The organism is Pseudodesulfovibrio tunisiensis, from assembly GCF_022809775.1.
Lineage (GTDB): Bacteria > Desulfobacterota > Desulfovibrionia > Desulfovibrionales > Desulfovibrionaceae > Pseudodesulfovibrio > Pseudodesulfovibrio tunisiensis.
The window spans coordinates 225,281-340,623 of record NZ_CP094380.1 but is presented as its reverse complement, the minus strand read 5'-3'; the positions used below and the strand labels follow the sequence as shown (position 1 = coordinate 340,623).

The 115,343-nt window shown below is 57.5% G+C and carries 100 protein-coding genes and 3 pseudogenes (1 of these 103 cut by a window edge); 50 read left to right on the top strand and 53 right to left on the bottom strand.

The genetic code is table 11. The annotated features are described in order from the left end of the window. From MPN23_RS01695 to MPN23_RS01680, 4 genes are all read left to right on the top strand, one after another. Positions 1-411 carry the 3' end of a 3-methyl-2-oxobutanoate dehydrogenase subunit beta gene (locus MPN23_RS01695; protein WP_243545741.1) on the top strand. Its footprint begins 651 nt before the window's first position, so the window shows 411 of its 1,062 coding nt (coding positions 652-1,062); its start codon lies off the left edge, out of view; its stop codon occupies positions 409-411. Beyond that, positions 411-1,151 carry a thiamine pyrophosphate-dependent enzyme gene (locus tag MPN23_RS01690; RefSeq protein WP_243545740.1) on the top strand — a complete coding sequence of 247 codons (741 nt, stop codon included), beginning with the start codon at positions 411-413 and terminating at the stop codon, positions 1,149-1,151. Before MPN23_RS01695 ends, MPN23_RS01690 begins: the two co-directional genes overlap by 1 nt. Position 1,152: 1 nt before the next feature. Then, positions 1,153-1,689 (top strand): 2-oxoacid:acceptor oxidoreductase family protein, encoded by a 537-nt coding sequence (locus MPN23_RS01685; RefSeq protein WP_243545739.1) that lies wholly within the window; start codon positions 1,153-1,155, stop codon positions 1,687-1,689. Between the two features lie 159 nt (positions 1,690-1,848). Further along, on the top strand, positions 1,849-4,665 hold the full coding sequence (locus MPN23_RS01680) for an FAD-binding and (Fe-S)-binding domain-containing protein (RefSeq protein WP_243545738.1): 2,817 nt from the start codon (positions 1,849-1,851) through the stop codon (positions 4,663-4,665). A gap of 163 nt (positions 4,666-4,828) precedes the next feature. On the opposite strand, the gene MPN23_RS01675 is transcribed toward MPN23_RS01680, so the two are convergent. From MPN23_RS01675 to MPN23_RS01605, 15 genes are all read right to left on the bottom strand, one after another. Continuing rightward, entirely contained in the window at positions 4,829-5,098 is a 270-nt protein-coding gene (locus MPN23_RS01675) for a hypothetical protein (RefSeq protein ID WP_243545737.1), read from the bottom strand. Continuing rightward, entirely contained in the window at positions 5,037-5,666 is a 630-nt protein-coding gene (locus MPN23_RS01670) for a GNAT family N-acetyltransferase (RefSeq protein WP_243545736.1), read from the bottom strand. The genes MPN23_RS01675 and MPN23_RS01670 overlap by 62 nt, the downstream gene beginning before the upstream one ends. Further along, a complete protein-coding gene (locus MPN23_RS01665; protein ID WP_243545735.1) occupies positions 5,641-6,657 on the bottom strand; it encodes a D-alanine--D-alanine ligase family protein in 1,017 nt (338 codons plus the stop codon). Before MPN23_RS01665 ends, MPN23_RS01670 begins: the two co-directional genes overlap by 26 nt. After that, a complete protein-coding gene (locus MPN23_RS01660; RefSeq protein ID WP_243545734.1) occupies positions 6,654-7,655 on the bottom strand; it encodes a D-alanine--D-alanine ligase family protein in 1,002 nt (333 codons plus the stop codon). The genes MPN23_RS01665 and MPN23_RS01660 overlap by 4 nt, the downstream gene beginning before the upstream one ends. Further along, the gene (locus tag MPN23_RS01655; protein WP_243545733.1) at positions 7,656-8,900 is read right to left on the bottom strand and encodes a KamA family radical SAM protein; all 1,245 of its coding nucleotides are present in this window, start codon (positions 8,898-8,900) and stop codon (positions 7,656-7,658) included. 69 nt (positions 8,901-8,969) lie between these two features. Continuing rightward, entirely contained in the window at positions 8,970-9,269 is a 300-nt protein-coding gene (locus MPN23_RS01650) for a hypothetical protein (protein ID WP_243545732.1), read from the bottom strand. Between the two features lie 249 nt (positions 9,270-9,518). Continuing rightward, positions 9,519-10,934, bottom strand: coding sequence for a sigma-54 dependent transcriptional regulator (locus MPN23_RS01645; protein ID WP_243545731.1), 1,416 nt, complete (start codon positions 10,932-10,934; stop codon positions 9,519-9,521). A 75-nt stretch (positions 10,935-11,009) separates the two neighbouring features. Further along, positions 11,010-11,216, bottom strand: coding sequence for a 2-hydroxymuconate tautomerase family protein (locus tag MPN23_RS01640; protein WP_243545730.1), 207 nt, complete (start codon positions 11,214-11,216; stop codon positions 11,010-11,012). 80 nt (positions 11,217-11,296) lie between these two features. Beyond that, entirely contained in the window at positions 11,297-12,736 is a 1,440-nt protein-coding gene (locus MPN23_RS01635) for a sigma-54-dependent transcriptional regulator (RefSeq protein ID WP_243545729.1), read from the bottom strand. 33 nt (positions 12,737-12,769) lie between these two features. Beyond that, positions 12,770-15,895: an ATP-binding protein gene (locus tag MPN23_RS01630; RefSeq protein WP_243545728.1), complete on the bottom strand. Its 3,126-nt coding sequence runs from the start codon at positions 15,893-15,895 to the stop codon at positions 12,770-12,772. A 237-nt stretch (positions 15,896-16,132) separates the two neighbouring features. Further along, positions 16,133-16,693, bottom strand: a complete 561-nt coding sequence (locus MPN23_RS01625; protein ID WP_243545727.1) for a hypothetical protein — start codon at positions 16,691-16,693, stop codon at positions 16,133-16,135. 126 nt (positions 16,694-16,819) lie between these two features. Further along, positions 16,820-17,833, bottom strand: a complete 1,014-nt coding sequence (gene yut / locus MPN23_RS01620; protein WP_243545726.1) for an urea transporter — start codon at positions 17,831-17,833, stop codon at positions 16,820-16,822. Positions 17,834-17,875: 42 nt separating this feature from the next. Beyond that, on the bottom strand, positions 17,876-18,109 hold the full coding sequence (locus tag MPN23_RS01615) for an FmdB family zinc ribbon protein (RefSeq protein ID WP_243545725.1): 234 nt from the start codon (positions 18,107-18,109) through the stop codon (positions 17,876-17,878). 300 nt (positions 18,110-18,409) lie between these two features. Next, the gene (locus MPN23_RS01610; RefSeq protein ID WP_424450060.1) at positions 18,410-19,687 is read right to left on the bottom strand and encodes an L-lactate MFS transporter; all 1,278 of its coding nucleotides are present in this window, start codon (positions 19,685-19,687) and stop codon (positions 18,410-18,412) included. 211 nt (positions 19,688-19,898) lie between these two features. Then, positions 19,899-20,903: a formamidase gene (locus tag MPN23_RS01605; protein ID WP_243545723.1), complete on the bottom strand. Its 1,005-nt coding sequence runs from the start codon at positions 20,901-20,903 to the stop codon at positions 19,899-19,901. 780 nt (positions 20,904-21,683) lie between these two features. Here MPN23_RS01605 and MPN23_RS01600 point away from each other — a divergent pair. From MPN23_RS01600 to glgP, 5 genes are all read left to right on the top strand, one after another. After that, a complete protein-coding gene (locus tag MPN23_RS01600) occupies positions 21,684-21,926 on the top strand; it encodes a hypothetical protein (protein WP_243545722.1) in 243 nt (80 codons plus the stop codon). Positions 21,927-22,227: 301 nt separating this feature from the next. Beyond that, positions 22,228-24,186: an amylo-alpha-1,6-glucosidase gene (locus MPN23_RS01595; RefSeq protein WP_243545721.1), complete on the top strand. Its 1,959-nt coding sequence runs from the start codon at positions 22,228-22,230 to the stop codon at positions 24,184-24,186. 2 nt (positions 24,187-24,188) lie between these two features. Then, the gene (locus MPN23_RS01590; protein ID WP_243547418.1) at positions 24,189-25,475 is read left to right on the top strand and encodes a glycosyltransferase family 4 protein; all 1,287 of its coding nucleotides are present in this window, start codon (positions 24,189-24,191) and stop codon (positions 25,473-25,475) included. After that, positions 25,472-26,671 carry a glycoside hydrolase family 57 protein gene (locus MPN23_RS01585; RefSeq protein WP_243545720.1) on the top strand — a complete coding sequence of 400 codons (1,200 nt, stop codon included), beginning with the start codon at positions 25,472-25,474 and terminating at the stop codon, positions 26,669-26,671. The genes MPN23_RS01590 and MPN23_RS01585 overlap by 4 nt, the downstream gene beginning before the upstream one ends. Before the next feature lie 42 nt (positions 26,672-26,713). Beyond that, complete coding sequence (gene glgP / locus MPN23_RS01580; RefSeq protein ID WP_243545719.1) at positions 26,714-30,931, top strand: alpha-glucan family phosphorylase; 4,218 nt, start codon at positions 26,714-26,716, stop codon at positions 30,929-30,931. An 80-nt stretch (positions 30,932-31,011) separates the two neighbouring features. Here the strand turns inward: glgP and MPN23_RS01575 are convergent, their stop codons facing one another. Genes MPN23_RS01575 through MPN23_RS01560 form a run of 4 tightly spaced genes read right to left on the bottom strand, consistent with a single transcriptional unit; the run spans position 31,012 to position 34,766 of the window. Beyond that, a complete protein-coding gene (locus MPN23_RS01575) occupies positions 31,012-31,800 on the bottom strand; it encodes a hypothetical protein (RefSeq protein WP_243545718.1) in 789 nt (262 codons plus the stop codon). Then, positions 31,775-32,716 (bottom strand): alpha-L-glutamate ligase-like protein, encoded by a 942-nt coding sequence (locus MPN23_RS01570; RefSeq protein ID WP_243545717.1) that lies wholly within the window; start codon positions 32,714-32,716, stop codon positions 31,775-31,777. Before MPN23_RS01570 ends, MPN23_RS01575 begins: the two co-directional genes overlap by 26 nt. Positions 32,717-32,720: 4 nt before the next feature. Further along, on the bottom strand, positions 32,721-34,241 hold the full coding sequence (locus MPN23_RS01565; RefSeq protein ID WP_243545716.1) for an inactive transglutaminase family protein: 1,521 nt from the start codon (positions 34,239-34,241) through the stop codon (positions 32,721-32,723). Positions 34,242-34,253: 12 nt separating this feature from the next. Further along, positions 34,254-34,766 carry an ATP-dependent zinc protease family protein gene (locus MPN23_RS01560; protein ID WP_243545715.1) on the bottom strand — a complete coding sequence of 171 codons (513 nt, stop codon included), beginning with the start codon at positions 34,764-34,766 and terminating at the stop codon, positions 34,254-34,256. 212 nt (positions 34,767-34,978) lie between these two features. Between MPN23_RS01560 and MPN23_RS01555 the strand changes: the two genes are divergently transcribed. From MPN23_RS01555 to MPN23_RS01495, 13 genes and pseudogenes are all read left to right on the top strand, one after another. Further along, positions 34,979-35,575, top strand: coding sequence for an NAD(P)H-dependent oxidoreductase (locus MPN23_RS01555; RefSeq protein ID WP_243545714.1), 597 nt, complete (start codon positions 34,979-34,981; stop codon positions 35,573-35,575). 292 nt (positions 35,576-35,867) lie between these two features. Further along, positions 35,868-38,768 (top strand): hypothetical protein, encoded by a 2,901-nt coding sequence (locus tag MPN23_RS01550; RefSeq protein WP_243545713.1) that lies wholly within the window; start codon positions 35,868-35,870, stop codon positions 38,766-38,768. Between the two features lie 34 nt (positions 38,769-38,802). Beyond that, entirely contained in the window at positions 38,803-39,960 is a 1,158-nt protein-coding gene (locus tag MPN23_RS01545) for a putative sulfate exporter family transporter (protein WP_243545712.1), read from the top strand. Between the two features lie 13 nt (positions 39,961-39,973). Further along, positions 39,974-40,126: a hypothetical protein gene (locus MPN23_RS01540; protein ID WP_243545711.1), complete on the top strand. Its 153-nt coding sequence runs from the start codon at positions 39,974-39,976 to the stop codon at positions 40,124-40,126. A gap of 10 nt (positions 40,127-40,136) precedes the next feature. After that, positions 40,137-40,340: a hypothetical protein gene (locus MPN23_RS01535; RefSeq protein WP_243545710.1), complete on the top strand. Its 204-nt coding sequence runs from the start codon at positions 40,137-40,139 to the stop codon at positions 40,338-40,340. A gap of 18 nt (positions 40,341-40,358) precedes the next feature. Then, entirely contained in the window at positions 40,359-40,655 is a 297-nt protein-coding gene (locus MPN23_RS01530; protein WP_243545709.1) for a ComEA family DNA-binding protein, read from the top strand. Positions 40,656-40,665: 10 nt separating this feature from the next. Further along, on the top strand, positions 40,666-41,136 hold the full coding sequence (locus tag MPN23_RS01525) for a cytochrome c family protein (RefSeq protein WP_243545708.1): 471 nt from the start codon (positions 40,666-40,668) through the stop codon (positions 41,134-41,136). A 4-nt stretch (positions 41,137-41,140) separates the two neighbouring features. Next, a complete protein-coding gene (locus MPN23_RS01520) occupies positions 41,141-41,341 on the top strand; it encodes a DUF1573 domain-containing protein (protein ID WP_243545707.1) in 201 nt (66 codons plus the stop codon). A 15-nt stretch (positions 41,342-41,356) separates the two neighbouring features. Then, a pseudogene (locus MPN23_RS01515) lies at positions 41,357-41,839 on the top strand (hypothetical protein); the annotation flags it as partial. Positions 41,840-41,854: 15 nt separating this feature from the next. Then, positions 41,855-43,924: an ATP-binding protein gene (locus MPN23_RS01510; RefSeq protein ID WP_341540090.1), complete on the top strand. Its 2,070-nt coding sequence runs from the start codon at positions 41,855-41,857 to the stop codon at positions 43,922-43,924. A 10-nt stretch (positions 43,925-43,934) separates the two neighbouring features. After that, positions 43,935-45,287, top strand: a complete 1,353-nt coding sequence (locus tag MPN23_RS01505) for a sigma-54-dependent transcriptional regulator (protein WP_243545704.1) — start codon at positions 43,935-43,937, stop codon at positions 45,285-45,287. Between the two features lie 278 nt (positions 45,288-45,565). After that, positions 45,566-47,005, top strand: coding sequence for an aryl-sulfate sulfotransferase (locus tag MPN23_RS01500; RefSeq protein ID WP_243545703.1), 1,440 nt, complete (start codon positions 45,566-45,568; stop codon positions 47,003-47,005). A gap of 72 nt (positions 47,006-47,077) precedes the next feature. Next, positions 47,078-47,404, top strand: coding sequence for a ComEA family DNA-binding protein (locus MPN23_RS01495; protein WP_243545702.1), 327 nt, complete (start codon positions 47,078-47,080; stop codon positions 47,402-47,404). 336 nt (positions 47,405-47,740) lie between these two features. On the opposite strand, the gene MPN23_RS01490 is transcribed toward MPN23_RS01495, so the two are convergent. After that, the gene (locus MPN23_RS01490) at positions 47,741-49,000 is read right to left on the bottom strand and encodes an OprD family outer membrane porin (protein WP_243545701.1); all 1,260 of its coding nucleotides are present in this window, start codon (positions 48,998-49,000) and stop codon (positions 47,741-47,743) included. A 387-nt stretch (positions 49,001-49,387) separates the two neighbouring features. On the opposite strand from MPN23_RS01490, the gene MPN23_RS01485 reads away from it, so the two are divergent. Then, positions 49,388-50,779 (top strand): aryl-sulfate sulfotransferase, encoded by a 1,392-nt coding sequence (locus MPN23_RS01485; protein ID WP_243545700.1) that lies wholly within the window; start codon positions 49,388-49,390, stop codon positions 50,777-50,779. 78 nt (positions 50,780-50,857) lie between these two features. On the opposite strand, the gene MPN23_RS01480 is transcribed toward MPN23_RS01485, so the two are convergent. From MPN23_RS01480 to MPN23_RS01455, 6 genes are all read right to left on the bottom strand, one after another. After that, entirely contained in the window at positions 50,858-51,427 is a 570-nt protein-coding gene (locus MPN23_RS01480) for a class I SAM-dependent methyltransferase (RefSeq protein ID WP_243545699.1), read from the bottom strand. 39 nt (positions 51,428-51,466) lie between these two features. Further along, complete coding sequence (locus tag MPN23_RS01475; RefSeq protein ID WP_243545698.1) at positions 51,467-52,060, bottom strand: NADPH-dependent FMN reductase family protein; 594 nt, start codon at positions 52,058-52,060, stop codon at positions 51,467-51,469. Positions 52,061-52,330: 270 nt separating this feature from the next. Continuing rightward, entirely contained in the window at positions 52,331-53,017 is a 687-nt protein-coding gene (locus MPN23_RS01470; RefSeq protein ID WP_243545697.1) for a methyltransferase family protein, read from the bottom strand. A 165-nt stretch (positions 53,018-53,182) separates the two neighbouring features. Next, positions 53,183-53,635 carry a MarR family winged helix-turn-helix transcriptional regulator gene (locus MPN23_RS01465; RefSeq protein WP_243545696.1) on the bottom strand — a complete coding sequence of 151 codons (453 nt, stop codon included), beginning with the start codon at positions 53,633-53,635 and terminating at the stop codon, positions 53,183-53,185. A gap of 1 nt (position 53,636) precedes the next feature. After that, entirely contained in the window at positions 53,637-54,131 is a 495-nt protein-coding gene (locus MPN23_RS01460) for a methyltransferase family protein (RefSeq protein WP_243545695.1), read from the bottom strand. Between the two features lie 100 nt (positions 54,132-54,231). After that, positions 54,232-55,041 (bottom strand): IclR family transcriptional regulator, encoded by an 810-nt coding sequence (locus MPN23_RS01455; RefSeq protein ID WP_243545694.1) that lies wholly within the window; start codon positions 55,039-55,041, stop codon positions 54,232-54,234. Positions 55,042-56,284: 1,243 nt separating this feature from the next. On the opposite strand from MPN23_RS01455, the pseudogene MPN23_RS01450 reads away from it, so the two are divergent. Both MPN23_RS01450 and MPN23_RS01445 read left to right on the top strand, forming a co-directional pair. Beyond that, positions 56,285-56,578: pseudogene (locus MPN23_RS01450) on the top strand (PAS domain S-box protein); the annotation flags it as partial. Positions 56,579-56,638: 60 nt separating this feature from the next. Next, positions 56,639-57,655, top strand: a complete 1,017-nt coding sequence (locus MPN23_RS01445; RefSeq protein WP_243547417.1) for a sigma-54 interaction domain-containing protein — start codon at positions 56,639-56,641, stop codon at positions 57,653-57,655. Between the two features lie 38 nt (positions 57,656-57,693). Here the strand turns inward: MPN23_RS01445 and MPN23_RS01440 are convergent, their stop codons facing one another. The 6 genes from MPN23_RS01440 to MPN23_RS01415 all read right to left on the bottom strand — a co-directional run bounded on the left by MPN23_RS01440 (position 57,694) and on the right by MPN23_RS01415 (position 63,996). Beyond that, entirely contained in the window at positions 57,694-58,638 is a 945-nt protein-coding gene (locus MPN23_RS01440; RefSeq protein WP_243545693.1) for an aldo/keto reductase, read from the bottom strand. Positions 58,639-58,716: 78 nt separating this feature from the next. Continuing rightward, on the bottom strand, positions 58,717-60,015 hold the full coding sequence (locus MPN23_RS01435; protein ID WP_243545692.1) for a TRAP transporter large permease: 1,299 nt from the start codon (positions 60,013-60,015) through the stop codon (positions 58,717-58,719). Continuing rightward, the gene (locus tag MPN23_RS01430) at positions 60,015-60,476 is read right to left on the bottom strand and encodes a TRAP transporter small permease (protein WP_243545691.1); all 462 of its coding nucleotides are present in this window, start codon (positions 60,474-60,476) and stop codon (positions 60,015-60,017) included. Before MPN23_RS01430 ends, MPN23_RS01435 begins: the two co-directional genes overlap by 1 nt. A gap of 107 nt (positions 60,477-60,583) precedes the next feature. Beyond that, complete coding sequence (locus MPN23_RS01425; RefSeq protein WP_243545690.1) at positions 60,584-61,585, bottom strand: TRAP transporter substrate-binding protein; 1,002 nt, start codon at positions 61,583-61,585, stop codon at positions 60,584-60,586. Positions 61,586-61,663: 78 nt separating this feature from the next. After that, the gene (locus MPN23_RS01420; protein ID WP_243545689.1) at positions 61,664-62,659 is read right to left on the bottom strand and encodes a TRAP transporter substrate-binding protein; all 996 of its coding nucleotides are present in this window, start codon (positions 62,657-62,659) and stop codon (positions 61,664-61,666) included. A gap of 506 nt (positions 62,660-63,165) precedes the next feature. Then, positions 63,166-63,996 carry an amidohydrolase family protein gene (locus MPN23_RS01415; RefSeq protein ID WP_243545688.1) on the bottom strand — a complete coding sequence of 277 codons (831 nt, stop codon included), beginning with the start codon at positions 63,994-63,996 and terminating at the stop codon, positions 63,166-63,168. Positions 63,997-64,535: 539 nt separating this feature from the next. On the opposite strand from MPN23_RS01415, the gene hpsG reads away from it, so the two are divergent. Together hpsG and hpsH are read left to right on the top strand one after the other, a co-directional pair. Then, positions 64,536-67,007 carry a (2S)-3-sulfopropanediol dehydratase gene (gene hpsG, locus MPN23_RS01410; protein ID WP_243545687.1) on the top strand — a complete coding sequence of 824 codons (2,472 nt, stop codon included), beginning with the start codon at positions 64,536-64,538 and terminating at the stop codon, positions 67,005-67,007. A gap of 114 nt (positions 67,008-67,121) precedes the next feature. After that, positions 67,122-68,045 carry a (2S)-3-sulfopropanediol dehydratase activating enzyme gene (gene hpsH, locus MPN23_RS01405; RefSeq protein ID WP_243545686.1) on the top strand — a complete coding sequence of 308 codons (924 nt, stop codon included), beginning with the start codon at positions 67,122-67,124 and terminating at the stop codon, positions 68,043-68,045. A gap of 166 nt (positions 68,046-68,211) precedes the next feature. Here hpsH and MPN23_RS01400 read toward each other — a convergent pair whose 3' ends face one another. From MPN23_RS01400 to MPN23_RS01345, 12 genes are all read right to left on the bottom strand, one after another. After that, the gene (locus MPN23_RS01400) at positions 68,212-68,640 is read right to left on the bottom strand and encodes a hypothetical protein (protein ID WP_243545685.1); all 429 of its coding nucleotides are present in this window, start codon (positions 68,638-68,640) and stop codon (positions 68,212-68,214) included. 498 nt (positions 68,641-69,138) lie between these two features. Then, positions 69,139-69,930, bottom strand: coding sequence for a pyrroline-5-carboxylate reductase (gene proC / locus MPN23_RS01395; protein WP_279388685.1), 792 nt, complete (start codon positions 69,928-69,930; stop codon positions 69,139-69,141). Between the two features lies 1 nt (position 69,931). Then, positions 69,932-71,056, bottom strand: coding sequence for a lipid-A-disaccharide synthase (gene lpxB / locus MPN23_RS01390; RefSeq protein ID WP_243545683.1), 1,125 nt, complete (start codon positions 71,054-71,056; stop codon positions 69,932-69,934). Further along, positions 71,013-71,921, bottom strand: coding sequence for a DMT family transporter (locus tag MPN23_RS01385; RefSeq protein WP_279388684.1), 909 nt, complete (start codon positions 71,919-71,921; stop codon positions 71,013-71,015). Before MPN23_RS01385 ends, lpxB begins: the two co-directional genes overlap by 44 nt. A 102-nt stretch (positions 71,922-72,023) precedes the next feature. Then, on the bottom strand, positions 72,024-73,286 hold the full coding sequence (locus MPN23_RS01380) for an MFS transporter (RefSeq protein ID WP_243545681.1): 1,263 nt from the start codon (positions 73,284-73,286) through the stop codon (positions 72,024-72,026). A gap of 149 nt (positions 73,287-73,435) precedes the next feature. After that, positions 73,436-73,813 (bottom strand): RidA family protein, encoded by a 378-nt coding sequence (locus MPN23_RS01375; RefSeq protein WP_243545680.1) that lies wholly within the window; start codon positions 73,811-73,813, stop codon positions 73,436-73,438. Between the two features lie 100 nt (positions 73,814-73,913). Then, positions 73,914-75,239, bottom strand: a complete 1,326-nt coding sequence (locus tag MPN23_RS01370; RefSeq protein ID WP_243545679.1) for an NAD(P)/FAD-dependent oxidoreductase — start codon at positions 75,237-75,239, stop codon at positions 73,914-73,916. 37 nt (positions 75,240-75,276) lie between these two features. Continuing rightward, entirely contained in the window at positions 75,277-77,424 is a 2,148-nt protein-coding gene (locus MPN23_RS01365) for an acetate--CoA ligase family protein (RefSeq protein ID WP_243545678.1), read from the bottom strand. Between the two features lie 52 nt (positions 77,425-77,476). Then, positions 77,477-77,692: a 4Fe-4S binding protein gene (locus MPN23_RS01360; protein ID WP_243545677.1), complete on the bottom strand. Its 216-nt coding sequence runs from the start codon at positions 77,690-77,692 to the stop codon at positions 77,477-77,479. Then, positions 77,685-78,242, bottom strand: a complete 558-nt coding sequence (locus MPN23_RS01355; RefSeq protein ID WP_243545676.1) for a 2-oxoacid:acceptor oxidoreductase family protein — start codon at positions 78,240-78,242, stop codon at positions 77,685-77,687. Before MPN23_RS01355 ends, MPN23_RS01360 begins: the two co-directional genes overlap by 8 nt. Further along, on the bottom strand, positions 78,232-78,993 hold the full coding sequence (locus MPN23_RS01350; protein ID WP_243545675.1) for a thiamine pyrophosphate-dependent enzyme: 762 nt from the start codon (positions 78,991-78,993) through the stop codon (positions 78,232-78,234). Before MPN23_RS01350 ends, MPN23_RS01355 begins: the two co-directional genes overlap by 11 nt. A 3-nt stretch (positions 78,994-78,996) precedes the next feature. Then, on the bottom strand, positions 78,997-80,046 hold the full coding sequence (locus MPN23_RS01345) for a pyruvate ferredoxin oxidoreductase (protein ID WP_243545674.1): 1,050 nt from the start codon (positions 80,044-80,046) through the stop codon (positions 78,997-78,999). A gap of 521 nt (positions 80,047-80,567) precedes the next feature. Here MPN23_RS01345 and MPN23_RS01340 point away from each other — a divergent pair. The 4 genes from MPN23_RS01340 to MPN23_RS01325 all read left to right on the top strand — a co-directional run bounded on the left by MPN23_RS01340 (position 80,568) and on the right by MPN23_RS01325 (position 85,987). Beyond that, positions 80,568-82,133 carry a BCCT family transporter gene (locus MPN23_RS01340; RefSeq protein ID WP_243545673.1) on the top strand — a complete coding sequence of 522 codons (1,566 nt, stop codon included), beginning with the start codon at positions 80,568-80,570 and terminating at the stop codon, positions 82,131-82,133. Positions 82,134-82,210: 77 nt separating this feature from the next. Beyond that, on the top strand, positions 82,211-83,032 hold the full coding sequence (locus tag MPN23_RS01335; protein WP_243545672.1) for an IclR family transcriptional regulator: 822 nt from the start codon (positions 82,211-82,213) through the stop codon (positions 83,030-83,032). Between the two features lie 235 nt (positions 83,033-83,267). Beyond that, the gene (locus MPN23_RS01330) at positions 83,268-83,744 is read left to right on the top strand and encodes a MarR family winged helix-turn-helix transcriptional regulator (RefSeq protein ID WP_243545671.1); all 477 of its coding nucleotides are present in this window, start codon (positions 83,268-83,270) and stop codon (positions 83,742-83,744) included. A 362-nt stretch (positions 83,745-84,106) separates the two neighbouring features. Next, the gene (locus MPN23_RS01325) at positions 84,107-85,987 is read left to right on the top strand and encodes an aldehyde ferredoxin oxidoreductase family protein (protein ID WP_243545670.1); all 1,881 of its coding nucleotides are present in this window, start codon (positions 84,107-84,109) and stop codon (positions 85,985-85,987) included. Between the two features lie 190 nt (positions 85,988-86,177). Here MPN23_RS01325 and MPN23_RS01320 read toward each other — a convergent pair whose 3' ends face one another. Beyond that, the gene (locus MPN23_RS01320; RefSeq protein ID WP_243545669.1) at positions 86,178-87,074 is read right to left on the bottom strand and encodes a LysR family transcriptional regulator; all 897 of its coding nucleotides are present in this window, start codon (positions 87,072-87,074) and stop codon (positions 86,178-86,180) included. 127 nt (positions 87,075-87,201) lie between these two features. Here MPN23_RS01320 and MPN23_RS01315 point away from each other — a divergent pair, with 127 nt between their 5' ends. Next, a complete protein-coding gene (locus MPN23_RS01315; protein ID WP_243545668.1) occupies positions 87,202-88,047 on the top strand; it encodes a DUF169 domain-containing protein in 846 nt (281 codons plus the stop codon). Between the two features lie 106 nt (positions 88,048-88,153). Here the strand turns inward: MPN23_RS01315 and MPN23_RS01310 are convergent, their stop codons facing one another. From MPN23_RS01310 to MPN23_RS01290, 5 genes are all read right to left on the bottom strand, one after another. Further along, a complete protein-coding gene (locus MPN23_RS01310) occupies positions 88,154-88,435 on the bottom strand; it encodes a carboxymuconolactone decarboxylase family protein (RefSeq protein WP_243545667.1) in 282 nt (93 codons plus the stop codon). A 32-nt stretch (positions 88,436-88,467) separates the two neighbouring features. Continuing rightward, a complete protein-coding gene (locus tag MPN23_RS17260) occupies positions 88,468-88,632 on the bottom strand; it encodes a cupin domain-containing protein (RefSeq protein WP_243545666.1) in 165 nt (54 codons plus the stop codon). Between the two features lie 30 nt (positions 88,633-88,662). Continuing rightward, entirely contained in the window at positions 88,663-88,875 is a 213-nt protein-coding gene (locus tag MPN23_RS17255) for a cupin domain-containing protein (RefSeq protein ID WP_243545665.1), read from the bottom strand. Positions 88,876-88,962: 87 nt separating this feature from the next. After that, complete coding sequence (locus MPN23_RS01295; protein ID WP_243545664.1) at positions 88,963-89,178, bottom strand: alpha/beta hydrolase family protein; 216 nt, start codon at positions 89,176-89,178, stop codon at positions 88,963-88,965. 12 nt (positions 89,179-89,190) lie between these two features. Next, a complete protein-coding gene (locus MPN23_RS01290; RefSeq protein WP_243545663.1) occupies positions 89,191-89,457 on the bottom strand; it encodes an alpha/beta hydrolase family protein in 267 nt (88 codons plus the stop codon). Between MPN23_RS01290 and MPN23_RS01285 the strand changes: the two genes are divergently transcribed. From MPN23_RS01285 to MPN23_RS01265, 5 genes are all read left to right on the top strand, one after another. Further along, a complete protein-coding gene (locus MPN23_RS01285; protein WP_243547427.1) occupies positions 89,351-89,683 on the top strand; it encodes a hypothetical protein in 333 nt (110 codons plus the stop codon). The two genes, MPN23_RS01290 and MPN23_RS01285, sit on opposite strands and share 107 nt — an antisense overlap. A 293-nt stretch (positions 89,684-89,976) precedes the next feature. Further along, positions 89,977-91,536, top strand: a complete 1,560-nt coding sequence (locus MPN23_RS01280; RefSeq protein WP_243545662.1) for a hypothetical protein — start codon at positions 89,977-89,979, stop codon at positions 91,534-91,536. Between the two features lie 87 nt (positions 91,537-91,623). After that, a complete protein-coding gene (locus MPN23_RS01275) occupies positions 91,624-92,010 on the top strand; it encodes an allophanate hydrolase-related protein (protein WP_243545661.1) in 387 nt (128 codons plus the stop codon). A gap of 20 nt (positions 92,011-92,030) precedes the next feature. Continuing rightward, the gene (locus MPN23_RS01270) at positions 92,031-92,696 is read left to right on the top strand and encodes a cysteine hydrolase family protein (RefSeq protein WP_243545660.1); all 666 of its coding nucleotides are present in this window, start codon (positions 92,031-92,033) and stop codon (positions 92,694-92,696) included. A gap of 72 nt (positions 92,697-92,768) precedes the next feature. Next, positions 92,769-93,668, top strand: coding sequence for an oxamate carbamoyltransferase subunit AllH family protein (locus MPN23_RS01265; RefSeq protein WP_243545659.1), 900 nt, complete (start codon positions 92,769-92,771; stop codon positions 93,666-93,668). A 33-nt stretch (positions 93,669-93,701) separates the two neighbouring features. Here the strand turns inward: MPN23_RS01265 and MPN23_RS01260 are convergent, their stop codons facing one another. Continuing rightward, complete coding sequence (locus MPN23_RS01260) at positions 93,702-94,205, bottom strand: hypothetical protein (protein WP_243545658.1); 504 nt, start codon at positions 94,203-94,205, stop codon at positions 93,702-93,704. Here MPN23_RS01260 and MPN23_RS17140 point away from each other — a divergent pair. The 13 genes and pseudogenes from MPN23_RS17140 to MPN23_RS01200 all read left to right on the top strand — a co-directional run. Then, positions 94,099-94,479, top strand: a pseudogene (locus tag MPN23_RS17140) (acyl-CoA synthetase FdrA); the annotation flags it as partial. The gene MPN23_RS01260 and the pseudogene MPN23_RS17140 overlap by 107 nt on opposite strands. A 31-nt stretch (positions 94,480-94,510) precedes the next feature. Next, positions 94,511-95,221, top strand: coding sequence for a hypothetical protein (locus MPN23_RS01255; protein ID WP_243545657.1), 711 nt, complete (start codon positions 94,511-94,513; stop codon positions 95,219-95,221). A 3-nt stretch (positions 95,222-95,224) separates the two neighbouring features. Then, entirely contained in the window at positions 95,225-96,631 is a 1,407-nt protein-coding gene (locus MPN23_RS01250) for a YlbE family protein (RefSeq protein WP_243545656.1), read from the top strand. A 16-nt stretch (positions 96,632-96,647) separates the two neighbouring features. Beyond that, positions 96,648-97,598, top strand: a complete 951-nt coding sequence (locus MPN23_RS01245) for a carbamate kinase (RefSeq protein WP_243545655.1) — start codon at positions 96,648-96,650, stop codon at positions 97,596-97,598. Between the two features lie 18 nt (positions 97,599-97,616). Next, positions 97,617-98,336 (top strand): GntR family transcriptional regulator, encoded by a 720-nt coding sequence (locus MPN23_RS01240; protein ID WP_243545654.1) that lies wholly within the window; start codon positions 97,617-97,619, stop codon positions 98,334-98,336. A 576-nt stretch (positions 98,337-98,912) separates the two neighbouring features. Then, positions 98,913-101,960, top strand: coding sequence for a formate dehydrogenase-N subunit alpha (gene fdnG, locus MPN23_RS01235; protein WP_243545653.1), 3,048 nt, complete (start codon positions 98,913-98,915; stop codon positions 101,958-101,960). Continuing rightward, the gene (locus tag MPN23_RS01230) at positions 101,960-102,712 is read left to right on the top strand and encodes a 4Fe-4S dicluster domain-containing protein (protein WP_243545652.1); all 753 of its coding nucleotides are present in this window, start codon (positions 101,960-101,962) and stop codon (positions 102,710-102,712) included. The genes fdnG and MPN23_RS01230 overlap by 1 nt, the downstream gene beginning before the upstream one ends. Before the next feature lie 21 nt (positions 102,713-102,733). Further along, a complete protein-coding gene (locus MPN23_RS01225) occupies positions 102,734-103,150 on the top strand; it encodes a cytochrome c3 family protein (RefSeq protein ID WP_243545651.1) in 417 nt (138 codons plus the stop codon). A gap of 509 nt (positions 103,151-103,659) precedes the next feature. Then, positions 103,660-105,024, top strand: a complete 1,365-nt coding sequence (locus MPN23_RS01220; protein ID WP_243545650.1) for a TolC family protein — start codon at positions 103,660-103,662, stop codon at positions 105,022-105,024. Beyond that, positions 105,017-106,606: an efflux RND transporter periplasmic adaptor subunit gene (locus MPN23_RS01215; RefSeq protein ID WP_243545649.1), complete on the top strand. Its 1,590-nt coding sequence runs from the start codon at positions 105,017-105,019 to the stop codon at positions 106,604-106,606. Before MPN23_RS01220 ends, MPN23_RS01215 begins: the two co-directional genes overlap by 8 nt. Before the next feature lie 17 nt (positions 106,607-106,623). Then, positions 106,624-107,145, top strand: a complete 522-nt coding sequence (locus MPN23_RS01210) for a DUF3347 domain-containing protein (protein WP_243545648.1) — start codon at positions 106,624-106,626, stop codon at positions 107,143-107,145. A 9-nt stretch (positions 107,146-107,154) separates the two neighbouring features. Continuing rightward, positions 107,155-111,075, top strand: a complete 3,921-nt coding sequence (locus tag MPN23_RS01205) for an efflux RND transporter permease subunit (RefSeq protein WP_243545647.1) — start codon at positions 107,155-107,157, stop codon at positions 111,073-111,075. A 36-nt stretch (positions 111,076-111,111) separates the two neighbouring features. Beyond that, positions 111,112-111,591, top strand: coding sequence for a hypothetical protein (locus tag MPN23_RS01200; RefSeq protein ID WP_243545646.1), 480 nt, complete (start codon positions 111,112-111,114; stop codon positions 111,589-111,591). A 227-nt stretch (positions 111,592-111,818) separates the two neighbouring features. Here the strand turns inward: MPN23_RS01200 and MPN23_RS01195 are convergent, their stop codons facing one another. Beyond that, positions 111,819-113,048 carry a DEAD/DEAH box helicase gene (locus MPN23_RS01195; protein ID WP_243545645.1) on the bottom strand — a complete coding sequence of 410 codons (1,230 nt, stop codon included), beginning with the start codon at positions 113,046-113,048 and terminating at the stop codon, positions 111,819-111,821. A gap of 387 nt (positions 113,049-113,435) precedes the next feature. Beyond that, the gene (locus MPN23_RS01190; protein ID WP_243545644.1) at positions 113,436-114,923 is read right to left on the bottom strand and encodes a B12-binding domain-containing radical SAM protein; all 1,488 of its coding nucleotides are present in this window, start codon (positions 114,921-114,923) and stop codon (positions 113,436-113,438) included. Positions 114,924-115,343 lie beyond the last annotated feature (420 nt).

The following is a 115,343-nucleotide window of genomic DNA, read 5'->3' as shown; positions in this document are numbered from 1 at the left end:
AAAAAACACGACACCATCAAGGCCAACGAGCAACGTTGGGAAGACGACGGACTCGAAGACGCGGACTATGTGTTCGTGGCCTACGGTCTGCCCGGCCGCTCGGTCAAGGGCGCGGTCAGGGAGCTTCGCGAGGAAGGCCACAAGGTCGGCTTCATCCGCCCCATCACCACATGGCCGTTCCCGATCAAGGCGTTCGAAAAGGTCAACAGAGACGTGAAGGGTTTCATCTCCGTGGAAGCCAACGCCACTGGCCAGCTCATCGACGATGTGGCTCTGGCCGCCAAGGAAACCGTCAAGGACCGCAACGTGCCCGCATACTGCCTGCCCTGCGTGTACGGAATCCCGTCCATCAGATTCACCAAGGAAGGGCTGGGCAAGATCATCAATGGCGAGATCAAGGAGAGGTACTAATGGCCAAAGCGAGAAAAGTGCCCGCCATCATCGACAACCCCATGTCGTTCTGCCCGGGCTGCGGACACGGCATCGTGATCCGACTCATTGCGGAATGCCTTGAGGAACTGGGGCAGGATCAGAACATCATCTTCGCCCTTGGCGTGGGCTGCTCCAGCCTGCTGGGCGGCGGTCTGGTCACGGACCGGCTGCATTGCCCCCACGGACGCGCTGGCGCAGTTGCCACGGGCATGAAGCGCGTGCAGCCCGAGAACACCATCGTGGCCTATCAGGGCGACGGCGACGCATACAGCATCGGCATCGCGGAGTCCATCAACGCGGCATACCGCAACGAGAACTTCACGGTCATTACCATAAACAACACCAACTACGGCATGACCGGCGGCCAGATGAGCTGGACCACCATGCCCGGTCAGGTGACCACGACCTCGCCTCTTGGTCGCGACTGCGAAACCACGGGCCTGCCCCTGCGTTTCCCGGAACTCGTTGCCAGCCAGTTCGACGTTGCCTATGCGGCGCGCGGAGCGGTCACCACGCCCAAGAATGTGAAGAAGCTCAAGAAATACATCTGGAACGGTCTGGATGCGCAGGTCAAGGGCGAAGGCTACTCCGTGATCGAGGTACTCTCCCCCTGCCCGACCAACTGGAAGATGACGCCCCTGAAGGCCATGGAAAGGATCGAGACCGAACTCATCCCCTACTACCCGCTGGGCGAATTCAAGGCGAGGAAGGAGAACTAGAATGCGCGAGATAGTATACGCGGGATTCGGCGGACAGGGCGTGCTCACCTCGGGTCTGGTCATGTCCCAGGTCGCGGTCTTCAAGGGCCAGAATGCCACTTGGGTTCCGTCCTACGGATCGGCCATGCGCGGCGGCACCGCCAACTGCACGGTCAAGTACGGCAAGGACACCATCTACAACCCGGCTCAGGAGGAACCCGACTTCCTGCTGGCCATGAACGGCCCCTCGTTCGATGCCTTCCACTCCATCGTCAAGCCGGGCGGAATCATTCTGGCCAACACCGACATGGTGACCGGCAACCTGAACGTGCGCGACGACGTGACCGTCTGCGGACTGGCCTGCAACACGCTGGCGCATGAAATCGGACAGCCCCGGGGCGCGAACATCATCGCGGCCGCGGCCATCATCAAGCTGGCTGGCGACTTCTCCATGGAAGACGGCATCCAGGGCATGAACGACATGTTCCGGAAAAAGGGAAAGCAGAAGTTCGAAGCCGCCAACATGAAGGCGTTCGAATGCGGCTATAACGCGGTATAGGCGCGATCGGGCCTCCAGACGGGTGCTGCAACATCCGTCTGGGGCCCGCAAGGCGGAAGACCGCCTCGCACGATACGATGAAAACCGGAAGAGCAACCTTGTTTCATGTACCGAAAAGTTTTGAAAGAACCCGAGCCTTGCGTTCTTTAAGGAGTTCGTATGTGTCCTATTGATACATTTGTCGAGGATGTCAAGAATACCATCCCGGAACAGCGGGTACACACGGAAGAGATGCTGGTCAAGGCATTCTCCGTGGACGGCAGCCCGTTCGAGCCCATTGCCAAGGCCGTTGTCGACGTGACCACGACCGATGAATTGCAGGCCCTGCTGCGGGCCGCACGCTCCCACAAGGTAAGCCTGACCTTCCGGGGTGCGGGCACCGGCGTGAGCGGCCAGACCATTGCCGAGGACGTCACGGTCCGGCTGATCGGCGACCAGTGGAAGCGCATCGAAATCCTTGACAACGGCGACCGCGTACGCGCGGGCTGCTGCGCCGTGGGCGGCGACATCAACGAAGCCTTGAAGCCCTATCGCAGGCTCCTGACCTCGGACCCCTCCTCGGTGAACAGCGCGTTCATCGGCGGCATGGCCTCCACCAATGCAGCAGGCCTGAGCTGCACCATCGACAAGAACATCTACCACATGATGACGGACCTGCATTTCACGCTGGCGGACGGCGCCACCGTGGATACAGCCGATCCGTCCAATGTTGCCGCATTCCGCAAGAGCCACGCCCACATGCTCGACGAGCTCGCGGCCCTGCGCCAGCGCATTCTGGACAGCGAGGAAATGGACGCCAAGGTCCGGCGCAAGTTCTCCATTCGCAATACGGCCGGATACAGCCTGAACGCGTTCACGGACTATGACGATCCTGTTGAAATACTCAAGCATCTGATCATCGGTTCCGAAGGCACGCTGGCTTTCATCCACGACATCACCCTGCGCACCGGCGTGCTCAAGCCCCTGCGCGCCACGGCTCTGGTGGGCTTCACCTCGCTGGAAAACGCGATTCAGGGTGTGCTGCGGCTTGAGGAAGGCTGCGACATGTATGCCGTGGAATTTCTGAACTGCGTGTCCCTCGGCGCATTGATGCAACTCCCGGAATTCCCGGATTCCCTTCAGGGACTGGGTGACACCGGCTGTGCCCTGCTTCTGGAAACGCGCGGAGAAGACGAAAAGAAACTTCAGGCGAACGTGGACAGCGTGCTGGAAGCCCTGTCCAAGGTGGACGTGGCCATCCCGCCCGAATTCGTGACCGACCACGACGTGTGCGAAAACCTGTGGAACATCCGCCGCGCCCTGTTCCCGATCCTCGCCGGCACCCGCAATCCAGACGAATTCGCCTATTCCGAAGACTATTGCGTACCCATCAAGAATCTGCCCGAAGCCTGCAACGCCTTCGTGGACATCACCACCAAGCACGGATTTCCGGGAACCGGGGTGCACGGCCATGCCCTGCACGGCAACATCCATTTCTCCATCCCGCTCAAGCTCAATGATCCCGAATCCCTGCGCCGCCTGAGCGACCTGCTCGACGAAGTGGGCGACAAGGTGCTGTCACTGGGCGGTGCGCTCAAGGCCGAACACGGCACGGGCCGGGCCGTGGCTCCGTTCGTGCGTCTGGAATGGGGCGACGATCTGTACAAGGTCATGCAGGACCTGAAAAAGACCATCGATCCTGAAGGCCTGCTCAACCCCAACGTGATCCTGAACGACGATCCGCGCTGCCACCTGACCAATCTCAAGTATGCCGGTCCCGTGGATCCGACCATCGACACCTGCGTGGATTGCGGATTCTGCGAATACGTCTGTCCGTCGCGGGAAGTGGGCCTTTCCTCGCGCCAGCGCATCTACGTGCTGCGTGCCATTGCAGGCCTACGCCGGTCCGGAGAGGATGAAAAGGCGGACAAGTGGCAGGCGCTGTTCGACGCAAAAGGCCGCGACCTGTGTGCCACGGACGGTCTGTGCTCCACGCGCTGCCCGCTCGCTCTGGACATCGCCGGATACATGCGCACCCTGCGCCACGAAGCAGCCAGTCCGTCGCACCACTCCATCGCCGACAAGATCGGCAAGCACTTCAAGCTGGTGCAGAACTCGGCCTCGACCATGCTGCATGTGGCCTCTGCCGCGCATCGGCTCATGGGCCACACCCTTGCCACCAAAACCGCACCTCTGGGCAGAAAGCTCTCGGGCATGACCCTGCCCGACCTGCGTGAAGTCCACCTCAAGGGCGGAGCCAAGTTGCCCGCACCCAATCCGGACAAACGCCCGAACACCGTGGTCTACTTCCCGTCCTGCGCCGTGCGCACCATGGGATATGCCGATGACGGGCAGCACAAGGACGAACCGCTTGTGGACGTAGCTCTGCGCCTGCTGGAACGCGCGGGCTTTCAGGTAATCATCCCGGACAAGACCAACGGTCTGTGCTGCGGCAAGGCGTTCGAGACCAAGGGACTGTTCGAGGAAGCCGACGCCAAGTCCGCGGAACTGAATGAAGTGCTGCTCCGCGAAACCGACAACGGCAGGATTCCGGTTCTCTGCGACACCAGCCCGTGCCTGTTGCGGATGCGCAAGACGCTGGACAAGCGACTGGAACTGCTGGAGCCCGTGGAATTCGTGCTCAAGCATCTCGCGGACAAGCTGCACTTCACGCGCAAAAACCGCGCCGTGGCCATCCATGCGACCTGTTCCATGCGTGAGATGGGTCTGGTGGAAAAATTCCGGGAAGTTGCGGAAAAATGCGTCACCAAGGTAGTGATTCCCGAAAAGATATTCTGCTGCGGATTTTCCGGGGACAAGGGGTTTACCCACCCGGAACTCAATGCTGCGGCCCTGCGCACCCTCGCCTCGCAAATCCGGGATTGCGCCGAGGGCTACAGCACCTCCAGGACCTGCGAAATCGGCCTGACCCTGCACGGCAGAAAGCCGTACAGAAACATTCTCTACCTCGTGGACGAATGTACTGAAGCCAAATGACGGGCCGGGGCCGAGGTCTGCCCCCCTCGGCCCTTGCAGGTCCATCTCCTCGCCCGTGCCGCAAGGCATGCAGCCCCCAAGGCCCGACAACGGGTCAAGACAAAAGACCGGCAGCACCTCCCTGCCGGTCTTTTTCAACATCACGAGTCAGTCCGACAACAGCCTACCAGTCGTCATCATCCCAGTCGTCATCATCCAGAGTATAGAAGGAACGCAAGGCAATATGCAGGTTGCCTTCCTCGCGGCGGACCACACCGACGGCCTCCACCCATTCGCCTTCGTATCCCTTGAGTTCCGAGGCGACCCTGCCCGGATCGACAAGGTAGCGTTCACGCCCGGACGCGGCGATCACGAGCACGTCCTGCTCGTCTTCACTGCCGAGCCAGGTCTGGACAAGGCCGCTGACCTTGGTCATTCCACTTGTCTTCTTCATAGCAAGCCTCCGGCTGCTCTTTGCTGGTTGCTTTCAAGGCCTTGGCAAACGCAAGGCAGTCCTCGCCCGGCGCATAGTAGTCCCGAAGTCGGGCCTCTTCCCGGTAGCCGTTCGACAAATAAAACCCTCTGGTCGGCGCATACTGTCCCCGGGAGGAGGTTTCCAGAAACAGCTTTCTGCCGCCCAGAATGCGAACGCGGCGCTCCACTTCGCCAAGCAGGGCATGTCCGAAACCCTTCCCCTGCACAACGGGGGACACGGCTATCCAGTACAGATCCCAGCTCCCCTCGGTGCACGGCACCGGGCCGAAGCACGCGAATCCGGCCGGTTCCTTGCCTTCCGCCCCGTCATGAACGACCAGAAAATGATATCCGCTGACATCGCCCTGCTCGAGCGCGGCCCGGACAAGTTCGTCCACGATGAGCACTTCGTCATCGGAAAAGAATCCGGTTTGCGCAGCCAGTGCGCACAATGCCGCAACATCCCTCTGCTCCAGCCCGTTCCTGAAAACGATATTCCCGTGTGTGGCGGGTTCGCCGGGTTCACTCGGCTTTGATTCCGCTTCCATCTCTTTCCATGGCTCCCTGCACTATCGCGTCCATAACGTCCCGATCCGACCATCCGGCCCGGCGGGCCGCGGCCATGAATCCGGCGTTTTCCGCGATGCACGGATTGGCATTGATATCGATCACATGGGCCCGTCCCTCCGCATCCACACGAAAATCAATCCGTGCGTACCCGGCAAGGCCCATTTCATCCCAACAGTCCAACGCGAGACGCTGCAACTCTTCCGCCAATTCCGGTTCGGTTTCACAAAAGGAAAAACTCCGTACCGTGGCCGCGTCCGCGTCCGATCCCTCGACCCATTTGGCGTCATAGCCCACGATCTTCACGGGCATGTCCGCACGAAACACGATTTCCGCAACACCGAACGCACGGCCGACGCCAGCCGGATGTTCCAGAATGGCCACGCTGAATTCCCGGCCATCCACGAATCTCTCGGCAAGACAGGAGCCGCCCATCCTCGCCCGAAAACCGTTCATGGCCTCCAGCAATTCCCCGGCCGTGGACACGTCCACCACTGCGGAGTCATCCAGCCCGAGAGAGGCATGTTCGGTCCGGCTCTTCACGATGTACCGGCCCGGACCGGGGAAACGCCCCCGCTTGACCCCACCCATGTCGATGCCCGGCGGAGTGGACAGCCCGGCAGCCTCGAGCCGATGCTTGGCCGCGAACTTGTCATTGGTCATGAGCAGAACCGGACCGTCCGAGCCGGTAAAAGGCAGTCCAAGTCGGCGATACACGGCCGGAGCCAGACACGCCAACTCCCCGACGTCCAGAATGTCCTCCACCAGATTGAAAACCACGTCCGGCCGGATGCCCTTGAGCGTGGCCGCAGCTTCATCCAGATCAGTGCCGAGTTCGATCTCCACCACACTCCACCCGGACTCGCGAAGCATGCGCCCCACGAACGCGGACTGGTCCAGCACGTCCCGGGCATCGGCCAAAGCCGAAGCGGACACATGATTGCGCACGATGGCAACGGTTCGACGATTCATGCCGCCCTCCTCCCTGCCCAGCCCCTGCGCGCTCGCAGCATGGCTGACCCGAAAATGGATCGGACAAGCTCGCTGTACTCATGGCCGCCAAGCCGCCAGAGAATGGGCAGGTCCGAGCTCTCGGGGTTCAGGCCGGGCAGCGGATTGACCTCGATGAAACGAGGATCGCCATGTTCGTCCAGGCGCACGTCCACACGGCCGCCATCCAGACAGCCGAGACCGCGCCACGCCTTCAGTGCCAGAGCCGCGGCATTCATGGCCGCTTCGTCATCCACGAGTTCATAGGCAACCCGGTCGCGCCACTCCTGCTTGTTTTCATAGGTATAGGCCGAAGCATCGCCACGCCCCACAGCTGCGACCTCGAGCACGCCAACGGCACGGGCCTCGGCTCCGCACCCAAGCAGGCCCACGGTGAATTCCCGGCCCGGAAGATACGTTTCCACCAGCACGGGCTGGCAAAAGGTTTCGAGCAGGTCGAGGCACACCTCGCGGAGGTCCTGCTTCGAGCGGATCAGGGACCGATCGGAAATGCCCTTGCTCGTGCCTTCGGCCACGGGCTTGGCAAACAGGGGAAACGGCAGGTTCACCCTGTCGATGTCTGCTGGTTCACGCACCAGACGAAAATCCGCGGTCGCCACGCCCGAGGTTCTGACCACGGCGTTGGTCATGGCCTTGTGCAGGGTCAGAGTCATGAGCTCCGGCCCGGAAAAGGTGTAGGGAATGCCCCACGCGTCGAGCAGGGCCGGGACCTGGGCCTCGCGGCCCAGTCCCCGGCATCCTTCGGCGATGTTGAACACCATGTCCCAGCTCTCTCCGGCTGCCAGCCGCTGAACCAGGTCGGTGACGCAACCGATCCGCACGATTTCCCGACCGGGTGCGGCAAGGGCGTCCGCGATGCCCGCAATGGTCACCTCGGAATCGAACTCAGCCGCCTCTTCCAGGGAAAATCCCCGTTTCAGGTAATCGTCCTTCAGATCGTAGGTAATGCCGATTCTCATCTACATGGCCCTCCGCCCACCGGGCGCGACCACAGGGGTCGCCACGGTGTCGGGATATTCGTAAATTTTGCCTTCGTAATTCCGCAGCACCACGGAATCCTGTTCCCGCCCCATCACGTATTCCGGCAGAAGGGGAATCTTGCCGCCACCGCCGGGCGCATCGATCACGTAGTACGGCACGGCATAGCCGGACGTATGTCCGCGCAGGCCACGCATGATCTCCAACCCCTTTTCCACCGGGGTACGAAAATGCGCGGACCCCGGAATCGGGTCGCACTGATACAGGTAGTAGGGTTTCACGCGCACCTTGAGCAGACCCTGCATGAGCTTCTTCATGGTGGTCAGATCATCGTTCACGCCACGCAGCAGCACGGTCTGGCTGCCAAGGGGAATGCCGGCGTCGGCCAGCATGGCGCAAGCTGCCGAGGTCTCCGAGGTCAGTTCGTCCGGATGCGCGAAGTGCAAACTCATGAACAGGGGATGATGCTTCCCGAGCATGGCCGTCAGCTTCGGAGTCACACGCTGGGGCAGAACCGCCGGGACCTTGGTGCCGATGCGCACGATCTCCACATGCGGAATGGAGCGCAGCTCCGTGAGCAGCCAGTCCAGCCTCTCGTCGGACAGGGTCAGAGGGTCGCCACCGGAAAGCAGGACGTCGCGTACGGCCGGGGTTTCCCGAATGTAGTCGATGGCACGCTTCCAGTCATTGATGCGCGGCGGACGGCTCTTGCGGCCCACGAGCCGCGAACGGGTGCAGTAGCGGCAATAGGTGGAGCAGAAATCCGTGACCAGAAAAAGCACCCTGTCCGGATACCGATGCACGATGCCCGGCACCGGGGAATGCCCGTCCTCGCCCAAGGGGTCGGCACACTCGCCCGGGCCTGTGGCGAACTCGCCCAGACTCGGTTCGATGCAGCGGCGCAGGCCCATGCTGCCGGACACGGCGGCGGTGCCGAGATAATACGGAGTCACGGCAACGGGCAGCCGCTTGCCAAGAGGCATGGCCTCAGCTCCGGTGGGGCCGAGCACGTCGGCCATGACGTCCGCATCCGTGATCCGATTGGCGAGCTGCCAATGCCAATCGTTCCACTGCTTGTCCGAAACATGCGGATACACATGCTCGCGAAACTCCCACATGGAAGGGAACACGCGCATGTCCGTCAAAAGGGAAAGCGAATCCTTTTCTGCGGCCACCCCGGCGCGGTCAGGAGGTTCCTGATCGGCATTCTCCACGATTTCAATCATTTCACTTGTTCCTTTCTGGAATATTTTTTTTCGCCGGAACAACCGCATGGCGATTCGTTCCGGCACGATTCACTCTTCCGACCGGACGGACGCATGCCCTTTCCGAGCTTCGGTCAGCAGCACCACCCGCTCCACATCCATGGCCTCGCGCCATCCGGTCCGGAACACCAGACCGGTCACGCGGACACGCCTGCGCAGCATGACGAGTACTTCCGGGCGCTCGGCCAGATTCCGGACAACGATCTCGCGTTCGCCATCGCAGGCGACAAACACGCTGGTCACCATGAAATCGCTGTTCCATCCGTCGGGGATGAACACTCCCTCGACGGTTTCCACGCAGCCAGATTGTTCCGTTACGGTCCGTTCCATACGCAACCTTCAGGGCTATTGGTTCGGCGCCACGGATTGCATGGATGAGACCAAATCATAATATACTGAATTAAAAGACTATTTTAAAAAGAGGAACAAGCAAAATGGGTACTGACGGTTCTCGTTTCGCACGCCCAGAAAAGAAAAAGGCGGCCGCAGCCGCCAATTTCAGAAATATTCATTGTATTTCGTATGGATAGGTCGACAGAAAAAAAGGAACCCGCAATTCCCATTTTTCCGGCATGGGAACTAGGAGTTCCGCTTTGCGACATCCCGGAAGGAACACCGCCGAAGGTTGTGTCTGGCCATCAGCTTGTGCAACTGACGGGGCGTGATGCCCGCCCATTGTGCGGCTTCCTTGATCCGCCCATGCGTGGCGGACAGGAGTTCACAAAGGTACTCGTGCTCGAAACGATCCACGACTTCCTGACGGGCACGCCCAAGAGGCAGGGAAATGTCCACATGCACGTCCGGTTCGCGAACGGTTTCCTCCCGAAGAAACTCGCGGGGAAAGCTGCCGGCCCCGAGTCGTTCCCCCTGCTCCAGAATGCAGGCGCGCTCCACCAGATTCTCCAGTTCGCGCACGTTGCCGGGCCAGTCGTATTCATGGAACGCCTCGAGCACGTCCGGTTCCACGCCCCGGATGTTCTTGCCGAGCTGGGCATTGAAATGGCTGATGAAGACATCGGCGAAGCGGAGGATGTCGCTTCTGCGCTCTCGCAGGGGCGGAATTTCGATGGGAAACACGTTGAGCCGATAGAAGAGGTCCTTGCGGAACAGGCCCTTTTCGCTCATGTCCCACAGATCGTCGTTGGTGGCCGCGATGATGCGCACGTCCACAGGCACATCCCTGTCCCCGCCCACGCTCTGGATGGTCCGTTCCTGAAGCACGTTGAGCAGCTTGATCTGCATGAGCGGCGAGATGGTGCCCACTTCGTCGAGAAACAGGGTGCCACCCTGAGCCTGCCGGAACTTGCCGGGCTTGCTGCGCACCGCCCCGGTGAACGCACCCTTTTCATGCCCGAACAGCTCGCTTTCGATCAGGGTGTCGGGCACGGCCCCGCAATGCACGCTCACGAAAGGCTCGTCACGCCGCGTGCTGTGGGCGTGAATCAGCCGGGCAACAAGGCTTTTTCCGGTCCCGGTTTCCCCGGTGAGCAGCACTGTGGTCCGGGTTCCGGCCATCTGGCGAACCTTGGCAAACACCTCGCGCATGACCGGACTGGAAGTCTGCACCACTTCAAGGGCATCCTCGTTCCAGAACTGTCCCTTGAGGTAATCCAGCTCGGTGCGAAGCATTCCGCGCTTTTCCAACTGCTCCAGCACATGCGCCACATCCCCGGAGGCAAGAGGATACGTCAGGAAATCCGCTGCACCGGCACGAACCGCGCCCATTGCGTCACGCACGTTCTCCGGCTCCACCATGACCACGACCTCGGCCCGGGACGGACCGTGCCAAAGTCGCCCTACCCCTTCCGGGTAGGATCGGCCTTCACCGAGCAGCGCGGCATGGTCCGCAAAGACCACATCCACGGGATGGGCAGCCAAAACCGCGCGACACTCGGAAACGAGCTTGCACGCAACCACGTCGCCACGCCCGGAAAGCGCGCGAATCAAGGCTTCAGCCTGTTCCTCGTCGGAAGTCAGGACCATGAATTCATGCATACGGTTCACCTTGGCAACGATCTACAGCCAACGGCCCCGATGCGCAACAGGGATGTGCGGTGCAACAGGGAAAAACTACCCGCTTTCACGGGCGCGCAATTCCGTGACGCACTCTCCGCCAATCCCCCAGTTGTCCGTGTCCACTTCGTCGATCACCACGACCGTGGTGGCCGGATTCTTGCCGAGCACGTCCACGAGCAGTTGTGTGGCTCCATGGATCAGACGTTCCTTCTGTTCTCTGGTTGCTCCTTCCCGAGTGATGCGAATGTTCACGTATGGCATGACGAATCTCCTTGCAGATGCATGAGGAAGAGGATTCTCCATACCTGCCAGCTTCGCGCCAAAACCGCAAACAGTCCGGATCAGGCCGCCTCGCGCATCTTTTTCAGCTTGAGGCTCAAGGCCTGCTGGGAAATGCCCAGAATGCGCGCCGCCGCGCTCTGATTGCCTCCGGACTTCTCCATGGCCTGTTCAATGAGCACGGAGGAGACATGGGATACGGCATCCTTGAGTCCGGGCAGATTCTCCGGGTCGAAGCGCAGGCATTCCAGCCCGGTTCCGACAAGAGTCTCCCCTTCCGGTTCGCACAGGCACTCCTCGGTGTTCATGTGTTCCCGAAACGAAGCCGAGGAAAGCATGCGCGAGGTGTGACGACTCAGGGCATCGCCGACCATGGCCTTGAATTCGCGGATGTTGCCGGGAAAACGATAGGTGCGCAGCAAATTAACGAGTTCGGGATGATACGTGGGCACGGCCTTGCCCAGTTCCTCGGCTTCCAATCTGAGGAAATGATCCAGCAAAGGCCGAACGTCCTCGGGACGCTCCCGCAGGGGGGGCAGGCTCACATGATGAGCAGTCAGACGATAATACAAGTCCTCGCGGAATTTGCCTTCGCGCTTGAGTGCCCCCACATCGCGAAGCGTGGACGTGACGATACGGACATTGGCCTTCTTGGGCACGTCCGAGCCAACCGGGAAATACTCCTGCTCCTGGAGCAGACGCAACAGCTTGACCTGCGATTGCAGGCTGAGGTCGCCGATCTCGTCCAGAAACAGGGTTCCGCCATTGGCCTTTTCCACAAGGCCCATGCGCGCCCGGTCCGCTCCGGTGAACGCACCGCGAACATGACCGAACAGGGAATCCGCCAGAATGGCGTCGTCGAATGCCGCAATGTTCACGGCCACGAACTCGCCCTTGCGCCCGCTGAGGCGGTGCACGGCCTGCGCGATCAGTTCCTTGCCCGTCCCGGTTTCCCCGGTGATGAGCACAGGCTTCAGGCTCCCGGCCACGGCCTCGCAATACTTGAAGATGGACATCATCTTCGAATTGCGCGTCACGATGTGGTCGAATTCCTCGGGATGGCACAGGGTGCCGTCCAGCAGTCCCTGCTGCAAACGGACGTTCTCCTGTTCCAGATCGCTGTACTCAAGGGCATTGCGAACCCGGTTGCTGATCTCTTCCTTGTCCACGGGCTTGAGAATGTAGTCCACGGCGCCGTTGCGAATGCACTGCACCACGGAGCTGATGTCGCTGACCGCAGTAATGATGATGACAGGAACATGGGGAAAACGTTCCTTGATGCGAACCAGCAGCTCCGAACCTGTCAGATGCGGCATGATCAGGTCGAGCAGGACAAGGCAGAATTCCTGCTCTTCCATGAGGTCCATGACCTTTCGGCTGTCATCGCAAACCACCACGTTGGAGTAGCCGGATGAATACAGCGCGATTTCAAAACTGTCCAAGGCCGCCCTTTCGTCGTCAACGATAAGGATCGGCAGCCCGGGATACGGGTGTCGTTGCATAGGTCCCTCCCTTTTCTACGAACGTGCGTCCGATCATTCGGAGACCGGAAACCGGAGCGTGACCGTGGTTCCCCGGCCCGGTACGGACTCGATGTCCATGGTGCCGAAGTGCTCCTCCACAATGCCAGCGGATACGGACAGACCGAGTCCCGTCCCGCCGCTGGCCCGCTTGGTCGTGAAAAACGGGTCGCGCACATGGCGCAGATTCTGCTCTGAAATGCCCACCCCATGGTCTTGTATCCAAAAACAGACTTTCCCGTTTTCCTCGTACGTCCGAATTGCTATTTTTCTCTCCCTGTCACCCAAGGCCTGACAGGAATTCTGAATGAGATTGATGAGTACCTGCTCCACTCTGCGCAGATCGCCCTTGAACGTGGGAACCGCCTCCGGCGTGTCCAGATCAAGTTCCACGGCTCCGTTGTTGAAGGATGGAGCCAACAGGGTAAGCGCGGCCTTGAGCGCCTCGTTCATGTCTACCCTGCCCCCCATGTTCACCGGAGACTGACGCGAATAATCCTTGAGATTGCTCACGATGCTGGAAACGCGGTCGCAGCCCTCGACAATGCCGTCGAGCATCCGGGGAATGCTTTTGGACGCATAATCAAGAGGCATGTTGCCGATCCAGATGGGTTCGTCCGTCTCCGCATACTGATCCAGCACATCCATGATGTTCACCCAGGCTTCGCGCATGGTCTGGGAATTGAGCCGGATGAAGTTCATGGGATTGTTGATCTCGTGCGCCATGCCCGAAATCAGGATGCCCAGCGACGCCATCTTGTCGGCCTGACGCAGGGAACGATAGCTCTGCTTGAGTTCCTCGGTCCGTTTCCGAACCTGTCCCTCCAGATTCTCGTTCAGTTCCCTGAGCCGTCTGCGGCTCTCCTTGAGCGCCTTTTCCGCCTGCTTCTGCTCACTCACGTCATTGACGAGCCAGATCATGCCCTGGGAGGAATCCCTGCGATCAATGGCATTGATGGACAATGTCAGCCAGCAGGGCTCTCCGTCCGAGCAATCCAGGGGAAATTCCGTGTAGTAGTTTCCGGACTTCCAAAGATTGATCCGCGCTTCCTTGCTCACGGTCTCGTACATGTCCTGATCCGGAAAGAATTCGAGCACGGACACGGGCTTGGGCGAATCCCCGGTCACACGGCACAACTTCAGAAAACGATTGTTGCACCAGATGAGCTGGGAATCGATCACATAAGCGATGCCGATGGTGGTGTTTTCCAGAATGAGCTGCTGCTGTTTGCTGGTCTTTTCCAGCACGGCGCTGACCTTGCGTCGAATGCTCGCCTCCTGCTGCAGCTCATGCACCTGCTTGTCCAGTTCATCCTCGACCACCAGCCTGCGTTCCTGAATCAGGGTGAACCACCAGCCCCATACGCCCACGACCAGAGCCGTGAAAATGAACGTGATGATCAGGATGTTGCGAAATTTCGGCCATTCCGGGGCGTTGCTGAACCCCGAGGTGGCAAAGGTGATGAAAAAGATGATCCCGATGATGGCCATGACTGCGGTATAGTGGTGCACGAACGGCTTGAACTTGCGAATCCCGCCGCTCTTGTCCAGAACATCTTCACTCTTTTCCGTGGAAAAATCCTTGCACCGCCCCTCGCACACACTGTCCAGCGTGCAGCACAACGAGCAGATGTACTCGTCGTAGATCGGGCAATAGATGATGTCCTGATGATCGTACTCCTTGTGGCAGGTGGCACAGGTGAACAGACTGTCCTGAAACGTGTCCGTGTTCTGGCGCTTGAGATAGAACCTACCCTTGGTCAGAAACGCGATGATCGGGGCCGTGGCATAGGAAACGAAGAACGCAATCAGGGCCGGAAAGAACTGGCCGTATTCGCCGAGCACACCGAAATGAGCCAGCAGAGCCACCAGCGCGGCCAAAAGCATGGCCCCGAATCCCACGGGATTGATGCTGTAGAGATAGGCGCGCTTGTACTCGATGTACGGCGGGCTGATCCCCAGCGGCTTGAGTATGGTCAGGTCCGAGGCAATGGCGCCGATCCAGGCCACGGCGAAAATGGCGTAGACCTGCAACATGGACTGGATGGTCTTGAATACGCCGAGCTGCATCAGCAGAATGGAAATGACCACGTTGAATACCAGCCACACTGCCCGGCCCGGATGGCTGCGGGTCACCCGCGAAAAGAAGTTGGACCAGGCCAGAGACCCGGCATAGGCGTTGGTCGCGTTGATCTTGATCTGACAGACAACCACATAGATCATGACCGCGACAATGGCGTATTCCTGATTCTCCAGAATGTAATCGAACGCATTCAGATACAGGTCCACCGGATCCATGACCATGCCGTCGATCAGGCCGCCCGTGCGCAGAAAGAGCACGGCCAGAAACGAACCGCACAGGATTTTCGCCGCGCCCACGACAATCCAGCCCGGTCCGGCAGCCAGCACCGCAGCCCACCAGCGAACCTTGTTGTCCGGCCCCTTGTCCGGAAGAAACCGCAGATAGTCCACCTGCTCCCCTATCTGGGGAATCAGGGAGAACAGGACCGACAGGGCCGAACCGAACAGGAACGGACTGAAATCCGGAGTTGCCTGCTCCGTGCCCATGAATGTCGTCCATTGCAGCAGTGATCCCGGGTCCTTCACCACTATGTAGACGATGGGAGCGATCCACAGGAACAGCCACAGGGCCTGGGTGTAGTTCTGCAACTTGGTGATGACCGTAACGCCGTAGAAGGAAAACGGAACAATGACCAGCGAGCAGAAAATGTACCCTATGGGCAAGGGCACGCTGAAGCAGAGATTGATGGCCTTGGCCATGATCGTCGCTTCAATGGCAAAGAAGATGATGGTGAAGCAGGCGTAGACCAGAGAGGTTATCGTCGACCCGATATACCCGAATCCGGCCCCGCGCGTCAGCAGGTCGATATCGATATTTTCCCGCGATGCATAATACGCGATGGGAATGCCGGTCAGAACGATGATCAGGCCCAGAACGGCCACGGCCAACGCCGAATTCACAAAGCCGTAATTGAGAATTATCAGCGCACCGATGGCTTCCAGGGCCAGAAAGGAGATGCCTCCCAAGGCGGTGTTGGCAAGCTCCCATTCCGACCAGCGGCGAAAGGATTTGCTGACATGCCTGAGCGAAAAATCCTCGATGGACTCGTTTGTTACCAACGAGTTATAGGTCCGCCTCCGCTTCAGGGCTTTCAAAAACAGCTTCATTACTTCACGTCTATAGTTTTATATCTACATTCAAACAAATTTCGCTATATCTACCAATACAGTTACTTATTTTTCGAATGCATGTACCCAAATGGAACAATCGCGTCAACCTGACAAACGAATTATGAGATCATTCACCTTGCTTTTAAAACTCAACCACCTATCGACTTTATCGCGACAACGAACAGACTAGAGACATGCAGCTATCGTTTCTGCTATTACATCATCCTCATTACATTTGTTCACTTTGGCATAGGTGTTCATGCATTCGACCGAACAGAAGTCCCTGGCAACGCCGTCTTCGCCATCGAATGCGATGTCGGCCATGCCCCCGGAGTGTTCATCGGCTGCGTTGAACCGCTTTCCGCACTGATCGCAAACCCGAACGTTTCGCGCGATGAACTCGCTGATGCACCGCTCCGAACACAAGGGAATATCCATGGGATTTTTTTCCGCCCCCATGATGGGCCGGCCGCAAACCCGACAATTCACAACCTCGGATCTGGCCTTGAGCAATTCCACGCCGCAAAACGGACAGAAGCGCATGGGCCGGGAGTCCAGCACATGCCCGCACCCGGGACAGGCGCTCTTCATGGGAACCCCACAATAGGGACAGTCGGACGGATGCCCGCCCTCTTCGATTTCACGAACGAACATGCCCCGGGCATCGTCCGGATACGTGTTCCCGGACATGAGATGCGGACAGGATTCATTGGCACAATAGGCATATCGCTTGTGGGAAACAGTCATGACTTCTCCTCTGTATCGGATGCGTTCTGACAGGACCGGGCCGCTGAAACCAGCGGCCCGGGTCCCCTTACCCAAGTGTATGGGCACATGCCGCGCTCCAGCAATCGCGCGGAAGGCCCACGACAACTATGCAGCCTGTTTCTTGAGTCGCAGGTTTTCCTCGGCAGTGCCGCCCTTGTCCGCGGGCACTTCCTCGATCCGGGAAAACATCCGGCTGGCAAACAGGAAAAACCAGGTCACGATGATGAACGGCCAGGTCAGGGCCGGCATGCCCACGGGCGCAAGCATGGCGCTGATGGAAGCCGTGGCAATGGCACCGATGATCATGCACCCCACGGCGTACAGAAAGGTCTTCCAGTTCAGGAAGTAGAACACGCCGCCCAGCGCAATGGCGCACAGCACGGAATTGTATCCGTACAGGCCGAGACGCACCGGAGCTTCAGGCGATTGCATGATCAGGGCCGTTACCAGTCCGACCAGGGAACCAATCACCGCAAAAAGCGCGGAAATGCGCGAATTGACCAGAATGGCGACCACGAAGATCAGGCCGGTAAGCACATTGTCCTGAAACATGACTTCGCCGACGCCCTTGGTCACGCCGTGCCAGAAGGTGGTAAGGCTCACGTTGCCGAGTTCAATCAGAGCCGAAGGATCAGGCACGGAAACCGCAAGCAGCGGTCCGGAGTGCAGAGCCCCGAACTTGGACGCGCAGAACATGAGCGTCCAGGTGGCCAGCACGAACGGCGCGGTCAGGGCCGGAATGCCCCAGCGACCAAGAAAGTTCATGAGCGCGGCCATGATCACCGTGGAAAAGGCCGCGTTCACGACCACGTACAACAGCAGTTCCGGGCTGAACACGAAATAGAACGGCAGAGCCACGCCTGCCAATGTGCCGTTGAACCCGAACAGTCCGGCCCTGATCGCGCCCTTGTCCGCACCAAGCATCCAGGCCACGGCCGTGGACACGATCGTGCCAAGCAGCGCGCATATGCCGAGTTGCCAGGAATTGACGAACATTCCCACGAAAAACAACAGCCCGGTAATCGGATTGTTCTGAAACATCACCTGCCCGCATCCGCGAAGCACGGCATCGCCGAATGCGAACAGCGGATTCTCCGCAAGCCCTTTCCCTTCAGACATAAAAGAACCTCTCTCGTGCGTTGTTGTTGAACGCCGGGTCCATCAGGACACGGCCTTTTCCATTTCCTTTTTCAACTGATCCCGCTCCTGCGACTTGTGCATGGCGCCCATCATGTTGCGCATCCAATGATCGGCATGCCTGAAGTGCGTGGACGATATGTGCTTGTAGGTGTCCGCGGACTGACAGTGAACGCAGGGGATGGTTTCCTCGGTGATCCGGGCCAGGGTTTCGAAATCCCTTCCGCACGCCCGGCAATGCATCTCGTAGATAGGCATATGTTCCTCCCTTTTTTCACAGACAAAGCGACAATCGTGCCAAGTATGACAATCTTAATAAACACTTGAAAACATTGTACTAAAAATCACAGACATCCAACAAAGCCCCACAACGTTTCTTGTGACATCCACACCGGGGAATCGGAAAAGCCGCGGACCGCCTGACTCTTGGGTGACAAGCAAAACTGTACCCACAACTTTGCTGGTGGGACTTGCGGCAAGGATAGACGGAGGCCCCGCCCGATGCTGCTCGGGCGGGGCCAAGGAGGACGTCTACGGCTGGATGGGAGAAGACGCGATCTAGCCGGGCATGGAAGTCGCAGCTTCCTGACTCATCTGGAGCTTGCGCTTCTGGCGAAGATCCAGAACCATGAGGCAGGACACTACAAGAGCCACAGCCAGGAATCCGGTGAAGATGTACAGGGTTCCGGAATAGCTGCCGGTCATCTCCAGCACCTCGGTCACGATGGTGGGGCCGACGATTCCGGCGCAACCCCAAGCGGTCAGGGTGTAGCCGTGAATGGAGCCGAGCTGCTTGGTTCCGAACATGTCGCCCAGGAACGCGGGCAGAGTCGAAAATCCACCGCCGTAGCAGGTCAGGATGAGGAAAAGCAGGGCCTGGAAAGCCACGGCATCCGTCACCTTGGTCAGAGCCAGGAAGGCGAAGATCTGAATGATGTAGAAGGCCATGAAGGTACGGGAACGGCCGAGATAATCGGACAGGGTGGCCCAACCGAGACGACCGCCGCCGTTGAAAAGACCCATGAGGCCGACCATCGTGGCCGCAGCCATGGCGGACATGCCGGTGACTTCCTGCGCCATGGGCGATGCCACGGAAATCAGGGCGATGCCGCAGGTGATGTTGATGAACAGCATGATCCACATGTAGTAGAAACGCCTGGTGCGAATGGCCTCGCGGACAGTCAGCTGGGCAAGGTCCTTCTTGATCACGCGCTTGCCCTCGGCAGCAGCCTTTTTCGGGTCATAGCCCTTGGGCAGCCAACCCTTCGGCGGCGCAGCAATGTACAGGGCGGAGCTGAAGATCAGGCAGAAATAGACCACGCCCAACACGAGGAAGGCCTTCCAGATCGCCATGATGGAAAACAGCTTGGCCATGACAGGGCCGAACACCAGAGCGCCGAAGCCGAAGCCCATGATGGCCATGCCTGTTGCCAGACCGCGGCGGTCCGGGAACCATTTGACCAAGGTGGAAACCGGCGTGATGTAGCCCGTGCCCAGACCAATGCCGCCGATCACGCCATAGGAGAGAATGAACAGCCACAGGGAGCCGGTCTTCACGGCCATGCTGGTGCCGAACATGCCCAATGCATAAAAGCAGGCGGAAAGGCGACCGGATTTTCTGGGGCCCATCTTTTCCACAGTGGGTCCGAGGAATGCTGCGGACAAACCGAGAAAGAAAATTGCAAGACTGAATGCGTGAGTGATGTCGCTTTTCAGCCAGCCGTGCAGGTTGTTAAGCGGAAGCGTCATCACGCTGTACGCGTAGACCGAACCGATGGAGAGATGCACTCCCACGGCGCAGGCTGCTATAAGCCAACGATTTTTAATTTTTTCCATGGTAATTGAACCTTTTTAGTTTCTACAATGTCGACAGTTCCGCACCGGAGCGGAAACAAGAGTCGGCTGAAAAGGCGCGTTGCGAAGAAGTTGCAGGTTGTTTTTCGAATGCAACACAAGATCCCCGGTTCGGAACATCCGGCCCGGGATGGCCCCGGAGACGAGAACGCCTCCGGGACCTTTGCGTCACTGTTTAGGGCTCAGTGGCGAACTACAGGCCGAAGCGACCGCCGGTGGTCGGGTAGCCGTAGATGGAGCCGTCCTTGATCTTGATCTCGTCTTCCCAAGGCAGGTGATACTCGCCCTTGGCGAAGTCCTTGACCCAGGTGTACGGACAATCCTTCACGCCGCCCGGAACAGCGACATAGCCGCGCGTGCCGACGTTGTAGATGTTGTTTTCCAGACCCCAGTCGGTGCGGGCCTGATCGGCCATCTTGGGGAACACTTCGGCGGTAACGATTTCCCAGGGATTACGATGACCCTGAACCAGAGTGGTACCGTCGAAGTTGCAGACCTGACCCTCGCCGAAGTAGTAGAACACGCCATCGTAACCAGCGAGGTTGACGGAAGCGGTGTACATCAGGTTCTGCCAGGCGTTGGAACGGTTGGTCAGAATCCACTGGTCATTGACCTGGGTGGAGTAGCCGGAAATGCGGATGTACACGTTGCAGCCCTTGTACGCGGCTTCGCGGGCCTGCTCCGGGAACATGCCATCGTGGCAGATGCAGACGGAAAGCTTGCTGCCGCCGGGGCCGTCGCACACGGGCTGGCCGAGGTCGCCGGGCATCCAGGGCTCGATGGGCACCCAGGGGTTCAGCTTGCGGTATTTGAGAGCGAGTTCGCCCTTGTTATTGAAGATGACCGCAGTGTTGTACGGCATCTGGTCCTTGTTGGGGTTGCGCTCCATGATGGAGAACAGGCCCCAAATGTCGTTTTCCTTACAAGTCTGGGCGTACTTCTGAAACAGGGGGCCTTCAACGTCCATCAGGAATTCGTCGGTAACCCACTTCTTGGTATTCAGGCCCTGGGAGCTGTACTCAGGCCAGACGATGAGGTCCATGCCCGGGTAACCGGCCTTGGTGTTGGCGGTGGCTTCGCAGATACGATCGACATTGGCTTCGATGTCACGGCGAGAGTTCACAACAGGCACGGGGTACTGAACCAGACCCATGAGCATACCTTCAGACGGACGGCTTATGCTACCGATGCTACCCATTTTTTCCTCCAAATCAGTTAGTACATTTTAATTGATTGCCACTACAGTAAAACCAGAGAATGTTTGCCAGCTCTTGCTGAACAGTTGCTTCCCTCTAAGCGACAACCGTGCCACTTTTGCACAGACTACTTAACACACTGATTTTATTAGAATAGCATCCAAGAAACGAAAATACGCCCCCCTGCCATGTGCCACAACAAACATGGTAGCCACTGAGCATTGCCTTGCGCTAACGCCCGTCAATGCCCGTTTTTCACGCCTACCACTCGAATTGTGCATCACGTTTTGCTTGTGGGAGTTTCTTCGGCCTCGAGAAATTTGGCACAAGGCCGAAATATTTTTTCCCGCCCCTTGCCAAAGACAAATCAACACCTATTAATAGAGGTTCGGTGTCTTGCCGACGCAGACTTCCGGCAAGTCCGACAAAGAAACAAAGGCTACAAGAATCCTGGTATTCACCGCGCATCCCCCCGCAATCCGGGGGCTCCCACTCAAGATCAGCCCGGCGCGCACAAGAAAACTTGTGGGGCAAGATAAAACCGCCTTACGCGAGATTTAGATATTCTGCCAATGAAACAAGACAGTTAGGAAAGACACACATCATGCTGGCACGCTTGCTGCTCAGGAGAGTGCCCAGCCCGACTCGGACTGAGCAAATTTTCACGCTCCGGCAAATCCCCGGAATCACGAAAATACGCCTCCCGGCCGGTTGCATGGCCGGAATATCCAGCCCGGCGAAAAACGGGCCGGTATCTGTTTTCTTCAGGAGAGAGAGTAGAAATGAAGATGGAAATGAAACTGACAGACGACTGTCGCAAACTCATATGCATTTGGGAAGAGCCGGTTTCCATGCTCTACAAGGGCAAGGAAATCACCATAAACAGAAAAATCAGGCGCCGTCTGCGCATTCGGGCCTCCGGGACCATCCACCCGGTCCAACTCGACAAGCTGGGCAGTCCGAAACGGGCAGCCCAGGCCCGCAACTGGCTCCTTAACAAGTTCAAGCCGGCCTTGGCCGGCTGACCATGAAAAAGGGGATGGCCGCTGTGAGAAAAGCCTGACACCCCAAGGCTTTTCGCATCTCCTCCGCCCATCCGGAACACACACGATACGTCACCTCCCTCACGACAAATCGGCCATCCCCCTTTTCTCCGGTCCCCCTTTTCCGATCCGCCCTGCTCGACATTTCCCCTCCGTTTTCAAAAAATAACATTCCGTCACCGCTTTTCGCTTGCCGAGACTTGCCTTTTTCTATCTAAGTCAAAGGTAGGAAACTGCCTTTTCCGGCTTGTTGCAAATTGTTTTTCCCCATCGGCGGTGAAGCATGAAACACATTCCCAGGGACGAGTGCGTCAACACGGAAACAGCCACCCGCAGGGAGTGGCTCGACACCAACGGCCTCGGCGGATACGCGTCGAGCACGATCATCAATTGTCATACGCGCAAATATCACGGTCTGCTTGTGGCATCTCTGAACAATCCCAAAGGCCGTTTTGTTCTGCTGTCCAAGGTCGAGACCTCGGTCATTGCCGATGAAAGGGAATTCCTTCTGTCCACCAACAAGTATCCCGGGGTGTACCATCCCACCGGACATCAGTTCGTGGAAGGCTTCGAACAGAATCTCTGCCCGTCCATCACCTACCGGATCGGCGACGCGGTCATTCGCAAGACCATGCTCATGGTGCATGGCAGCAACACGGTGCTGCTGCGCTACGAACTGCTCGAAGGCAAGGTCAGCCCGACCCTGCGCATCCGCCCTCTTCTGGCCTTCCGCAGCATCCACAAGCTGACCCGGGAAAACATGTTCCTGCGGCCGAAGACCTATCCGGAACGCAACGGGTGCAAGATCGAACCCTACGAAGGCATGCCCCCTCTCCACATGGGCACAAGCCGTTCCTCGGAATTCTTTCCCGGCCCCAAATGGACATACAATGTGGAATACCTGATGGAACGCGCCCGGGGCTTCGACTATCAGGAGGACCTGTTCTGCCCCGGCATGTTCGAGACCGCGCTGCAAAAGGGCAAACCCGTGATATTCGCGGCATCCACCGAACCGCTGGGCAATCCGGAACGCCTCCGCAAACGGGAAATGGAGCGCAGGGAAACCGCATTCGCATCCTGCCGGGACCGTTGCCGGGCCGTCCGGCAGCTGAAATACGCAGCCGACCAGTTCCTGATCCGCAACACGTCCGGATTCGCGTCCGTGATCGCGGGCTACCACTGGTTCGGGGAATGGGGTCGCGACACCATGATCGCCCTGCCCGGTCTGGCCTTTCACACCGGACGCCTCGACTTCGGCGAGGAGGTGCTTGCCGCCTACGCCGGGCTGGAACGGGACGGTCTGTTGCCCAACTATCTGGACCAGTCATCCGAACATCTGGCCTACAACTCGGTGGACGCCTCCCTCTGGTTCTTCTGGACCGTGCAGGAATACCTCAAGGCCGGAGGCAAGCGAAAATTCGTCATGGACCGGGTCTATCCCGCCCTGAAGAACATCGTGCGGGCCCATCTGGATGGCCGGGTGCCCCTGTGCTTTCTCGACGAGCACGGCCTGTTGCATGCAGGCAATGAAAACACCCAGCTCACCTGGATGGATGCCCAGGCCTACGGCGGCCCTGTGACTCCGCGCCATGGCGCGGCAGTGGAGATCAACGCTCTGTGGTACAACGGCCTGCGCTTTCTTCTGGAACTGATGCGCCACGAAGACGCGGAACTTGCAGCGCGTGCCGGACAGGCCGCAGACACGCTGGCGGAAAATTTCACATCCCGCTTCTGGAACACGCGCGACAACTGCCTGTGCGACGTGGTGAACAGCAACGGATGCGACGAATCCATCCGGCCCAATCAGGTCTTTGCAGCCTCCCTTCCCCACTCCATGCTGGACACGGACAGGATGCGCGCGGTCATCGGCACGGTGCAGGCACACCTGCTCACGCCCCATGGTCTGCGCACGCTTTCCCCACGCAATCCGCACTACTCCCCGTTCTACCGGGGCGACGCAAACGCGCGCGACTCGGCCTACCATCAGGGCATGGTCTGGCCCTGGCTGGCCGGACATTTCGGCGAAGCCCTGATCCGGCAGGCAGAGGACAAGGCCGGAGCCAAGGCGTTTCTCAGAAAATACTTCAAGCCCATACTCCGCTCCTTTCCGGATGATTTCGGCATCTTCTCCATCCCGGAAATCTACACCGGAAATCCGCCACACGAGCCCAAGGGCTGCATAGCCCAGGCGTGGAGCGTGGGAGAGGCTATCCGCCTCAACAAGCTGCTCGGGAGCAAATGATCATGCGGGTACTCATGTTCGGATGGGAGTTTCCTCCATACATTTCCGGAGGGCTGGGCACGGCCTGTCTCGGCCTGACCAAGGGACTTGCCGCGCACGGCACGGACATCCTCTTTGTCCTGCCCAGGCTGGATTCCGACGAGGAAGCCAGCCACCTGACCCTTGTGGGGGCAAACCGGATCAGATTCAGGATCGGCAAGGCCGCCATCAGGGAACTGCGCGAACGCGTCAACGTACTGGCCGTGCTCTCCCCGTTGCGGCCCTACATCACGGAAACGGAATACCGGGACATGCTGGAGCGGGACGAATTCGTCACCATCTCGGACGTACTCGGGCAGGCCAACGGCGATTTTCACGGCGGCTACGGCGACAGCCTGATGAGCGAAATCATCCGCTACAGCGTGGTTGCCGGGCAGGTCGCCGCATCCGAGGATTTCGACGTGATCCATTGCCACGACTGGATGACCGCCCCGGCCGGAGTGGAGGCAAAACGCATTTCCGGCAAACCTCTGGTGGTCCACGCCCATGCACTGGAATTCGATCGAAGCGGCGAACACATCAATCAGCGGGTCTACGACATCGAACGCGCCGGATTCGAAGCGGCCGATCGCATCATTGCGGTCAGCCACTTCACCAAGGAAACCATCGTGAAGCGGTATTCCATTGATCCGGCAAAAATATCGGTGGTGCACAACGCGGTATCCAAGGAACGTCGATTCGGCCAGATGAAGCTGGAAAAACCCTTCAAGGAGAAACTGGTCCTGTTTTTGGGACGCATCACCTTTCAGAAGGGCCCCGACTACTTTGTGGAGGCCGCGGCCAGGGTGCTCGAAAGGAATCCGCACGTCCGGTTCGCCATGGCCGGGTCGGGTGACATGTTTCCGCGCATGGTCGAACGCATGGCCGAACTGCGCATGGCCGACAAGTTCCATTTTCTGGGCTTCGTACGCGGCGCGGACGTGGAACGCATCTATGCCATGAGCGACCTGTACGTCATGCCCAGCGTGTCCGAACCATTCGGCATCACCCCGCTGGAGGCCATGGTCTACAATGTTCCGGCCATTGTCTCCAAGCAGTCGGGCGTGGCCGAAATTCTGGATGAGGCGGTCACGATCGACTTCTGGGACGTGGACAGGCTGGCCTTTGAAATTCTCGACATTCTGGAAAACGAGAAACGGGCCGCGACCCTTGTCAAACAAGGCATGGAAACGCTGAAAAAGGTAAAGTGGGAACGCGCTGCCGAACGCGTGCTCGCCGTCTACCGGGAACTGGCTGGAGGTGGGGCATGATCTCGATCTGCATGTACTTTCAGGTGCACCAGCCCATGCGTCTGGATCAGGGATACACGTTCTTCGACATCGGGCGCAGGCATCTGTACCGCGACGAGAACGCCAACCGGGAAATCCTGCTCAAGGTGGCGCACAAATGCTACCTGCCCGCCAACAGGCTGATGCTCGACCTGATCCGCGAATTCGACGGCAGGTTCCGCATCTCCTACGCCATCACGGGCGTGGCCATGGAACAGTTTCAGGAATTCTGCCCCGAGGTGCTGGAATCCTTCCGGGAACTCGCGGCCACGGGGTGCGTGGAATTCATCGGGGAGACCCACTATCATTCACTGGCCTTCCTGTTTTCGCGCGAGGAATTCCGGCGGCAGGTAATCATGCACGGTCGGGTGCTCGAGGATTTCTTCGGGTCCAGACCCGTGACCTTCCGAAACACGGAATTGATCTACAACAACGACCTTGCCCTGGAAGTGGAAAAAATGGGCTACAAGGTCATTCTGGCTGAAGGCGCGGACCAGAGTCTTGGCTGGAGATCACCCAACTTCATCTACCAGCCTTCCGGCTGCTGCAAGCTCAAGGCCCTGCTCAAGAACTATCGGCTGTCCGACGACGTGGCCTTCCGTTTCTCGGACCGCAACTGGAACGAATGGCCCATCACCACGGAAAAATACGCACGATGGGTCCACGCCGTGGCAGGCAGCGGTGAAACCGTGAATCTGTTCATGGATTACGAGACGCTGGGCGAACACCAGTGGGCCGACACCGGAATATTCCAATTTTTCCGCAATCTTCCCGGCAGCATCCTGACGCATCCCGACTTCTGTTTCCAGACCCCGGCAGAAGTCGCGGCCCGCCTTGATCCCGTGGCCCAACTCGACGTGCCCCATTTCACGTCATGGGCTGATCTGGAGCGTGATGTCACGGCTTGGCTCGGCAATCCCATGCAGGATCAGGCTGCGGAACTGGCCTACAGGTTGGAAAGGGACGTTCTGGCGACCGGAGACGACGACCTCATCGCCAACTGGCGCGAACTGCTCACCAGCGACCACTTCTACTACATGTGCACCAAATGGTTTTCCGACGGCGACGTGCACAAGTACTTCAATCCCTACGAGACCCCGCATCAGGCGTTCATCACTTACATGAACGCGCTCAACGATCTTGCGCTCAGGGTGACGGAATGCCCGGCAGGCGCCTGACCACAGGAGAAAAGGCATGGAAAACTGTTGGCTTTTTGAAGAGTGTCATGGGAAGTCTGCAACAAGGTGGGCGGCATCCACACCGTGATCAGCAGCAAGGCGGCCGAAGCCATGCTCGCATTCAAGGGCCGCTACGTGGCCGTCGGCCCCCTGCTCGACCGCAACCCGGGATTCGAACCATGCGATCCACCCGGGGAAATCGTGCCGACGCTGGAACGCTTGCGCGCCAAGGGCATTGAAACCCGAACCGGGAAATGGGAAATCCCCGGCAGACCGTGGGCCGTGCTCATCGGCTTCCAGAATGCGTTTCCCGCCTCGGACAAGCTGCTTTTCCAACTCTGGAACGATTTCGGCGTGGATTCCATGACCGGGGCATGGGATTACATCGAGCCGGTGCTCTTCAGCACGGCCGCGGCCATGGCCATCAAGGAAACCTATGACGACGTGGCCGAAGTGGCGGACGTGTTTGCCCATTTCCACGAATGGATGTCCGGTGCGGGCGTGCTCTACCTGAAAAAGCACGCGCCCGGTGTATCCACGGTCCTGACCACGCACGCCACCATGTTGGGGCGCGCCATGTCCGGTTCCGGCACGGACATCTACCAGAGACTGGAAGAAATCGAACCGACCCTCGAAGCCAAGGCCGTGGGCGTGTCCGCCAAGCACTCCATGGAATCGGTCTCCGCGCGCGAGGCAGACTGCTTCACCACGGTGTCCAACATCACGCGCAGGGAAGCCTGCCACCTGCTGGGCACCAACCCGGCCGTGGTTACGGTCAACGGCTTCAATCTGGAAGGATTCGCCGAACCGGCCACGGTGGCCCAGACTCGCCGGGAGGCGCGCAAGCAATTGCTGGAACTGGCCTCCCGCTTTCTGGAACGGGAACTGGATCCGAAAAGGACCCTGCTTGTCGCCACAAGCGGGAGATATGAATTTCACAACAAGGGCATCGACCTGCTTCTGGACAGTCTGGCCGAAGTCGACGCTCGCCTTGCCAAGACGGAAACCGACATCACCGTGGTCTCCTTCATGCTGGTGAGCTGCGGATATGCCGGATTCAGCGACGAAGCGCGCAGGCTGCTCAAGGAGGAGCGGTACGGCATCGAAAAATACGCGGGAATCGCCACGCATCATCTGGGGAATGCGGACCATGATCCCATCGTGGCCCGCTGCCGGGAAAAGCAGCTGAACAACACGCCCGAAAACCGCTGCTGCGTGATTTTCATTCCGGTGTATCTGGATGGCAACGATGGCGTGCTCAATCTGGAATACTACGAGGCCCTGTCCGGCATGGACCTGACGGTCTTCCCTTCGTTTTACGAACCGTGGGGCTATACGCCCATGGAGAGTGCGGCGTTTTCCGTACCCACGGTCACATCCGACCGCGCCGGATTCGGACAGTGGATCATGGAGGAATTCCCGGACGGCAACCCCGGAGTTCACGTGCTCAACCGGCTGAAAGACGACTACGCCACGGCAGCGGCCAAGCTCGCGGATCATCTCCACGACTTCACGAGCTGGTCCGAGGATGAACGAATCGACCGCAGTGCCCGGGCGCGGGACGCTGCCGAGAAAGCCACATGGGAACACTTCTATCCCCGCTATGTCGAGGCGTATGAGCTGGCTGCGGAAATCCGCAAGGAACGCATTGCCGGGGTGCAGCGCATGGCGGCGGCTCCGGGCAAGGCGGTCAGCTTCTCCGGGGTCAACACCACCCAGCCACGCCTTCGGTCCTTCAATGTGGTCACCGAACTTCCCCCGGCGCTGACCCGACTCCGGGAGCTGGCCAACAATCTCTGGTGGGTCTGGCATCGCGATTCCCAGGAGCTCTTCGAATGGATGGATGCGGACAAATGGCATGAATGCGAACACAGCCCGATCCGCTTTCTGGACACCATGGACCGCGACAGGCTCAACCAGCTTTCCGGGGACATGGAATTCATGGCGCGCTTCACCGGCGTCATGGAACGATTCGACGCATACATGGCCGAATCGGATAACGCCGAATACAAGGGCATTACATGGCAGAACCCGATTTCCTACTTTTCCATGGAGTTCGGGCTGCATGAGGCCATTCCCATCTATTCCGGCGGACTGGGCCTGCTCGCAGGCGACCACATCAAGTCGGCCAGCGACCTGAACCTGCCGTTCATCGGCATTTCCCTGCTCTACAAGAACGGCTACTTCCACCAGCGCATCAACGGCAACGGAGAACAGGTGGTGGAATACCGCGAAAACAATTTCGCGGCCATGCCCATCACCCAGCTCCAGAAGGACGACACGGAACGGATTCTCGTCACCGTGGATATGCCGGGCCGCACCGTGTACGCCCAGATATGGGAAGTACGCGTGGGGCGCGCCAAGCTCTATCTGCTGGATACGGATGTGGCCGAGAACTCCCGCACGGACCGGGACATCGCCGCCCGATTGTACGAGCCATCCTCCAAGGGACGCATCGAACAGGAAATCGTGCTCGGCGTGGGCGGGGTCAGGCTGCTGAAGGCCCTGAACATCGAACCGAGCATCCATCATCTCAATGAAGGTCACTCCGCGTTCCTGCTCTTCGAACGCATCCGGCAGCTCATGTTTCTCGATGGTCTGGACTTTGCCACGGCCAAGGAAGTGGTGCGCGGCTCCACGGTATTCACCATGCACACCCCGGTCCCGGCGGGCAACGAACGATTCGAAAAGTCGCTGGTGGAGAACTATTTCCGGGGCTATGCCGAGGAAATGGGCGTGCCGTGGGACGCACTGTGGAACCTCGGCCACATCTATGCCGAGGAAGCCGACCATCTGAACATGACCGTGCTCGCGCTCCAGCTCTCCTGTCTCCGCAACGGCGTCAGCCGGTTGCACGGCGACGTGTCCCGGCGCATGTGGATGGACCTGTGGCGCGGTTTCCTGCTCGGCGAGGTCCCGGTCGGCCACATCACCAACGGCGTGCACATCCCGTCGTGGCTCGACGAGGAGCATCGCCACGCCATCGAGGAAAGCTGCGGCCTGTCCGTGCATCAGGAGCTTCTGCACGGCAACGGCTGGGACTGCATCGACTCGATCGACGACCGCCGTCTGTGGGACACCCATGTCCGGCTGAAACATCGGCTCTACGAGGAAATCCACCGCTCCGTCTCGGAACAGTGGCAACGCGAGGGCGAACCGCCGAACCGTCTCCGCCAATTCCTGTCCGCCCTGAATCCGGACCATCTGACCCTGTGCTTTGCCCGGCGATGCACCGCATACAAACGACCGACCCTGCTCTTCCACAACCTGAACAAGGTCAAGGAGATATTCCTGAATCAGGACAGACCCGTGAACATCATCTTTGCGGGCAAGGCGCATCCGGCGGATACCATCGGAGCCGGATTCATCAGTCTGATCAGCCGATTGGCCAAACAGGATGACATTCTGGGCCACGTGGTCTTTCTGGAAGGCTACGACATCCGGCTGGCCCGCCTGCTCGTCTCGGGCGCGGACGTGTGGCTCAACACGCCCATCCGGCTGATGGAAGCCAGCGGCACCAGCGGCATGAAGGCTGCGGTCAACGGCGTTCCCAATTGCAGCATTCTGGACGGCTGGTGGGACGAGGCCTACGACGGTCACAACGGCTGGGCCATCGGTCAGGGGCTTGTCTATGAAACGCAGGTCAATCAGGACATCGTGGACGCGGACAACATGTACGCGGTGCTGGAGAGCGAAGTGGCCCCGGAATACTACGACCGGGGCGGCGATGGAGTGCCCCACGCCTGGGTGCGCCGCATGAAGGAGGCCATGAAAAACGCCTTCCACCAGTACGGAACGCATCGCATGGTCCGGGAATACATGGACACCATGTACATTCCGGCTCTTAAGCTGTCCGCACAGCGCAACAGGAACGATCATGAACTGGCCCGGGAAATCGGGGAATGGCGCAAACGCATTCCGGGACGATTTTCCACCGTGACCATCAGGGAAATAAACGTGAGCGGCATTCATGGCGACGTATTCCGACTGGGCAATGCCATGACAGTCACGGCCAGGGTGGACAAGGGACAGCTTCTAGACAACGAACTGCTCGTGGAAATGGTGGTAGCCACTCCCGACGAGCAGACGATCATCGAATGCGTGCCCATGAGCCTCAAGCACAGCGAAGCCAATACATTGGAATTCGTTGCCGAATACGCCCCTTCATTCCCCGGAGAAAGTCGTTACGGGGTCAGAGTCATTCCCGTGCATCCCGGGCTGGGGGCCAAACACGAAACCCGACTGATACGCTGGAGCTAGTCCCGGACGAAAATGAAAAGGAAAAAGGCGATCCCGAATCCGGGATCGCCTTTTCTCGTGCAACAATCCACTGACATCGATCAGCGTATCAGGGTCACGTCCAGAATTTCGGGCGTTGCCGTGTGAATGCGAAATTCATGTCCGGCCACTTCGGCCAGAGGCGCGCCCAACGGGACGAGAATCCGTTCGCGCTGCACCACCCGGGGACGGCTTCCGCCGCACAATCGGCGCAGTTCGAACTCAAGCTGCATGCCCTGCTTGCCCATGTACCGCAAGACATACTGATTCTCGGTCTCGGGTATGACATGCGTGCGCCGCACACGACGAAACGTCACGTTCGCAGGCTCCACCCGCCCCTGAACCGACCGATATTTGCCGTGCAGGCCCGAGGGAAGATAGAACGTGGAGGCCAGGGTATCGTCCATTTCCAGCATGCCGAACACCCCGCCGAAAAGCAGGGTCTTGAACCAGCGGTCCACGCGCAGGCATTCGTAGGTCACATTGGAATAGCCGTCGAACACGATGGGCGTGTCGTCATCCAGCACGATGCGGAAATCCCGGGATGCGCGCATCTTGGGCAGCAGCAGGACCTCCTCGTCATAACGGCCCACGCGAAGCAGGTCCTCGCCCTGCTGCACGGATCGCCGCTCCCCGGGATGCAGCGTGGCAAACCGGACACGGCGCACTTCCACGTCGCGCCCCACGCCCATGAGGTCAACCTTGATGGGCACCACGCCCGGTTCCTCGGGCATCGGGGACACGATTGATACGGACGGAGTCTGCGTCCTGCCCTTGAGGGCCACGCAGCCGCAGACAAGCAGCAGAGCGAGAATCGCGGCCAGACTACGAGCCAAACGCACGCATTGCATAGGCAACCCGTTCCTCCACGTCATGCAGGTTTTCGATTGCGGCATCCACACAGTCAAGACGCGGCCGCAGTCCGGAAAGATTCGCTATCTGAATGGCCAATCCGGGGCGGGCATTGAGTTCCAGCATGAGCGGCCCCCTGTCCCGGTCCAGCACGAAATCCACGCCAAGATATCCCAGCCCGGTGACATCGTAGCCAAGAGAGGCCTGCCGCAACAGTTCGGTCCAGCCCGGAATGGCGACCCCGGCCACGGGCTTGAGCGTATCCGGATGCTGCTCCACGGTCCGATTCTTCCAGACCGCGGTCGTGGTCACGCCAGAAACAATATCCACGCCACATCCCATTGCGCCCTGATGCAGGTTGGCCTTGCCATCGGATTCCCGGGTGGGCAGCCGCAGCATGGCCATGACCGGCACGCCCTTGTACACGATGATGCGAATGTCCGGCACTCCCTGATACGCGATCTCGTCGAACACGGGATCGAACCGGACGCAGTATTCGATGAGCGCCTTGTCCGGCATGCCGCCCAGACTGTACATGCCGCTCAGGATGTTGGAGACGTGAAAGAATATCTCGTCCATGGCGACAAGGGAGTCGTCGGGCTTGCGGAATCGCGTTCCGAGCCGATCCGACACCACGAGAATGCCGTTGCCGCCCGAACCTCGGGCCGGCTTGACCACGAACGCGTCATGGCCTTCCAGCATGTGCGGCACGTCGCGCACCTCATGGGGAGCGCGCACCACGCCATAGAGTTCCGGCACATTCAGCCCGGCAGCCACGGCAAGCTCCTTGGTAATGAACTTGTCGTCCACCAGAGGATACCGCTCACGCGGATTGTTGGGCAGGACATAGTCCGCATTGCGGAGATTCATGCCCACGACTCCGGCCCGGGTCAGCCTTGCAAAGGGATTGCGCATGCCCCTACCTGTCCAGAAACGCCCTGAACCTGACAAGGTCCATGAGACGGTAGCCCGTGTACCGGCCCAGCAGCAGGGTCAGGGCCAGCAGCACGAGAAAGAGTTCCGGGAACACGAAAACCAGATGACCGACCAGATCGTTGATCATGACCACATACGTAAGCACGGCCACGCCCATGGTGCCGAGCGCCTGCCGGATCGCGTTCCACGGCCCGAGTTCGTCCCAGATCACGGAAATGCGCTCGATCGTCATGCTCAGGATGACCATGGGGAACAGGGTCACGGAAATGCCGCGCGGCATGCCCAGCTTGTAGCTGACAATGCTGATGCCCGCCATGAGCAGCACCACCACGATGAGTACGCTGGCCAGCCGGGGAACCAGCAGCAGCTTGAGATGCTCCAGATACAGGCGCACGGCCAGCCCCAGAATGATGACCAGTGAGAACAGGGTCAATCCCCAGACCAGTTCGGTCTCGCGAAAGGACAGGGCAATGAGCACGGGCATGAACGTGCCAAAGGTGGAAAAGCCGACGACATTGCGCAGAAACACGAGCAGGAGCGCGCCCACGGGAATGAGCAGAAGCATGTGGTACATGGCCTGCGCCCTTACGGGCAGGCCGAGCAGGGAATATTCCAGAAGCGGACTGCCGGTCGCGGACAAACGCTCGCTCACGTCGCCCATGGCTGCCATGGTGTCCTTGACCACGGACAGCCTGACCTCGGGATTTTTCACGCCCGAAGCCGCGAGCAAAGGCGCGTCGCCCCGCCACCACGGCACGAAATCGCGCGGGGTGGCAAATCTGTCCCGGGCCACATCGAACATGCGCCACTGGGTTCCGTCATGAATTTCCAGCCAGTGCCGGACCTCGGCTGCGCTGGTGGTAACCAGATCGATGCCGTGGACCGACTGGGCCGGAATGCCCGCAAGGCTCAGGACACGGACGGCCATGTTCACCGCCTCGAGCCGACTGTGCGCATCGCGCAGCAGATAGGTTGCATTGGGATCGCTGCCCGGATGCAGCAGCGCCTTCATGAGAAGGGGCACAAAGGTTTCCAGATCGGCGGACTCCATGCCCGCCTTGCTCAGGAGTGCGTCCGCGGCAGTGAGTTCCGCCGGAGAAAAGCCCGGATCGAACAACCGGGGCGGCTCCGAAGACGGAGTCCACGACCAGTTTCTTTCCGGACGCAACGTGGCATAATAGAAGATATCCTGCTTGCCAGAGGCCTTGCGTCTGGACCAGACAGCCTCGGCATTGCCGCTTCTGGTCACGGTATGCAACCCGAAGCGGCCACCGATGTAATGCTCGTCCGTGACCACGAAACCGGGTACGCGGTCCAGGGTCTGCAACCGAATCTTTGCCGGGCCGGACTGCGCCTCGAAATCCACGTGGGCCTCGACCTTCCAGAAGGCGGATGTCTGCCCCGGCAGCAACGGGAAACCGAGAAACCATACCTTGTAGGCAAACACGGAGAGTCCCACGCATGCCAGAAGCAGCACGAGGAACCGATGCTGAAAATTGTTCACGTCGGGTAATTCCTAATCGCTCCCCCGGATCGTCCGGAGCACGTTTTTGCGGGAGGCGTCCACCAGAACGCCGTGTGCGAGGTCCCGGCGGCCGACAAGCAGCCGGTAGTTGAAGTTGGACCGATCCGTCAGATTCATTTCCGTATCCAGCACCTTGCCCCCGAGCCGGAGCCTGACTGCCACCACGGTCCGCCGCTGATAGCCGTCCGGACGGCGCTTGATGCGCACATGACGCACAAAGGGACAGGTCATGGGGACCCGACTCCCGTCATCCGTCACAAACAGGAAATGAACCAGGCCCTTCTGCTCGTCTTCGCGAACCTCCTCGGCATGCAGCGACGAGGTGAGGGCTCCGGTGTCCAGTTTGGCGGCAACGGCCACGGACGATTCTTCCAGCGGCGAGGAAACAAGCACCTGCTCCACCCATCCCGCAACAAGAACCGAATCCTCGGCCAATGCCGCGCCGGGCCGGACAAGCGCAACCAACAGGCAACAGGTCATGAAAACTATTCCGATTCGCTGCATAGAGTCCTCCAGGCCAGCCAGACCTTTCGCCCGAACCTGTAGCCGAGCTTCCCAATCGAAGCAAGTCCGGCCACAACGAGATATTGCGCCCAAAACTGGCGAAAAGCATTGAAACAGGGTATCCCAATGGCAAAATCCGGCAACAGGCCGATGTCGGGTCGGACCGAGAGCCGCAGCACTCCCCCTTTTTCTCCCAAACACAGGAGAGCACCGTGAAAAACGTCTTCATCCTCAACGGACACGAGCATTACCCGTTTTCTCCGGGACGGCTGAACCGCACGCTGACGGAAATGGCCGAAGCCAATCTGCGCGAAAAAGGCCATGCGGTCAAAACAACCACCATGCTGAACGACTACGATGTGGAAGAGGAAGTGGAAAAGCACGTCTGGGCCGATGTCGTGATCCTTCAGGCCCCGGTGAACTGGATGGGCGTCCCCTGGAGCTGCAAGAAATACATGGACCTCGTCTACACCGGGGGCATCGACGGACGCCTGAGCGACGGCGACGGCCGCACGCGGCAGGACGGAAACAGGCAATACGGAACCGGCGGTTCGCTCCATGACCGGAAATACATGCTCTCGCTGACGTTCAACGCCCCGGCCGAAGCCTTTGAAAATCCATCGCAGGTCTTTTTTGCGGGCAGCAGCGTGGACGACCTGTTCCTGCCCGTGCATCTCAACTTCAAGTTCTTCGGCATGACGCCGCTCCCCACCTTTGCCTGCTTTGACGTGAAGAAGGCCCCGCAAATCGAAGCGGACCTGCAACGATTCACCGAACATCTGGACAGATTCCTTCCACCGGCCTCCTGACCGGAAACCGAAGACAGGAAAAAGCCCTTCCGGAAAAATTCCGGAAGGGCTTTTCTTCGTACTGAAATCACCACGCCATCTCGTCCCCGCCCACTGTGCGGCAACTCCTCACCGCCCTGCGAACGGTGTGCGGGACGCCGCACATCATCAAAATCCTCACGAATCACAAAACTCACAACATATCGTTTTTAAACGAATATTTTTTTGGAATCTTTTTGGTACGCTTCTTGTTTACTGGAGGGCGACATATGTCCAAGGACTTTTGAACAACCGACTCTCTCAGGAACACGACATGAAGAACACTTTTCGATTTCTGGTCATCGCAATGGCGCTGCTCATTGCGCTTCCGCAATCGGGCATGGCCGCGACAGACCCGCACGGCCTGTCTCCCGCTGCCGACATGACCTTCCTGCCGCATCTCGCGGGCCTCAGGAACAAGGTTTTCAAAAACCGCCTCGGACAGAAAAAACACTTGTCCGAGGCCATTGTCCTGCGTGGCAGCTCCATCAAGGACGGCAAGGGCATGGTGCCGGCCGGAGGTCTTTTCTACGTTTCCGAGACCTCGCACGATGCCAGACCGTTTGCCCGCGATCCCTTTCTGATGCTCGGCGAGCATACCTATCTGGTGGATATGGATGTCACCACCCGCAAGTTCGAAAACATCGCGCTGAACAAGGGCGACCGCAAGCCACTGGGCGACACCGGCTACCGTCTCTGGTTCGACTACTCCACCGACCATTACGACAAACCCTACGCCGAGCTGGCCCTGATTTCGCCCTCCGGCGGCTGGCCTCTGGAATTTCCCATTGCCACGGTCTTTCCCGGCCGCGAGGAAGTGCGCAAGCTTTCCCTCAAGGAAGGACTCAATCCCCAGCTCGAAAAATTCTATCTGGACAACACCTACCACTTCGGCGCGAGCAAGTACGTGGCCGAAAGGATCGACTTCGACGACGCAGTGTTCAAGTCGATCGAATTTCCCGAAATCACGCGTGCCACGTTCTCCCTGCAACGCCCCATCATTCTGGAAGTCCGGCAGGAAGACTACCGCGTGTACATGAACAAACGCATCTACGCCTTCCGTCGTCCGGACGGATTTCTGGTCCGGGTCACCAACCTGACCGGCAGCGAAGTGCTGGCCGAAAAGCTGATCAAGCCGGTTTCCGCACAGGAATACAAGACCAGCCAGAAAGAGAAGGCCAACTACCACCTGACCGTCCCGGAACTGGACATGCGCGTGGAAATCCACATGGACCCGACCTTTCTCAAGGATTCGGACTTCGTGCCCTGGTCCACCAGCAAATCCCACGGTCACGGCAGCGGCTATTTCTCCTTTGTTGTCTACCGGGATCTGGTGACCGTGGAAAATCACCAGCCATGGCCTCTGGACAACCGCTACAACGTGGTGCTCGAGCCCAATCTCAAAACCGGCATGCTGCAACGCCTGCTCATCGAGAATGCCGATCCCGTGGCCTTCGACAACGAGCACGACAGCTACGACGGCCCGATCAAGTATTCGGAAATCTGGAACCGTCCGGCCTTCAAGGTCGTGGCCAACGGATTCGACAAGGACGTGATCCGCAACCTGTACGTGCGCGACTATTACATGATGCGTACGGACAACATGGTGATCTGGGAAAAGGAAGGCCGTCTGGACATGGACTTCTTTCTCGGCTCCTCGCCCGTGCTGGAACCCATGATCGAACGCAGCTTCCTGACGCGTCTGGCGGATTCCTCCTTTGATACCGTGGTCGAGGAATCCCGATTCACTTCCTATCCCAAGGTCATTTCCAACAGCTCCTTCTACGAGCCTGATCACACCGCGCCGTTCGTGCCCCGTCTCAAGGGACTCAAGCGCAAGATTTCGCGCAACCGCAGCCGCGAACGTCTGCTGTCCGCCGAAGCCGTGATGATCCGCGGCAGCTACGTGGACTACAGGAACAACCGCATCGTGATTCCGCCCGCAGGCCTGTGCTACACCTCGCGCAACGCGCGCAACATCCGCACTCTGGCTGGCGAATCCTTCTTCATGCTGGGCAAGCGCGCCTATCTGGCGACCTTCTCATCCGGTACCTTTGTCCGCAAGAACCTGAACCTCGACTTCTGGAAGAACCAGCCCATGGGCGACGGCAACCTCATGTACTGGCAGGACGAACTGCTGGGCGTGCGCAACAAGGCCCTCCGCTATACCGGACACACCTATCTGGACGATCGCCCGGTAGCCTCCCTCAGCCTGATGAAGTACTCGGGCAACCGCTGGGGCGCGCACTTCTACGTGGCGCAGGGCTTCGACAAGAACGGCAACAACCGCTACTACATGCCCGAAGTCTTCTCCGAAGGCGCGACCTACATCGTGCCGGAATACGTGGGTTCCAACTACGTGAAGATCAAGGAATTCGGAACCCCGTCCATTCAGGGCATCAGCTTCACCTACCAAAAGCCCAAGGGCGTTTCCCTTGCTCCGGGCGAAACCGCCAAGCTCGGCAAGTACGTGCTCACCTGCACGGACATGAATGCCGAGGCAGGCACCATCAGCCTGACCCTGTCCGACAGGAAGGGCAACGAGATCGCATCCAGAGTTCTGGGACCCCTCGACGACGCTGCCCGCGAACTCCTGCCCCAGCATCAGGACGTGGCGCGCGCCATGCAGTTCAAGGTGGGCGACGTCATGGCCGAACTGGACATCAGAAAGCCCTTCGGGAAGGGCAAGGTCAATCTGTACCTGTTCACCAGAATTCAGGAACTGGAACGCGACACGCCCTTCGAGCATGATCCGCGCTTCATGGTCCGCCCGGACGTGTGCGGCCACTGCTACCAGCTCAACGAAGTGCTGCTCGACAACCCGGAACCCATCATTCTGGACAGGGATCATCCGGTCTACGAGGGCCCGAAAAACGCCAAGGGCGAGCCGCTGTTCACCATCGTGATCGACGACTTCGACGGCGAGATGATCCACGCATGGCACATCGAGACCCGGTACAAGAAGAAGAGCTACACCACGGACAATCTGGCCTTCCGCCCCAGAAACAACGTGGACGTGCTCGTGGGCGTCAACGGCACCATCGAGGGCTTCCTGCGCCTGTCCATGCTGCCCAGACTCGCCTACATGGACTACTGGCGCACCGGGCATCACGCCCCGGCCGAAAAGCTGAGCGGCTCGGTGAACACCGGCGGTTCCGCCCATATCCGCCGTTAGCGTTGCACTTCGAAGACAAACAACGAGAAACGATATGACGACAAACGCTTCCATCGAATACGACAAGACCAGACGGTCGATCTTCAGCGCGCTCTACGAGTTCAAGGCCGTGCTGCCCGGACTGCTGGCCATGCTGTTCATTGCCATCTTCAGCAACAACCTTGCGGGCGTACCCAATCCGTTCACCCTGCAGAACCTGTTCGCATGGCTGGACGGCGTGATCGGCCCGGTCAATCACCAGTCCTTCTTTCAGGTCATGAATTCCAACTTCGTATGGAATCCCCTGCTCATGGGACTGATCATCGGCAACGTGTTCGGCGTGCCCGACTGCTGGAAACGCGGCCTGAGCTACATTCACATGCTCATGCCGCTGGGCATCATCATGCTGGCCCCGCATTTCATGCTCGGCCATGCAGCCAAGCTCGGCGCGGTGCCCATCCTGATCTGCACCGGCTCCCTGTTCCTGACCGCCACCGTGGTGCTCTACGTGTCCAGACTGCTCAAGCTGGACGACCGTCAGGGTTCCATCATCGCAGGCGGACTGGCAACGGGCGATCCGCATGCCTGCGCCATTCTCATGCCCCTGATCAAGGCCAAGGGCGGTCAGGTGGTCAACTCCGTGGCCTGCGTGATCGGCTTCGGACTCATTGCCATGAACATTCTGCCCTTTCTGGGCGAATGGATCGGCATCCCGGCCAAATACTTCGGACTGGCAACGGCAACGACCATCGGCAACGGTGCTCAGTCCCTGTATGCGGCCTTCGGCCACAGCTATGAGGCCGGACGCTACGCCACATGGTTCGATGTGGGCCGCCACGTGATCATGCCCGCAGGTTTTCTGTACGTATTCATCGTGATGTTCGTGCGCAAGCTGCGCAATCGCGACAACGAAAAAGTACTGGCAACCCGGGGCATCAAGTCCTTCCCGATCTGGCTCGGCGTGTTCGTGTTCATGTGGATTCTGACCTGTTTGCACGTGTTCAGGGAACCTGCGCATCATGCCATCTTCAACATGGTGCAATGGGACTTCTCCCTTGCCGCCGCGGCTCTGGGCCTGAGCATCCCCCTTCGCGAGATCACCCGGCACGGCTTCAAGGGATTCGCCGTGACCTGCATCGCGGGCACGGTCCGCATCGCGGTGCTGCTTGCCGTCATCCTGATCTGCGTCAAGACCGGCCTGCTGCCGGAATAAAGGAGCCTCAATCATGCAATGCAACACGCACAGCACCGACGAATCCGGTTTCGACTACATGGCCAATACCGGCCGGGAGGAACAGGACCGGGACACTCTGGGCATCGTCTTCGCCCTGGCCGTCATCGTGATCATCACCGCAAGCCAGTATCTGGGCATGCTCTAGGAGGAACATCATGCACGGCATATACTACATAACCGAACCGACCCTTGCCGCCTTTCTGGTTCTGGCCTCGACCGCAGCCCTGTACATGGGCGCATTCAAGGCGCACAAGTCGACCGCGTCCCTTGTGAAGAAGGCTTTTTCCGGCATTGCCAGCGGAACCGTTTCCGCTCTGGCCTGGTTTTTCATGTACAGCCACCAGCATCTCGGCTGGTAACCATACGGAGGTAAGACAATGAAACGATTCATCATGCTCCTGACTCTGGTCCTGACCCTGTCCCTTGCAGCCGCACCGGCCTTTGCCGGGGACAATTCCGGCAAACTCAACCTGAACAAGGCCACCGTGGAGCAGCTCGCGGAAATCCCCGGTCTGAATCAGGACATGGCGGAAAAGATCATAGAGCTGCGCGACGAAAACGAGGAATTCGTGGACATGGAAGAGCTTCTGGACGTCGACGGCATGGACAACACCCTGCTGCGCAAGCTGGACAAGCACCTGTTCATCGAACCCGCTTCGGACTGCAACTGCTAGGGGAACGCGCATGAACCGCCTGTGTATCGGAATAGCGGCAACCGCCCTGACCCTCTCCATGGCCGGAGCCGCCAACGCCGAACTGTTCGGCGACTACGTGGGCTACACTGCCTGCGTCCAATGCCACGCGGACAAGGTTGAGGGGTGGAAGACCACCCCTCACGCCAATGCTTTCGACGACCTCAGGAAGCAGGGAGAAGAAAAGCAGTCCGTGCCGGGATGCGTTCGCTGCCATGTCGTGGGCATGGATGGCGACGGTGGGTTCATGGACATGGACCTGACCCCGGAGCTCAAGGATGTCCAGTGCGAATCCTGTCACGGCCCGGGCCGAATGCACGTCGAGTCCGAAGACCCTGCCGACATCATTGGCAAGCCCGACGAAGCCAGTTGCCGCACCTGTCACACCGAAGGACAGGACAGGAACTTCGACTACACGGAAAAATCCCGGTTCGTGCACGGCGCATCCGGGCAAGGAGAATGAATCCATGCTGAAAAAGGCCACGATACTGGCGCTGGTTTTCCGCCTGCTCTTCGCTGCATCGGCAATGGCGGCCCCGAACCTGACCATCAGCGAAACAAGAGTTGATTTCGGTTCCATGACCGAAGGGCCGGTTGCCTCGAAGACCGTGACCCTGACCAACGTGAGCAGGGAGGTTGTCACGATCCAGAACGTGACCACATCCTGAAGCTGCACCACGACTGCTCTGGGACAGAGCAGCATCAATCCCGGTGAAAGCGCAAGAATGGTCATCAACTACAATACGTTCAAGTACCCCGGCAAATTCGACAAGACCGTCACGGTTGTCAGCGGGAAAGCCGAGGACCAGTCGCAGACCATTCACATCGTGGGCAACGTGAACCCGATCCCCATGGGCGAAATGGAAGTGACGCCCCGCAAGACCACGCTGAGCGGCCTGATTGCGGGCAGGGAATGCCCGGCCAAGGTGGTCCTGAAAAATGCAGGCAACGCGCTCATGACCGTGAGCAGGATCGAATCGCGGAAATTCAGGACCGTGTACTGGGAAGGCAGGCTGACCATCCCGGCCGGTGAATCCGCGCAGGTGGACTTCAAGGTCACGCCCAAAAAGCAGGGACGTTTCATGGACATCATCCTGGTCCACTCCGATGCCCGCAACGACATCGGCAAGGGCTACAAGGCCGTGCTCATTGGCAAGGCACAATAGCAACCCTATGAAACAATGACACTTTCCGTTTCACTTACTCCTACTCCTGTGCCCTTCCCCGGCGGCAATCCGCCGGGGAAGGGACTCCCGTTTTCAAGACATGGCCGAAACCCCCTTCTGGCCCTTCCCTGTTTTTTGCGTTACCTACCGCCCACCATGCGACGTACGATCATAATTACTGTTATCGCCTTTCTGTTTTTCGGATCATTTCCTGCTGGCAACGTCTTTGCCGAACCGGTTCTTCGCGTCGGTTTCGGCATCATCTCCCCGCCATTCGCCTTTCTCTCCGTAAAGGATGGTCGCAAGGTCATTCGAGGGTATGACGTGGACATATGCGTCATGCTCAGCAAGATCTCAGGCGTGAAAATGCGCTTTCTGCCCATCGGCAGCATTCGCGAAAGGGGCACGCTGCTTCGAAACGACGAGAACAGCGCCATCATAGGCTCCAAAGACAAGGCCAGGAAACTGGGGTTGGCGTTCATCCCGGCCGGAGTCAGCCTGCGCAACCATCTGTACGTTCACAAGGATTGCCATACGGTAACCTGCCTGCGCGACCTGAAGGGAAAACGCGTCGCACTGGTCAAGGATGCGCCCTATGACGAAGTCGAGGTGAAAGGGGAAATCATCGAGGTAAACTCCCCGCTGGAGGCGCTCACCCTGCTGCATGATGGCGCGGTGGACGTATTTCTTGCCCCGGCGGAACGCGTGGCCGACTATCTCATCGAAAATCACGAACTGACCGAAGTGCGCAAGGTCGGACTGACTCTTGCCCGCGTCCCTCTGGGCCTCATCATTTCCACCCGGGACTCCGATCTGGTCGCCCAATTCAGACAGGGGATGCAATACCTGAAGGATCACGGTCACATCCAGCGTCTGCGCGACAAATGGTTCGGCAAGGAGGTCGGCGGCCTGAACCTGAGCCGCTACTATCGCCACATCGCGGCCGGTTCCGCGACCATTCTCGCCATATTCGCGGGCATCATCCTCTGGAACGTGTCCCTGAAGCGCCGGGTGGCCCGGGTCGCGGACGATCTGCGCCGAACCGAGCAGCGCTACCGGGACCTGATTGAATCCTCGCCGGACATGATCTTTCTGGTCACCGAGGCCGGAGACATTCTGCATGCCAATGATCGGGCACTAAGCAATCTTTCCCTGACCTCCCCGGCTCCCGACCTGAATTTCGAGGATCTCGTGATTGCGGACGAAAAGGAAGACGTGGCCGCATTCCTGACCAAGGTGTTCAACGACGGTTGCGACAAGTACGAATTCGAAGTCGACATGCCGGACGGCTCGCTGCTGCAAGTCGAAGTGGCAGGCCGCATCATTCAGGGGTCCCTGCACACGGAGCTTCTGGCCTGTCTGTTCGCGCGCAATGTCACGGAACGCAACCGCATGGAAGAGGAACTGATCCAGTCCGAACGACTGGGCGTCATCGGCAAGATGGCGGCCAGCGTGGCGCATGAAATCAACAATCCTCTGGGCATCATTCAGGCCAACGCCGAAGACCTGCTCTTTGCCGGAGAAGTGGATGCGGATACCCGCGAAGGACTGGAGGCGATCCAGCGCAATGCCGTACGAGCCGGGGAGATCATCCGCGACCTGCTGGACCTCGCATCACCCAAGCCCTTTGCCGAGGAAACCCTCGACCTTGCGGACATGGTGCACGAAAGCATCACCCTGCTCGGACCCAAGCTGCGACAGGTCGAACTGACTCTTGACCTTCGCGGCCCGCTCATGGTTCGCGGCGATTCGCGCGCCCTGCAGCAGGTGGTGGTCAACCTGCTGCTCAACGCCCAGAACTATGTGCAGGAAGGCGGCGAGGTCGCCATTGCCGGATACGCGAGCGCCCATGGCGACGATCAGACCATCCGGCTGGAAATCCGCGATTCCGGCAAGGGCATTGCCCGGGAAAATCTGTTTCGCGTGTTCGAGCCATTCTTCACCTCGCGCAAAAGCGGATTCGGTCTGGGCCTGTTCATCACCCGGCGCATAGTCGAACGCCACAACGGTATCATCTTTGCGGAATCCGAACCTGGTCGGGGAACCAGAATAATCATAGAACTGCCTGCGTTTTCGCAGAATTGAGGATACGCCAATGCCGCAGAAAATACTTGTGGTGGACGACGAGCAGGACATGCTCGCCATCCTGAAACGCTCCCTGAGCCGACAAGGCCATACCGTGCATACCGCCTCTTCCGGCGACGAAGCATGGAAAGCCATTTCCGAGACCATGTACGATCTGGTCATCAGCGATCTGGCCATGCAGCCCATGGGCGGGCTGGAACTGCTCAAGCAGATCCGCACCATCGACAGCATCCTGCCCGTGATCATCATGACCGGCGTGGGGTCCATCCAGACCGCGGTGGAAGCCATCAAGCTCGGGGCGTATCACTACATAACCAAGCCGTTCAAGACGCAGGAACTCATCCTGCTGGCCAATCGGGCCATCGAGCACGGCCAGTTGCACCGAAAACTGGAGACCTTCAATTCCCTTGAGGAACGCAAGGACTCGGAATTCATGGTTGTCGGCCACAATTCCGTCATCCAGCAGATGATGAACACCATTGACAAGGTGTCCGCCTCGGATGCGCCCATCCTGATCCAGGGCGAAACCGGAACCGGAAAATCCCTGTTTGCCAAGGGCATCCACAAGGCGAGCGACCGCAAGGATCGCCCCTTCTACACCATCGATTGCGGCGCACTGGCCGAACATCTGCTGGAAAGCGAGCTCTTCGGCCACGTCAAGGGCGCGTTCACCGGAGCCATCTGCGCCAAGCGCGGACTGCTGGAAGAAGCTCAGGGCGGAACCATCTTTCTGGACGAAATCGGTGAACTCACCCCGTCCACGCAGGTCAAGCTGCTGCGCGCCATTCAGGAAAAGGAAATCAAGCCCGTCGGCGGCAACAAGCCCATTTCCATTGACGTGCGCTTCCTTTCCGCGACCAGCCGCAATCTGGATGAAGGCGTGGAATCCGGCGAATTCCGCAAGGACCTCTACTACCGTCTGGCAGTGATCCCCCTCCAGTTGCCCCCGCTGCGGGAACGGCAGGAGGACATCATGCTGTTCGTGGACCACTTCATTCGCAAGTTCAACACCCGGTACAACAAGAAGGTCACGGAAGTCTCCCCCGGAGCCGTGCAGATGCTCATGGACTCCCCATGGAAGGGCAACATCCGGGAACTGGAAAACGTGATCGAACGCGCCGTGCTGCTGACCGACGACCAGACCATCACACTCGACTCCCTGTGTTCTCACGCCCGCGCCTTTTCCGATCCGGACACCGCCGCGAATCAGACCATGCCCCTGAAAAAGGCCGTGGAACGCGCCGAAGCGCAGGCCATCCGCAGCGCTCTGGCCGCAGCAGACGGCAATCGCTCCAAGGCGGCACAGATACTGGGAATCGGCAGACGCACGCTCTACGACAAGATCGACGCATACAACATCTAGCTTGTGCCGAGTCACGACAAGCTTCCGCTGCTCCCACGGCAGACCGCACATCCCAAAGCCCCTTTGGCAACAGGGGCTTTTTTTTCAGCGAGAACCGTGCGGCACACCGCACACCACCACGAAGAACTGTACACAAATGCGCACGATTCCGTGTAAAAGGACACAGCAACACGTTGAAAACAGAGACTTTTATTTTGTGGCACACCCTATGCTTATGAAAAATATCACAAAGCAACACACAACGCGATTTGGTTGCCATAACTCTGCAAGGAGATGAAATGAACAGACGAGACTTTCTTGCCGGCGCAGCGGCTCTGACCGCCACCGCCCTGGTTTCCCCCATGGAAGCCATGTCCTTCCCCACGGTGTTCCCCCACGGCACCACCATCTACAAGCCGGGGAAATGCTGGAACGGCTACACCGTGTTCGGTACCGAGGTCGAGGCTGAAGGCACCGTGCTCATCGACATGAACGGCAACGTGGTCAAGCAGTGGACCGATATCTGTCAGGCAGAGCATCCGCCCAAGCTGCTCAAGGGCGGCTACCTTGCTGGCGCAAAGCGTCCCGCCCACGACAGAAAGGGCCGCGTGTGGGGCGACGAGCATTCCACGGATCTGGTGGTTGTGGACTGGAACGGCAAGGTCGTGCGCAAACTCCCCAGCGCGGGCATGCATCACGATTACCAGTTCGAAGGCAGCCCCACGGGCTATCACGCTCCGGGCATGCCCGTGGACAATTTCAAGGGCAAGATGCTCGTGCTGTCCCACAAATTCACGCACAATGCCAAGATCACCGACAAGCAGCTCTACGACGATTACATCGTGGAAGTGGACAAGAACGGCAAGGTGATCTGGGAATGGCTGGCCTCCGATCATTTCGACGAGATGCATTTTCCGCCGGAATTCAGGAAGACCATGCGCAAGTACCCCACCTACTCCATGACCCGCACCCCGGGCATGAAGGGCGGCGACTGGATTCACGTGAACGCGGCTTCCTATCTCGGCCCCAACAAGTGGTGGGACGAGGACCCGGCCAAGTACAAGGTCTTCAACCCCGAAAACATCATCATCTCCAACCGCCAGACCAACACGAGCTGCATCATCGACAAGAAGACCGGCAAGATCGTGTGGCAGATCGGCCCCTACTATTACAGGGACTCCATCTGGGAATTCAACGGCAAGCGCTACAAGAAGGCGTACCGCAAGCTGGGCCAGATCATCGGCCAGCACCATACCCACATGATCCCCAAGGGACTGCCCGGCGAAGGCAACATCATGGTGTACGACAACGGCGGCTACGCAGGCTACGGCCCGCGCAACCCCGGCGCGCCCTACGGCTGGTCCAACGCCCGCCGCGACTACTCCCGTGTCATCGAATTCGATCCGCGTACCCTCAAGGTGGTCTGGGAACACTCGGCCAAGCAGATGGGCATGCGCAACAAGTACGAATTCTACTCCGACTACGTGAGCTCGGCGCAGCGTCTGCCCAACGGCAATACCATGATCACCAACGGTGCCGTGGGTCAGTTTCAGGAAGTCACCCCGGAGCATGAAATCGTGTGGGAATACATCAGCCCCTATTACAACAAGAAGGGCAAGTACAATCTGGTGTACCGCGCCATGCGCGTTCCCTACGACTACGTGCCCCAACTCAAGCACCCCAGGGAAAAGGCGGTCACCCCTCCGGAAAACACCACGTTCCGGATCAAGGCCGACTAAGGGATACCTCCAGGGGCGGAACGACCATACGGGGTCGTTCCGCCCGCCTCTGCAACGCCAAAAGGAAACACAATGAAGAAAACCATCCTCTCCATCTGCCTGGCAGCCCTCTGCCTGCTGTTCGCCGCCACCGCATTCGCCGGGGAAGGCATTGTCAGCTTCAACACTGCGAACATTGAAGAGATCATGAGCATCGAGGACGTGGACATCCCCGAATCCCTGGCTCAGGCCATCGTGGACTATCGCACCGCCAACGGTCCTTTCAAAAAGGCCGAGGACATGATCAAGGTCCCCGGCATGACGCAGGATTTCATCGAGGAACTCAATCCTCAGGTCATTGACGGCGACGTGGTCTTCGACCCGGACGCGGAACCGGCTCTGGCCCCTTCCAAGTGCTAAACGGTCTGACTCATACAGTTCAAGCCTGACTACAAAAGATCTCCCTCTCATCGCCGAGATTCCAAAATCAAGGGCCGAAACCGCAACAGCGATTTCGGCCCTTTCCTATCCGCGCCGATCAAACAGCAACCCCAGGCATTGTTTCCTTGGGATGCCCTGTCTTTTGCAACGGGCCACGCTTCCCCCCCCCAAGAATAACTGAGCAGCAGGATTAGCGTCATGCCAGATCCAGCAGCCCAGCCCAATGCGCACGAAAAAAGGCCCGGGCAACGGGCCCGGGCCTTTCAAAAGCGTGCTTCGCTGAGTTCTGTCGTTTCAACAGGCAGAATGTTTGAATCAATCCTCGATCAACCCGTTGAAATCGAAGTCGAACTTGTAGTTCACGTAAATGCGGGTGTCCTGCGCGTCAGCCTTGGAGCCGCCGTGCTTGTTGTCGCCATTGATGAAGGCATGCGCGACTCTGACGTCCCAGCCTTCCAGCGCGCCGGAGAACGTGTACTTGACTTCGAAATCCAGTTCGTCGAGGTCGAAGGACGCATTCTTTCCGGTCTCCGGAGCATCATAGTAGGCGTAATAGGCAAGCGCGCTCAGGCCGTCCAGCCCCAGCTTGGAGAAATCGTAACCGAGCTGCACGCCGTAGCAGTCGTCCTCGGCGCGGAAGCTCTTGTAGACCTGCTGCAGGATGATGTACTCGGAACCCCAACGGGTCTTGATGGTATCGTCGCCGATCTTGGCGTACTGCAACTGGAGATCGAATCCGTACGCCTGCATGCCGAGAATGCCGCCAGCCATGTAGGAATCGCACTCGCCGACAAGCTCGTCGCCGATGGAGTTCTGATACAGGTAGCGGAGGTCGCCGTAGGCGGTGACGGTGTCGTTCAGGGGATGGCTGTACTTCACGCGGGCATAGGCATTGTTGAACATGTCCCAGAAGGCATATTCATAACCCTTGACCAGCAGACCCTCGACCGGAGTCCATTCCGCGCCCACAATGGACACGCCGCGATCGGCTTCCATGGGCCGATTCCCGTAGCTCTTGGAAACGGAATGGAAATGGCTGTCCGTCCAGCCCAGAACGTCGGTCAGATGCATGGCCTGAATGCGCAGATTGTCGAAGTAGCGGCTGTCCACGGTCACGCCCATGTAGGACTTGGGCAGCAAACGGATTTCATGGGTTTTCAGCCACGGGGTGGTAACGCCCTGAGCCCCCAGCTTGATGGCGGTCTTTGCCCATTCGCCCTTGACCCAGTATTCCTGCATGGCGGCGTAGCCCAGACGCATGTTCTCGCTGTTGACGGGCAGCATCTGGTAGGAGCGGTCGCTCTTGCTGTTGCCCATGTCCAGCGCGCCACGAACAGCCACGCCCGCGCTGATGTTGTGCAGCGGCGCGGTCTGATAATACAGAAGTCCGCCGATTGCCGAATCCTTGGCATTGCGTGCGGTATCTTCCTCGAAATTACTCTGGAAATCACGGAACCGTATTTCTCCGTGTCCCTGTCCCTGAACCAGTGCCTCGACCAGGGTGTCGGCAGCCTGAGCCGTCGCGCAAAATCCGAACACGAACAGCGCAGCCAAAACCAGTCTTCTCAAATTCATCATTTTTCCTTTGCTTTGTTCTCAACGAAATGCACAGCGCATCTGCGCATTGCAAAGCCAAGACCAAGCAGGAAATAAATGGATGACCAAACAAAACAAGGTCTTATAAATCATACGTTTCAATGGCAGCACAAAACAAGTGCGCTCCACGGCACACGTGTACCCCACGCCGCACAACAGGAATTTCCCTGTGCATCACAATGTGTGCGAAGTGAGGCACACTCCCCGCCCAAAGCTGTACGGCAAGTCGCACACATCCCCTGTCAGAGACATAATTCCACTCGTTTTTCAAGGTAGATACGCCAAACGCACCTCTGGCATGAATGCTGCTTCAATCAGGGAGTCTTTCTGTGCCTGGCACATAACCCTTTTACGGAGAATGCGATTATGAAATGCGTACTCAGGCTTGCAGCAACCGCGATGCTGCTTGCCGCCCTGGCCGTGAATGCCTGGGCCTGGCCCTCGGTGTATCCCACGGGAACCACCGTTTATGACCCGGAAAGTTCCTTCAACGGTTACACCCTGTACGCGCCCATGGACGGCGCCCGGGGAGCCACCGACTTCTACTCCAAACCCGGCAAGGCCAATCTTGTGGACATGAACGGCAACGTGGTCCACGAATGGAAGCTGCCCTTCCCTCCGGGCCTGCACGTCGAGCTGCTGCCCAACGGCCATCTGCTGGCCACTGGCCGCACCGATCGCATGGAGCCCAAGGATCGCTTTCCGGTCAAGTACGATCTGGACGGCATTGCCGGCTGGATCTACGAACTGGACTGGGACGGCAACATCGTCTTCAAGTACTATGATCAGGGCATGCATCACGACTTCGAAAAGCTGAAGAACGGCAACTACCTGTTCGTCTCCTTCGAGCTGCTGCCCAAGGACGTGGTCAAAAAGGTCCGCGGCGGCCTGAACGGCACGGAACTGCCCGGCGGCAACATGTCCTCTGACAAGCTCGTCGAGGTCACCCCCGAAGGCAAGGTTGTCTGGGAATGGCACGCCTACAAGCATCTGGACTTCGACATCGACATTCTCGGCCCGATCCATCCTCGCGTGGAATGGCAGCACATCAACGACATTGATGAACGCGCCAACGGCGATCTGGTCTTCTCGGCCCGGCATCTGGACTGCGTGTTCGTTCTCGATCGCAAGACCGGCAAGATCAAGTCCCGCTTCGGCAACGTGGCCTATCTGGACAAGAAGTCCGGCGACCTGAAGTTCCACAATGTGGGCGGCATGCTCGTGCACAGCAAGAACGCCACCATCGGCGGCCCGCACGACGCCCATGAAATCGCTCCGGGCCTGCCCGGCGCCGGCAACATCATGGTGTACGACAACGGCATGTACACCAACACTTCCCGCGCTCTGGAGTTCAACGCGGAAACCGGCAAGGTTGTCTGGGAGTCCACGGACTTCAAGATCGGCCGCCGCCACTTCTCCAGCTTCATCAGCGGAGCCCAGCGCCTGCCCAACGGCAACACCATGATCTGCTCCGGCGCCAACGGCAGGTTCTTCGAGACCACCCCGGACAACAAGATCGTGTGGGAATACGTGAATCCGCACAAGACCAACAACCTGTTCGCCTACACCGTGTTCCGCGCACACCGCTACGCTCCGGACTACTGCAAGCAGTTCAATGCCCTGAGCCCGGCCAGGGGCGAGGCTGTCGTGCCGCCCTCCGTGTCCTCCTACCGTGTCGACGGCATGACCGGCTTTGCCGACGAAAGCAGCGACATGGACGAGGAAGAGGAAGACGGCCCGACCATGCACGCCTACTAGGCCCGGATTCTTCCCCCATCACTAAAAAAAGCCCCTCGATTCCGAGGGGCTTTTCCTTTCTCCATTCTGCAACAGCAGCTATGCCGGAGCAAACAGGAGCAGATAGTTGACGCCGAGATCAACATGCCCGACACGCCGAAACCCGGCAGGCAGGACCGCAGTCTCGACCTCCTCGGGCGAAAGCCGGACATGCAGGGGCGGCCCCCATGGCTTGTCCTGCTTTTTGCATTCCAGTACGGCATACGTTCCCGAAGGACCCAGCACGCGACGAATTTCAGCAAACAGCGCCGGCCCATGGCGGCCCAAATTCACGGCGTGCAGCACCGTGGCCGTCAGGCAGACATCGCATGCATCGTCATCCAGAGGCAGCGACTCGCTCATGTCGTGGACCACGGGAACCATGTTGGTCAAATCCAGCGACTCGGCACGCTGAACCAGACGTTCGACAGCCGAGGCATCCCGGTCCATGAAGAGAACCCGTCCAGCAGGTCCCACCTCTTCCGCGGCGTGCACGGAATAGTCACCGGGGCCGCATCCAAGGTCCAGAAACGTATCTCCCGGTTTCAATCCGAGTTTCCCGAAGACCAGCATCGAATCCTGCATCCCGTAACTGGTCGGCCCTCGACTGCGACAATTCCCTGCCTTCATTGTCCATTCTCCAATGTTGAGACGTGAATTTCCGATGAATCAGGAAGCTGCGCTCGCATTGTCCGCTCCATGCGCCATGTTCACCACCGGGGCAAGCGACTGCACCAACGCGCAGACCTGCTCCCGAACCGCACGCAGGTCGTCGGCATTGGGACGGCCTTCAATATTCCCCAATCTGCCGCAGGTGTTCATGAAATGCATTTTTTCCGGAGAGAATTCCCCCACAACGCTCCACTCCGAGGCAATGGTGACCCCGATGTGATCGAAAAGCTGGCCCATGTACTTGATTGCAGGCACAGCCTCGGCCTCGCCCGTATGCGGACCGGCGTACGTGGCATACACGCTGACGAACTTGCCGGGCACACGCGGCGAGTTGGGCAGAATGAGTCCCTTCTTCTTTGCGGCTGCCATCTGTCTGTCGATCCAGCCGAGCATGGCCTTGCACGGCAGCCAGGAGTAGACCCCGCCACCGATGAAGGTGATGTCGTACTCCAGCAGTTCCAGTTCGCGTTCATCCCGGGCAACGTTCACGGTTTCCACATCATGTCCCATGCCGAACAGGCTTTTCTCCACTTCCGTGGCAACCTTTTCCGTATTGCCGTTCATCGATGCGTACAAATTGAGTATGCGCATTCCATCCTTCCATATTGCTGCTGAAGTTCATTACACAGGTTCCTCCGCTGCCTTCCCAGCCGGAAACGCGGGAACCCATTCCGTCATTGTCACTGACCACAGGCGGTCATTGTCGAAATGACACAGGAAAAGCAGCCTCCCCGGTACGGACCGAAAAAACTGCTTCCCATGCAGAAACTCGTTCACCATGTGCGCCATGCCAGGATGGTTAAGCTTCTAAACCAAACTTGTCAACCCAACAGCCTTTTCCTTCTCCCGAAACGGGAAAGGCTAATACACGAAGGGGATCAACCTTTTGGTTCTGGCGGCATAGGCCACCCAACGATCCTTGAAATGTTCCTCAAGCATCCGCTCCTCACCATGAATCCGCCAAAGGAAGAAAGCGGCATAGACGACAGCGACAAGCATTCCCGGACCGGAAAGGAAAACCATGGGCAGGGCAAAGCCCCAGTACAGGCACCCTGCGTAGCGGGGATGCCGCAGGAAGGAAAAGGGGCCGGACGTGACCAGCTCGTGGTTTTCCTGAAGGGTGACATACATGCTGAACTGCCTGCCGAGATGCAGCGGACCCCAGATCATGAAAATCCCGCCGGCAGCATACAGAAGCACCCCGGCCCAACGCACGACCTCACCTCCGGGCAGCACACCCACCCCTGCCGCATCGGTCATGGGGCTGACAAATCCGAGGACAAAGCTCAGCGCCGTGGCACCAATCACCATCCAATCCTGCGGCTTGTTGCGCGCATTGTTCCTGCTGGCAAAATTGACGACCCGCTTCAAGGCAAACGGTATGGCGAAAAACATGGCTGCCGTCAGAAACAGCAATGCCAATCGGCTGTACTCGACGCAAAATCCGCTGAAAGCGCCGCCGCCAGTCAACCACCCCATTCCCATGACAGCAAGGGGAACAATGACGGAAATCAACGCCTTGACCAGCAATCCGCAACGAAAAGACATGCAAAACTCCTTTGAACCGCGCGAAATGCAAGGCCGAATCGCGACCCATTTCGCGTCGGCCCTGCATTGGCGGCTTGGAGCACTATATTGAAAATGACATCCATTTTCAATATTTGATTGCAACAAGGATGGACAGCCCGAGCAAGGACAACACGGTCCCCTTCATCAGACATGACGGATTCGTTTCACGATTTCCGCCAGCAGCTCCGTTGCCTCGGAGACCGCAGCATCATCCAGATCGGGCAACAGTTCCCGGATGATCCCCGCCTCCCTTGCCCGGGCCTCGGCCAGAACACGGCAACCGGAATCGGTCAGCGCCATCAATTTGGAACGCTTGTGGCGCGGATTGTCCTCAAAGGTCAACAGGGCTGCGTCATGCAGTTCATTGCAGACGGTCTGCACATACTGCCGGGAAACCCCGAGGGCTGCCGCCAGATCCGGCACGGTTGCCGGGCCGAACCGTTGCAGGCGGTCCGCCATCTTGATCTGCGAAGTACGCATTCCGGCCTGTTCGTGCACGGAATCCTGTACCTCGGTCAATGCGGCGTGCAGGGCGAAAACCCTCTTGAAAAGGGCATGCAGGGATTCACCCGTTGCAAACCGTTCGGACTTCGTCATGCTACAACCACCTCCGCACGGCTCGGCAAAACTCGATATATTCCTGACCGAATGTTCTTTGCAGATACGCTTCCTCCCGGGGAATGACAAACCATTGCAGATATGCCCACATGGGCACGACGGTCAGCAGCAGCCAGACACTGCCTGCGGCAAAACCGATCCCGGCCAGAATGACAATGAACCCGACATACATGGGGTTGCGGCTGTATCGATAGGCACCGCCACGGACCAGAACGGACGAAGGCGTATTGGTGGGCACCCCCACGCCCAGCTTCCTGAAAAGCCCGTATCCCCACATCATGAAGGCAAAACCGAGAAATGCCACGAATGCACCTGCTGCGATGTGCCCTGTCATGCTGCACACATCAAATGGCCACGGCCACACCCCTTCCAGACAAATCCCCGCAAGCAGGGAGACCTTGAAGGCCAGGGGAGGCATAACAACCACGCCCGGAGAATCGGACTGGCACTCGGTAACTGGCGTCGAGATTTTCATGACTTCCTCCTTGATTGAAAATCAATTATGGAAGCAGAAAACCATATGACAATCACATTGTCAAGTTGACAATTAAGTTGTCATTATTTTTTGCTCGAAATCAGCCTTCCACCCTCCTCTCCACCAAGCGGAAAAGGGGATGAAACGACCCCACGCGCGAGGATATCCGTTCTGCGGCAATCAGCAGTTCCCGCTCAATACGGACGCGGCTCTTGTCGTCAAGCCGTATCGTGGGAACCGAAACACTGAGCGTGGCAATGATTCGATCCTGAAAATCGAAAATGGGCGCAGCAATACACCGGACCCCCTGATACACTTCCTCGTAGTCGTGCCCCAGTCCGGTCTTCCGAATCTCCAACGATTCCTGACGCAGGGCTTCCACATCCTGTTCGGTCACCTCGAAATTCTCCCGTTTGATCCGCGCAAGCAGCTTTTCCCGTTCATCATCCTCGAGAAATGCAAGCACCACTTTGCCGGACGCGGAATGAAACAGCGGATACGAGCTGCCGACCAGAGAATCCTGCCGAAGGGACTGGGTGGCGACCTGCTTGTCGATAATCAGCATGTCCGTCCCGGATACAACGCACAGGTTCACGGTTTCATTGACCTTCCGCAACAGGTCGCGGCAGTGGCTCCGGGCAAAGTCCACGATATTGGAATGATTCACAACCCGACTGCCGAGAGAGAATATCTTGTATGAAAGCGCATATTCGCCCCGCTCCTGTTCCTGCAGGACAAAACCGAGGTCTTCAAGAGTCAGCAGGATGCGATGCACCGTTGTCTTGGGCAGCCCCACTGCACGGCACAGGCCGGAAAGGTCCCAGGATTTTCTCGTGGAAAGCATCTCCACCACGGAACAGGCCTTCACGATGGCTCCGATCGTATAGTACTTCTTTTCAGACTCAGACATTCTAACTCCCCGAATTCATATTGACACAGCCATCCCCGATTCAGTTCCCCAGCGGCAAACCGCCAAAGCGACTCAATCGAGGCGAGATCGGCCACTCATCCAACAGACTCAGGCACAGCCGACCCCGACAAAACACCAAATTAAGCAGGCAACTCGGCCAACCACTCGGAAAATCATCCGTTATCTCTTTCGTAACACAATTCGGGACACAGTCCCGTTTTTTAAGGATACACTACATACCACATAATGAAACGTCGTACCACTTTAGAACCCCATCGCTTCCGTAGCGCATTATGGGACAGAACCTTCTGTTTCAGGACAACCTTGCCGATCCCGATTCCTTGTCGACGGTGTCTGCACTGTCGAACACTGCCTTCAAAATCGGCAAGTCTTTATTACTGCCACTATCTCACCAGAATTGTAAAGTAAAAAAAAAGCCGAAGGAACGTTCCTTCGGCTCCATTGCCAGACTTGCCCGAGACGGCCAATCCCAAATTCGGGATGACTCAGGATCGAAATCGGAAGACGGCACTCATGGTTCGACAAGACCGGCAGCAGCAAACGCGCCACATGATCTGCCCCCCTCTCCATGACATTCGCTTTTTCCGAACTCCGCCAACAGCCACAAGGGCGATCAGACCGTAAAGCCCGGTTGCCGCAAGAAAGACCATGTCCGGTAGGGAGGGATTCGCATGAAAACGTCTTCGATGCAGAACACCGTACACAACAAGGCACAAGGCCACGCCGCACAGGGTCCACCATGGATAATTATAGACGTCCTTCAGCCTGAACTGCTTGAACTTGCTGTACTTGCTCGAGACCTCCAACTGAAACGGCAGGAGTACCGAAACAGCCTGGACCCGAAGAATTCGGGCCGAACATTCCACTTCGACCAAATGCTGGCTGACCAAGAGCAAGTGTCCCTGCGGAAGACGGTCCTACGGCAAGGCGGCCAATACTCTGCGTCAGGTCGTGAAGCTCAAGAATCGGGCTGGCACACTGTCTTCTGGATATACGTGCTGGGAACGAATGGACTGAAATCAGGCCCGTCAGCCGAAGGCTTCAAGCGGCACGCCAACGCGTAGCGCGAGCCATCAAGGCCATCGACGCCGGACGTGAATCGAATCCCGGAGCTGCGGAGCTTTCCATCATCAATTTGCTTTCATTGCAAGAGGTTGCGACATCACCAAACAAAAGACGACCCAGTTGACTGACTTTGCCATTACAGGGTATCATCCCGCAAATGATCAGTGAATATTTCGCCCAAATAATTGAGACTTTCGAAGAAGCCATATGCATCAGCGACCGCACCGGCAAAATCGTGTATTTGAACAATCGTCACGAGCAGTTGACGGGCATTCCGCGTGCGGAATTCATCGGAAAATCCGTGCAGGAAATGGTGCACTGCGGTCTTTTCGATGTCGTTCTCAATCCTGAAATAGTCCAAAGCAAACACCCCGCCACCCGGCTGCAAAGCCTGAGCGACGGACGCAGAGTGGTCATCGACGGTTTTCCTGTCTTTGACGACAGCGGAAATGTCGTTCTGGTCGTTACCTATACCCGAGACATCTCGAAGCTTTCCGAACTGAAGGAACAGATGAATTCCCAAAAGGAACTTCTGGAGGCCTATCAGAAGCTGCAAAGCCAATCCAACGACTTCAACAAGCTCCCCGTGGTCATTCAAAGCAAGTCCATGAAGGCGCTGTACGGACAACTCTCCAATGTCGCCCAGACCGACGCCACCATCCTTCTGCTGGGTGAAACCGGCGTGGGCAAGGATGTCTTCGCACGCAAGATTCACGAGCTGAGCGAGCGTTCGGACAAGCCCTTTGTCAAGGCCGACTGTGGCAGCATGCCGGAAAACCTCATTGAAACCGAACTGTTCGGCTATGCTCCGGGCACATTTTCCGGCGGAAACAAGAACGGAAAGATAGGCCTTGTCGAGGCGGCGTCAGGCGGAACCCTGTTTCTGGATGAAATCGGGGAACTCCCCCTGCTCATGCAGACGCGGCTGCTCAGACTGCTGCAGGACAAGGAAATCCTGCGGGTCGGGGCCACCTCGCCGCAAAAGGTCGATGTCCGCATCGTGGCGGCCACCAACAAGAATCTGGAAGAAGAGGTCAAGGAAGGCCATTTCCGCCGCGACCTGTACTACCGGCTCATGGTCGCCCTCATCGACATTCCGCCCCTTCGCAAGCGCAAGGCGGACATCCTGTCTCTGGCGCACCTGTTTCTGGATTTCTACTGCAAGAAATACAAGCGCAACATCTCCTTTACTCAGGCCACCGAGACCGCCCTGCTCAACCACTCCTGGCCCGGCAACATCCGGGAACTGGAAAACCTGATTCTCGGCTGCGTGGTTTCCAGCAAGAAGAACGCCATCGACATCGGAGATCTGCCCTTTGTCCCGGCTCCGGAGAGCGCCCCCACCGAGACGGCGAACAACGGAATCGCTCTTCAGGGCAGAACAATGAAGGAAATTCTGGAAAACGTGGAAAAGAAGGTCCTGCAGGACGGCATGGAGCGGGTCGGCAACATGACCAAACTGGCCCGGGAGCTGGGGCTGGACAGAACCACGGTGTTTCGGAAGCTCAAGAAGTACGACAAGAAATAAGGCCTTCCCCGATCGGGAAAGGCCTTGTCTGCATGCTGCTATTCTTCGTCCCACAGATTTTCCATGCTGTAGGGCGATCCCGCCATCATCCAATGACTGCCGTCAATGAAACGGTATCCTCTGTCAAGCGAGGCCATTGCCTGCATGTCCTCGACATTCAGGGTCAGGTCAGCAGCCTCCAGATTTTCCCGAAGATGCGTTTCCGATGTCGACTTGGGAATGGCTATGGTTCCTCTGGTCAGGGCCCAGGCCAAAAGAATCTTGCCGGGGGTCACCCCGTATCGCTCGGCAATGTCCAGCACCACGGGTTCAGTCAACGGACAGGGCTCGTCCCGCTTCTGCTGATGGGCCGGTCTGGAGCTTGAGCCGAGGGGACAGAACCCGGTCAGGCCAAGCCCGTTTTCCCGGCAGAAATCGAACATGACTTTCTGCTGCTGGCACGGATGAATTTCCACCTGACTCATGGCCGGGGCAATCGCGCAATTGTCCAGAATCACCTGAAGCTTCTTCGTGCTGAAATTGCTGGTGCCGATGTTGCGAACCAGCCCCTGCCGCACGCATTCCTCCAACGCACCCCACAGCTCCAGCATGTGTTCCGTGGTCCACGGAATCAGATCGTCCGGTCCCTGCGGATACATGACCCCTTTCCTGAGTTGCACAGGCCAGTGGATCAAATACAGATCCAGATGGTCGAGTCGCAGGTTCGCAAGGGTGTGTTCAAGGGCGGGCCTGACCGAATCCGGGTTCTGCGCATTGTTCCACAGCTTGGAAGTGACCCAGAGCTGTTCCCGGGGAATGGCGAGCCGCTGAAAGGCCTCGCCGATCTCCGTCTCGTTGCCGTAGCAGTGAGCGCAATCCACGTGACGGTAGCCAATCTCGACCGCCTTTGCCACGGCTCTGGTCACGACGCCCTTGTCCGCACGCCAGGTTCCCAGCCCCAAAGCCGGAATCCTGTCACCGTTTTTCAATGTAACGTATTTCATGTCCCTCTTCCTGTTTCAAAAGAAGTCGTTAACAAAAAAGCCCCGCCAGAAGGCGGGGCTTTCGGAGAGTGTGTTGCGTCATAATCCCGCGCCCAGCACACTGGGAAGCCAGGTACTGAGGAAGGGGCAGTAGACAACGAGGAGAATGCACATTGTCAGGACCAGCAGGTAAGGCAGAACCGCAAGCGAAATCTTTTCCACCGACAGGTTCGCGATACGCGAGGCCACAAAGAGGTTCACGCCCAACGGCGGAGTCAGCATGGCGACCTCGTTGGTGATGACCATGATGACGCCGAAGTGGATCGGGTCGATGCCGAGACCGGTCACCATGGGCAGAAGTACCGGAGCCAGAATGATCATGGTGGACAGGGTCTCCATGAACATGCCGAGGAAGTACAGGATGCCCACGATCATGATGAGCACGACTTCAGGGTTCTTGGACACGCCGAGAACCAGATTGGCCAGCCGCAGCGGGGCCTGCTCATAGGTCAGGATTTTCCCGAACAGCGTGGATGCGCCCACGATGAACAGGACCGTGCCGCAGAGCATGGCACCTTCCAGCAGGGACATCTTGATGTGTTCCCAGCGCAGAGCCTTGTTGACCACGATGCCGACAAACAGCGCCCAGACAATGGCGATGACCGAAGCCTCGACAGGCGTTGCCATGCCGGAATAGATCGAACCCAGAATGATGAACGGCGTTGCCAGAGCGAAACCGCCCTTGGACAGGCTCTTCATGAAGACCTTCAGATTGAAGGGCGGCTGCTCCACATCGGGCTTCACGCCTTCCAGCTTGGCCTTGAGCATGGCCATGGAGGTCATGAACACCGCGACCATCAGACCGGGTACGATGCCGGCCGTGAACATGGCGGTGACCGACACATTCGCCAGAATGGCAAAGATGATCATGGGGTTGCTCGGGGGCAGCAGGATGCCGATGGTGCCGCCGGACGAAGCCGAGGCCGCGGCATAGGACGGCGTGTAGCCGTTGCGCACCATGGACGGGATCATCAGGGTGCCGATGGCAGCGACGGTTCCCGGTCCGGAGCCGGAGATGGCGGCGAAAAAGGTGCACGCCAGAATCGTGGTGATGCCGAGTCCGCCGGGCAGGCGCCCAACGAGCTGTTTCACCACGTCAATGATCTGCTTGGTGATGTTGCCGTGCTCCATCAGGGTACCGGCGATCACGAAACAGGGAATGGCCAGCAGCGGAAACAGGTTCACGCCGTCGAACAGGGAGTTGTGAATGATGGACAGCGGAAGGTAGCCGCACGTCGCAATGGCAATGACGGCTGAAATGATCAGGGACATGAAGATGGGCATGCCGATGAAAAAGCAGCCGACCAGAGCGACGATGGTGATTGCAAGGGTGGACATTACGCATCTCCTCCACCGATCTTGGCCAGGCTCATCAGGTCACGATTCCTGATGAGTTCCCAATATTTCATGACAAGCCGAACATTCATCAGCAGAAAGCATGCAGGCAGCATGGCTTCGACATACCCCTTGACAATGCCCAGAGTCGGGGAAACCTCGGGAAACTCGAACGCATTCTGCAGAGCCAGTCCCGATTGATAGGCAATGAAAAAGTTGGCCGCGATCCAGAGCAGGTCCGTAAACATGATCACGACGACTCTGACTTTCGGAGGAAAAATTAGGAACTGGGCGGTGATGCGCACATGCTGGCTGTGCTTCACGGCCAGCACGCCACCCATGTAGACGGTCCAGATGAAGCTGTAGCGGGACAACTCCTCGGTCCAGGCCAGGGACGAACTCAGAACAAAACGCATGAAGACTTGCAGGGTGAGGGCGAACACCATGGTTGCCATCAGGACCATGCAGGCGTTTTCTTCAAAGTTTGCAAAGAATTTTTTTACGATAGTCATACTTTGATACCAGCTAGGAGGTGATGGGCGGGCCGAAGCCCGCCCGTTGGTTACCATTTCTAGTTCTGTCCCATGATGGCGAGGGCCTTGTCGACCTTGGCCTTGCCGCCGATGGCTTCGTAGTACTCGGGCCACAGGGCGCGAGCCCTGTTCATCCATTCAGCCTCATCCTCGAGCTGCTCCAGCACCATGCCGTGCTTGATGCAGTTGTCCAGAGCGACCTGGTTCTGCTTGGCAACCCATTCCCACTCGTACTTGCAGGCTTCGGTGGCAGCCTTCTGCACCAGAGCCTGAGTAGTCTCGGGCAGACGCTGAAACCACTTCTCGGAGACGAGCAGCGGGCCGACCCAGAGCATGTAATGCAGGTCGGTGATGTACTTCTGCACTTCCCAGAACTTCTGGTCCTGATTGATGGAATGGGGATTTTCCTGACCATCGGCCACACCCTGCTGCAGGGCATTGAAGGTCTCGGACCAGGCCAGAGGATGCGGCTCCACGCCCCAGGAGCGGAAGGAATCAAGCTGGATGCGAACCTTGGGGACACGAATCTTGAGGCCCTGCAGATCGTCCAGCTTGGTGATGCTGTGCTTGGAGTTGGTCAGCACGCGGTAACCGCCGATCAGCCAACCCAGAGGACGGGTCTTGCTTTCCGCAGCAACGGAGTCGCCCAGATCCTTGACGAAGCCGTCATTGCCCAGGAGCGTGTAGGCATTTTCGATCTGGGGGAACAGATAGGGCAGAATGGCGATGGTTGCGGACGGAGCAAACGGAGTCAAATTACCAGCCGCCAGAACTGCCACGTGGATTTCGGAATCGCGAAGCTGTTTCACGTTCGCCTGCTCCGAACCCATGGAGCCACCCAGGAAAAGATTGACCCGAACCTTGCCATCGGATTCCTTTTCAATGATTTCCTTGAACTTCTCCAGCGCGACAGCATGGAGACTTCCGGTGGGATTGGCCGTGGCGGCCATGATCATGGTTCTCTGGTAGTCTGCCGCAAAAGCGGAAGTGGAACCTACCAGCAGCGCTGCGGCCATAAGCAGGATCAACATCTTTTTCATCATACACTCCAGTTTTGACAGGTTGAAAAGTATGTTTTCCGGCAATCAACGCCAGCAGCGCCGGAAAGAGACACTTAACTACTCCATTATCCCGATAGCTCGATCAATCTTGTCCTTGCCCCCGAGTACATCGTGGAACTGAGGCCAAATCGAACGAGCCTTCTTCTCCCAAACATCTTCATCCGTGAGTTTGTTCACGACCATGCCGTGCTCCAGACTCATCCGCAGGCATTTCTGATTCTCACCCTCGACCCAATCCCACTGATACCGGGTGGCTTCCTGCATGCACTTCTTGATCAGTGCACGATTCTGTTCAGGAAGACTCTGATACCACTTTTCGGAAACGCTGAAGGCAACCAGCAGCAAATGCACGCGCAGTTCCGTGATATATTTCTGAACTTCCCAGAATTTCCTGTCTCGGGTGCTCAAATGAGGATTGTACTGACCATCAGCCACACCCTGCTGAAGAGCATTGAACGTTTCGGACCAGGCCATGGGAAACCCTTCGGTGCCCCAGGCCTTGTAGGTTGCCAGCTGCAAATCGACAGCAGGAACCCGAATCTTGAGATCCTTGAGATCGTCGAGACAGGTAACGGGATGCTTGGAATTCGTAATATTGCGGTAACCGCTGATCAGCCAGCCGATGGGACGAGTGGAACTTTCACGGGCAATCCTGTCGCCCAGATCAGTCAGAAAACGATCATCGCCCAGAAGCTTGTGCGCCTTGTCAATGGAAGGAAACAGACCAGGCAGCACCAGCAGGGTTGCGCTGGGGGCAAACGGAGTCATGTTGTCGGCAGACAGAGCCGAAACATGCAGCTCTCCGGTCCTGAGCTGTTTGACATTGGCCTGTTCACTGCCCATGGTCCCACCAATGAAAGGCTGAACGCGGATGACGCCGTCGGATTCCTTTTCGATCAGCTTCTTGAATTCGGTTATGGCCACTTCATGAGAGCTTCCCGGAGGATTGGAGGTCGCAGCCAGAATGACCATCGGCTTCAATCCGGAGGCATTGACAACAGCAGCACACAGCGTCATGGCGAGAAGCAGGAAGAATACGAGAATTTTTTTCATCAGTCAGTTCCTTCTCAGTTACATGTTTCCGAAGTGCCAGCCAGCTTGTCCATCGATGGAATAAATTAGGAGGCCGTGCCGTTGTGTGCCGATTTTCACACGCTCCGTGCAAATAAGGTGCCTCACTTGTGAAAAGAAGAACAGTTCGATCAAGAAAAAATTTTAAGTCCTTTTATTTCAATAGGTAAACAAAGGTCGGGCAACGAAGACATGCCCCTTTCAACTATTGAAAACACAATATTATACGCCTTGCCAATCGATTCCACACCAGCAGAATACGCGTGGCTGTGAAACTTTTCACAGCGGTGTGGCAGCACGACAACACCAGAAGTGAAAATTCCGCAATTCAGACTGCAATAAACTGAAATAACAGGTTAAAAATGTAAATGTTGCAGCAGAACAACAGTTGCACTCTCGCAACAATTCTCTCCAACCCAAGGAAATAGCACAAAAAAAGAGGGGCCAAAGCCCCTCTTCCTTTCAAACCAGCGAATGAAACAAGCGGGTTACAAGCCGAGAACCTTCTGTGCGTTCCTGAACATGATCTGCTCCATGACATCCTCGGAAAGGCCAAATCCCTTGTACATGGCCAGCGCATCGCGGAAATCCGCACCGGGGTGCGCGCTGGCGAAAAGAATCTTGTCACCAATCAGATTGGCAGCGGCCTTCACATAGGATTCCCCACCGGGATGCCGCTCGTACTCCGAAAGCTCCATGTACACGTTTTCATTACGTTCAGTGATCATGATGGCTTCCTCTACCCAGGGATAGCCGCCGTGACTGATGATGATCTTGAGCTGCGGAAAATCACGGGCAACATAGTCGATGTAGCGGGGAGCAGCATGCTCCATGACTGCGCCGGGGACCAGAGTTCCCGGGCCAGTGGCCACGATCACCGGGATATCCAGTTCGCAGCACTTGCTGTAAACCGGGTAGTATCTGGCGTCATTCACGAACATCTTGGCAAGATAGGGGTCGATGCAGGCTCCATGCATGCCGTCTTCCCTGATGTCCTTGTCCAATTCGTAGATGGCGTCCATGCCGCGATTCGGGTCCACGCCCATGAAACCCAGAAACATGTCGGGGAATTCCCTGACAAAGGCCTTCACGCCTTCATTGTTGGATTTCGCATCGTATGTGCCGGAGCAGTCGCGGCCGGTGATGACGGCCTTGACGTACCCTTCCTTGCTGATCATGTCCACGACCTCGGGAACGCTCTGGGCATAGAGCCGGGTCAGATCCATCTTGGCAAACATGCCCTTGAACATGGTGCTCTTGGTAAAGCCGTCGATGGTCGCCTGAGTGTTGGGACGGAAACGAAAGTCAATAATATCCACTGGATTCTCCTTGCTGCGATGCCGCCCTATTATAATGTATACATGCGACATCCTGTGTTCTGGGAATCCTGAAGAGCAAGGTCGATGCCAGTTTGCATCACTTGTGTTTTGTCGAATGTGAAAAAAATCATGAAAAATTTAGTTGTTTAAAAACAATCAATTAAGTCAAAAAAGACCTTTTGGCCTCTAAAAGTCAGGCATGATTTCCGCTTTTTACCCGCCCCATGGAAGCACCATTTTTCACAAGCCGTTGCAACCCGCCACGCATGTGCAGCGCTGCAACACCGCATTCAACCCATTGCAATACATACGATAAAAAGCAGAAAGTTGCACCAATGCAACAGCTTCGTGATACATGGCATCCCCGATTGTGAAATTCGTGTCTACCTATTTTATCATTTAATACAGCATGTTATGAAATTGGCACTGTCGTTGCTTATGTGGAGGCATGCTGCGGGCAAGGCGCTCAAGCAGCGATTGTTCGTAACGGTAAATTTCCAGGATTTAATGAACTTGAACCTTTTTGCTGGAGAACTCTGATGTATAATTTGGATTGCTGCCTCTCCCCTCAGGAAGAGCGTATCGAAAAGAAGAGCATGGACCGTTCCGGCCGCGAACGCGTTTACGGAATCCTCGATTCCTTTCACATGACCACCCCGTACATCGACATCGAGCGTGCCCGCTACTTCACCGAATCCATGAAGCTGACCGAGGGCCAGCCTCTGGTTCTTCGCTGGGCCAAGGCTCTGCTGAACTGCGCCGAGAAGATGACCGTGTACATCACTCCCAATTCCCTGCTCGCCGGCCGCTCCGGCAAGCTCGGCCGCTACGGCATCCTCTACCCCGAAATCGACGGCGACTTCTACTTCACTCTCGCCGATCTGGACAAACGCGAAAAGAGCCCGTTCAAGATCACCCCGGAAGAAGTCAAGATCGTTCTCGAGGACATCGCTCCCTACTGGAAGGGTCGGACCTATCATGAGCACCTGAACAATGCCATGCCCGAGGACCTGCGCGGCGTGACCTACGACGACGACAGCGGCCTCAAGTCCAAGTTCGTTGTCTCCGAGACCTCTTCCTACCGCTCCGCCCTGCAGTGGGTGCACGACTACCCCAAGGTGCTGAAGCGCGGCTTCAAGGACATCCAGCGTGAAGCCCAGGAACGTCTGGACTCCCTCGACCACGAAAGCCCGATCGAAATGTGGGAGAAGAAGCCGTTCTACGAAGCCATGGTCATCGTGTGCGACGCCATCATGCTCTGGAGCCGCCGCCATGCCGATCTGGCTCGCGAACTGGCTGCCGCCGAAGAGAACGAGACCCGCAAGGCCGAGCTGCTCAAGCTTGCCGAAATCTGCGAACGCGTGCCTGCCGAGCCTGCCCGCAATTTCCATGAAGCCGTGCAGTCCCAGTGGTTCACCCAGATGTTCTCCCGCATCGAGCAGAAGGCTTCCGCCATCATCTCCAACGGCCGCATGGACCAGTACCTGTTCCCCTACTACGAACAGGACATCAAGGCCGGTGTGCTGACCCCGGAAGGTGCCAAGGAGCTGCTGGAAAACATGTGGGTCGAGATGGCTCAGTTCATCGACCTGTACATCAACCCCACCGGCAACGAGTTCAACGAGGGCTATGCCCACTGGGAAGCCGTGACCATCGGCGGCCAGACCCCGAACGGCAAGGACGCGACCAACGAACTGACCTACCTGTTCCTGGAATCCAAGCGCGAATTCCCCATGAACTACCCTGACCTGGCTGCACGCATCCACTCCCGCAGCCCGGAACGTTTCATCCACGAAGTCGCCCTGACCATCAAGGACGGCACCGGCTTCCCCAAGCTGATCAATGACGAGGAAATCGTTCCCCTGTACGCGATCAAGGGCGCGCCTCTGGATCAGGCTCTGGACTACTCGGTTTCCGGCTGCACCGAAGCCCGCATGCCGAACATCGAAACCTACACTTCCGGTTGCGTGTACATCAACTTTGCCACTGCCATCGAGATGACCATGCACAATGGCCGCATGCTCAAGTACGGCAGCGAAGTCGTGGGTCTGGAAACCGGCGATCCCACCACCTTCAAGACCTGGGACGAATTCCACGAAGCCTACCTGAAGCAGCACCACAACCTGCTCGCCAAGGCTTTCCGCCAGCAGTACATCGTGGACTGCCTGCGCCCCGAGCACTTCGCGACCCCGTTTGCCTCCGTGCTGCACGACCTGTGCATGGACAAGGGCAAGGACCTGCAGAGCCAGCACATCGAAGGCGGTCTGGAATACTCCTACTTCGAATTCCTGGGCTACGGCACGGTTGTCGACTCCCTGAGCGCCATCAAGAAGCTGGTCTTCGAGGACAAGAAGCTGACCATGAAGGAAGTCGTGGATGCCATCAATGCCAACTTCGAGGGACATGAGGAAGTCCGCGAAATCCTGAAGACCGCTCCCTGCTACGGCAACAACGATCCCTATGCGGACACCATTGCCCGCGAGCTGGATAGCGTCTGCCAGGAGTTCGCCCACAAGTACTCTCTGGAACGCGGCGTGAACCTCGACGTTCGCTACGTGCCCATCACTTCGCACGTGCCTTTCGGCAAGGTCGTTTCCGCGACCCCGAACGGTCGTCCGGCATGGACTGCCCTTTCCGACGGTTCCTCCGCCTCTCACGGCGCCGACAAGAAGGGCCCCACTGCTGTTCTGATGTCCAACTACCACTCCAAGAACAACGGCCTGATGAACCGCGCTTCCCGTCTGCTCAACGTGAAGCTCTCCCCGAAGGTCGTCGAGGGCGAGGAAGGCACCCGCAAGGTCGTGGACATGATCCGCACCTGGTGCGACCTCCATCTCTGGCACCTGCAGTTCAACATCGTGAACCGCGAAACCCTGATCGCCGCTCAGAAGGATCCTGACAACTACCGCGATCTCATCGTTCGCATCGCCGGATACTCCGCATACTTCTGCGACCTTTCCCGCGACCTGCAGAACGACATCATCAACCGCACCGAACATCAGATGATGTAGCCGGTTGACCATGTAGGACCTCAGGGGGGCAGTTTCGGACTGCCCCCCTGTTTCCCCGATTTTCCACAAACGTCTTTTCCGCACAGGTCGGACCGATTACAAAGAGCAAGCCCCATGAACGCTACGAAAGGTATAGTTTTCAACATTCAGAATTTCTCCGTCCATGACGGAAACGGAATCAGAACCCTTGTCTTTCTGAAAGGCTGCCCTCTGCGCTGCTTCTGGTGCAGCAATCCGGAATCCCAGCTCAGGCAGCCTGAGATGGGCTTCAATCCCGACCGTTGCCTCGGCACCGACAAATGCACCCGTTGCATAAGGAAATGTCCCAACGACGCGATTTCGCAGACCGATGACAATCTCATCATGATGAATCCGGACAAGTGCCAGCACTGCTTCACCTGCGCGGACAACTGTGCGGCTGGTGCGCTGAATGTCTACGGCAAGGAAATGACCGTGGACGAAGTGATCGAGGAAGTGGAAAAGGAATCGCTTTTCTACGCGCGTTCCGGCGGCGGCATGACCCTTTCCGGCGGAGAGGCCACGGCCCAGCCCGAATTCGGTATTGCCCTGCTCAAGGAAGCCAGACGCCGACGCATCCATACGGCCATGGAATCCTGCGCTTGCGTGAAATGGGAAGTGTTCAGGGAATTCTGCGCCAACCTCGACCAGCTCATGGTCGACCTGAAGGCGTTCGACGAAGACCTGCACAAAAAGGGAACCGGCGTGGGCAATCAGCTCATCAAGGAAAACATTCTCAGGGCCATCGAGGAATTCCCGAACCTGTCCATTCTGGTGAGAACGCCCGTGATTCCCGGCTTCAACGACAATGCCGAGGAATTGCGGAAAATCATCGGCTTTCTGCCGGTCCGCCCGAACGTCCGCTACGAAATGCTGCCCTACCACAGGATGGGCCAGCCCAAATACGCCTATCTCGGCCGCGAATTTCCCATGGGCAAGGCCGAAATCTCCGAGGAATTCATGCGCTCGGTCAAACCCATGGAAATCATGGCCAACGAACGCTTCGGCAAGGCGAAATGACCTCTTTCCCCCAGTAGGCTGATATGTCTGTCCCTGAATGGCATATCAGCCTACCGCCCCTTGCATACCACACCTGCCTTCCTCTCTTCTCCCCCTCGGCAAGGTGATACAAAGGCAGCCTTTCGAGGCTGCCTTTGCCGTTGCAAAACAGACACCCTTTCAAAGGCTACAGGCAGGCAATGCAGTAATGCAGGATCAGGCAGCCCAGGCCGAGGCAGAACAGACCAAAGGCGCCCCGGAGCCAGCGGGTGCTGGAAAGGATCTCCTGCTCGTCCGCCATGTAGACCTGATCCATGTATTGCATTTCGGAGCGGACCTTGTATCTGGGGGTAAACACCCAAAGGCATATGAGCATGGAAAGCGCGAACAGGACTATCGGCAGATAGAACAGCCATCCCCGGGGCTGCGCGACATCCTCGAACACGCTGCAATGCAGTGCCACGAAAGCGATGTTTGCCGCAGCCAGCATGCCGGAATACGCAACAAGATGGGACAGAATCTGCCCGTAACGAGCCCGCATCAGATCGAGCTCGCGCTTCTCCTCTTCATCCAGCTCCCTGCCCTTCCGCTCCTGAAACCAAGGATTGTCAGCCATTGAAAATCTTCCCGCAGTGGCAGCATTGATACCTCGTTCCCGTGTTCAGAAACGCGCCAGTCCGCTTGAGACTCCTGTCAGCCCTGCCTGGGGCCGGATCAATCACCTTCACCTCGATTTTCGGGACAGGCATGTCGTCGGATGTGAGAATGCGTTTGCTTCTCAACCGATGCATGCGCTTGTCCAGCGAAATCCTGTTCGCGAAAAAACGCCGATGCATCCGCGAGGTTATCGGTCCGAAAAGTCTGTGCGGTCCGCTTGAACCGCATCGAGGGCATTGCATGGCCCCTCCTTGCATCGTCAACTGAATGGTTCGAGGGAATTCCCGCCCGGACGAAAGGCGCATGCCAAAAGCATCAAGGCAGAGGAACCGCATGCATGCGGTTCCTCTGCCTATCAAAAATTGCAGCACATATACACCCCGACGGGGCACAACATGCCAAAAGGTACCGAGCCGATGAAGTCGTCCATTCCACAAGCGGAATGGCCCCTCGGAAATCAGCCAAGCTCCCTGCTGCGCTCATATGCCTTGCGCACTGCATCCATGATGTTTCCGCGCACTGCGGTCCGATCGAAATGCGTCAATGCGGCAATGGTGGTCCCGGCCGGAGCAATGGCCATCTCCTTGAGCATGCTGACATGTTCCGCGGACGTTTCCGCCATGCGGCTCGCCCCGGCAAAAAGCTTCTTGACCATGGGGGAAGCAACGTCCCGATGCAGTCCGAGTTCGACACCGGATTCGATCATGGTTTCGATGAGATAGAAAATGAATGCCGGCCCAGACCCGATGAGTGCGGTAAAGACGTCGAGTTGATCTTCGGTCAAAACATGCACATCCCCCAAGGATTGAAACATGCGCTGGACAAATGCCTTCTGCTGTTCGGTAAGTGTCTCGTCATCCTGACAAATGGCGGTCACGCCTTCCTGAATCAGCACCGGGGTGTTGGGCATGGCCCGGATGACCGGACAAATGTTGCGGATGCTATTCTGGAGGGACTCCAGGGTCAGCCCCGCGGCAATGGACACCAGACACTTCTCCCGTGTCAGCGCAGGGACCATTTCAGGCCAGATTCCCTGCACCTGCTGCGGCTTGACGGCCAGAACAATGAAATCGGATTTCTCCGTCAGCTCCTGCACACTCCGACACGGAACAAGCCCGGTTTCTTCGGCCAGTTTCAACAGCTTGCCACGAGTCTGATTCAGGCCGTACAAGGTAAAGCCCCGGGTTCCGGCAAGAGCGCGGATAATTGCTCCTCCCATATTTCCGGTTCCCAGAAAACCAACGTTCATATCACGCCTCCACGGTTGTATTTTTGGCAAGAATTGTTCTGGCCGCTGCCGTCATTCCGCCGGTCGGCCCTGCTATATGCCGCAACTCCTGCAACTTGTTGCGCAGATCGGACAAATGATTCGGATTGCGCAGCCAGGCGACAATCTGACGATAATAGCTGTCCGCGTTGGCCCTTTCCTGCAGATATTCGGGAAAGAGTTCCTTCTGGAACAGGATGTTGGTCAAACTGACAAACCGGGAAAAGGCCAACCGCCGCACGAGAAACGCGGCCGGACGATCCAGCTTGTAGCTCACGATGGTCGGCGTGCCGATCAGGCCGGTTTCAAACGTGGCAGTGCCGGAGGCAGCCAGAACCAGACTGGATTCCCGAATCATCTGAAAGCGTTCCTCGGGCTCCACAATGGCAACCGGCAGATCGTCCGGCCAGAACCGCCGCAGATGCTTTTCGCTTATGCCCGGAGCCCGGGCAATGCGAAACGTCATCCAGGGCATGTTTCGCCGAATCCGCCGCGCTGCCTCGGCAAAATCCGGCAGAAGAAAGGCAACCTCCTTTCGCCTGCTGCCCGGCATGATGCCGATCTGACGCTGGTTCGGAGCAATCCGGTCGAGCGACTGCAACGGAATGATATCCTGAAGCGGATGCCCGGCATATATGGCTCGGCACCCTCTGTTCTGAAAATATTCCGGCTCGAACGGCAAGGCGCAGATGATGTTGCGCACATGCTTCTGCATGGTCTTCATGCCCTGTTGCTTCCAGGCCCAGAACTGGGGCGCCATGAAGTAGTACACCGGAATGTTCATGGTACGCGCCGCCTTGATGAGAGGGATGTTGAAATCCGGGCAATCGACCATGACAATGCAGTCGGGGCGATCGCGCTTCCAGAATTCGACAATCCTCCGCTGCAAACGGAAAATGCCCGGCAAGCCGCGCAGTACATCCAGAAAACCGGAAAAGCAGATCAGCTCCATAGGGAAATGCACCACGCCCCCGGCCCGGGAAAACATCGCGCCCCCCATGCCCCCGATCTCCAGCCCCGGACACAACCTGAGCATTTCCCGGGTCAAGGCCCCGGCATACATGTCACCGGACGCTTCGCTGCAATTTATCCATACTTTTCGAAACACCATTCCTCCGCAATTCCAATGCCAGCATGGAGACCGCAAGAATGATCAGGGAAAACCCGATCCAGCCGGCAACACTGAAATTCTCACCCCAGAAAACGCACACCCAGATCGTGCCCAGAATCGGTTCCAGATTGCAGAACACCGCGACATGCACCTGGGGAATGCGCTTCAGACTCTGCCCATACGCCCAGAATGCCATGTAGCCGGTAAAGACCGCAGTCATCGCGAGATCAAGCCATGTCTGTGCAGTGTACGGCACGTGAAACGTAATGAACGGCAGCAAAACAAGAGCCCCCCCAAGCTGCATGTACGCATAGATGACTTCGGTCTCGTACTTCCTTTGCCAGTAGTTCAGAAAAGGATACTGCAAGCCGTAGCAGAGTCCGGAAGCCACACCGCACAGTATGCCCGGAAGCGAGGGCTCGGTTTGCATGCTTCCGCCGGAAGCCGCCAGAAAAATCACGCCGCAAAGAGCTGTGCCAATGGCCAGCCATCGTTTTTTCGAAACTTCCTCATGCGAAATGAATCTTGAAAACACGGCGACCCAGACCGGAGCCGTGTACAGCAGAATCTCCCCCATGGCCGCACCACTGTGCCGCATGGACATGAACAGCACATAGTACAGGCCGCCAACTCCGAACATGCCCCAGACCATGAACAGAAGGGCCCGACTCGGTCTGATTCTCAACGAATGCAGGCAGACGGCATGGATTCCGAAGCACAGGCATCCCAGAAAGGCTCGCCAGAAGGAAATCTCCAGCGGAGCAAGACCTGCCGCAAACAGATTTCTCGACAGCAGCGTCATCAACGACCAGCAGAAAGAGGCCAGAATGACAAACCCATACCCGGAAAAGGCCCTGTTCATGGCGAACTCGCTTGAAGACGGTTACCGCTTTGCAGCAAGGGGGATGCCTCCGGGGGGCGATCCCGAGAGACATCCCCACAACGGGAGTATATCGATTATGTTCTATGCGTTGACATGCGCCTTTGCCGTTGAAACGCGGTTAACGAACTTGGGCGAGGTTTCCGGAGCCAGAAGCTGGCAGACGACACCGCCGATCAGCAGGGTGGCGATGCAGCATCCCAGAGTCACGGTCACGCCGTACTGTTCCATGATGACGGGGAGCATCCAGGTGCCCATGCCCGCGCCGATGCGGCTGGCGGCAATGGTCAGCCCCACACCGGAGCCGCGAAGCTCGGTCGGGAACAGTTCCGGCGGATAGAGCCACTCCGCCACGATGGAAATGGCCAGAACCGTGGAGAAGGTGGCCAGAAGAACCAACGCGATGGTCGGAGGCATGTTCTGCCAGACGGTCATGAGCGTCAGCACCGCACCCGCGCCGTAGAAGGTCCACATCAGGAACGCCCGGCGCGAGATCTTGTCGGCAATCAGAATGCCGATCAGCACGCCGACCATGGTGAATCCGTTGTAGAGCATTCCGGAGGCGTGCGGATTGGCGATGTGCAATCCCTCCACGACGACCGGGAGGAAGATGCTGATGGCAAAGAAGGGAAGCACCTGACACAGGAAGAAGGTGCAGGACGTCACGGTGCTGCGCCACAATTCCGGGCTGAACAGCCTGAGCAGGGATGCGGAAGCCACCTGCTTTTCCTCGACCGGCAGCCTGTACCCGTTTCCGATGTGCATCTGGATGAGAGCCAAGCCCTCCTTCGCACGGTTCTGGGCCTGCAGCCATACCGGCGACTCAGGCGTTCCAAGGCGGACAGCCAGAGTGATCAGGGCAAACACGGCCGAAGAACAGATGATCCAGCGCCAGCCGTTTTCGCCCATGTCGCCCATGGAGGCGATGAGCAATCCGAGGAAGTAGGAAATGATGTAGCCGAAGGTCCAGGCGGCCATGAGCCAGCTCATCATCTTCGTCCGAATCTTCTCGGGAGTCCATTCGCTCAGCAGGGCAACGCCGACCGTGTAGTCGGCACCGACGCACATGCCCAGCAGGAATCGCACGATCACCAGCAGCAATGTATCCGAAATGAAGAACTGCACCAGAGACAGCGCCAGGCTGACAATGGCGACCCAGGCAAACGTGGACTTTCGTCCCAAACGGTCGATGATGATCCCGGTCAGCAGGCTTCCGAGCAGAATGCCGAAAAGGGAACCGGCTCCAACCAATCCCATCCAGAACCCGTCGAGTCCCAGAGGACCGGCGGCATATGTCAGGGCGATTCCGACAATGCCAAGAATGTACCCGTCACAAATCTGCCCCATATAGGTGCCGACCGCAATTTTCTTGTGAATTGCGGAGAAAGGAGCATCATCAAAGCAAATTCCGTTTTTTCCTACAGGCGCCATTGCACTCTCTCCTTTTTGGAAGTGGATTACGGAAAGGGGACACAATACATTTGAAAATGGCAGGCTTATTCCTTGTAGGCTATCGCATCCATCTCCAGCAGGCAGCCGTGAGCGAGTTCATTCGCTCCCAGACACAGGCGGGCCGGACGGTGATTTCCCATGAATTCGGCATACACTTCATTGAAGCCATCAAAGTCGTCCATGGTGCTCAGGAACACGGTTGTCTTGGCAATGTCCGAGATATCGAGTCCGGCGGCATCCAGTACGGCCTTGAGATTGATCAGGGTCTGAAAGGTCTGCTGCTTGATGTCGATCCCGACGACATTGCCGTTCACGGGATGAAACGGGACCTGACCACAGATGTAATAGGTATTTCCGGCCTTCACGCAGTGGCTGTAAGGGCCTATCGCTTCACAGGATTCGGCAGAATTAAAGAATTCCATTTCATTCTCCTTTGGATAAGGGGCTCCTGCGGGAAGGATGCCGAGGGTGATATCAGCATCCTCCCCCATCATGCAGGAGTTGGCGAGGGAGGTGATAGTGTTATATTTCGGATTTCGCGTTGAACTCTTCGTACATGAGCCTGCACTTGGCGCCCATGGTCAGGAACGGTTCGGGCGGAAGCCGCTTGGGAGTGGAGATCTCCTTGAGGAATTCCAAGCGATCACTGGAGATTCCGCTGACCCATTCCGCCAGGTAGTAGCCGAGCAGACTGGTCTTGGCCACGCCCGCGCCTTCGCCGCAGGCCGATGCAAACACGGTGGGGAACTTCTGCATCATCAACGGGCGGAAGTTCATGGTCATATTGATCATCCCGCCATAGACGTACTCGAAATTGACGTGCTTGAGTTCGGGATAGCGACTCTCGTACGCCTTGCGCAGCTTGGGGATGGACCGCATGATGCGCTGATGCGAGGTGGTCAGGTGGGTTGCAAAGGAGAAGCCGTTGCGCACGAAGATGCGATTGTCGCGGGTGAACCGGACAGTGGTTCCGGCGGGGTGACCGGAAGTACAGCCCCAGGGCTTGACGCCTTCGAGGTGACGCATCTCCTCGTCCGTGAACTGGCGGGTGAACGCACCGTAGGAAAGCACCGGGCAGAACACCTTCTTGACGATGCCGAATTCCTGGATGAAGGGACCACCGGTAACCAGAACGAACTTGGACTGAACCCGCTGTCCGCTCCTGAGCACGATGCTCGTCGGGCTGCCTTCATCAATGCGCATGACCGGGCATTCCTCGAAAACGTCAACGTTCTCGGGCATCACGGTAAACATGCCGCGCAACACGTCAGCCGGGTTGATGAGCACGGTGCCTGAGGTGTACAGGGCCTTCTTGTAGTACCGGGTGCCGGTACGGCGGTACAGGTCCTCGCCCTCGACGACCTCGTAGGAGCAGTTCATCCTCTTGAGTTCGTCCATCTCGTGCTGCATGAGCTTGAAGCTCTTTTCCTCGGCGCAGCAGAGGTACTTGCCGCAATGGTCCCAATCAACGTCTTCAATACCATTGTTCTTGATGGTCTCTTCCATCCAGTTGATGATGAAGGTATTGAGCCTGAAGTACCTCTGATTCTCCTCGAAGGAGGAAGCGCCCTGGTCGCCGAAGTCGTGCGGCACGTCGATGATGAAACCGGCGTTCTTGCCGCTGTCGTTGTTGCCGATCTTGATGGCTTCGAACACGGCGATATCCGCATCCGGATGGAGCTCGGCCAGATGCCGCGCCGCAGCCTGTCCGCCGTAACCGGCGCCAACGACAATATAGTCGTACTTGTTCTTGATTTCGGAATGGTGCTTGAACTGATGGTCCTTGTACGCGGACATTTCCAGCCAGCCCTGACCCGTGGTTGTGGGATACAGCTTCACCTCACGCATGATACAACCCTCTTGTTATGTGGTTTTGCTTTATGCCTTAGTCGTGCAAAATGATTCTCGCATCCGCTACGGCCAAGCCCTTTTCCAATGCAAAGACGGGATTGAGATCGACTTCCGCGATTCCGCGCATTTCATTCACCAACTGCGAAATGACGCACACGGTTTCAGCCAGCGCTTCCAGATCGCAAGGCTTGCTGCCACGCGCACCCTGAAGCATTCCCAGTCCCTTGATTTCACGAATCATGCTACGGCAGGACGGCATGTTCACCGGAGCGACCCGGAAGGCAACGTCCTTCAGGATTTCCACGAAAATACCGCCAAGACCGAACATCACTGTGGGGCCGAAGGTATTGTCATGGCTCGAACCGATGATGCACTCGACGCCACCGGGAAGCATGGCAGTCATCATGACGCCAAAGATGTCGGCATCGGACTTGTACGTACGGCCATTGCCGACCAGCCGTTCAAAGGCCTCGCGAGCCTTGTCCTCGGAATCGATGTTCAATGCCACGCCGCCGGCATCGGTCTTGTGCAGAATGTCGGGGGAAACGATCTTCATCACGACCTTGCCGCCGATCTTTCCGTAGAATTCCGCAGCTTCATCCGCATTCGTGGCCAGATAATCCTCTTCAATATTCAGGCCATACGCACGCAGAATGCTTCTGGCTTCCGTTTCCACCAGATTGGTGCGGCCGGAATCCCTGACAGCCTGAATGATGGCTTCGGTCTTTTCCTTGCGGTCGGAAGGCATGGCAGGCAGTTCCTCGCCAGCCTCTTCAGCCAGTGCCTTCCTGATATCGCTGTACTCGACGATCAGCCCCATGTTTCTGACGGCGGCGTCGACCTCGCCAAAGACAGGCACTCCGTGTTCACTGATGTAGTCCAGGCATTCGGGATGCTGTGGCTGGTAGATGGAATGCATGACGACCGGCTTGTCGCTGGCGGTAATCCGCTCGACCATGCTCTTGGCCACGTCCATTTCCAGCACCCTGAATTCCTCGGACAGATCGGCATACCCGCCGTAGAGTCCGACGATGACCACGCCGTCCACATCCGGATCGTTCAGCAGCACATCCAGGCAGCGGTCGAATACCCACATGTCGGCTTCAGGCGTTCCGGCCAGATCAACCGGGTTCTTGATGGGGCAATGCGGCATCAGGATTTCGCGCAGCTTGGCCTGCGTTGCATCGGAAAGGACCGGTGCCTTCAGTTCGAACTTCTCGGCAAAGTCCGTGGCCATGACGCCGTGTCCGCCGCCATCGGTCAGAATGGCGATACGCTTGCCCTTGGCGGGTTTGCACTTGGAGAACGTTTCAGCGGCATCCAGCAGCTGACCGGGGCTGTCCACGCGAATGACTCCGGCCTGCTTGAGCGCGGCATCGAAGATCTTTTCGCTTCCGGCAAGGGAACCGGTGTGGGATGCGGCGGCACGGGCTCCAGCAGCGCTGCGGCCGATCTTGATCGCAGCAATGGGGACCTTGGCCGCAGTCCGCTTGGCGGCTTCGATGAACTTGCGTCCGTCTTCCTCGTCTTCAACACGCAGGCCTTCCATGTACAGAAGCAGGACCTTGGTGTTGTCGTCCATTTCTATATATTCAACGAAATCGTGGAACCGCATGTCCATCTGGTTGCCGATCGTGGCCCAGCAGCTGTAGCCGAGGTTCCTGGATTTCGCATTGAAATTGATGTCGATGCCGAAATTGCCGCTTTGCAGCACCAGACTCATGGGGCCGGGGGCCAGATCGATGATGCTGGCATTCATGCTCTTGGCAGCGCTGTAGGTTCCCATGCAGTTGGGACCCTGCACGCGCATGTTGCCCTTGCGGGCAATCTCGAGCATCTTGCGCTCCAATTCCTTGCCCTCCGGTCCGGTCTCGCCGAAACCGGTGGAAACAACGATCGCGCACTTGACGCCCTTTTCGACGCACTGCTCCATGACAGGCAGAATGTATTTCGGGGCAATGGCGATAATGGCGAGATCCACTTCACCGGGCACCGAAAGGATATCCGGATACGTGGGATGGCCGAAGATTTCGCCACCGGAACGGGAAATGAGATATATGTCCCCATCGAACCTGTTTTCAATCAGGCTTTTCGCTGTCCAGTAACCGTACTTCTTCGAATTGGAAGAAGCACCGATCAGCGCGACGCTTTTGGGTTGAAAAAGAGGTACCAGATCGCTCATGGAAAACTCCTTGTCGAATTCATCCCCGATGCAGGTCGGGGATGAATCAATATTATTTTTCTACGACAACACCAATAGCCATATCGGGACAGATCGTGCCGCAGATGTCACACAGGACGCACTTGTCCGGATTTGCGCGGACAACATAGTTGTAGCCCTGACCGTTGATCTTTTCGCCAATGGCGAGAACACCCTTGGGGCAGTTGTCGACGCAAAGGCCGCAGGCCTTGCAACGACGCGTATCTATGACATGATGTTTCTCAGCCATTGGAGCACTCCTTTTCCATCGCGGCATATCCGGCCCGCAATGCATCAATGTTCAAACCGACGAGCTGAGGCTTCTTGGCCCCCATGGTCTCGTGAACGATTTCCTCCACTGTTTCCAGCTTCAGGAGTTTGGTCTTGGCCAGAACCGCACCAAGCATGACCATGTTGGCGCAACGCACGGTGCCGAGTTCAACGGCAGTATCCGAAACCGGGAGAAACGCCTGCTCAAAGCCTTCCGCATCCCTCGGCTTCTCCACCATGGAGCTGTTCGTGAACAGCACGCCGTCGGGCACCACGCCGTCGAAACAGTTGTCGTAGATGGACTGGCTGAGAGCCACGGCGATGTCCGCGTCATTTTCCACAATGGGGCTGCCGATGGCCTCGTCCGAGACGATGACGTATGCGGTGGAGTCGCCGCCGCGCTGCTCGATGCCATAGGTCTGGGTCATGACGACCTTCAGATTTTCCTTGATGGCGCCGAGGCAGACCATTTTCGCCATAAGCGCGGAGCCCTGCCCGCCGGAACCTGAAAACATACACTTATGCAACATCGCCCTGCTCCGTTTCGTCCTTGAAGACCTGAGGTTTAAAGTAGTCGATCATCTGATTTCCGCACCAGTCGTAGGCATCCTTGACCTTCTTCTTGAGTCCGGTCGGGCAGGGAACGATGACTTCCACAAAGGAATAGCCCAGTCCCTTGACCTGACATTCAAAGGCCTTCTGGATGCTCTTTCTGGCCTTGCGGACTCCCTTGGGAGTGGCAACGGTTTCCCGGGCCAGATATTTCACGCCGGGCATGGCCCGCATCATTTCCGGCACGAGAAGCGGATAGCCCTGCGTGGAGGTGTCGCGGCCCTTGACCGTGGTGGCCGTGACCTGGCCTTCCAGAGTCGTGGGGGACATCTGGCCGCCGGTCATGCCGAACACGGTGTTGTTGACCATGATGGTGGTGATGGGCATGCCCTTGTTGGCCGCGTGCAGCAGGTCGCCAAGGCCGATGGCGCAGGTGTCACCATCACCGGCGTAGGTGAAGACGATATTGTTCGGCATTGCCATCTTGTAACCGATGGCAAAGGAGGGAGAACGGCCATGGGTGGCTTCGATGGCGTCGATATCCATATAGTGATGGGAGAATCCGCCACAGCCGATGCCCACGATGCCGACGGTCCGCTCCATGACACCCAGCTTTTCGATGGCCTCGGCCACGAGTCTGGTCACAATTCCGTGCCCGCAACCTGGGCAATAGCTGGTCAGCTTGTCCAGATTCAGTGTTTTCCCGTATTTGGCGCTGAGATTTTCCATTGCTTACTTCTCCAGAATTCTGTTTGCTTCGGCAATCATGTCTGACAGGGTGTACATGGGCAGGTCTCCGCCGGTCTTGCCAAGAAAATGGACAGGAATCCGTCCGTTCACGGCCAGTCTGACATCGTCGACCATCTGTCCGAGGTTCATCTCGACCACCAGAATGTCCTTCACGGAATCGGGCAGGGCTTCGAAGGCGCGATCCGGGAAGGGCCACAGGGTAATGGGCCGGATGAAGCCAACCTTCTTGCCGTCGGCGCGCATCTTGGCGACGAGGTCCTTGCACATGCGGCCGTGAATGCCGAATGCCGCGACTACCAGATCGGCGTCCTCGACCCCTTCGGATTCCCAGAGCTGCTCGTTCTCGCGAATCCTTTCGTACTTGGCGCGAAGCATCTCGTTCATCTCGTAGCCATCCTGATGCGAATAGCTGCCGGTGATGAGGGCCCGCTTGGGATGATCCTGCGTTCCGGTGAACGCCCAATCCGTGGTATCGAATTCGGCGGAATAATCGTTGTAGGCAGGCAGAGTCGTGGATTCCGTGGTCTGGGCACTGACGCCGTCCACGACAAAGAGAACCGGAGTGCGGTACTTGTAGGCCAGCCGAATGCCATGCGGCATGATGTCGGCGATCTCCTGGCCCGAGGACGGAGCCAGAACGATGACATGGTAATCGCCGTGTCCGCCGCCGCGAGTGGCAACATAGTAGTCGCTCTGGGCGCCGAGGATGTCGCCGTCGCCGGGACCGACACGCATGGAATCGAGCATGATGCAAGGCAGTTCCGCAGCGCACATGAAGCCGACGGCTTCGTGCATGAGGGTCATGCCCGGACCGGAGCTGGAAGTCGCCACCAAGGTCCCGGAACAGGCTGCGCCAGCCAGAGCACTGGACACGGCCAGCTCGCTTTCCATCTGCATCATCTGCCCGCCGTATTTCGGCAGAATCACGGCCATGCGCTTCATGACATCAGTCGCCGGAGTGATCGGGTAGGCGAAGTGATACTTCACGCCGCAACGGGCGAGACTCTCGGCAAAAGTCTCAGTGTTTTTCAAGAACAAGGTTTCCTGGGTCATGCTTACCTCAATGAACTTCAGTTAGGGTTCGTTCTTTTAATCGCAACGACTAGGTCCCACTATGTGGTATGGCGTACCACCAATTTTGATAAAATTTTTTACGCCCCGTCGGGCGTCAACTCATTCCACATTATGGTACTCTGTACCACTTGTTTTGACCCTAGCTAAGCCAAGCCGTCGCGTCAACCCCCCTCCGCATATTGATCGAGCTTTTTTCACATGTTCAACTATTATAGTTCGATATTTACTCACTCCATCGCGAATATTTATCACCCAGCCGGATAGAAAAGCGTCAGTAAAATTCAGAAAGCATATTGACATCATCGTCCGACTTTTTTAATCTTACCACAAAATGGTACAACATGTTGAGAAACGGTATAGCTTTTTGAGTCACTGCACCTATAACGCCCCGCTAGAATTGCTGCTCACCTGGCTGCCGAGATGCAACCAGAAAACGCCCGAATTGTGACACGGTTCTTCGGAAAAGCAGGAGAGGAATTATGCCGAAAGTAGGAGAAACGGACGACCGAAGAAGACTCAACCATTTTACCTTCTGGCCAGGATTCCTGCTATTGCTTGGCGGGATCACCCTGGGACTGACCTACCACGAGTATCTCGCGGCCATCCTGAAAACGGTCATGGAGTGGATTCATGTGAACTTCGGGTGGCTGGAAGTCTCCTTGGCGATCATCATCATCATGTTTACCGTGGGAATAGCCCTTTCCCCCATCGGAAACATCAGACTCGGAGGCAAGGACGCCAAACCGGAATTTACTTTCTGGCAGTGGTTTGCCCTGTCGCTGTGCGGCTGCATCGGCATCGGCATTCTGTTCTGGGCCATGGGGGAACCCATCTATCACATGATGCAACCGCCTCTCAGCCTCCACATCACTCCCGGCACAAAGGACGCAGGCGTTTTTGCCATCGCCCAAACCACGCTGCACTGGACCATCGCCCAGTACTGTTTCTATACCATCTGTGGCGTGGCCATCGCCCTGGTGAGCTACAATCGCAACTATCCGCTCTCGGTAGCTGCCGGAATGTATGCACTTTTCCCCAAAAAATCGCGCCCGGTCCTGACGGCAACCGTGCATGCGATCTGTCTGTTCTCCCTCTGCTGCGCCATTGCCACCAGCATGGGGGCCGGGCTCATGCAGATAGGCAGCGGAACCGGAATGATCTTCGACTACGTACCGGGCCACAAGACCTGGGCCGCTGCGGCAGCGATCATAATCCCCATCTATGTCATCTCTTCCTATTCCGGTCTGAAAAAAGGCATGCGCATCCTGTCCTCCGGGACCACGAAAGCCTTCTTCTTCTTCATGGGGCTGGTTCTCTTTCTGGGCCCCACCCTGTTCATTCTGGGAATCGGCGTCGAGTCGTTCGGCTACTTCGCGAACAACTTCTTCCGCAACAGCACGCTGCTCAACACCATGCAGGTCGATGACAAATGGCCCATGCAGTGGCTCGTCCCGTACATGGAAATCTTCTTCATCTTCGCTCCGCTGCTCGGTCACTTTCTGGCCCGCATGGGCAAGGGACGAACCATCCGCCAGTTCATTCTGGTCAACATCATCCCGCCGACCGTGTTCTGCCATTTCTGGATCGCAACCTTTGGCGGCACCGCGGTCTTCTTCCAGTGGAGCGGACTGTACGATGTCTGGTCCGGCATTCATGAATTCGGCATGGAATCCATGGTGTACATACTGCTTTCCCAGTTCCCGTACAGCAAGGTACTCATGGCGATATTCGTCATCACCATCGTGTTCTCCTTCGCAACCATGACGGACTCGCTGGTCGCCACACTGGCCATCATATCCACCAAGGGAGTCCGCGCCAGCGAGGAACCGCCCAAGCACCTGAAAATCATCTGGGGCATCGTCACCGGACTCATTGCCTACGTTCTTTGCGTATGTGGAGGAATCGAACCGGTTCGAGGGCTCATCTCCCTTGCCGGCTTCCCCATGATGATATTCACTTTTGCCATGTGCATTTCACTTGTAAAGGATGGTATATATTTGTTAAGCAAACCCGATTGGCTAGACACGGAAACCGAAAAGAACTAACAGAAAGTGCCTTCCGCTAGCTGGAAGGCACTTTTTTTCACTAACAACCAGCAACAGACAAGACCTTTGGGTAACACATGCCGCAGAACGAAAAATACTACATGATGCGTTCCTTGGAAAAAGCACTTTTCGTCATCGAAACCATGGCTACGCAAAGCAACTGGACTCTGAAGGCACTCAATGCGGCCTGCTCCATTCCCAAGGGTACCCTGCAACGCATTCTCCGAACTCTTGAAGAATTGGGATATGTCCGCCAAGTGGAACGTGGCGGCTCCTATGCGTTGACCCTCAAGTTCCACAAGCTGGGCAAGCAGATCGTGTCGCAAAGCAACATTGTCTCCATGCTCCGGCCCGTTCTTCAGGGACTCCGGGACAAGGTGAATGAAACCGTGAACCTGAGCGTGCTTTCCGACGTGGAAATGGTTGTCATCCATCAGACGACATCCAACCATGCCCTGCGCATGGATTCGATCATCGGCACGTCCTTCCCGGCCTATCTTTCAGCATCGGGCAAAGTGTTTCTCGCCTTCCTGCCCGAAGACGAACTGCGAAACTTCATCAGGGAACTGCGAAGCAGCGACGCAGCCATCGATACCGACAAGATAAACATCCTCTACAAGGAAATCACCGCTGTCCGCGAACAGGGCATCGGTCTGGACTTCGAGGAACTGTTCAAAGGCATACGGTGCATCGCCGCCCCCGTGTTCGATGACTTGGGGAAAATCGTCGCAACCATCAGCTGCTCCGTCCCCACGGTGCGTCTGGATCAGACCCTGTCCCAAAAACTGCTTCAGGAAATCCCCCTGGCAGCGGTCGAAGCTTCAAAACTGTTCGAGGCACCCCCTCGTTCCTTCAGCTTCGATTTGCACGCAATCGCCGACGCTCTGGTCAACCCGTAGCGTCAGGGAGGCGGCACCACAAAAGCCGACCTGCATCGACTCATCACGAAAGAAGGTCCGCATCAGAGCAACGCTGGTGCGGACCTTCTTCATCCATATCAACAGATGGAAAGATTGGAGAACGACTCTCCCACGACAGAACGTCTCCCCCGAGGCTTGCGCTTGCACAATTGCCAGTCCGACAATACGAACATCATCGCTTGACAATAAGGTTTAGGAACTTTACAAAACAATCATGAACAGCAAGGCCGAATCCATAAAGGTGCTCACGAGCCGCCTGATGCGCATCATCAACAAACACTCGCGCATCGAGGAACTCCCCATCCGTACAGGCAAAAACACCGGGCTGACAGCCAAGGAAATCCATTGCCTGAATGCCATCGGCCAGCAGAAAGGCATCAACATCAAGACCATTGGCGACGTGCTGGGCGTAACAAAAAGCGCAGCCTCACAAATGGTCGGCAAGCTGGAGAAAAAGGGATTCGTCAAAAAAGAGAAGGCGTTGGACAACGACAAGGAAATCCTGACCTACCTCACGGCCGAAGGCTGGAATGCCTTCAACGCCCACAAGGAATTCCACGAGCGCCATCTGGAAACCCTTGTCAAACAACTGGATGAATTTCCGGACACCCAACTGGCAGTGACTGCCGCCATCCTCGCAGCCGTTGAAACCGTCGTGGACAATCGGATTGCCGAACTGTTCGGCGACTAATCCCTGCGCGGAAGCACTGAAAGTCCCCCTTCCCCTCTTCAGCAACAATTTTCTTCCTCCTGCCAATACATTGCGGGCATAATCCCCCCCTGTCGCCCCCCCCCCAGCCGGAAAGACCTCTTCGTAAAAAGCCGCAGGCAACGGCTCAAGGGCATTCCTGTCCTTCCGCAACATCCTTCATCCCACAAGACCTTTGACTCCCTGATTCATATGAGGCTATAGCAACCTCAAACCAAACCAGAGAGTGTTGGCTCCGCCAAGCGCGGGTAGCTCGCAAAGCTGTCCACCTTGCAAAGACCGCGAAGTGATCCATGAAAACGGATTCGCTTCCTTCAAACGATTTTTGATCGGAGAACAACACGATGAAAGGATATACCGGAAAAATCCTGAGGGTAAACCTCACAACCGGCACATGCACTCCCGAGGCCATGGACGCCAGGACAGCCCGCAACTTCGTGGGCGGCGCAGGCTATGGAGCGGAAATCCTGTTTCGCGAGCTGGAAGCAGGCGTTGATCCGTTGGGAGCAGACAACAAGCTCGTTTTCGCAACCAGTCCACTCACGACGAATCAGGTCCCGGGCGGCGGCAGCATCATGGTCTGCTTCAAATCCCCGCAGACCGGCGCATGGGGGGAATCCCGCTGCGGCGGCAACTTCGGCCCGGACATGCGCAAGGCCGGGTTCGACATCCTGATCATCGAAGGCAAATCCGAAGCCCCGGTCTATCTCTCCATTGCCGATGGCAAGGCCCATCTGGGAGACGCCACGCATCTTCTCGGCAAGGACGTCTACGAAAAGACCGATATTCTTGAAGAGGAGTTGATCTCGGGCAACAGGAAGCCGTCCGTCATGTGCATAGGCCAGGGCGGAGAGAATCTCGTTTCCTTTGCCTCCATCATGTGCAGGGACAGGGCCGCGGGCCGAAACGGCGGCGGCACGGTCATGGGAGCAAAAAACATCCTGGCCATTGCCGTTTCCGGCAGGGAAAAGGCCGACCATGCTGACGCAAAGGAGTTCACGACCGCATCACGAAAGGCCATGAAAACCGTTCGGGAAAGCGAGATGCATGACGGTTTCAACGAATTCGGCACCATTGGAGACATGGTTGACAATGATGAGGACGGAGACTGGCCCTCCAAGAACTGGCGTTCCAACAGCTGGGGACAGGCCGCCGAACTCTTTGACGATTTTCAGAAAAGAAACCTCGTCAAATCCAAACAATGCTATTCCGGCTGTCCCCTTGGCTGCGGCCGCGTCTGCGAAGTCGGGGACGGCAAATACAAGACCCCGGTCCACGAAGGCGGCGAATATGAAAGCATCAGTGTTTTCACGTCGTTCCTGCTGAACAAGGACATGGATGTCGCGGTTCATTGCAGCTATTTGTGCAACCGTTGGGGCGTGGACACCATTTCCACCGGCGCCATGATCTCCTTTGCCATGGAATGCCATGAAAACGGCATCTTCACCGAGGAAGAGCTGGAAGGCATGGACCTGACGTGGGGCAACAGCGAAGTGATCCCCGTCCTTCTGGAAAAGATCGTCTTCCGCCAAGGCATCGGCGACGTGCTGGCCAACGGCGTGCGCAAGGCTGCCGCAATCATCGGCAAGGGGACGGAAAAATACGCGATTCACGTCAAGGGGCTTGAAGGCCCTGCTCACGATCCCCGCTCCGGCAAGATTCTGGGCATTGCCTACGGAACCGCAAACCGGGGCATGTGCCACATTCACCCTCTGGAAGCCATGGCCTATGACCGGGGCAAGATGGACTGGGGCATGACCGCCCATGGCGTCAGCGATCCCGAGAAATACGACCGCTGGGACGAAATCGGCAAGGGCACGGAATGCGCCCTTCTGCAACGAGGACTCATCCTCCCGGATATCCTGTGCACCTGCAAGTTCATGAGCTATGCCGGTCTCAATCCGGAACACTGGGCCGAAATGCTCAGTGCTACAACGGGGTGGGACATGGATGCTGCCGAACTGATACGAGTCGGCGAACGGGTCCACAACCTCCAGCGCATGTTCAACATGCGCGAAGGTCTGCGCCGCAAGGACGACATGCTCCCCGAGCGCGTCCGCTCCGTCCCGGAATTCGGAGCGTACAAGGACAACAGCGACTGTGTGATCGACAACTACGAGGAGCTGCTGGACGAATACTACACAGCCTGCGGCTGGGACCTGAAGACCGGCGTGCCGACCCCTGAAAAGATCGAAGAGCTCGGACTGACCAGCTACATGAATTGAATCGCCATCCATCCAGGCGGAACGGTTCGCCCTGTGCGTGTCCATTTCGCCCCATGAAACAACAGGCACGCGGTGCGTTCGGGATCGAATTCCGTACGCACCGCGCGCCCACATCCCCCTTTCGTTGCAAAGACTTCCGTCGCCTTTCCCTGCCCCCCATCCAGCCCCTTGGGGCGTGGTCGAGTCCAAGCTAGCCCGCAGGACAAGAGGAAAAACGGGACAACACATGGTCCACGAAGAGCCGAACCCTCTGCGGAAGCTCGCTTGACCCCATGACCAGATTCACGTCGTGCACGAATCCGCCGCTCCAGTCCGGAAGCAACCGCACCAACCGTCCGGCCTTTTCATCCGCCTCGGCCCGCTCCTTTCGAATCATGGCCACACCATGGCCGGCCAAAAGAAAATCGCGGCACATCTCCACGGAGCTGAAGCTGTATTGAGGCTCAACTTCGACCGTGACCTGTCGGCTGCCGTTATGCATGGGCCAGCGCCGTCCGAACCGCTGAAGCACGATACATGGCAGCCGGTGCAGGTCGGCGGGTTCCTCGGGCAAGGGGTAACGCTCGAGCAGTTTGGGCGAAGCGTACAGGAAGGGGTTGATGGTCATCAGCTTTCTGGCAACCAGTGCTGGTGCAATGGGGACCCCGGTCACGAAAGCCACGTCGAAAGGGTCCGTGCGCATATCAACCGGTTGCTCCATGAACGTCAGTTCCATCTGTATTTCCGGCCAGTTGGCGGCAAATTCCAGCAGCACCTTCCTGAACAGCCCGTCGTACAGGTCCAAAAACATGCAAACGCGGACAAGTCCTGACGGTTTTTGCATATTCATCACAACGGAATCATGGGCTTTTTTTGCCTCTTCAAGAACGAAACCGCACCGATCCAGCAGATACGCACCACTGTCCGTGAGCTCGACATTGCGAGTATCGCGATAGAAGAGAAGCACGCCCATCCGGTTCTCCAGCAACTTGATGCGCCGGGACAGGGTGGAAACGCCAATTCCCAATTTTTCAGCCGCCTTGGAAAAACTTTTCTGCCTTGCCACTTCCACCAGCAATGGCATGTCATTGAGAAAATCCTGCATCATTATGCTCACCAAAGGAAAAGAGTTTTCCGTATGCGATGTTTATTTTATCTGTGAGCATGATATGAAAATGCATGACGAAAAACAACATGCCCACTCGGCGTCAGGCGAAAAGCCAAAGGAGGAACACATGACGATGCAACCGATACTCGACGGAACCACCACCTTCCTGAAGCATCTCGGATTGGGGGAAGAGCCTTTCGGTGTCCACTATTCGGACAGCAAGCCGGAAAACGCCTTCGGTCCGAAAAAGGGAACTCCCATCTCGCGCGAATTGGAGGACCGGGGGGAATTGGACATGCAGGAGGTCATGAAGAGCTTCACCTGCGTCATGGGCAGTGTCTGGCTGGCGAGAAAAAAACATGGCGCGGCCTTCATATCGACAGAGGAATACGGCTGTATCGGAGGCGTATACTACTGCTCCATGATGAAGCCCCACCTCAGGTTCATCGAACATTACGTTTCCACAGGCTTTGAGGGCACACCGGTGCACGGCGAGCGCTACATGCCGAATCCCGATGCCATGCGCGAATTCATGCTCAGGGTGAACCCTCGCGAAGCCCCGGGCAAATATTGCATCTTCAAACCCCTGTCCCAATTCACCGATGACGAAAAGCCGGAATTCGTGATCTTCTTTGCCCGCCCCGAGGTGCTGAGCGGTCTGTTCACCCATACGGTCTTCACCACGGGCGACATGGAATGCGTGGTCTCCCCGTTCGGCGCGGGCTGCACCAACATGCTCGGCTGGCCGCTCTACTACAAGGAAAGGGACATGGAAAAAGCCGTTATCGGCGGCTTCGATCCTTCGGCAAGAAAATTCATGAAGGCGGACGAACTGACCTTCACGGTTCCCCTGAGCCTCTATGAAAAAATGCTGGCCACCCTGCCGGAATCCATGTTCACCCACGAAACCGCCTGGAAAAACGTGCGCAAGAAAGTCACCCGCAGCGCCAAGGCGTGGGGAGAGGAAGAGTAACTCCTCCTTCCCAGCAAAAGACAAAGCACTGCCCGGGATCGGACAAATGCACAACCTCTCCGATCCCGGGCTCATTGACTCGACAGGACGCACCGATCTCGACTCGTCACCGATGCGACTGGCGGTTCGCAATCACCTCGGCAAAGACGTCTCTGGCAGCATCGGCTTGCCGTTTTCCGACACGAGTATCAAGAACCCGGATGAACTCATGCATCTGCTCTTCAGACAATCCCGAATTCATGGCGGCCCCCATGTGAAAAACGAGTTGTCCTTCGGTGCCGCCCATGTTTGCGAGGGCGGGAATGGTCGCCAGTTCCCGTTCCTGACAGGTCAGCACGTCGCGGACAAAGATATCCGCAAACAGATGCTCCTTGAGAAAGGCATCCACAATCGGCCTCCTGCCGCTTTACGTGCTACGCGCTAGCCAAGCGCGTCATATTCCTCGTCGGACACGGGTTCCAGCCATTCGTTGGACTTGCCCTCGGCCGGAACTTCCACGGCCACGTGAGCAAACCAGGAATCCCGGGCCGCACCATGCCAGTGCCTGACTCCCGGCTGAATGTTGACGACATCGCCGGGATGCAATTCCCGGGCGGGCTTTCCGGTTTCCTGATATCAGCCGCGTCCGCCCGTCACCAGAAGCACCTGTCCCCCCTTGTGATGGATATGCCAGAAATTCCTGCACCCCGGCTCGAAAGTGACGTTGCCGATGACAACGCCTTCCGTGGAAAGCATTTCAAGATAGCTGGTGCCGGTAAAAAAGGCTGCATATGCCTCGTTCAGGGACCCTTTCGAAAAAATGCCATCTCCGTTGAATATTTCGCTCATGTCTGCTCCTTGCCTGACACGGTTTCCCTGTGCAGCGTCCTTGTTCCGGTTCGGCTGACAAACTCTCGTTTCCACAACCCCATGCGATCACTTCAACGCCTTGGAGAAAAAGGCGTTCAACCTGTCAAAGGGAATCATGTCCACCCGGTCATACAGATCGATATGTCTTGCTCCGGAGACGACAACGAGTTCTCCGGGTTCTCCGACCATGTCGAATATGTCCTCGGTAACATACCGGGAATGCGCATTCTCCCCCATGATGAACAGGATGGACCGAGACGCAATGGTGCCTACGAAGTTCATCAGCGGGAAAATTCATGAAGGCCATGTTGCTCGTCGCCGTAAATGGACCATGCGATCGAGGGTGATGCCCGCGCTCCATGCCACAATACTCCCAGAATTCGCTACTGATGGGGTCCAGCCCTTCCGGAATCGACGCGGTGGGTCTGCTCGGGAATCCTTCAGGCAACAGTACATGCTTGCGGTGGCAACGGCCTTGATGCGGCGATCAACCTGCGCGGCCTCGAAGGCAAATCCGCCGCTGCCGCAAATGCCGATGGCCCCGATCCTGTTCCTGTCCACGAAAGGACGTGTTCCCAGAAAATCCACACCAGCGCTGAAGTCTTCGGTAAAAATCTCGGAAGACGAGATATGCCGGGGTTCGCCTCAGCTCTCGCCATTGAAGGATTCATCAAAGGCCATGGCCCATCGAAAGCCAGCATTCATGCACATGCTTCAAAATTCAATCTTGGGTCCTTTTTTGTATACAAAATACAAACTGCTTATTTTAATTGATAATTGTGAATAAAATCTTTCACTGTGGATGTTGACACTGAATTTTTTTTCGCATACGCTATTGTATACAAAGTTTGGGACCGGTCTTAATACTTGTTTGATGGCGCTCCAAAGGAAATGAAAAAAGGATTGTTTTAACCAAACGTGTCCATTCGTTTCGGCAAGTCCAAAGGGCGTGCGGAATTCGGGAGAATCTGTCGCGAAGCAACTGCGACCGCCACTCCTTCAACGGAATATCGGACAATCGCTTCAGGTGCGAACTGAGGAAATTCGCCGAGGCTGGCACACGTTTACATGGAGACGGTAATGAGTTCGGACGTATTCAAACCAAAATTGTGGACCCCGGGAGACTGGAACGCATTTTTCGGGTTGTTCACCAACATCCTGCTTAACGTGCTCGTGCTCACGGGGCTGTCCCTGGGCGTGGTCAACCTGCCTGCAGACACCGTATTCGGCAGAATTCTTCCCGCCTTGGGCGTGGCCCTGCCTCTGGGCAACCTCTTCTACGCCTATCTCGCCTACAAAAAGGCCATCAGGGAAAAGCGTACCGATGTAGCGGCTCTCCCCTACGGCCCCAGCGTGCCCCACATGTTCATTGTGGTATTTCTGGTCATGTTGCCGACCTACCTGAAAACCAATGACGTGATTCTGGCCTGGCAGCTCGGTCTGGTCTGGGCGCTCATCATCGGCATCATCGTGCTGATCGGCGCGTTCGTTGGCCCGGCCATCCGCAAGTACACCCCGAGGGCCGCCATGCTGGGCACCCTTGCAGGCGTGTCGCTGACCTTCATATCCATGCGTCCGGCCTTCCAGATGTGGGAAACGCCATGGATAGCCCTTGTCTGCTTCGGCATCATCCTGCTGGCATGGGTGGGCAACGTGCGCATGCCCTTCGGCATTCCCGGTGGTCTGGCCGCCGTTGTCGTGGGCACGATCGCAGCCTGGACCGGCGTATTTCTGGGACAGACCGACCTGATGGAACCCACGGCCGTGGGCCGCGCCCTCGACCAGTTCAGCCTGTACCTGCCCTCCTTTTCCGGCGACGTGTTTGCCATCTCTCTGGAGCAGGTATGGCCTCTGCTGGTCACGGCCATTCCGCTGGGCATCTACAACTTCACCGAAGGCATCAACAACGTGGAATCCGCTGCCGCCGCAGGCGACGACTACGATCTGCGCTCCGTGCTTCTGGCCGACGGTCTGGGCGCTGTTTTCGGCGCGTTCATGGGTTCCCCGTTTCCCCCGGCCGTGTACATCGGTCATCCGGGGTGGAAGGCTGTCGGCGGTCGCATCGGCTATTCGCTGGCAACGGGATCCTGCATCGCGCTGGTCTGCTTCTTCGGATTGGTCGCACTGCTCCTGTCCGTGATTCCTCTGGTGGCGATCCTGCCCATCCTGCTCTTCATCGGTCTGGTTATCGGCGCACAGGCTTTTCAGGCCACGCCCAAGGCGCATGCCCCGGCAATCGTGCTGGCCATCATTCCGAGCATTGCGGAATGGGCCAAGACCCAGATTGACGGTTCCCTTGCCACAGTCGGCACCGATGCTGTCTCCGTGGGCTTCGCCAAACTGGCTGGCGCAAACGTGCTTTATCAGGGTGTGGAAAGCCTCGGCGGCGGCTCGGTTCTGGCCGGACTCATGCTCGGCGCGATTGCGGTCTTCATCATCGAACACCGTTTCAACTGGGCTGCCGTGTACTCGGCTGCCGCGGCCCTGCTTTCCTTCTTCGGCTTCATCCACGGCTCCCAGCTCGCCATCAACCCCAGCCCCGGCGTTACCGCCGGCTATGCGGTGGTGGCCCTGATGCTGGCCTACATGAGCTGGAAGCAGGAAGGCCCCAACGACTGGACTCCCGTAGACAAAGATTAAATGCAAAGCCCTGCCGTACAAGGGGGCGGTCAGGACCGCCCCCGCTCTCAACAACCGGCACAGGCAAAGACAATAAACGAGAAGAAAATGAAAGAACTGTTTGTCAATGGTACGTTGATGCGAGGACTTGAACTGCACTCCAACCTGGACGGCGCGGAATTCCTCGGCGAATTCAGGACCGCTCCCTGTTACCGCCTGTACTCCGTCAATGATGTGCATCCCGGCATGTACGAAGTCGGCCCGGACGAGGACAATGGTGTGGCCGTGGCTGGCGAAATGTACCGCATGAGCGATGAAACCTGGGCCAATGTCGAGTCCGGTGAACCCGAGCATCTGTACTGTGGACCGGTGAAACTGGAAGACGGTCGCATTGTGGACGGCATCCTGTTTCCCCGCGAAAAGGCCGAAGGTATCCACAAGGACATTTCCGATCTTGGCGACTGGCGCGTTTACGAAGCTTCCAAGGCAAAATAACAGACCATATCGAGGTTATCATGACCAAGAAATTGCAGGCTGAACCATATGAACTGGAATTCGATCCCAAGCGCACTGCGCTCCTGATCATCGACATGCAACGCGATTTTCTGGAGCCCGGCGGCTTCGGCGAGACTCTGGGCAACGATGTTTCCCTGCTTCGCACGGCCATCGAACCCACCAGAAAGGTGCTGGAAGCGGCGCGTGAAGCCGGAATGTTCGTGGTGCATACCCGCGAGGGCCATGCTCCGCATCTGGCCGACCTCCCTCCGTCCAAGAAACGCCGGGGCAATCCCACCCTTTGCATAGGCGACGAAGGTCCCATGGGCCGCATTCTTGTTCGCGGAGAAAAAGGGCATGACATCATCCCCGAACTCTATCCCACCAAGGACGAACCCATCATCGACAAGCCCGGCAAGAACGCGTTCTGGTCCACGGATCTGGATCTGCTCCTGCGCAACCGGGACATCGAGACCCTGATCGTGTGCGGCGTGACCACGGAAGTGTGCGTGCACACCACCGTACGCGAGGCCAATGATCGCGGCTACGAATGCGCCGTGGTTTCGGATGCAACCGGCTCCTACTTCCCGGAATTCCAGCGCGTGGGCCTGGAAATGATCAAGGCCCAGGGCGGCCTCTTCGGCTGGGTCACCACGAGTGATCAGGTCGCAGACGCCCTGAAATAACCCCTGAAGGGAGGAGAACGCCCCCCCCTCCTCCCTTCTCTCAAGGCGTACCGGATACATGGAGAAAGCATCATGATCGTCAGCGCAGGCAGTCAATTCCCAGGAACATGGCAAGGCAAGGTGCACAGCGTATTCACGAATTCCGTGAATCTGCTGATTGATGCCCCGCATGTTCCGTCCATGCTGACTCTGCTTTGCAACGATCGCAACATGAGCGAACGCTGTTTGGCATTGACTGCGGATGTAGCGAACCGGCTTTTTCCGCGACTTGTCCCGGGCATGCCTGTTGCCTGCTGCGGCCATGCGCTTGAACTTGCCTTGCCTGATTTTCCTTTGCTGGATTTTTCCCATCTTGCAGCGACTCCGTGGAAAAGCCCGATGCCTCCGGCATTGGACGACACGGAAAGAGCCGCCTTGAACAAACAGTTGCCGGGGGCTGTCGACTTCCTTTTGAAAATGGAAGCTGAAATGCCGCGCTCTTCCTTGCGGTCCGCTGCGATTTCCTGCTTCGAGGCATTTGTGGCGGACATGCGGGAAACGCTTGCTCCGAATCCGCGGCTTCTGGCTCGCTTGGTGGGAGCAGGCCCGGGCCTTACGCCCTCGGGCGACGATTTGCTTGTAGGTCTATGCTGTGCGTTGCACGGAATGCGACACCCACTGTTCGTCGACCTGCAAGCCCAACTGCCCGCACTGCTGTCGAATACCACATTCGTAAGCCGGGCCATGCTGGAAGATGCCATGCAAGGGACTTTTCATCGTCCGCTGGCCGAACTGCGACAGGCTTTGATGACCGGGAAATCCCAGATGGAAATCCGCAAGGCGTTGCAACGCGCTGCCGAATTCGGAGCCAGCTCCGGATGCGACGGAACCCGAGGACTTTTACTGGGGCTGCAATCTTTTCAAAACAGTGTTTCACTTTCCGGCCAACAGCCGGACATACAACCGGTCGCTCCGTTTCAGGTCGACCGTTAAAGGAGTTCTCGTGAAAACAGAAACTCAAATCCATCAAAACATATACCAGGATTCCGTGGCGCTGATGCGCATTTCCGCCGGCATCACGGCTCTTCCCGGCATCGAGGAGGCCTCGGCCCTCATGGGCACCCCGGCCAACATGGATCTGCTTGTCCAGAGCGGACTGCTCGAATCCGCTCCGGCAGCCAAGCCCAGCGATCTCGTACTGGTCATCAAGGGCGAGGAAGATGCTCTTCCGGATGCGTTTGCAGCAGCAGCCGAAGCATTGGCTCCCAAGGACGTGCAGAGCGGCTCTTCCGAACTGCCGACTCCCATTTCCCTTCTGGGCACTCTGGCCGAAAATCCCGAGGCGAGCCTTGCGTTGATTTCCACTCCCGGCGAATTCGCCGGAGCCGAGGCCATGAAGGCCCTCGGCGCGGGATTGAACGTCATGCTGTTCTCGGACAACGTGCCGGTCGAACAGGAAATCGCACTGAAGCAGTACGCCACGGAACGCGGTCTGCTGGTCATGGGACCGGACTGCGGCACCGCAATCATCGGCGGCGCACCTCTGGCCTTTGCCAATGTGGTTCGCCCCGGTTCCATCGGCGTTGTGGGCGCATCCGGCACCGGCATCCAGCAGGTTACCTGCCTCATCGACCAGCTTGGTTCCGGCGTGAGTCAGGCCATTGGCACGGGCGGTCACGATCTGTCCCATGAAGTGGGCGGTCTGACCATGCTTTCCGGAATCAAGGCATTGGCCGAAGACCCGCAGACCAAGGTCATCGTGCTGATTTCCAAGCCTCCGGCAAAGGAAGTGGCCCAAAAGGTTCTGGCAGCGGCGCGCTGCTGCCGGAAAACCCGTGGTCGTCAATTTTCTGGGCGCGGACAGGTCGGAACTGGAAGGCGAAGGCCTGCATCCGGTCGGCACGCTGGAGGAAGCCGCGCATTGCGCCGTGGCTCTGGACAAGGGGGAAACCCCGACCTTTGTCAGCGCAGAAGTGGAAGACGAAACGCTCTGCAAACGCGCATCCGAGCTCGCAAAGCAGCTTCAGCCCGGCCAGAAGCATCTGCGCGGCCTGTATACGGGGGGCACCTTCTGCTACGAGACCCAGCTTCTGCTTCAGGACCATCTGCCCGAGCTGTTTTCCAACGGTCCTACCGGCAAGGTCCGGGAACTGGACAACCCGTTTGCAAGTCAGGGACACACCGTGGTCGATCTCGGCGACGACGTGTTCACCCGCGGCAGACCGCATCCCATGATCGACCCCACGCCGCGCAACGAGCGCATCATGCAGGACGCCACCGATCCGGAAACCGCAGTGGTCCTGCTGGACGTGGTGCTCGGCCACGGCTCCAATGAAGACCCGGCCGGGGAACTGGCAAAGGCCATTGCCGACACCCGCAAGGCCGCAACGACCACACCGGTCTTCATAGCCTCTGTCTGCGGCACTGAAGCCGACCCCCAGAATCTCGCCGAACAGCGTGCCAAACTCGAGGAACAAGGCGTTGCCCTGTGTTCCAGCAATGCGGAAGCAGCAATCCTGGCCCTGCTCGTCACCAAACGGAGCTAAACCATGAAGAATATCATATCCGATCCCATGCATGTCATTAATGTCGGTCTCGCCCGATTCACGGATTCCCTGTCCTCGCAGGGCGTGCCCGTGGCAGCCTGCCCCTGGCAGCCTCCGGCGGGTGGCGACCCGGTTCTGGCCTGGAAACTGGCCCGCCTCCTGAACAACCCCGAAGTGGACAAGGCCAATGAAATCGCGTTTTCACGCTACATGGAATCCAATCCCGTACTGGAAGGCGTAGGTACCGCAGGCAAGGACATTCCCGGCATGGACGGCAAGCGCATCCTGCATTCCGGCCCGCCCATCGCCTGGGAAAACATGTGCGGCCCCCAGCAGGGAGCCGTCATGGGCGCCATCCTTTTCGAAGGTTGGGCAGACACTCCGGAAGCCGCCCGCAGGATGGTGGAGGCCGGAGAAGTCGAGCTCGCGCCCTGTCATCACCATCAGGCTGTCGGCCCCATGGCAGGTGTAATCAGCCCTTCCATGCCCGTATGGATGGTGCGCGACGCGGTCCACGGCAATCGCACCTTCAGCAACTTCAATGAAGGCCTGGGCAAGGTGCTGCGTTTCGGTGCGTTCGGCAAGGACGTGCTGGACCGGCTGCACTGGATGGCCGACGTGCTCGCCCCGGTGCTGCAGAAGGCCGTGGAAAAAATGGAGCCGCTGGAAATCAAGTCCCTGATGGCGCAGGCCCTGCACATGGGCGACGAGGTGCACAACCGCAATGCGGCAGCCACGTCCATGTTCTTCCGCAAACTGGCTCCTGCCGCCCTGCAGACCGGCATGGACCCGGCACAGGTCGCTGCCGCGCTGAACTTCATTGCCGGAAACGACCACTTCTTCCTGAACCTGTCCATGGCTTCCTGCAAGACCATGATGAACGCTGCCGCAGGCGTGAAGAACTCCAGCATGGTCACGGTCATGGCGCGCAACGGCGTGCAGTTCGGCGTGCGCATCTCCGCGTTCCCGGACCAGTGGTTCGTGGCGGACGCTCCCATGGTGGATGGTCTGTTCTTCCCGGGCTACTCCAAAAACGACGCAGCAGCGGATTTGGGCGACAGCGCCATCACCGAGACTGCTGGCGTCGGCGGATTCGCCATGGCGGCAGCTCCGGCCATCACCCAGTTCGTGGGCGGCACCGTGGCGGACGCGGTCAAGAATTCCCGTAACATGCAGCGCATCACCGTGGGACGCAACGCCGCCTTCACCCTGCCTCTGCTCGACTTCGGCGGCTCTGCCGCAGGCATTGACTGCCGCAAGGTCGCGGACACCGGCATTCAGCCCATCATCAACACCGGCATTGCCCACAAGGAAGCCGGTATCGGGCAGATCGGCGCCGGACTGACCGCCGCGCCCCTCGAATGCTTCACTCAGGCCATCGATGCGCTGGACGCCAGCCTGCACGAATAACCCGACGAGTATATCCATGAACAAGGAAAAACTGGCCGTCGTGGCCATTGGCGGCAACGCCCTCATTCCCGATCCGAAGAACCTGTCGCTGGAAGACCAGTACGCCATGGTCAAGGACATCGCCGCTCATGTGGCAGACATGATCACTCTGGGCTGGAACGTGGTCCTGACCCACGGCAACGGTCCGCAGGTGGGATTCATCATGCGACGCTCCGAACTCAGCCGGGAGCACGTTTCCGGGGTCCCCATGGACTACGCAGGCGCGGACATTCAGGGTGCGGTGGGCTTCATGTTCTGCAAGGCCCTGCGCAATGAATTCCGACGCAAGGGCATCAGACGCGAGCCCATCGCACTGGTTACGCAAACCCTTGTGGATCGCAATGATCCGGCCTTTGCCAACCCGACCAAGCCCATCGGCTCGTGGTACTCCAAGGAGGAAGCCGAGGAACTGGCCAAGGCCAACAACTGGAGCATCGTGGAGGATTCCGGACGCGGCTGGCGTCGGGTCGTGCCCTCTCCTGCACCGGTGGCCATTGTGGAGCAGAACTCCATCAATCAACTGGTCAGGGACGGCTATCTGGTCATTGCTCTGGGAGGCGGAGGCATCCCGGTCATCCAGAAGGAAAACGGCGATATTGAAGGCGTGGAAGCCGTGATCGACAAGGACTTCTCTTCCTCGATTCTGGCTCGGGAGCTTCAGGCCGACATGCTCCTGCTGCCCACGGGGGTGGACCGGGTGGCCTTGAACTTCAACACCCCGGAAGAGCGGTGGATCGACACCATGACCCTGCGTGAAGCCAGAACCCTCTGCGCTGCCGGGGAGTTCCCCAAGGGCAGTATGGAACCCAAGGTCACGGCGCTTGCCGACTTCGTGGAATATCAGGGTGGTACAGGCATCATCACCAGCCTGCCGCTCATGAGCAAGGCCTTGACAGGTAACGCGGGAACACGGATAATTCCTGAATAACTTCGGGAAAAGGATACCATGGAAGACAAGAACCGCAGCAACGGCAAAAAACAGGGCACCAAACGCAAAAAGGAGAATCTCAGCATCAGGATTCTACGCACCTTGAAGCAGCGTATCCTGAACTGGGAATACCCTCCGAACAAGCCGCTGGTGGAGGAATCCCTGTGCCGGGAATTCGACGTAAGCCGAAGCCCGGTGCGTGAAGCCCTGCGCATGCTCGCGGCTGCCGGCTTTGCCGAACGCATGGAAAACAGGACCTTCGTGGTCAAACAGATACACCCGGACGAAGTACGGGAAATCTACGAACTGCGAAAAGCCCTTGAACTCTATGTGGTGGAACGCCTCTGTACGCGCACCGATGTCGACCCTCAACTCGACAGTCTGCAACACGAATGGGAGAAGTTCTGTCGGGCCAGCCGGGAAAACGATCAGCTGGACTACAGCCAGGTTGCCCTGTGGGACCAGTCCTTTCACGAAGGTCTGGCCGAGATTTTCGGCAACAAGGCCATCTGCAGGACCTTGCGTTCCTTCAGCGAGCGGCTGCTGATCTTCCGCACCATGGATTTCCAGCACCCGGGGCGTCTTGAAACCACCTGCAACCAGCATCTGGCCATCATAGACGCAATCCGCAAGGGCGATGCCGAACGCGCTCGCTCCCATCTGCTGGAAAACATCGAGGAAGGACAGGACAACGCCAACAACAGCGTTCAAAAAGCCCTTCTTCAGTCCTACTACTAGTCCAGCCTCATTCAGCCCAAGACACAATGGCCGCCCGGGATTCCTTCCTCGGCGGCCATTTTGATGCAGAAGCCGGACCGCATGCCTCCTTCAAACCGCCTGCTCCTGCGCCCCCCCATGGAGTACGCATCCCCGATGCTGAACAAACGATCAAGGAAACGAACTCATGTTTCAGGTCCTCCAAAAGAAAACGCATTGCGCCGATCCCGGCACAATCATGCAAAAACATGGGCAGGTCGCTACGTCTTGTGTTTCTCTTGAATTCTCCGTATCAAACAAGCCTTTTGTGCATGAAGCACGAAATCAAAGGTAATGGAGGTGCACTTGGCACTTAACGAAAAACCTATAACAGCGCGGAGCACTGCCGATCTTCCTTTCGGAGGGCTTGGAGTGTCTCTTGAAGCATGTGAAGAGTATGCCGGAACGCTGGATGTCCGAGTTGTTGCTTGGGCTCCGGTCTTCTGTTGTGAAGGCATGACTTTTCATGAGCCTCCTGTGGCGCTCTCCGGCTATAGACTGCTTACAGTGCTCGGCTGTGAGATTCGTGGGCAATAACAACAAATCTAGGATTTCCGAATGAAACTGAATCGTCGTGATTTCGTGAAACTTTCTTCAGCAACAGCCGTTGGAGCCGCCTTTTCCGGCCTCGGCGTTGGCTGCAAGAAGACAGCGGTTGCCAAGATCGCTCAGATGAAGCCTGCCTGGAGCAAGGAGACGACTTCGATCTGCGCCTACTGCTCCGTTGGCTGCGGACTGGTCGTCACCACATCTCTGGAAACCAGAAGAGCCATCAACGTGGAAGGCGATCCCGACCACCCCATCAACCAGGGAGCTCTCTGCGCAAAGGGCGCAAGCTCCATTCAGATGACCGAGAACGAGCTGCGTACCGGCAAATGCCTCTACCGCGCTCCCTACTCCGGCGAATGGCAAGAAAAGAGCTGGGACTGGTGCAAGAAACGCATCGCCAGACTTGCCAAGGAATCCCGCGACAAATCCTTTCAGGAAAGGAACGACAAGGGTCAGGTCGTCAACCGCAACATGGGTGTGGCCTGCCTCGGCTCTGCCGCTCTGGACAACGAAGAATGCTACGCGATGCATAATTTCATGCGCGCACAGGGCATCGTCTATCTCGAACATCAGGCCCGTATCTGACACAGCGCCACTGTTGCGGCTCTGGGAGAGTCGTTCGGACGCGGTGCGATGACCAATCACTGGAATGATTTGCAGAACAGTGATTGCATTCTGATAATGGGCAGCAATGCTGCCGAAAACCATCCCATTTCCTTCAAATGGGCCTTGAAGGCGCAAGCCAGAGGCGCAAAGATCATTCATGTCGATCCGCGTTTCACGCGTACTTCGGCACGTTCCGACAAGCATATTGCGCTTCGTTCCGGATCGGATATCGCCGTTCTCGGCGGCATGATCAAGTACATCATCGAGAACAAGCGCTATTTTCTCGAATACATGCGTGAGTACACCAACGCGTCCTTCATCGTTGGTGAGGATTACACGTTCGAGGATGGCCTCTTCGCCGGGTTTGATCCGAAAACTGCCACCTACGACAAATCGAAGTGGGCATTTGAAATGGACGCGAACGGCGTCCCCAAGATGGACAAATCCCTGAAACATCCGCGCTGTGTTTTTCAGATTCTGAAAAAACACTACGAACGGTACACGCTGGACAAGGTTTCGAGGATGTCGGGCGTTTCCCCCGAAGACCTTGTCGAGCTCTACGACGCATACTCTGCCACCGGTACAGCGAAAAAGGCCGGTACCATCATGTACGCCATGGGCTGGACCCAGCACTCCGTGGGTGTGCAGAACATCCGCGCCATGGCCATGATCCAGCTCATGCTCGGCAACATCGGCATTGCCGGCGGCGGTGTCAACGCACTCCGCGGCGAATGCAACGTGCAGGGCTCCACGGACTACGCCCTTCTCTATCACATCCTCCCCGGATACATCGCGACTCCGCTTGCCGGACTGGACACTTTCGACCAGTACAACAGGAAGTTCACGCCTGTATCCACGGACCCGAGGAGTGCAAACTGGTGGCAGAACTATCCCAAGTACTCCGCCAGCCTGCTCAAGGCCATGTACTCCGATGATGCGCCCAAGGATGCCTACACCTACCTGCCGAAGCTGGAAAACCACAACGCAAGCGAGTACTCCTGGATTCCGCTCATCGACCGCATGTACAACGGCGGATTCACTGGTGCATGGATCTGGGGCATGAACCCGGCCTGTTCCAGCCCGGATTCGGAAAAGACCCGCAAGGCCATTGCCGAGCTTGACTGGATGGTCAACGTCAACGTCTTCGACTGCGAGACCTCCAGCTTCTGGAAAGGCCCGGGAATGGACCCGGCAAAGGTCAAGACCGAAACCTTCTTCATCCCTTGCGCAACCGCAATCGAGAAGGAAGGCTCGGTCTCCAACTCCGGCCGCTGGATGCAGTGGCGCTATGCCGGTCCGGAACCCAAGGACGGCGTGCTTACCGATGGTCACTACTTCCACGAACTGTGGGAGGAAATGGTCCGCCTCTATGAAGAGGAAGGTGGAGCGTACCCCGATCCGATCACCCGTCTGAGCTTCAACAACATGTGCGAAAAGAACAGCCATGGTCACATGGAATTCAGCGCACAGCAGACGGCAAGGCTCATCAACGGCTGGTTCACGCGGGATACCGTCGTCAAGGGCAAGCAATTCAAAAAGGGACAGCAGGTTCCGAGCTTTGCCTACCTGCAGGACGATGGTTCCACCACATCCGGCAACTGGCTCTACTGCAACTCCGTGAGCGACACCGAGAACAAGTCGGAACGCCACGACGCCAGCCAGACTCCGATGCAGGAAAGGATCGGCCTGTTCCCGAACTGGACATGGTGCTGGCCCGTGAACCGGCGCATCATCTACAACAGGGCTTCCGTGGATTCGCAGGGCAAACCCTGGGACCCGGAGCGCGCCGTCATCGAATGGAACGGCAAGAAGTGGGAAGGCGATGTCCCGGATGGTGGCTGGGCTCCCGGCACCAAGCATCCGTTCATCATGCGCAAGCACGGCTTCGGTCAGCTCTTTGGCCCGGGGCGCGCTGACGGTCCCCTGCCTGAATACTACGAACCGCTGGAATGCCCTGTCAAAGAGCATGCATTCTCCAGCACGCTCCACAACCCGACATCGGTTCAAATTCAAGGCGAGGAAAAAGCGGTTTGCAATCCGCGCTACCCCTTTGTCGGCACCACCTACCGCGTGACCGAGCACTGGCAGACAGGCTCCATGACGCGCTGGTGCAGCTGGCTGGTGGAAGCCGAACCGCAGATGTTCGTTGAAATCAGCCCACAGCTGGCTGAACTTCGCGGCATTGAAAACGGTGAAAAGGTTACCGTTGAAAGCGTTCGCGGTTCCCTGTGGGCCATCGCGATCGTTACCGAACGGATTCAGCCGTACAAGATCGACGGCAACGACGTTCACATGGTCGGCATGCCCTGGCACTACGGCTGGGCAATGCCTTCCGACGGCGGTGATTCCGCAAACATCGTAACACCGAATGTTGGCGACCCGAACACGGGCATTCCCGAATACAAGGCGTTCATGGTCAACGTGCGCAAGTGGCAGGAAGGGGATAAATAATGAATGGTAAAAGCTTCTTTGTCGATTTGTCCCTGTGTACCGCCTGCCGTGGATGTCAGGTCGCCTGCAAGCAGTGGAAAAACCTTCCGGCGGAAAAGACCCGGAACGTAGGTTCCCACCAGAATCCGCAGGACCTGTCCTCCAAGACAATCCGTCTTGTCCGCTTCCATGAAGCACATGACGCCAAAGGCAAACTGCAATGGTACTTCTTCCCGGAGCAGTGCCGTCATTGCCTCGAACCGCCCTGCAAGTACATCGGCAACATGTACTGCGACAACGGCATCGTGCAGGATCCCAAGACCGGGGCCGTCGTCATGAACAGCCGCACGGCAGCCATTGGCGACAAGGTCACCAGTGAAGAGCTGTGTCCGTACAACGTTCCCCGCATGGACGAGGAAACCGGACAGTGGTTCAAGTGCGACATGTGCGCGGATCGAGTGGAAGCCGGTCGGCTTCCTGCCTGCGTTCAGAGCTGCCCCACCGGCACGATGAACTTCGGCGATCGGGAAGAGATGCTTGCTCTCGCCAAAAAACGTCTGGCGGAAGTGCAGAAGACCAATCCCGACGCGTACCTTGCCGACCCCGAGTCGGTTCGTGTCATCTACCTGTGCACGGCACCGCCGGAAAGCTACAACGGCAACCTGCTCGCGGCCGTGGATGGAAACAGACTGGTGAAGAAGGCATTGGCCAAGAAAAGCGTCAATCGCCGCGATCTGCTTGCTGGCCGTTTCAGCGCCAAGACAAAAGCGTAACCCATGCTCAGAGGAAATATCATGAAAAAAGCATTCATCATGTCCCTGCTGTGTATCGGTCTTACTGCGGCGTTGGCCTTTGCTCAGACGGAACTGGTATCCAGCATCGATGCTCCCGACGATGACCTTGAAATCAACTTCATCGAAGGAAACAGCAAACGCAATCTCGGTGTTGTCTTCAACCATTCGAGTCATGAAGACATCGACTGCTTCACCTGCCACCACAAGAATGAAGTGGCAGACGAACCCGAGTCCTGCTCGAACTGCCATACCGACACGGCACCCGATGCTCAAGGCACCAAGTCCTACTTTCGGGCAATGCATGTGAAGGGAACCGAACAGGCCTCCTGCCTGTCCTGTCACGAAGAGGAATTCTCCGGCGACAAGGACTTGACTGGTTGTGCCAATTCCTCCTGTCACCCGACCGGCCTGTACTAAAACACATAACCACCCGGGGCGGGCTCCCTGCCCGCCCCGGGCCTCCTGCCCGCACTTCAGCCAGTTCGAAAAAATCGACGGTCAAGGCTCGACATGCAATCAGGGCCACGGCGCAGCTCCTGACCACAGCAAGATTCTAGGACCAACAACCTTTTCGTCCCCCCCTTCCCAGTCCACCTTTTCGTCTCTCCCGACTGCCTGACAACCCTTTACCACCCGCACCCCGTATACGTGCCGCTTAATAATCCGCGCGTCTTTATATACGTCTCGATCCATGCTAATCCTGAGCATGATTACCTTCATGGCCACAACTGGAAAACGTTTGTGCAAAACAAGTCCTGCCCACCTCGTGCACAGCGTGACAAAAGTGATGTGGATTGCACAAATTCAGACTGTTTTAATCAGGATTGGCGTCATGTTTTTCTTCAACCGGTCAAGATCATGATCATTGTCAACCTTTGGCACGCCTTTTGTTGTTCACAAAGGCCATACCAAACACGGGAGTTCGGATGAAACCCTTCACCACACTGCTTTTTTTCATCGCCATCAGCATCCTGCCTGTAGTAGGAATTGCGGCTCAGAAGTCCTTGGAGAAAAGCCCCATCGAATCTCCCGGCCAATATCTCGGCGACCAGCACGAATTGCTGAATCTGAAGCAATATCTGGCTCTGGCTGCGGAAAACAACAACGAACTGCAGGCTGCGTTTCAGCAGTGGCAGGCCGCCGCCAAACGCGCAGTCCGGGCAGACACTCTGCCCGATCCCCGTTTCTCCTTCGGCTACTACACCACCCCGCTGGAAACGCGCGGCGGCCCGGCCCGGTACAAGTACGGCCTGTCCCAGACCCTGCCCTTTTTCGGCAAGCTCGACTTCAAGGAACAAATGGCGCTGAGGGAAGCGGATGGCTTCAAGGCCAAGTTCGACGACCTCAAGCTCTCCATCTTCAACGAAGTGAAAAAGGTGTACTACGAGTATGCCTATTTGGCGCAGGCCATCGAGAGCACCAGCGAAAACATCGAACTGGTCAGGTATCTGGAGAAAATCGCCACAGCCAGATACACCACGGGTGCGGCCGGACATTCGGACATCATCCGCCCGCAGGTGGAGCTCGGCAAGCTGGAAGACCGGCTCGGCTCGCTTCAGGCCCTGCAAGCCCCTCTCGTCACCCGACTCAATGCACTGATGGATCGCCCTGCCTCAACCCCCATTCCCTTTCCCGCATCGGTTCCGGTCATGGTCATCAAGGCCTCCGAGGGCGAACTTCAGGCCATTCTCCAAACAGCAAGCCCCAAACTCCTGTACTGGGAAACCGTCGAGTCCCGGGAAGAAGCGGGAAAGGACCTCGCGGAACGCAACTACTACCCGGACTTCACCTTCGGCATCGAGACAACGGAAGTGGATCGTGCCAGAAATCCCGGTGTGACAGGCGACGGCGCAAACCCGGTCATGGCCTCCATGTCGTTCAACATTCCCATCTGGCTGGAAGCCCGGGACTCGGCCGTACAGGAAAGCCAGGCCCGGATACTCGCAGCCCGGAAATCCAGAACCGGGCTTGCCCGGCAGCTCTCCGCCGACCTTGCTCTGGCCCATTACAGATATCTTGATGCCGGGAGAAAAATCGGCCTGTACCGGGATACGCTGGTTCCCAAGGCGGAACAGGCCCTCGGCGTGACCATGGAAGCCTTCATGACCGGGACCGGGTCCGCCCTTGATCTGATCAGCGCGGAGCAGACACTGCTGGAACTCAAATTGGCCTATTACCGCGCCCTGACGGATCAGGCCCTCGGCCTTGCCGAAATGGAAAGACTCGTAGGACGGGAATTGCCGTGCGCATTCCACGGTTCGCTTTTGAAAAGGAGTCCACCCCATGAATAAACCGAAACGAACCGCTTCACTTCTCGCCCTGATCCTCTTCTGCGCAGCGGCTTTTGCCGCAGGCTACCTGTTCAGGGGTACCGACCCGGCAGGGGAGACTTCTCTGGAGGAACACACCGAACATGGACTGAAAGCCTCGACCAACGAGAAAGGGGAAACTGTCTGGACCTGTTCCATGCATCCCCAGATTCAGCTTCCAAGCCCGGGGCAATGCCCCATCTGTTTCATGGATCTGATTCCCCTGAAAAAAAAGGACGAGGGCGAACAGACCAGTCTCCGCCAGATTCGCCTTTCGGACGAAGCCCGAAAACTGGCAGGCATCACCGTTGAGGAAGTCCGCCGCATGGATGTAGCCGTGGAGACCCGCATGGTGGGCAAGGTGGACTACGATGAAACGCGGGTCCGGACCATCACGGCATGGACCGGCGGCCGGATCGACAAAATGCATGTGGACTATACGGGTAGCCCGGTCCGTCGAGGCCAGCCCATGGTCTCCATCTACAGTCCCGAACTGCTCACGGCGCAAGCCGAACTCATTCAGGCCATCAAGGCTGCGCGCGACCTGGAAAAAAGCACCCTCTCTCTGGTCAAGGAAAGCGCAATGCGCACACGGAAGGCGGCGCGGGAAAAACTCCGCCTTCTCGGACTCACGGACCGCCAGATAGAAGCCATCGTCAACAGCGGAACGCCTTCGGATCACATCACTCTGTACGCTCCGCAAGGTGGCGTGGTGATCAGAAAGGACGTGAACGAAGGGCAGTATGTCAAGACAGGCAGCCCCATCTATGCCATTGCCGACCTCTCGTCGCTCTGGGTCATTCTCGAAGCCTATGAATCGGATCTGCCGTGGATCAGGATCGGACAGGAGGTCGATTTCAGCACCGAAGCCTATCCCGGCAAGCGTTTCCAGGGAAAGGTCGTCTACATCGATCCTGTCGTGAACGAGAAAAGCCGCACGGTACGGGTTCGTCTGGAAGTCCCCAACAGGGACGGCAGCCTGAAGCCGGGCATGCTTGTCCGCGCCGTACAGCAAAAGAAGAGCACGGACTCCTCGCCCGATGGCAATCCGCTGGTCATTCCGGCATCCGCCCCCCTGATCACAGGCAAACGAGCCGTGGTCTACGTGGCGGACAAGAACGATCCCGGCACATATCGGGGCAGGGAAATCGTGCTCGGCCCCAAAGCCGGACAATACTACATCGTCAAAAACGGCCTCGAACCCGGCGAACTTGTCGTGACCAAGGGCAATTTCAAGATCGACAGCGCAATCCAGATCGTGGCCAGACCAAGCATGATGAACCCCGCAATTGCCACGACACAGGTTGCCGAGGCTGAACTGCCTTCCCTCTTTCTCTCCAAACTACGATTGCTGGGCCAGACTTTCGCGTCGCTCAAGCCTGTCGTTGCCAACGGCGACCTTGCGCAAGCGCATCTGGCCTTCGGCAGGTTCCACAAGGAACTCAGATTGGTGGAGGACTCCGACCTTGAAGACGAAACCGCACTGCAATGGAAGGAATACGCCATGCTGCTCGGCAACGACGCCATGCTGGCCTCGGAAGCCCGCCGACCCCGAAACGACTGAAGGAAATATTCGCGGAAATGCAGGCTCACTACGATCTGCTAACCTCGACATTCAATCTGGAAACCCTGTCCAGAGAACATGTCGCTCCGCTGGAATTCAGAAAGCAGCTTGGTTTCGTATTCTCCAGCTACGAGCCTCTGGCCGAAGCCCTTGCCGCAGACGACCTGCAAAAGGCCCGCTCTGCTGCCGAAAAGATTGCGGCAGCACTCCGGAAAGTCGAGGCTGACAAGCTGGATGGACAGTCGCACAACATCTGGACCGACTCCCTGAAAGCAATGAATGACGGACTGGCCGCCATCCGGGAAGCAACGGACATCGTGGGCGTTCGCACGGGCTTCGAGCCGCTGTCGGTCGGTCTGACCCGGGCCGTGCTCAAGCTGGGCATGGAGACCGATGGTCCTGTCTACGAATTGTTCTGCCCCATGGCCTTCGACTACGAAGGCGCAACATGGCTGCAACGCGACGAGGACGTCAGGAATCCCTATTTCGGCGCAACCATGCTGAAATGCGGCGAAACAAACCGGCAACTCAAGCAGTAGGCACCGCCCATGCCAAACGCCCCCAAGCACCGCATCCAGGCCGACACGGCAACGGACAGGCTGATCCGCTTCTGCCTCGAACACAAGCTCGTGGTCATGCTCCTTGTGACCATGATACTCGGCTGGGGGCTGATCGTGGCCCCGTTCGACTGGAAGATTCAGGGCTTGCCTCGCGATCCCGTGCCCGTGGATGCCATACCGGACATCGGGGAAAACCAGCAGATCGTCTTCACCCAATGGACAGGACGTTCTCCGCAGGACATGGAAGATCAGGTCACCTATCCGCTCACCGTGGCCCTGCTCGGCATCCCCGGGGTCAAGACGGTGCGCAGCTATTCCATGTTCGGATTTTCCACCATCTACGTCATTTTCAATGAAGACGTGGAATTCTACTGGTCCCGGTCGCGACTGCTGGAAAAGCTGAACAGCCTGCCGCCCGGCACCCTGCCGCAGGGTGTGCAACCGACGCTCGGCCCGGATGCAACGGCTCTGGGGCAGGTGTTCTGGTACACGCTGGAAGGCAGGGACGAAAACGGCAATCCGACCGGCGGGTGGGACCTCGACGAACTGCGCAGCATACAGGACTGGTATGTGCGCTATGCCCTGCTCTCGGCCGAGGGCGTAAGCGAAACGGCTTCGGCTGGCGGATTTGTCAAGGAATACCAGATTGATGTGGATCCGGATGCCATGCGCACCACAGGCGTCACTCTGGAGGATGTCTTCTCCGCCGTGAAATCCTCCAATCTGGACGTTGGCGCACGCACCATCGAAATCAACAGGGTGGAGTACCTGATTCGCGGCATCGGCTTCGTCAAGCAGCTCGACGACATCGAGGAAGCCGTCATCAAGGTCGTGCGCAACACCCCGATCCGGGTCAGGGACGTGGCAAGGGTCAGTCTGGGACCAGCGCTTCGACGCGGTGTGCTCGACAAGGGCGGCGCCGAGGCGGTCGGCGGCGTCGTGGTGGTCCGCTACGGAGAAAATCCGCTTCAGGTCATCAGGAACGTCAAGGAAAAGATCACGGAAATCTCCCCGGGCCTGCCGAGCAAGGTACTGGCCGACGGCACGGTGAGCAAAGCAACCATCGTCCCGTTCTACGACCGCTCCGGGCTCATCGGCGAAACACTGGGGACACTCGACACGGCACTGACCGAAGAAATTCTCATTACCATCATCGTGGTCCTCATCGCCGTGATGCATCTGCGCAGTTCACTGCTCATCTCCTCCCTGCTCCCTCTGGCCGTGCTGATGTGCTTCATCGCCATGAAGCAATTTCGCGTGGACGCAAACATCGTCGCACTTTCCGGCATAGCCATTGCCATCGGCACCATGGTGGACATGGGCATCATCGTCTGCGAGAACATCCTCAGAAAATTCGAACAGGCTTCACTGGACGAGAGCCGACTGCACACGATCTTCAAGGGAACATCCGAAGTGGGCAGCGCCATCATGACCGCCGTGGCCACCACCATTGTCAGTTTTCTTCCCGTCTTTGCCATGGAAGGCCCGGAAGGGAAGCTGTTCAAGCCTCTGGCCTACACCAAGACCTTTGCCCTGATCGCGTCCATTGTCGTGGCCCTGACCGTCCTGCCGACCGTGGCGCACATGATCTACCGACGCAGTGACAGACCGAACTGCTCTTCGAAATACGTGATCAGCATCCTCTCCGTGGCAACCGGAGTAGTCCTGTCGATTTTCGTGAAATGGTGGCTCGGCCTCTTCTTCATCATATCCGGACTGCACTGCGTGCTGGCTCGCCTCATCCCGCCCAGATTCGGAAGCTGGCTCGGCAAGGCCGAAAACTACGGCGTGATTTTCATGATCATGGCCGTGCTCTCCTCGCACTGGCTGCCATTGGGACCGGAAAAAGGCGATGTCCGCAACTTCATCTTCGTTTCGGCGCTCATCGGCGGCCTCATGCTCTTCTTCCAGATTTTCCAACGGTTCTACCCGGCCATGCTGCAAGGCGCCCTCGACAACAAGGCGGCCTTCCTGATTCTGCCTGCGATCGTGATTCTGCTGGGTGCGCTCATCTGGTTCGGGGCCGCGCCCCTGACCTCATGGCTTCCGAATTCGATCCGCGCATCCCGGCCCGCCGCAGCCCTCAACCACGCATTTCCGGGACTGGGCAAGGAATTCATGCCGCCTCTGGATGAAGGGTCGTTCCTGTACATGCCCACCACCATGCCCCATGCCTCGATCGGCGAAGTCCGCGACGTGCTGGCAAAGCAGGACATGGGCATCCTGGACATTCCGGAAGTGGAAAGTGCGGTCGGCAAACTGGGTCGGGCCGAAACGCCCTTGGACCCGGCTCCGGTCTCCATGATCGAAACCGTCATCAACTACCGCCCCGAATATCTGGTTGATGAAAACGGAAACCGACTTCGCTTTCGCTTCGACCCGAACCAGAAGGACTATTTCCGGTCGCAGGACGGCATGCCGCAGCCAGCCGGAGACGGACTGCCCTACCTTGTTCAGGGCCATTTCCCGCGTGACGATTCCGGCAAGCTCATTCCGGACACGGACGGCAAGCCGTTCCGCCTCTGGCGCTCTGCGCTTGATCCGTCCCTGAATCCGGGCAGAACGGCATGGCCCGGCATCCGGACTCCGGACGACATCTGGGATGAAATCACCGTGGCTGCGGAAATCCCGGGAACCACTTCGGCCCCCAAGCTTCAACCCATAGCCGCGCGTATCGTCATGCTCCAATCCGGCATGCGCGCCCCCATGGGCATCAAGATCAAGGGACCGGACCTGAAAACCATCGAGGCTTTCGGCCTGCGGCTGGAAAAGCTGCTCAAGGAAGTGCCCTCCATTCAACCGGCAGCCGTTGTGGCCGATCGCATCGTGGGCAAACCCTATCTGGAGATCGTCATCGATCGTCAGGCCATTGCCCGATACGGCATCAGGCTCCAAAAGGTTCAGAACGTACTGGAAGTTGCCGTGGGCGGTCGGATGCTCTCCACCACGGTGGAAGGCCGGGAGCGCTACCCCATCCGCGTTCGCTACATGCGCGAACTTCGGGATTCCATCGAGGCGCTTGAAAACATTCTGGTCGCCGCCCCCTCCGGAGAGCAGATTCCCATGAAGCAACTGGCGGAAATCCGCTACGTGCGCGGCCCGCAGGTCATCAAGAGCGAAGACACGTTTCTGGTGGGTTACGTGCTTTTCGACAAGAAGCCGGATTTTGCCGAGGTTGATGTGGTGGAACAGGCCGCCAGCTACATCGAAAGCCGGATCGCAGCGGGCGAGCTCACGGTTCCCAGCGGCGTTTCCTACGAATTCGCAGGCAACTATCAGAATCAGATTCGGGCCCAGAAAAAACTGGCCGTCATCCTGCCTCTGGCCCTGCTGGTCATCGTGATCATTCTCTATCTTCAGTTCAAGTCCATCGCGACCACACTCATGGTTTTCTCCGGCATTCTGGTGGCATGGTCCGGCGGATTCATGATGATCTGGCTTTACGCCCAGGACTGGTTTCTGAATTTCAGCGTGCTCGGCACGAACATGCGGGAACTGTTTCAGGTCGGTCCCATCAACCTGAGCGTCGCCATCTGGGTCGGATTTCTCGCCCTGTTCGGCATCGCCTCGGATGATGGCGTCATCATGGCCACCTACCTTGACGAAAGCCGTGACAACCGGGACATGAGCACTATCCCTGCCATTCGGTCAGCCATACGAAAAGGAGCGCAACGCCGCATCCGTCCGGCTCTCATGACCTCGGCCACGACCATTCTGGCCCTGATTCCGGTTCTGACGTCCACAGGCCGCGGCGCAGACATCATGGTGCCCATGGCCATCCCTTCATTCGGGGGAATGACCATCGCGATCCTTACCGTATTCGTGGTTCCGGTGCTCTATTGCTCGATGGAAGAAGCAAAATGGAAGATTCAAGAAAAACGCCGTTCCGCAGCCCCCAAACAGGCCTGAACGGCACAACTGCAACCCGTTTACAGGAGTAGACCGATGAAAAAGATCACTACCGTTTTTCTGACCCTTGCCCTGGTCGCCATGACTGCCGTACCTGCTTTCGCCGATTCCCACATGAATCACGGTTCGAATCATGGAGAAATGTCTCACGGCACCATGGAAAAACAGGGAGCCGCCTCCATGCATGACGGAATGAAAACCATGGAGGACAATCTGCACATGATGCAAATGGATGTGGATCAGATGAAAGCCCCGGAAGCCCGCAAGGCAGCCATGGCCTCGATGGATACGCACATGGCCGACATGCACCACGGCATGATGACCGTGGAGGAGCATGCCAGTCAATCCGGCAACAAGGACATGCAAAAGGCCATGAAACAGATGAACAAGGACATGATGACCACCATGAAGGGAATGGGCATGATGAAGAAGAATCCCGATGCCGCCATCCCCATGATGACCGAAGGTATTGAAAAAATGCAGAAGACCCTGACACACATGAAAAGCATGATGTAACAGCCCATCACAACCGGCGACCGGATTCGGTCGTCGGTTGTGATGGCAGAAAAAGCCAATATCCAGCAGACAAACACGACGGCTTGCCCTCTCGCCGAGAACAAGGCATGGAATCAGCGGCTCATATTCAACATCCAAAAACTTGAATCTATTGAATTTAATTGACGAGAAGAAAGGATGGTTCCCCCATCCCCATGAGAAACAACAGAAAACATATCTCTCAATGGCTAGGCAGCAGACGGCGTTGCCTGTCTCGACTTTCGCCGCCGCCTCCGCCCCTCATTTTTCCCATGAGAATGAGCAGCATTTTCTGCCAACCTTCCACCGCATTTTTCCGATGCCTCATAACCACAAATGGAATTCTGCTCGATTGAGAGATTCATACCCCTTTCAATGGCCCGCAACTGAGGAATGTCATCCTGGGTAACCAAGCTGATGGCGCTGCCAGATCGTCCTGCCCTGCCCGTTCTGCCTATTCGGTGTGTATACGTTTCAACCGTATTTGGCATGTCGTAATTGACGACATGAGTAATTCGGTCGCAATCGATGCCACGTGCAACAATATCCGTGGCCACCATGATGGAATATCGCCCATCACGAAACCCGGTTAACGCTTTTTCGCGCTGGCTCTGGCTCATGTTGCCTTGCAAAAAGGTGGAGTCGTACCCACTGTTTGCCAACTGTCGTGACAGATTTTTGGCTTTGTGTTTAGTGCGAGTGAATATAAGCATGCTTTGATGCTCTGAACGGGAAAGTATGTCATCCAGCAATTTGTTTTTCTTGCTGCTTTGAGTCTTGTAGAAAAAATGCTTCACACTTGAAACCGACGAATTTGCATTGATCCGAACCATCTTCGGATTGACCAGTATCCGCTTTGCAAAAGCAAGAATGGACTTGGGCATGGTGGCAGAAAAAAGGAGATTTTGCCTTTTGGCGGGAAGCTTGGCGAGAATTCGCTTGATGTCCGGCATGAACCCCATGTCCAGCATCCGATCGGCCTCATCAAGAACAAGCGTTTCAATGGCTCTGAAATCAAGCACTCCTTTCTCAATCAGTCTGACAAGCCGCCCGGGGCATGCGACGATGACTTGTGACGAATCAAACGCTTTTATCTGCGGGCCCATCCCGACGCCACCGATAACAACGCCTGTGCGAATATCGGCATGTCCAGCCAATGAGTTGAAACTGTCATTGATCTGAATTGCCAGTTCTCGCGTGGGAGCCAACACGAGTACACGCGGCCCCCGTTGGGAGGAAGGAGCGGAAAGAAGCTTCTGAAGAATGGGCAAAGCAAAAGCGGCAGTCTTTCCAGTGCCAGTCTGTGCCAACCCCATGACGTCATACCCATGTAGAATTAACGGGATGACTTTTTGTTGAATCGGAGTCGGGGTGTCATAGCCACAGGAATTGATGCCAGCGTCAATACGTTGGTCAAAAGAAAAATCTGTAAAGGTCATAAAAGCCTTGGGAAAAAGGAAAGATTACGACGGCGCGCAACAGCGGTCGACCCCGGAATACCGGGTGATAATTGGAAGGCTCTGGGACGGGAGAGTAAATCTAAAGCTTACGTGGAACGAAAGTTGCCCAAACGGGGCTAAGAAGTAATCATGCGTCCAGTCACGCTGAGTTGTTTATATATGAATCATTCCCAGCCAAAAGTAAAGAAATCAAATATAAAACATTTAACACGGCCATAGCCAATTATCTTGATGACATATCAATAAACAGCATTCTCTTGAAACTACTCTACTAAAGGAAAAAGCCTCTCGCGAAACAATATGAGTCACCTTGTGTACTAAAACATGAAAACCGATCATCAGCATCGTGTACATGCTGAAAAAACACTATGATAACGAAACTTCCATCACACGATGAGATACACGTTCAAAATGCAATCCAAGAATTGCGAGTTCCACTACGACGGGGAAGGATTTTGGCTTGGTAAAAACTGTCTTCACCAAAAGCCTCCAATACGGGAAACGAGCTTTGGAAACCACTCCAATGAACCACATGCTTTTCATGAATGCCTTGACATCATGCCACATGATCCTTCCTTTTGATGTCGGCGTATAGGAAGACAGGAATTTGCTGATCCGAGCATAATATTCTCTGGGAGAATACAAGGTTGCCAGAAGCCGCTTGTATCCTTCAAGAAGCGTTTCGCGCCCCATCGAAGGGACAAAATTCACACAAGCATCAGTATTCTCGCCGCTCAACCCGTCAAGCAACCGTCCTTCCGCCTGAAGACGATGCCAAAGCCTTGTATGCGGCAAGGCATTGAGCACGCCGACCATTGCCGTCACCACGCCAATGTTTTTGACAAAACGAAGCTGCTGTTCAAATATTGATGATGTATCGCTGTCAAATCCTACTATGAAGCCGCCCATAACCTGCATCCCATGTTGGTGAATAGCTTGAACGGCGGAACAAAAATCAGTGGCTACATTTTGTTTTTTGCCGCACTCCTCCAAGCTTTCCTCTGATGGAGATTCTATTCCGATGAAAACCTTATGAAAATTGGCTGAACTCATCATTCTCAACAGTTCAGTATCATTAGCCATATTTACACTCGCTTCAGTCATGAGCCGAAAAGGGTAATTTCGCTGTTTCTGCCATTTTGCGAGTTTGGGCAGAAACTCTTTCACATGGATTAAGTTGCCTATGAAGTTGTCATCAACGATGAACACGGAATCTCTCCACCCAGCGTCATATAAACTTTGCAATTCTCGCAACATTCTGTCCGTTTTTTTTGTGCGAGGACGCCTGCCATTCATAATCACTATATCACAGAACTCACAATCAAAAGGACATCCGCGCGAATACTGCAAGGTCATCGAAACGTAATCTTCAAAATTCAACAACTGCCAAGCGGGAAGAGGCGTTGTTCCCAAATCAGGGTGCTCAGTGCATTCATACATAGGTTTGGCTGTGCCACATTCATAATCCCTAAGAAATGCAGGCAGTATTGTTTCGGCTTCCCCTACGATGAAATGATCCACCTCGGGGAACTCTTCTCTGTCAGCTCTGAAGGCTGGCCCCCCAGCGACCACAGTCTTGCCAAAAAGCTTCGCGCGCCGGACGACCTCCTTCGCGCTGGGGACTTGAACGATCATGGCACTAATCAAGACAATGTCAGCCCATTCGATATCGGCATCCGAAAGCGGAGCAACATTCGTATCAACAAGACGCTTCTCCCACGTTTCCGGGAGCATGGAAGCAACGGTCAACAGACCAAGCGGTGGGAAGGCCGCCTTTTTGGATACAAATGGCAAGACGCTTTTGAAACTCCAAAACGTGTCCGGATATGATGGGTAAACAAGAAGTGCTTTCATGATTTTTCACCTCATGTCCACCATAGATCACTTTGGACAGACCTCAAGGCTGCTGGTGTTATAAAAAATGGCTCTCCATGGTCTATCCAGAGCCAACACATTAAAATACTTCAACTTGCACTTGCAAACATAGACGGACCATTTTTTTGCATAACAATTGCCCCATAATCACAGGAAGCATAACTTTGAAATGTGAAGCAAGAACAAGATGCAGATTCCCACCTATCCAATGGAGATATTCAAATGGATGAAACGTGTGAAAACTGTCGTTATTATCTTCCGGTCGAAACGGACTTCAAGGAGGACGGGACATGCAGGTTCTCCCCTCCAACCGTTTCAGCGTTGTCCGAAAACGCCATGGCGATATGGCCTCGGGTGAAGAAAACGGATTGGTGCGGCAAGTACGCTCCCAAAGAGAAA

Excerpts from the sequence above, each read along its gene's own strand:
- MPN23_RS01285 (WP_243547427.1), top strand. The coding sequence starts at position 89,351 with ATGCTTGCGGTGGCAACGGCCTTGATGCGGCGATCAACCTGCGCGGCC.
- MPN23_RS01240 (WP_243545654.1), top strand. The coding sequence starts at position 97,617 with ATGGAAGACAAGAACCGCAGCAACGGCAAAAAACAGGGCACCAAACGC.
- MPN23_RS01355 (WP_243545676.1), bottom strand. The coding sequence starts at position 78,242 with ATGTTGCATAAGTGTATGTTTTCAGGTTCCGGCGGGCAGGGCTCCGCG.
- MPN23_RS01425 (WP_243545690.1), bottom strand. The coding sequence starts at position 61,585 with ATGAAAAAGATGTTGATCCTGCTTATGGCCGCAGCGCTGCTGGTAGGT.
- MPN23_RS01200 (WP_243545646.1), top strand. The coding sequence starts at position 111,112 with ATGAAAAAGATCACTACCGTTTTTCTGACCCTTGCCCTGGTCGCCATG.
- MPN23_RS01265 (WP_243545659.1), top strand. The coding sequence starts at position 92,769 with ATGATCGTCAGCGCAGGCAGTCAATTCCCAGGAACATGGCAAGGCAAG.
- MPN23_RS01385 (WP_279388684.1), bottom strand. The coding sequence starts at position 71,921 with ATGAACAGGGCCTTTTCCGGGTATGGGTTTGTCATTCTGGCCTCTTTC.
- MPN23_RS01685 (WP_243545739.1), top strand. The coding sequence starts at position 1,153 with ATGCGCGAGATAGTATACGCGGGATTCGGCGGACAGGGCGTGCTCACC.
- MPN23_RS01660 (WP_243545734.1), bottom strand. The coding sequence starts at position 7,655 with ATGAGAATCGGCATTACCTACGATCTGAAGGACGATTACCTGAAACGG.
- MPN23_RS01320 (WP_243545669.1), bottom strand. The coding sequence starts at position 87,074 with ATGATGCAGGATTTTCTCAATGACATGCCATTGCTGGTGGAAGTGGCA.
- MPN23_RS01615 (WP_243545725.1), bottom strand. The coding sequence starts at position 18,109 with ATGCCTATCTACGAGATGCATTGCCGGGCGTGCGGAAGGGATTTCGAA.
- MPN23_RS01600 (WP_243545722.1), top strand. The coding sequence starts at position 21,684 with ATGAAGATGGAAATGAAACTGACAGACGACTGTCGCAAACTCATATGC.
- MPN23_RS01570 (WP_243545717.1), bottom strand. The coding sequence starts at position 32,716 with ATGCGCAATCCCTTTGCAAGGCTGACCCGGGCCGGAGTCGTGGGCATG.
- MPN23_RS01335 (WP_243545672.1), top strand. The coding sequence starts at position 82,211 with ATGCCGCAGAACGAAAAATACTACATGATGCGTTCCTTGGAAAAAGCA.
- MPN23_RS01495 (WP_243545702.1), top strand. The coding sequence starts at position 47,078 with ATGAAGAAAACCATCCTCTCCATCTGCCTGGCAGCCCTCTGCCTGCTG.
- MPN23_RS01665 (WP_243545735.1), bottom strand. The coding sequence starts at position 6,657 with ATGAATCGTCGAACCGTTGCCATCGTGCGCAATCATGTGTCCGCTTCG.
- MPN23_RS01490 (WP_243545701.1), bottom strand. The coding sequence starts at position 49,000 with ATGAATTTGAGAAGACTGGTTTTGGCTGCGCTGTTCGTGTTCGGATTT.
- MPN23_RS01295 (WP_243545664.1), bottom strand. The coding sequence starts at position 89,178 with ATGAACTTCGTAGGCACCATTGCGTCTCGGTCCATCCTGTTCATCATG.
- MPN23_RS01245 (WP_243545655.1), top strand. The coding sequence starts at position 96,648 with ATGAACAAGGAAAAACTGGCCGTCGTGGCCATTGGCGGCAACGCCCTC.
- MPN23_RS01190 (WP_243545644.1), bottom strand. The coding sequence starts at position 114,923 with ATGAAAGCACTTCTTGTTTACCCATCATATCCGGACACGTTTTGGAGT.
- MPN23_RS01670 (WP_243545736.1), bottom strand. The coding sequence starts at position 5,666 with ATGGAAGCGGAATCAAAGCCGAGTGAACCCGGCGAACCCGCCACACAC.
- MPN23_RS01440 (WP_243545693.1), bottom strand. The coding sequence starts at position 58,638 with ATGAAATACGTTACATTGAAAAACGGTGACAGGATTCCGGCTTTGGGG.
- MPN23_RS01595 (WP_243545721.1), top strand. The coding sequence starts at position 22,228 with ATGAAACACATTCCCAGGGACGAGTGCGTCAACACGGAAACAGCCACC.
- MPN23_RS01210 (WP_243545648.1), top strand. The coding sequence starts at position 106,624 with ATGCAGGCTCACTACGATCTGCTAACCTCGACATTCAATCTGGAAACC.
- MPN23_RS01455 (WP_243545694.1), bottom strand. The coding sequence starts at position 55,041 with ATGTCTGAGTCTGAAAAGAAGTACTATACGATCGGAGCCATCGTGAAG.
- MPN23_RS01680 (WP_243545738.1), top strand. The coding sequence starts at position 1,849 with ATGTGTCCTATTGATACATTTGTCGAGGATGTCAAGAATACCATCCCG.
- MPN23_RS01470 (WP_243545697.1), bottom strand. The coding sequence starts at position 53,017 with ATGTCTTTTCGTTGCGGATTGCTGGTCAAGGCGTTGATTTCCGTCATT.
- MPN23_RS17255 (WP_243545665.1), bottom strand. The coding sequence starts at position 88,875 with ATGAGCGAAATATTCAACGGAGATGGCATTTTTTCGAAAGGGTCCCTG.
- MPN23_RS01275 (WP_243545661.1), top strand. The coding sequence starts at position 91,624 with ATGAAAGAACTGTTTGTCAATGGTACGTTGATGCGAGGACTTGAACTG.
- MPN23_RS01445 (WP_243547417.1), top strand. The coding sequence starts at position 56,639 with ATGAATTCCCAAAAGGAACTTCTGGAGGCCTATCAGAAGCTGCAAAGC.
- MPN23_RS01510 (WP_341540090.1), top strand. The coding sequence starts at position 41,855 with ATGACACTTTCCGTTTCACTTACTCCTACTCCTGTGCCCTTCCCCGGC.
- MPN23_RS01430 (WP_243545691.1), bottom strand. The coding sequence starts at position 60,476 with ATGGTCCTGATGGCAACCATGGTGTTCGCCCTCACCCTGCAAGTCTTC.
- MPN23_RS01530 (WP_243545709.1), top strand. The coding sequence starts at position 40,359 with ATGAAACGATTCATCATGCTCCTGACTCTGGTCCTGACCCTGTCCCTT.
- MPN23_RS01460 (WP_243545695.1), bottom strand. The coding sequence starts at position 54,131 with ATGAAAATCTCGACGCCAGTTACCGAGTGCCAGTCCGATTCTCCGGGC.
- MPN23_RS01540 (WP_243545711.1), top strand. The coding sequence starts at position 39,974 with ATGCAATGCAACACGCACAGCACCGACGAATCCGGTTTCGACTACATG.
- MPN23_RS01485 (WP_243545700.1), top strand. The coding sequence starts at position 49,388 with ATGAAATGCGTACTCAGGCTTGCAGCAACCGCGATGCTGCTTGCCGCC.
- MPN23_RS01590 (WP_243547418.1), top strand. The coding sequence starts at position 24,189 with ATGCGGGTACTCATGTTCGGATGGGAGTTTCCTCCATACATTTCCGGA.
- MPN23_RS01560 (WP_243545715.1), bottom strand. The coding sequence starts at position 34,766 with ATGCAGCGAATCGGAATAGTTTTCATGACCTGTTGCCTGTTGGTTGCG.
- MPN23_RS01370 (WP_243545679.1), bottom strand. The coding sequence starts at position 75,239 with ATGCGTGAGGTGAAGCTGTATCCCACAACCACGGGTCAGGGCTGGCTG.
- MPN23_RS01625 (WP_243545727.1), bottom strand. The coding sequence starts at position 16,693 with ATGACTGTTTCCCACAAGCGATATGCCTATTGTGCCAATGAATCCTGT.
- MPN23_RS01585 (WP_243545720.1), top strand. The coding sequence starts at position 25,472 with ATGATCTCGATCTGCATGTACTTTCAGGTGCACCAGCCCATGCGTCTG.
- MPN23_RS01545 (WP_243545712.1), top strand. The coding sequence starts at position 38,803 with ATGACGACAAACGCTTCCATCGAATACGACAAGACCAGACGGTCGATC.
- MPN23_RS01340 (WP_243545673.1), top strand. The coding sequence starts at position 80,568 with ATGCCGAAAGTAGGAGAAACGGACGACCGAAGAAGACTCAACCATTTT.
- MPN23_RS01575 (WP_243545718.1), bottom strand. The coding sequence starts at position 31,800 with ATGCAATGCGTGCGTTTGGCTCGTAGTCTGGCCGCGATTCTCGCTCTG.
- hpsH (WP_243545686.1), top strand. The coding sequence starts at position 67,122 with ATGAACGCTACGAAAGGTATAGTTTTCAACATTCAGAATTTCTCCGTC.
- MPN23_RS01350 (WP_243545675.1), bottom strand. The coding sequence starts at position 78,993 with ATGGAAAATCTCAGCGCCAAATACGGGAAAACACTGAATCTGGACAAG.
- MPN23_RS01225 (WP_243545651.1), top strand. The coding sequence starts at position 102,734 with ATGAAAAAAGCATTCATCATGTCCCTGCTGTGTATCGGTCTTACTGCG.
- MPN23_RS01380 (WP_243545681.1), bottom strand. The coding sequence starts at position 73,286 with ATGGGGCAGATTTGTGACGGGTACATTCTTGGCATTGTCGGAATCGCC.
- MPN23_RS01690 (WP_243545740.1), top strand. The coding sequence starts at position 411 with ATGGCCAAAGCGAGAAAAGTGCCCGCCATCATCGACAACCCCATGTCG.
- MPN23_RS01535 (WP_243545710.1), top strand. The coding sequence starts at position 40,137 with ATGCACGGCATATACTACATAACCGAACCGACCCTTGCCGCCTTTCTG.
- MPN23_RS01205 (WP_243545647.1), top strand. The coding sequence starts at position 107,155 with ATGCCAAACGCCCCCAAGCACCGCATCCAGGCCGACACGGCAACGGAC.
- MPN23_RS01365 (WP_243545678.1), bottom strand. The coding sequence starts at position 77,424 with ATGAGCGATCTGGTACCTCTTTTTCAACCCAAAAGCGTCGCGCTGATC.
- MPN23_RS01260 (WP_243545658.1), bottom strand. The coding sequence starts at position 94,205 with ATGATTGCGGTGCCGCAGTCCGGTCCCATGACCAGCAGACCGCGTTCC.
- MPN23_RS01605 (WP_243545723.1), bottom strand. The coding sequence starts at position 20,903 with ATGGGTAGCATCGGTAGCATAAGCCGTCCGTCTGAAGGTATGCTCATG.
- MPN23_RS01250 (WP_243545656.1), top strand. The coding sequence starts at position 95,225 with ATGAAGAATATCATATCCGATCCCATGCATGTCATTAATGTCGGTCTC.
- MPN23_RS01675 (WP_243545737.1), bottom strand. The coding sequence starts at position 5,098 with ATGAAGAAGACAAGTGGAATGACCAAGGTCAGCGGCCTTGTCCAGACC.
- MPN23_RS01270 (WP_243545660.1), top strand. The coding sequence starts at position 92,031 with ATGACCAAGAAATTGCAGGCTGAACCATATGAACTGGAATTCGATCCC.
- MPN23_RS01280 (WP_243545662.1), top strand. The coding sequence starts at position 89,977 with ATGAGTTCGGACGTATTCAAACCAAAATTGTGGACCCCGGGAGACTGG.
- MPN23_RS01220 (WP_243545650.1), top strand. The coding sequence starts at position 103,660 with ATGAAACCCTTCACCACACTGCTTTTTTTCATCGCCATCAGCATCCTG.
- MPN23_RS01375 (WP_243545680.1), bottom strand. The coding sequence starts at position 73,813 with ATGGAATTCTTTAATTCTGCCGAATCCTGTGAAGCGATAGGCCCTTAC.
- MPN23_RS01435 (WP_243545692.1), bottom strand. The coding sequence starts at position 60,015 with ATGTCCACCCTTGCAATCACCATCGTCGCTCTGGTCGGCTGCTTTTTC.
- hpsG (WP_243545687.1), top strand. The coding sequence starts at position 64,536 with ATGTATAATTTGGATTGCTGCCTCTCCCCTCAGGAAGAGCGTATCGAA.
- MPN23_RS01655 (WP_243545733.1), bottom strand. The coding sequence starts at position 8,900 with ATGATTGAAATCGTGGAGAATGCCGATCAGGAACCTCCTGACCGCGCC.
- MPN23_RS01635 (WP_243545729.1), bottom strand. The coding sequence starts at position 12,736 with ATGCAACGACACCCGTATCCCGGGCTGCCGATCCTTATCGTTGACGAC.
- MPN23_RS01420 (WP_243545689.1), bottom strand. The coding sequence starts at position 62,659 with ATGAAAAAAATTCTCGTATTCTTCCTGCTTCTCGCCATGACGCTGTGT.
- MPN23_RS01520 (WP_243545707.1), top strand. The coding sequence starts at position 41,141 with ATGCTGAAAAAGGCCACGATACTGGCGCTGGTTTTCCGCCTGCTCTTC.
- MPN23_RS01315 (WP_243545668.1), top strand. The coding sequence starts at position 87,202 with ATGACGATGCAACCGATACTCGACGGAACCACCACCTTCCTGAAGCAT.
- MPN23_RS01650 (WP_243545732.1), bottom strand. The coding sequence starts at position 9,269 with ATGGAACGGACCGTAACGGAACAATCTGGCTGCGTGGAAACCGTCGAG.
- MPN23_RS01230 (WP_243545652.1), top strand. The coding sequence starts at position 101,960 with ATGAATGGTAAAAGCTTCTTTGTCGATTTGTCCCTGTGTACCGCCTGC.
- MPN23_RS01195 (WP_243545645.1), bottom strand. The coding sequence starts at position 113,048 with ATGACCTTTACAGATTTTTCTTTTGACCAACGTATTGACGCTGGCATC.
- MPN23_RS01500 (WP_243545703.1), top strand. The coding sequence starts at position 45,566 with ATGAACAGACGAGACTTTCTTGCCGGCGCAGCGGCTCTGACCGCCACC.
- MPN23_RS01325 (WP_243545670.1), top strand. The coding sequence starts at position 84,107 with ATGAAAGGATATACCGGAAAAATCCTGAGGGTAAACCTCACAACCGGC.
- proC (WP_279388685.1), bottom strand. The coding sequence starts at position 69,930 with ATGAACGTTGGTTTTCTGGGAACCGGAAATATGGGAGGAGCAATTATC.
- MPN23_RS01215 (WP_243545649.1), top strand. The coding sequence starts at position 105,017 with ATGAATAAACCGAAACGAACCGCTTCACTTCTCGCCCTGATCCTCTTC.
- MPN23_RS01400 (WP_243545685.1), bottom strand. The coding sequence starts at position 68,640 with ATGGCTGACAATCCTTGGTTTCAGGAGCGGAAGGGCAGGGAGCTGGAT.
- MPN23_RS01465 (WP_243545696.1), bottom strand. The coding sequence starts at position 53,635 with ATGACGAAGTCCGAACGGTTTGCAACGGGTGAATCCCTGCATGCCCTT.
- MPN23_RS01330 (WP_243545671.1), top strand. The coding sequence starts at position 83,268 with ATGAACAGCAAGGCCGAATCCATAAAGGTGCTCACGAGCCGCCTGATG.
- MPN23_RS01610 (WP_424450060.1), bottom strand. The coding sequence starts at position 19,687 with ATGGAAAAAATTAAAAATCGTTGGCTTATAGCAGCCTGCGCCGTGGGA.
- MPN23_RS01505 (WP_243545704.1), top strand. The coding sequence starts at position 43,935 with ATGCCGCAGAAAATACTTGTGGTGGACGACGAGCAGGACATGCTCGCC.
- yut (WP_243545726.1), bottom strand. The coding sequence starts at position 17,833 with ATGTCTGAAGGGAAAGGGCTTGCGGAGAATCCGCTGTTCGCATTCGGC.
- MPN23_RS01550 (WP_243545713.1), top strand. The coding sequence starts at position 35,868 with ATGAAGAACACTTTTCGATTTCTGGTCATCGCAATGGCGCTGCTCATT.
- MPN23_RS01525 (WP_243545708.1), top strand. The coding sequence starts at position 40,666 with ATGAACCGCCTGTGTATCGGAATAGCGGCAACCGCCCTGACCCTCTCC.
- MPN23_RS01645 (WP_243545731.1), bottom strand. The coding sequence starts at position 10,934 with ATGCATGAATTCATGGTCCTGACTTCCGACGAGGAACAGGCTGAAGCC.
- MPN23_RS01475 (WP_243545698.1), bottom strand. The coding sequence starts at position 52,060 with ATGCGCATACTCAATTTGTACGCATCGATGAACGGCAATACGGAAAAG.
- MPN23_RS01360 (WP_243545677.1), bottom strand. The coding sequence starts at position 77,692 with ATGGCTGAGAAACATCATGTCATAGATACGCGTCGTTGCAAGGCCTGC.
- MPN23_RS01640 (WP_243545730.1), bottom strand. The coding sequence starts at position 11,216 with ATGCCATACGTGAACATTCGCATCACTCGGGAAGGAGCAACCAGAGAA.
- MPN23_RS01480 (WP_243545699.1), bottom strand. The coding sequence starts at position 51,427 with ATGAAGGCAGGGAATTGTCGCAGTCGAGGGCCGACCAGTTACGGGATG.